At 50.6% G+C, this 91838-nt stretch carries 68 protein-coding genes, 1 pseudogene and 1 riboswitch; of the genes and pseudogenes, 18 read left to right on the forward strand and 51 right to left on the reverse strand.

Features of this window, described 5'->3' with window-relative positions:
• Positions 1-98: 98 nt before the first annotated feature.
• The 11 genes from pepT to DP091_RS12145 all read right to left on the reverse strand — a co-directional run bounded on the left by pepT (position 99) and on the right by DP091_RS12145 (position 11454).
• The gene (gene pepT / locus DP091_RS12095) at positions 99-1331 is read right to left on the reverse strand and encodes a peptidase T (RefSeq protein WP_113058551.1); all 1233 of its coding nucleotides are present in this window, start codon (positions 1329-1331) and stop codon (positions 99-101) included.
• A 144-nt stretch (positions 1332-1475) separates the two neighbouring features.
• Positions 1476-2312 carry a MetQ/NlpA family ABC transporter substrate-binding protein gene (locus DP091_RS12100; protein ID WP_113058552.1) on the reverse strand — a complete coding sequence of 279 codons (837 nt, stop codon included), beginning with the start codon at positions 2310-2312 and terminating at the stop codon, positions 1476-1478.
• A 56-nt stretch (positions 2313-2368) separates the two neighbouring features.
• Positions 2369-3067 carry a methionine ABC transporter permease gene (locus DP091_RS12105; RefSeq protein ID WP_113058553.1) on the reverse strand — a complete coding sequence of 233 codons (699 nt, stop codon included), beginning with the start codon at positions 3065-3067 and terminating at the stop codon, positions 2369-2371.
• A 4-nt stretch (positions 3068-3071) separates the two neighbouring features.
• Positions 3072-3821, reverse strand: a complete 750-nt coding sequence (locus DP091_RS12110; protein WP_113058554.1) for a methionine ABC transporter ATP-binding protein — start codon at positions 3819-3821, stop codon at positions 3072-3074.
• 220 nt (positions 3822-4041) lie between these two features.
• Positions 4042-6012, reverse strand: a complete 1971-nt coding sequence (locus tag DP091_RS12115) for a tetratricopeptide repeat protein (protein ID WP_113058555.1) — start codon at positions 6010-6012, stop codon at positions 4042-4044.
• A gap of 203 nt (positions 6013-6215) precedes the next feature.
• Complete coding sequence (locus DP091_RS12120) at positions 6216-6542, reverse strand: hypothetical protein (RefSeq protein ID WP_113058556.1); 327 nt, start codon at positions 6540-6542, stop codon at positions 6216-6218.
• A 101-nt stretch (positions 6543-6643) separates the two neighbouring features.
• A complete protein-coding gene (locus DP091_RS12125) occupies positions 6644-7630 on the reverse strand; it encodes an ABC transporter ATP-binding protein (RefSeq protein ID WP_113058557.1) in 987 nt (328 codons plus the stop codon).
• A gap of 16 nt (positions 7631-7646) precedes the next feature.
• Positions 7647-8447: an ABC transporter permease gene (locus DP091_RS12130; RefSeq protein WP_113058558.1), complete on the reverse strand. Its 801-nt coding sequence runs from the start codon at positions 8445-8447 to the stop codon at positions 7647-7649.
• On the reverse strand, positions 8444-9220 hold the full coding sequence (locus tag DP091_RS12135) for an ABC transporter permease (protein WP_113058559.1): 777 nt from the start codon (positions 9218-9220) through the stop codon (positions 8444-8446). Before DP091_RS12135 ends, DP091_RS12130 begins: the two co-directional genes overlap by 4 nt.
• A 279-nt stretch (positions 9221-9499) precedes the next feature.
• The gene (locus tag DP091_RS32255) at positions 9500-10444 is read right to left on the reverse strand and encodes a cupin domain-containing protein (protein WP_113058560.1); all 945 of its coding nucleotides are present in this window, start codon (positions 10442-10444) and stop codon (positions 9500-9502) included.
• Positions 10445-10542: 98 nt separating this feature from the next.
• Entirely contained in the window at positions 10543-11454 is a 912-nt protein-coding gene (locus DP091_RS12145) for a LysR family transcriptional regulator (protein WP_113058561.1), read from the reverse strand.
• Positions 11455-11573: 119 nt separating this feature from the next.
• Between DP091_RS12145 and DP091_RS12150 the strand changes: the two genes are divergently transcribed.
• Complete coding sequence (locus tag DP091_RS12150) at positions 11574-12968, forward strand: MFS transporter (RefSeq protein ID WP_113058562.1); 1395 nt, start codon at positions 11574-11576, stop codon at positions 12966-12968.
• A 90-nt stretch (positions 12969-13058) separates the two neighbouring features.
• Here the strand turns inward: DP091_RS12150 and DP091_RS12155 are convergent, their stop codons facing one another.
• The 7 genes and pseudogenes from DP091_RS12155 to DP091_RS12185 form a co-directional block, all read right to left on the reverse strand.
• A complete protein-coding gene (locus DP091_RS12155; protein ID WP_113058563.1) occupies positions 13059-14918 on the reverse strand; it encodes an ABC transporter ATP-binding protein in 1860 nt (619 codons plus the stop codon).
• Complete coding sequence (locus tag DP091_RS12160; RefSeq protein ID WP_113058564.1) at positions 14899-16641, reverse strand: ABC transporter ATP-binding protein; 1743 nt, start codon at positions 16639-16641, stop codon at positions 14899-14901. The genes DP091_RS12155 and DP091_RS12160 overlap by 20 nt, the downstream gene beginning before the upstream one ends.
• A gap of 277 nt (positions 16642-16918) precedes the next feature.
• Positions 16919-20236, reverse strand: coding sequence for an FtsX-like permease family protein (locus DP091_RS12165; protein ID WP_258394496.1), 3318 nt, complete (start codon positions 20234-20236; stop codon positions 16919-16921).
• A gap of 13 nt (positions 20237-20249) precedes the next feature.
• Positions 20250-20951, reverse strand: a complete 702-nt coding sequence (locus tag DP091_RS12170) for an ABC transporter ATP-binding protein (RefSeq protein WP_113058566.1) — start codon at positions 20949-20951, stop codon at positions 20250-20252.
• Positions 20952-21317: 366 nt separating this feature from the next.
• The gene (locus DP091_RS12175; protein WP_113058567.1) at positions 21318-22325 is read right to left on the reverse strand and encodes a C45 family autoproteolytic acyltransferase/hydrolase; all 1008 of its coding nucleotides are present in this window, start codon (positions 22323-22325) and stop codon (positions 21318-21320) included.
• Positions 22326-22455: 130 nt separating this feature from the next.
• Positions 22456-22937, reverse strand: a pseudogene (locus tag DP091_RS12180) (SRPBCC family protein).
• A gap of 65 nt (positions 22938-23002) precedes the next feature.
• Positions 23003-23320, reverse strand: coding sequence for an ArsR/SmtB family transcription factor (locus tag DP091_RS12185; RefSeq protein ID WP_113058568.1), 318 nt, complete (start codon positions 23318-23320; stop codon positions 23003-23005).
• A 126-nt stretch (positions 23321-23446) separates the two neighbouring features.
• Between DP091_RS12185 and DP091_RS12190 the strand changes: the two genes are divergently transcribed.
• From DP091_RS12190 to DP091_RS12205, 4 genes are all read left to right on the forward strand, one after another.
• Positions 23447-24271, forward strand: coding sequence for an AraC family transcriptional regulator (locus DP091_RS12190; protein ID WP_113058612.1), 825 nt, complete (start codon positions 23447-23449; stop codon positions 24269-24271).
• A 73-nt stretch (positions 24272-24344) separates the two neighbouring features.
• Positions 24345-25319, forward strand: a complete 975-nt coding sequence (locus tag DP091_RS12195) for a proline dehydrogenase family protein (protein WP_373456920.1) — start codon at positions 24345-24347, stop codon at positions 25317-25319.
• A 173-nt stretch (positions 25320-25492) separates the two neighbouring features.
• Complete coding sequence (locus DP091_RS12200; protein ID WP_258394497.1) at positions 25493-29302, forward strand: copper amine oxidase N-terminal domain-containing protein; 3810 nt, start codon at positions 25493-25495, stop codon at positions 29300-29302.
• A 364-nt stretch (positions 29303-29666) separates the two neighbouring features.
• A complete protein-coding gene (locus tag DP091_RS12205) occupies positions 29667-31394 on the forward strand; it encodes a cellulase family glycosylhydrolase (protein WP_113058570.1) in 1728 nt (575 codons plus the stop codon).
• Positions 31395-31558: 164 nt separating this feature from the next.
• Here the strand turns inward: DP091_RS12205 and DP091_RS12210 are convergent, their stop codons facing one another.
• The 8 genes from DP091_RS12210 to erm all read right to left on the reverse strand — a co-directional run bounded on the left by DP091_RS12210 (position 31559) and on the right by erm (position 38596).
• A complete protein-coding gene (locus DP091_RS12210; RefSeq protein ID WP_113058571.1) occupies positions 31559-33487 on the reverse strand; it encodes a PAS domain S-box protein in 1929 nt (642 codons plus the stop codon).
• Positions 33488-33639: 152 nt separating this feature from the next.
• Positions 33640-34377 carry an SDR family NAD(P)-dependent oxidoreductase gene (locus DP091_RS12215; protein WP_113058572.1) on the reverse strand — a complete coding sequence of 246 codons (738 nt, stop codon included), beginning with the start codon at positions 34375-34377 and terminating at the stop codon, positions 33640-33642.
• Complete coding sequence (locus DP091_RS12220; RefSeq protein ID WP_113058613.1) at positions 34364-34771, reverse strand: MerR family transcriptional regulator; 408 nt, start codon at positions 34769-34771, stop codon at positions 34364-34366. The genes DP091_RS12215 and DP091_RS12220 overlap by 14 nt, the downstream gene beginning before the upstream one ends.
• A gap of 233 nt (positions 34772-35004) precedes the next feature.
• Entirely contained in the window at positions 35005-36018 is a 1014-nt protein-coding gene (locus DP091_RS12225; protein ID WP_113058573.1) for a phosphotransferase family protein, read from the reverse strand.
• Positions 36019-36091: 73 nt separating this feature from the next.
• Entirely contained in the window at positions 36092-36403 is a 312-nt protein-coding gene (locus DP091_RS31870; protein WP_258394499.1) for a CPBP family glutamic-type intramembrane protease, read from the reverse strand.
• Positions 36404-36910: 507 nt separating this feature from the next.
• Complete coding sequence (locus tag DP091_RS12235) at positions 36911-37231, reverse strand: thioredoxin family protein (protein WP_113058574.1); 321 nt, start codon at positions 37229-37231, stop codon at positions 36911-36913.
• On the reverse strand, positions 37228-37605 hold the full coding sequence (locus DP091_RS12240; protein ID WP_113058575.1) for a MerR family transcriptional regulator: 378 nt from the start codon (positions 37603-37605) through the stop codon (positions 37228-37230). Before DP091_RS12240 ends, DP091_RS12235 begins: the two co-directional genes overlap by 4 nt.
• A 124-nt stretch (positions 37606-37729) precedes the next feature.
• A complete protein-coding gene (gene erm, locus DP091_RS12245; protein WP_181469790.1) occupies positions 37730-38596 on the reverse strand; it encodes a 23S ribosomal RNA methyltransferase Erm in 867 nt (288 codons plus the stop codon).
• A 346-nt stretch (positions 38597-38942) separates the two neighbouring features.
• Between erm and DP091_RS12250 the strand changes: the two genes are divergently transcribed.
• Entirely contained in the window at positions 38943-39371 is a 429-nt protein-coding gene (locus tag DP091_RS12250) for a GNAT family N-acetyltransferase (protein WP_113058577.1), read from the forward strand.
• A 64-nt stretch (positions 39372-39435) separates the two neighbouring features.
• Here DP091_RS12250 and DP091_RS12255 read toward each other — a convergent pair whose 3' ends face one another.
• The 3 genes from DP091_RS12255 to rlmD all read right to left on the reverse strand — a co-directional run bounded on the left by DP091_RS12255 (position 39436) and on the right by rlmD (position 42886).
• Positions 39436-40140: a DNA alkylation repair protein gene (locus DP091_RS12255; RefSeq protein WP_113058578.1), complete on the reverse strand. Its 705-nt coding sequence runs from the start codon at positions 40138-40140 to the stop codon at positions 39436-39438.
• Between the two features lie 203 nt (positions 40141-40343).
• Complete coding sequence (locus DP091_RS12260) at positions 40344-40919, reverse strand: 50S ribosomal protein L25 (protein ID WP_113058579.1); 576 nt, start codon at positions 40917-40919, stop codon at positions 40344-40346.
• A 365-nt stretch (positions 40920-41284) separates the two neighbouring features.
• Positions 41285-42886, reverse strand: a complete 1602-nt coding sequence (gene rlmD, locus DP091_RS12265; RefSeq protein WP_113058580.1) for a 23S rRNA (uracil(1939)-C(5))-methyltransferase RlmD — start codon at positions 42884-42886, stop codon at positions 41285-41287.
• 231 nt (positions 42887-43117) lie between these two features.
• Between rlmD and DP091_RS12270 the strand changes: the two genes are divergently transcribed.
• Positions 43118-43891 carry a sporulation protein gene (locus tag DP091_RS12270; protein ID WP_113058581.1) on the forward strand — a complete coding sequence of 258 codons (774 nt, stop codon included), beginning with the start codon at positions 43118-43120 and terminating at the stop codon, positions 43889-43891.
• Positions 43892-43971: 80 nt separating this feature from the next.
• On the opposite strand, the gene DP091_RS12275 is transcribed toward DP091_RS12270, so the two are convergent.
• From DP091_RS12275 to DP091_RS12335, 12 genes are all read right to left on the reverse strand, one after another.
• Positions 43972-44646: a GntR family transcriptional regulator gene (locus DP091_RS12275; RefSeq protein ID WP_113058582.1), complete on the reverse strand. Its 675-nt coding sequence runs from the start codon at positions 44644-44646 to the stop codon at positions 43972-43974.
• A 120-nt stretch (positions 44647-44766) separates the two neighbouring features.
• Positions 44767-45567, reverse strand: coding sequence for a Nif3-like dinuclear metal center hexameric protein (locus tag DP091_RS12280; protein ID WP_113058583.1), 801 nt, complete (start codon positions 45565-45567; stop codon positions 44767-44769).
• A 110-nt stretch (positions 45568-45677) separates the two neighbouring features.
• On the reverse strand, positions 45678-47303 hold the full coding sequence (locus tag DP091_RS12285) for an ABC transporter substrate-binding protein (RefSeq protein WP_113058584.1): 1626 nt from the start codon (positions 47301-47303) through the stop codon (positions 45678-45680).
• Between the two features lie 46 nt (positions 47304-47349).
• Positions 47350-48222: a carbohydrate ABC transporter permease gene (locus DP091_RS12290; RefSeq protein WP_113058585.1), complete on the reverse strand. Its 873-nt coding sequence runs from the start codon at positions 48220-48222 to the stop codon at positions 47350-47352.
• A 13-nt stretch (positions 48223-48235) separates the two neighbouring features.
• Positions 48236-49201, reverse strand: a complete 966-nt coding sequence (locus tag DP091_RS12295; RefSeq protein ID WP_113058586.1) for an ABC transporter permease — start codon at positions 49199-49201, stop codon at positions 48236-48238.
• A gap of 536 nt (positions 49202-49737) precedes the next feature.
• Positions 49738-50739, reverse strand: a complete 1002-nt coding sequence (locus tag DP091_RS12300) for a DUF4179 domain-containing protein (protein WP_113058587.1) — start codon at positions 50737-50739, stop codon at positions 49738-49740.
• Between the two features lie 61 nt (positions 50740-50800).
• Entirely contained in the window at positions 50801-51343 is a 543-nt protein-coding gene (locus DP091_RS12305; RefSeq protein WP_113058588.1) for an RNA polymerase sigma factor, read from the reverse strand.
• A gap of 205 nt (positions 51344-51548) precedes the next feature.
• The gene (locus DP091_RS12310; RefSeq protein WP_113058589.1) at positions 51549-52529 is read right to left on the reverse strand and encodes a DMT family transporter; all 981 of its coding nucleotides are present in this window, start codon (positions 52527-52529) and stop codon (positions 51549-51551) included.
• Between the two features lie 136 nt (positions 52530-52665).
• Positions 52666-52829, reverse strand: a riboswitch (FMN riboswitch).
• A 600-nt stretch (positions 52830-53429) separates the two neighbouring features.
• The gene (locus tag DP091_RS12315) at positions 53430-58532 is read right to left on the reverse strand and encodes a choice-of-anchor I family protein (protein WP_113058590.1); all 5103 of its coding nucleotides are present in this window, start codon (positions 58530-58532) and stop codon (positions 53430-53432) included.
• Between the two features lie 656 nt (positions 58533-59188).
• Entirely contained in the window at positions 59189-60808 is a 1620-nt protein-coding gene (locus tag DP091_RS12325) for an extracellular solute-binding protein (protein WP_113058592.1), read from the reverse strand.
• Between the two features lie 33 nt (positions 60809-60841).
• Complete coding sequence (locus DP091_RS12330; protein ID WP_113058593.1) at positions 60842-61723, reverse strand: carbohydrate ABC transporter permease; 882 nt, start codon at positions 61721-61723, stop codon at positions 60842-60844.
• A gap of 15 nt (positions 61724-61738) precedes the next feature.
• Positions 61739-62629, reverse strand: coding sequence for an ABC transporter permease (locus tag DP091_RS12335; RefSeq protein ID WP_233355163.1), 891 nt, complete (start codon positions 62627-62629; stop codon positions 61739-61741).
• Positions 62630-62992: 363 nt separating this feature from the next.
• Here DP091_RS12335 and DP091_RS12340 point away from each other — a divergent pair, with 363 nt between their 5' ends.
• Positions 62993-65260, forward strand: a complete 2268-nt coding sequence (locus DP091_RS12340) for a helix-turn-helix domain-containing protein (RefSeq protein ID WP_113058595.1) — start codon at positions 62993-62995, stop codon at positions 65258-65260.
• Between the two features lie 132 nt (positions 65261-65392).
• Here DP091_RS12340 and DP091_RS12345 read toward each other — a convergent pair whose 3' ends face one another.
• Positions 65393-66592 carry an acyltransferase family protein gene (locus DP091_RS12345; protein ID WP_258394498.1) on the reverse strand — a complete coding sequence of 400 codons (1200 nt, stop codon included), beginning with the start codon at positions 66590-66592 and terminating at the stop codon, positions 65393-65395.
• A gap of 181 nt (positions 66593-66773) precedes the next feature.
• Between DP091_RS12345 and DP091_RS12350 the strand changes: the two genes are divergently transcribed.
• The 5 genes from DP091_RS12350 to cpaA all read left to right on the forward strand — a co-directional run bounded on the left by DP091_RS12350 (position 66774) and on the right by cpaA (position 71712).
• Positions 66774-67706: an AraC family transcriptional regulator gene (locus tag DP091_RS12350; RefSeq protein ID WP_113058597.1), complete on the forward strand. Its 933-nt coding sequence runs from the start codon at positions 66774-66776 to the stop codon at positions 67704-67706.
• 202 nt (positions 67707-67908) lie between these two features.
• On the forward strand, positions 67909-69210 hold the full coding sequence (locus tag DP091_RS12355; RefSeq protein ID WP_113058598.1) for an ABC transporter substrate-binding protein: 1302 nt from the start codon (positions 67909-67911) through the stop codon (positions 69208-69210).
• Positions 69211-69294: 84 nt separating this feature from the next.
• Positions 69295-70248: a carbohydrate ABC transporter permease gene (locus tag DP091_RS12360; RefSeq protein WP_113058599.1), complete on the forward strand. Its 954-nt coding sequence runs from the start codon at positions 69295-69297 to the stop codon at positions 70246-70248.
• A gap of 2 nt (positions 70249-70250) precedes the next feature.
• Positions 70251-71075, forward strand: coding sequence for a carbohydrate ABC transporter permease (locus DP091_RS12365; protein WP_113058600.1), 825 nt, complete (start codon positions 70251-70253; stop codon positions 71073-71075).
• Positions 71076-71226: 151 nt separating this feature from the next.
• Positions 71227-71712, forward strand: coding sequence for a capreomycin N-acetyltransferase CpaA (gene cpaA, locus DP091_RS12370; RefSeq protein ID WP_113058601.1), 486 nt, complete (start codon positions 71227-71229; stop codon positions 71710-71712).
• Between the two features lie 140 nt (positions 71713-71852).
• Here cpaA and DP091_RS12375 read toward each other — a convergent pair whose 3' ends face one another.
• Positions 71853-72362, reverse strand: a complete 510-nt coding sequence (locus DP091_RS12375) for a GyrI-like domain-containing protein (RefSeq protein ID WP_113058602.1) — start codon at positions 72360-72362, stop codon at positions 71853-71855.
• 55 nt (positions 72363-72417) lie between these two features.
• Complete coding sequence (locus tag DP091_RS12380) at positions 72418-73368, reverse strand: helix-turn-helix transcriptional regulator (RefSeq protein ID WP_113058614.1); 951 nt, start codon at positions 73366-73368, stop codon at positions 72418-72420.
• A 242-nt stretch (positions 73369-73610) separates the two neighbouring features.
• Here DP091_RS12380 and DP091_RS12385 point away from each other — a divergent pair, with 242 nt between their 5' ends.
• On the forward strand, positions 73611-74093 hold the full coding sequence (locus tag DP091_RS12385; RefSeq protein ID WP_071221168.1) for a PH domain-containing protein: 483 nt from the start codon (positions 73611-73613) through the stop codon (positions 74091-74093).
• A complete protein-coding gene (locus DP091_RS12390; protein ID WP_113058603.1) occupies positions 74086-75762 on the forward strand; it encodes a PH domain-containing protein in 1677 nt (558 codons plus the stop codon). Before DP091_RS12385 ends, DP091_RS12390 begins: the two co-directional genes overlap by 8 nt.
• On the opposite strand, the gene DP091_RS12395 is transcribed toward DP091_RS12390, so the two are convergent.
• The 6 genes from DP091_RS12395 to DP091_RS12420 all read right to left on the reverse strand — a co-directional run bounded on the left by DP091_RS12395 (position 75742) and on the right by DP091_RS12420 (position 89055).
• Positions 75742-76395, reverse strand: coding sequence for a TVP38/TMEM64 family protein (locus tag DP091_RS12395; RefSeq protein WP_113058604.1), 654 nt, complete (start codon positions 76393-76395; stop codon positions 75742-75744). The two genes, DP091_RS12390 and DP091_RS12395, sit on opposite strands and share 21 nt — an antisense overlap.
• Before the next feature lie 185 nt (positions 76396-76580).
• Positions 76581-79520 carry a family 10 glycosylhydrolase gene (locus tag DP091_RS12400; protein ID WP_113058605.1) on the reverse strand — a complete coding sequence of 980 codons (2940 nt, stop codon included), beginning with the start codon at positions 79518-79520 and terminating at the stop codon, positions 76581-76583.
• Positions 79521-79853: 333 nt separating this feature from the next.
• Positions 79854-80849, reverse strand: coding sequence for a Gfo/Idh/MocA family protein (locus tag DP091_RS12405; RefSeq protein WP_113058606.1), 996 nt, complete (start codon positions 80847-80849; stop codon positions 79854-79856).
• A gap of 38 nt (positions 80850-80887) precedes the next feature.
• Positions 80888-81214 (reverse strand): antibiotic biosynthesis monooxygenase family protein, encoded by a 327-nt coding sequence (locus DP091_RS12410; protein WP_113058607.1) that lies wholly within the window; start codon positions 81212-81214, stop codon positions 80888-80890.
• A 229-nt stretch (positions 81215-81443) separates the two neighbouring features.
• Entirely contained in the window at positions 81444-87482 is a 6039-nt protein-coding gene (locus DP091_RS12415; protein WP_113058615.1) for a phosphodiester glycosidase family protein, read from the reverse strand.
• A 478-nt stretch (positions 87483-87960) separates the two neighbouring features.
• Entirely contained in the window at positions 87961-89055 is a 1095-nt protein-coding gene (locus DP091_RS12420; RefSeq protein ID WP_113058616.1) for a CapA family protein, read from the reverse strand.
• A gap of 335 nt (positions 89056-89390) precedes the next feature.
• Between DP091_RS12420 and chrS the strand changes: the two genes are divergently transcribed.
• Genes chrS through chrA form a run of 3 tightly spaced genes read left to right on the forward strand, consistent with a single transcriptional unit; the run spans position 89391 to position 91038 of the window.
• Positions 89391-89873 (forward strand): chromate efflux transcriptional regulator ChrS, encoded by a 483-nt coding sequence (chrS, locus tag DP091_RS12425; RefSeq protein WP_113058608.1) that lies wholly within the window; start codon positions 89391-89393, stop codon positions 89871-89873.
• Positions 89874-89926: 53 nt separating this feature from the next.
• Complete coding sequence (gene chrB, locus DP091_RS12430) at positions 89927-90496, forward strand: chromate efflux transporter ChrB (RefSeq protein ID WP_113058609.1); 570 nt, start codon at positions 89927-89929, stop codon at positions 90494-90496.
• Complete coding sequence (gene chrA / locus DP091_RS12435) at positions 90496-91038, forward strand: chromate efflux transporter ChrA (RefSeq protein ID WP_113058610.1); 543 nt, start codon at positions 90496-90498, stop codon at positions 91036-91038. The genes chrB and chrA overlap by 1 nt, the downstream gene beginning before the upstream one ends.
• 526 nt (positions 91039-91564) lie before the next feature.
• On the opposite strand, the gene DP091_RS12440 is transcribed toward chrA, so the two are convergent.
• Positions 91565-91838 (reverse strand): Rieske (2Fe-2S) protein (locus tag DP091_RS12440; protein WP_113058611.1); only part of this gene is annotated, 274 nt, incomplete at its 5' end.

The following is a 91838-nucleotide window of genomic DNA, read 5'->3' on the forward strand; positions in this document are numbered from 1 at the left end:
GAGTTCATTGTAACATGTCCTCTTTTTTCACTGTCTACCATGAGGGGATAATACCACCGGCATTCCTGTCGGCAGCTCTTTTTTTGAAAAGATATATCTTAAGCCCGCTCCTCATACAACTGCACGATTTCAATAATCGTTTGAACGGCCAATACCATATTGTCCGCGGATACATACTCATACCGCCCGTGGTAGTTCTCCCCGCCCGTAAAAATATTAGGTGTTGGCAAGCCCATGTACGACAGTTGAGAACCGTCGGTGCCACCGCGGATCGGTTCGATGATCGGCTTGATTTCCAGCTTCTCCATGGCTGTCTGGGCGATGTCGACCACTACTTTGACCGGCTCGATTTTTTCACGCATATTGTAATACTGATCTTTCATCTGAAGGATGATCCGCTCGGCTCCATACTTGTTTTGAAGCTCCTCTACGATGGAGGCCAGCTTGGCCTTTCTTCCTTCGAAAAGCTCCCGGTCATGATCGCGGATAATATAACGAAGCTCGGTCAGCTCCACATCACCCTCGATGGAAGTAAGATGATAGAAGCCTTCATAACCCTCGGTATGTTCAGGCGCTTCTTCAGCGGGGAGCATGCTGTTCAGCTCCATGGCGATTTTCGCCGCGTTGACCATTTTGTTTTTGGCCGTTCCGGGATGGACATTCTTCCCTTTGCAAGTGACCAGCGCCGCTGCCGCATTAAAACTTTCGTATTGAAGCTCCCCGAGCGGTCCGCCATCCATCGTATATGCGTATTTAGCCCCAAAGGCCTCTACGTCGAACTTGTGCGGTCCTCTCCCGATCTCCTCGTCCGGCGTAAAAGCAACCCGGATTTTACCGTGCTTCAGTTCCGGGTGTTGGATCAAATAAGCCATCGCCGTCATAATCTCGGCAATTCCCGCTTTATCATCAGCTCCAAGCAAGGTGGTGCCATCCGTTGTAACGAGTGTATGCCCCTTGTAGCCATTCAGCTCCGGAAAATCCCGCGGGGAGAGCACCACATTCTGCGCTCTGTTCAGAATGATGTCTTGTCCGTCATATTGTTCGACGATCTGCGGCTTGACACCGGCGCCCGTAAAATCGGTAGCCGTATCGATATGTGCCAAAAAGCCGATGGTCGGGATCTGTTTATCCGAGTTTGCCGGAAGCGTGGCCATCACATAGCCATTCTCATCCATCGTTACGTCCTGCATGCCGATTTCCTTCAGCTCGTCCACCAGCAGCTGACCCAGCGTCAGCTGTCCCGGTGTCGAAGGGCAGGTATTACTGTTCTCGTCTGACTGCGTATCCACTTGTGCATAGGTAATGAGTCTGTCGATTACTTCTTTTTTCATAAATTCTCAACTCCAATACGTATGGGTATGTAAGGTGCACCTCTCAAATCCATGAAGAGTATACCATATTTGGCCGCACTCAAAAAAATAACCGTCCCCCGAAAACCTCGGAAAACGGTTATTGTGAACCACAAAATACGCGCTTTATTCAAAAGCCGGCAGCGCAATCTCGGAGTAGTTATCCTCGAAGAACTTCTTCACTTCCGGGCTGGTCATCGCCTTGGCAAGCTTCTGGATCGGCTCGGAATCCACATTATCTTTACGGGCCACCAGTGTAATGGTGAAAGCGGAATCGTTGCCTTCGGTTACGAGAGCATCATTCTTAGGGGTAAGTCCCAGCGGTTTCGCGTATGCCGGCGTCATGGCAACCATATCGACATCGTCGAGCGTACGGGCCAGCATGAGCAGATCCACCTCGGTGAACTTGTATTGGTGCGGATTCTCCACGATATCCGCCTGCGTCGCTTGAATGCCGATGCCTTCCTTCAGCTTAATCAGGCCGTTCTTCTCGAACATCACCAGGGATCGGCCGATATTGGAAGGGTCGTTAGGAATCGCGATGCTTGCACCGTCCGGAAGCTCTTCGATGGTCTTATATTTTTTGGAGTAGGCTCCAAAAACGGCATTATAGATCGGCGTCACCGGAACCAATTCCGAGCCGTTGTTCGCATTGTACTCTTCCATGTACGGCACATGCTGGAAGAAGTTCGCATCTACCTCTTTATGGGCCAGCGCATTGTTCGGCTGCACATTATCGGACAAGATTTGGATCTCAAGGTTGATGCCTTCTTCCTTCAACATCGGCTTCACCAGGTCAAGCACCTCGGTCATTGGCGGAATGAGGGTTGCGACTTTTATTGTAACTTCTTCCGCGGCATCGGGTGCGGCGCTCTCCGAAGCCTTGTCCTTGGCTGGTTGCTGTCCGCAGCCTGCCAGCACCAGCAAGAGGGTCAGCATCAGCAGCATTAATTTCTTATTCATCGTTTGGTTACCTCCAGATAAAATATATTCGGTGTGCATGCGTTCAAAAAACAGAATTAAACTTTTCTCTTATCCAGCAGCCTGGATGCCAGGTTCCCGCCGAACTGGATGGATTGTACCAGAATGATCATAATGATGATCGTAAATGACATAAGCTCTCCCTCAAATCGCTGGTACCCGTAGCGGATCGCAAAATCCCCGACGCCGCCCCCGCCCACGATCCCCATCACCGTGGAGTACGAGATAAAACTGATCGTGGATGTTGTCAGCCCAAGCACAAGGCCCGAGCGGGCCTCTACATACAGGAATTTGTATATCATCTGGAGTGTGGATGCCCCCATGGAAGCAGCCGCCTCCATCACTTCCTTCGGCACCTCCAGCAAGGATTGTTCTACCAGCCTTGAATAGTAAGCCACCGCAACGACGGATAAAGGCACCGCAGCGGCCAGCGTCCCCAGGGAAGTGCCAACGATCCATCTCGTGACCGGTATCATAACGACAACCAGCAGCAGAAACGGGAATGACCGTATGACGTTAACCAAGGCATTCAAAATGGAGAATAGAAGACGATTCTCATACTGTTGGCCTTTTCGACACAAAAATAGCAGTGTTCCGACCGGAAGACCCAGTATTATAGCGGCAGCAATCGATATGCCCACCATGATGAACGTCTCCCCAATCGCCCGCCAGATTTCATTCTGATATTGCAGGACATAGGCGAAATAATCACTTAAATATGGAATGATGTCATTCATGGAACTAACAATCCCCCACTTTCCCCGCAGCGTCCATTGAAGATCCGGAACCCCGAGGAGTCTCTCCATCGCTTAGCTGATTGCGGTACGTTCTGCTCAGACGTCCGTTCTCCATAACGGACACTTGGTCGCAAATGTCGTTCACCACGTCCATCTCGTGGGAAACGATTACGATGGTTACCCCCAGCGTTCGGTTGATATGCCGGAGCACCTCCAGAATGTCCGCGGTTGTCTGCGGGTCCAAGGAAGAGGTCGGCTCATCGCACAACAAGACGTTCGGCGAATTGGCTAACGCTCTGGCAATCGCTACCCGCTGCTTCTGCCCGCCGCTTAGCTGAGCGGGATACGACTTCGCTTTATCCTCAAGTCCCACAAAACGCAGAACCTCCTGGACACGATTCGCCCGTTCGATCTTCGGTACCTTTGCGAGCTCAAGCGGCATCGAAACATTGCCCCATACCGTCCGGTTGCTGACCAGTTGGAACAGCTGAAAGATCATGCCAATCGATCTTCTTGCCTCCCGAAGCTCCCTGCCCCCAAGGGAAGTCAGCTCCTGACCATTCACCACGACTCGGCCGGAATCCGGTCTCTCCAGTACATTCATCATGCGCAGCAGCGTCGATTTCCCGGCTCCGCTCGTGCCGATGATTCCGTGTATGCTTCCCTCCTCAATATGAAGAGAGACATCGTCTATCGCCTGATAACGGCCACTGCCGCTGCCAAAGCTTTTACTGACCTCTTGCAGTGAGATCATGATAATCCACCTCCTTGCACATGAAGAAAGCCCGCTTGGCTATGCAGCCTGCGAGCATGTTATGCTGCAACAACTATTGAATCATACCATAATTTTAGACAAAATGTGACACCACTTCTTGGCGGACTCTAACTTCTTCGTGATCAACGCATCCCTACATGAGCACCGGACTTACAGGGTGAATGCAGGATTCGATGATTCTGCTGGTTAAGAGCGGCATTCAGGACAAATAAAGCTGATGCCCATACATGCCCGTTAACCGTTCTACCGCTTTGTTCAGCAAGCTCTCTTCAAAGCCCATCAAGCCTTCGATGGCTTGGATTTTATCCGCCGGCGGCATCTCCTTCTGAAGATGCAAGCTCCAGTTCACGATGGCCTGTATGGCATCTTCATGCTCGAACTGGCCGTAATAAATATGTGCTTTGTACAGATAGCTGTCGGCATGCTCGGGAACCAGCCTCAGTACCTCGTCAAAAGCAGCCAATGCCGCATCCTCGTCCTGATCCTTGTAATAAATCTGTCCCAGTCTGAAATAAGCGCCCGGATGACCCGGTGAAAGCTCCAGCACTTGCAGCGTATCTTCCTTCGCCCGCGCATAATCCGCCATCGAATAATAGATTCCGCTTCGAAGGCTGTAGAGGCTGCCTTGCCCCGGGCTCAAACTGAGCCCTTGAGCGCAATCCGCCAATCCCCGTTCCAGCTGTCCGGTCTCCACAAAGCAAACGGCACGAAACTCGTAAAATCTCGGATTCGACGGTTGCGCCTGGATCGCCTGGGAATAAGCATCGATGGCGAGATCCCACATGCCCATTTCCTTATAGATATGGCCGCTGGCCGCCAAATAGGTCGGATGCTCGGAGAAGGACTCCTCCTGCTTAACCGCTTCCTGCAGTTCAAGCAGCGCTTCCTCATTGCGTCCTTGAAGATAGAGCACATAACTCAGCTTGTTGCGGATTTCAGTCCCGTCCTGAAGCGCGGCTGCTTCCTTCAGTGCCTGCTCCGCAGATGGCAGATCATTCATCTCCATGTAAATGTCGGCGCGCTGCACATAGTTGGGTGCATCATCATTCTCAAGCTTAAGCAGCTTGTCATTGATCGCCAGCGCTTCCTCCTGACGACCCAAACGGTAATAGCAGTCGGCCATCCAATAGCAGGCCAGCGGGGAGTCCGGCTGTCTTGCATACAACTTCGAAATCAGCTCGTAGGCCTGATCTTCCAGCCCCTCCTCGCGATACATCCGGGCCATGTCGAAATACGCGCGGTAATCGTCCGGCGCCGCTTCAATCGCCCATTCCAAATCCGCTTTGGCTGCATTTTTGTTACCGGAACGGTTGAAGATCTCCGCTCTCTTTAAGTATAGCTCGTTTGAATCCGGATACCGCTCAATGGCCTCCGATAGATAGTGCTCGGCCTGTCCCATGTCCCCAAGCTGCACGTACAGGTCCGCCATAGATTTCCGAAAGGAATACGCCTCCCGCACTTGCCGCTGAAACGTCTGAAATGCGCCATAGCTGTAATTGGTGCTGCCTGCAAACAGCGCATATCCGCCGTCCGCTTCCGCTTCATACCGATCGGCCAGCTGGATTCCCTCCTGCAGGACACCCACGGCTTCCTGCACCTGATCCATCAGATCCAGGGATACGGACAGCATGTAATAATACATCGGGATGGCGCGTTCCGGCTCCTGGATGCTTAGGCGAAAATAGTGCGCCGCTTCCGCCGGATTGCCGCTCTCGTAAAAGGTCATGCCCAGCTCATAATAAGTCGAAATAACCGTGCTCCTGTCCTCTCTTTTAATGCTCTCCTTCAGATCGCGGATCGCCTCTTCATATTGATTCAAATCCTTGTGGGCAATCCCCCGGGTATACCAATTCATATAATTGTCGGCATTCAACCGAATCGCTTCATCTAGATCCTCAATGGCCTCGCGCTCCCGGTTCAGCTCACGCAAAATATGAGCGCGCCGCTCATAGGCGCGATGGCTTCCGCTCGTATCGATCACCCGCCCCAAATAAGCTATGGCCTCTTCCGAATGGCCGCTGTTGTGCAGCAGCTCCGCATAGTGCAGCTTATCATTGAAACTGGTAATGGCACTTTCGCCTTTTCGCATATATTTAAGGGCTTGTTCAAAATCCCGCTTCTTCCTGTAATGGTTACCGATACGGAACCAGATCCGCTTCATCAACTTCATGGTGGCTCATCCTTTATATGTCGATGTTATTCTTGGGCTCGTATGATCAGAGCAGAGGTTTCCTTTCTCTATCTCTATATTATACTTCCTCTATGTCCAATTGCACCCAAATTAAAGAGGAACCCTGCAGGCTCCTCTTTAGGTGTGTATCCTATTATATTGTACAAGGTTACCAAAAATGTCCAATGAAAGAAATACATGCGTTATTTAGTGAAACGATTTGATTTATTCTGCTTACAAACTTTTTCTGCATAGTATGCTGCTGCACCCAGTGATATTCCCCAGATCAGGAAGAGCGCGTACCAGAAGTATCTCCACACCGCCATGGGGCTTGCATCTTGATCGGCATACATGGGGGCCGACCGAACGCGGCCGACCGCTAACAAATACTGCATTACGAAGTAAGTAAATCCCCATAATGACAACAAAACAGACCCGATGGCAAATCCCCACCAATAATGGGGGAGGGCATACATAACAGCGGCAATGCAAGCCGAATACCCGGCTTTTTTCATTCTGGAATGATTCATTTCAATCACCTCAAGCTAATCATACTTAACGAAAAGAGCATTCAGATGACTTGAAGTTTAAGTTTAGTTTAAATATGCGTGGAGCCCGCTCTTGACTCTGTTCAGTACACCTTATGAATCACATCTTCGAAATCGGGATCTTCCATATCGATATCATCCAGCTCGCCCCAACGGCCCAGCTCTTTAAAAATATCAAGCGTGTTCATCTCGCGGCGGTTCACCTCAATGGTGACGGTGTTATCCAGCGTGCTTGCCACCCGAATCGGGACGGTAAAAGCGTCTTCGCCTAAAACTTCCTCAGGAATTACAAAAGGACCGCGGAAAGTGACGGTGATCACGGTAGGCAGCCCGATGGTGTCTCTTAAAGACTTTACCGTTCCATCATAAGACAGTTCGCCGTTGTTAATGACCATTACGCGATTGCACAGCTGTTCGATATCATCCATGTCATGTGTCGTGAGCAGTATGGTCTTGCCGAATTGCTGGTTGATCAGCTTGAGAAAATGGCGGATGTTCCGCTTGGCGTTCACGTCCAGACCGATCGTCGGCTCATCCAGGAACAGCACGTCGGGATCATGCAGCATCGCGGCAGCGAGGTCGGCGCGCATGCGCTGGCCGAGCGACAGCTTGCGCACAGGCGTTTCCCAGAACGCCTGTAAATCCAGCAATTCGGTAAACTGTCCGAGTCTGCGCTCCTTGTCCGCCTGATCCACGCTGTACATTTTAGCCAAAATATCGTAGGAATCCTTCACCGGCAGGTCCCACCACAGCTGGCTCCGCTGACCGAATACGACGCCCAGGTTGTTCACGACGCTGCGCCGCTCCTTGTGCGGATTCATGCCTCCGATCGATACGTGACCCGAGGTCGGGTGGAGAATGCCGGTCAGCATTTTGATGGTGGTGGATTTGCCGGCCCCGTTCGGTCCGATGTAACCGACGAATTCCCCCTGCTCCACTTGAAAGCTGATTCCCTTCACGGCTTCCTTCGTCCGGTATTCTCTCGTGAACAGGGTTCGCAGCCCGGAGAAGCGCCCCTCCTTCACAACCGGCGTTTTGAACTCCTTGCGTATGTCATGGACTTCAATCATTGACGCGTTCCTCCTTTTAGCTCCCTGTACTTTGATATTTGGTCAAACCAAACTGCCAGAATTTCAGACTTAAGAAGAGACATCCCAGAGCCGCTCCAGCTAATGCGGGCAGCACCCAAACGCCGAGCTCGCCCCGCAGTATGTATAATGACGGGATGTAATTGACTAAACCGACCGGGACCACGATCAGCAGGATCGACGACATCCATTTGGGATACAGCGTGAGCGGATACTGGGCTGCCGTCCGGGCCGCATCCTCCGTAATATTTTGAAGCTCGGTGATCCGGGTCGTCCAAAAACCGAACGTGGCGGTCGCAAGTCCGATCGAGAACAGGATGACGGCTCCCGTGACGATAATATAAAGCGATTGCGGCACCGCGCTCCATCCGACTTGCCCTGCCGTCATCATGCCATGCAGCGACCACCAGAGCAGAAAACCGCCCTGCAGCACTTCGCCCAGCATGATCCGGAATTTCTGCGGCATGAGCGCCAGCAGTACCGGCATGGGACGAGTCAGCAGCTGATCAAGCTCCCCGTTGACAAGATAGTGTTCAAGATGGTGCACTTCATCCGCAAACGTCCGGTAGAGCGTCTTCGATAAGGTCATAACGGCAAACAAATACCCGATTTCATGCATGGACCATCCCTGAATGGCCCCAAATTTGTAGAGCACGATAGCAACCATAAGAAATTCAGAAATTTGGATCAGAGCCGCCAGAAACGAAGCCAGGATAAAATTGAATTTGTATTGCATGCGGCTTTTGATGCTGGTGCGGATCAACAGCGCGTACAGAGATAGCCAGGATCTCGTGGTCATCCTCCTTGCACCTCCACTTTCCGTCTTAGGAAACCTGTTGCCAGCAGGCTGGCCATCGTGAGCAGCACGCACCACAAGAGCGTCCCCCATAGATAGGAAACGTCATCAAAGCCCAGATAGATTCGGGTCGGCACATAGAGCAGATACGGATACGGCGACCACCAGGCCACCGTCTGAAGCCAGCCGGGCAGCCATTCAATCGGAATGAAGAAGCCTGCAAGAAGATTGATCATCGCATGGTTGCCCCAATACAACCAAGACGATTCCGTTGTCCATAATGCGGATGCGCCGATGAGATAGTTGATGCAGATCGATAAATAGGCGGCTCCTGCAAGCGCAATGGCAACATAGAGGAAGGTAGATGCTTTTCCGGGTAAATGCAGTGAGAAGGCAAAGTAATACACCAGGTAGATCGGGATTGATTTGTAAACGAATTGGTAAGCGATTTGCCCCCATTCCTTGGCCATCAAATGACTGAACAAATGAACGGGACGCATCAAATCCAGAGAAATATGGCCGGTTCGCACGGCTTGGGGAATGCCGAGGCCATTCGTGACGAAACTGGAAACCCAGAGCGCAGCTTGCGTAAAGGCGATATAACCGACCATTCCCTGCGTTCCATAATCTCCTAGTGCGTAGTCTGCACCGAGACCGATCCAGATACAGGCATACATGAAGCCAAACATCGCGCTGGCGATATTGTGCACCATGTGTGCGCCGCGATACTGCAAATTGCGGGCATAGGCTTTGGAAGCCAATGTGAAATAAAGCATGAAGCACCTCCGATAAGCATTTTAGATGGCGGATCCATCCACTTCAGACAAGGCGAAAATGAGAGAAGGACAATAGCATACCAGAACGTTCCAGATCAGGCAAGGCTTTTTTCAGAAGGAAAATATACGGACGATCCGGGATACAAAAAGAAGCCTTCTTCTCCGAAGGGTTGGTTTCAAAAGAAACCACCAAGGGAGTTTGAAGACTTCGTACTCGTCATATAAGCGATCAGGCGTCATCATCTTATACCGTTTGCCACAGACGGCAAGCTTATCGTGTCACTGACCCTCTCGGCCAATTTCCGCATCGGGCTCAGGACCACGGCTAGTGACTGACTCTGGATCCGGGCTCGTTTTGTACAGATACTGAAGCTGCTGGAACGGCTGCGGCTGCGGCTGGAAAAATGGCGTATGCTGATGTGCCTGCTGTGAATAGGTTACCGGTTGCGCAAAGGGGGGCGAGAAGGAAGCTTGCGGCGGATACGATGGCGGCTGTGAATAAGGGGAATACGATGGGGAAACGCCGTACTGCTGCATCCTCACTTGTTGATAATTGTATGGATACGATGGATAGGATGGTGGCGGTGGTGCATATCCATAATAGCTAGGCGGCGAAGGTGGCAGTACGTTAAACGGAAATGGCTGGCCAAACGGCTGCCGCTGAATCGATTCAACGTAGGGGGCATGGTCGTCCCGCTTGCCGCAGCCCGGCGGTGGCCCCAATATGACCGTTTCCTTCAGCGGAGCAACCGCTTTGGCGTAATCCTCCTCATTCACGCAGTATGCGATATGCAAAATCTCCTTGGGAATATGCCTGAGGAAGTCCGATCCATATACGATATCCGGCGTCGGCTTATCAAATATGGTCAGAATATGGGCTTTGTCGCTCAGCGTCAAAATCCAGTGGAACCAGCCTTTTGGTAACATCGATACCTGTCCCGGCTTTAGCTTGTAGGTCATCAGCTTCTGGGTGAAGGGATTAAATACGGAAGTCAGCACTTCGCCGCTGATGACAAACACCAGCTCATCGACATTCGTATGCCAGTGGGGCTGGATGATAATTCCTTTGGTCATATGAACGTTGAAGAATCCTGTGGCAATGGCCGGCATCTGGTTTTCAAACACCTGGGTTATGTAATTTCCCGCATCGCGTTTATAGTTTAAGGTGTCGTTCGAGTCCGCAAACAGCTTCAAATTCGGAGATGTCAGTACTGGATCCAGCATCGTATTCCTCCCTTGAAAGTTCTTGATCTATCTGTATGCGTAGAAGGCCCGGCCTATGTAGAAGGGGATCGCCGGGACAGGAAAAAGGACGTGATCTGTCAGATCACGTCCCTATGCATCATCGGCTCCTGAAACTCGCCGAAATAGTCTACCAGGAATGACTGGAATTCTCTTGCGGCCTTGGACAAATATCGCTGCTCCAGCCACGCTAGAGTGAAGGTCCTGTAGCAGGAAGGTTTCTCGATACGCACCATCGCGTACGGCGGCTCTTCATCCCCTTTGCACCCGGGTACAAATGCGGCTCCAAGCCCGGCGGCCACCAGACTTCCCAAAGCGGCAGGTTCATCCACTTCACAGACGACATCCCGGCTGATCCCGGCCAATCGGCAGAACTCCTCATTCATTTTACGGAACGGGTGGCCTTCCTTGTACTCGATGAAGGGTTCCCCCGCAACGTCTTGAAGGGAGATGCTCTTCCTGCCCGCCAATCGATGACCGTGGGGTACCGCCAAGAACACCTCGGCATGGAGAACCGGGATTTCCCGAAACTTGTCATCATCCAATGCCGCAGCCGCAAAGCATAAATCGACTTCACCATTCTCCAGCATCTGCACCATCTCCATCATCGAGTCAGGCGGAATCTGGATAATGCGGAAATTCACATCAGGATATCGCGCACGGAAAGCTCCCAATGCTTTGGACAGCCGGGGCAGTGCCGTCGTTGCAATGCGGATGCTGCCCCGCTCCATACCTGCCAAATCCGACACCTCTCTCTTCCCTTCCTCAAGCGCTGATAATGCCGTATCTACGCTTTTCAGAAAAGCCTTCCCGAATGAATTGAGCTTGATTTGCCGATTCTGCCGATCGAACAGCTGTACTCCCAAATCTTCCTCTAACCTGGCAATCGTCTTGCTGAGCGCAGGCTGGGCAATTCGGAGTTCCTTCGCAGCCTTGGTCATATGCTCCATTCTGGCCACCGTCTGAAAATAATGCAGCTGAAGCAGTTCCACGATGTTCTTCCTCCTTTATTGATACCCCTGAGTATATGAATGCATGCCGTAATATATATTTTTATTTATTAACTATCGATTGTAGAATAAATCGTAACCAAAGGAAAGGGGGAAATCACATGAACGAACATCAGCAACAACCACCATCGGCTGAAAAATTAATCCGCATTCTGGCGTTTACGATGATTCTCTCATCGATGAGCGCAACGATGTTTAATATCGTGCTTCCGGAAATCAGCAAGCAATTCCAGCTTTCCTTTGCCCAGGTCAGCTGGGTATCGTCGATTTACATGCTGATTTATGCCATAGGCTCTGTCCTATATGGAAAATTGGCCGACACCTATAAACTCAAAAATCTGCTCACTTTCGGTTTGCTTCTCTTCCTAGTCGGTTCTATTGTAGGTTTGTCGGCACAAGCCTACTGGATGGTGCTGCTGGGGCGGATCCTCCAGGCTGCGGGGGCAGCCGTCATTCCGGCAACCGCCATGATCATTCCCGTTCGCTATTTCCCTGCGGAAAGCCGGGGCCGCGCGCTCGGCATAACCGCCACCGGACTCGCTATCGGAAGCGCGATTGGGCCGGTAGTCTCGGCTCTGATCGTCAGCGTGTTCCACTGGAGATGGCTCTTCTGCATCCCGCTGTTGATCCTTGTTACCTTGCCGCTGTACCGCAAATATTTGGGCAATGAACAAGGCCAGGGGGGACGAATCGATTGGCTCGGCGGCGGTCTTCTCGCCGGAACGGTTGCGCTGCTGCTCCTTGCGGTGACGCAGAGTGGATGGATATTCGGCCTAGGCAGCTTCATGCTGTTCCTGTTGTTCCTCCTGCGCATTCGATCGGCTAAAGAGCCTTTTGTCCAGCCCCGTTTATTCAGCAACAAAAGCTATTCGGTCGGTCTGGTCCTCGGCATATTCATTATGAGTGTCGGTTACGCCCTGCCTTTTCTTACTCCGCAGCTGCTGGCGGATATTAACGGTTTGGCTCCGGGATGGATCGGATTTGTTATGGTGCCGGGAGCCGTCGCTGCGGCCATACTCGGCGGAAGAGGCGGCAAGCTCGCGGATACGAAGGGATCGCGTTATCTGTTCTATACAGCGTCCACCCTGCTTTTGCTCTGTTTCGCCCTGTTGTCCACTTTCGCAGGCGTATCGCCATACCTCATTGCGCTGATTCTGATCTTCGGCAATGTAGGTCAAATATTTATGCAAATCTCGCTCTCCAAGACCATCTCATTGTCTCTGCCCAAAGAGCAAACCGGTGTCGGGATGGGATTGTTCTCGCTGCTTAACTTCCTGTCCGGCGCGATCGCCACGGGGGTGTACGGCAAAGCTGTCGATCTTGGCGCCGGCAGATCCTGGAATCCGCTGAACCTGTTCCAGGGCGCCTCCACCTACAGCAACATCTATATCGTCCTGGTTGCCTTGCAAGCTGGAGTTCTTCTGCTGTTCATGCTGCAATTTGGCAAAGCCGCGGGACGGCGTAAACTGCGCCTTCAAACTACGAGCTCTAAATGAGACGAGGACAAGAGATATTCAACAAGCTCAAAAAGAAAAACCACCGGAGTAACAATCGGCTTTGTTAAGCCTCTCCGGTGGTTTTGATTCTTACATAGCCGCCCGTTTCAGCTGGCCGTAATACAGGTCGCTATAGAATCCTCCCTGCTTCAGCAGCTCATCATGGGAGCCCTGCTCTAATAAACGTCCATCCTTGAGCACCAGGATTCGGTCCGCCGAGCGGATCGTATTTAGACGGTGGGCAATAACAAAGCTCGTCCGCCCTTTCATCAATCGCTGCAATCCTTCCTGGATTTTGATTTCCGTAACGGTATCGATGCTGCTTGTCGCTTCATCCAGCACCAGCATGGAAGGGTTGGCCAGAATCGCCCTCGCGATTGCAAGCAGCTGCTTCTGGCCTTGACTGATGCCGCTGCCGTCAGGCTTGAGTTTCTTGTCATAACCATCCTTCATCCGTACGATAAACGAGTGGGCGTTGGCCAATTTCGCGGCTTCTTCCACCTCCTCATCGGTGGCATCCAGCCGTCCGAAGCGAATATTCTCACGGATCGTGCCCTGGAAGAGAAAGGAATCCTGCAGCACAAAAGCCATCTGCGCGCGCAGACTCTCCCTGCGAATCGAAGAAATATCCCGCCCGTCGAGGGTAATCCTTCCACTGTCCGGATCGTAAAACCGGGAGAGCAGCTGAATTAACGTCGTTTTCCCCGCACCGGTCGGACCGACCAGCGCAATCATCTCGCCGGGTTTCGCTTCAAAGCTGATTCCTTCCAGTGTGTCTCCGTCTTTCTCATAAGAAAACGAGACGTTGTCGAACTTCACCGCGCCCTCCACGCTCTTCAGCGTGACAGCAGCTCCTTCGTCCTTCGCTTCAACCTCTTCATCCAGCACCTCGAATACGCGTTCCGCCCCCGCAATGGCAGACAGCAGCGTATTCCATTGGTTCGCGAGATCGTTCAGCGGTCTCGTAAACTGCCTTGCATAACTCTCAAAGATAATGATGACGCCGATCGTAATATGCCCCTGGATCGCCATGATGCCGCCGACGCCCGCTACGATCGCAAAGCTCAAGTTGTTGAGCCCGTTCATCAGCTTCGGAATGAAGCCTGATATGCTCTGCGCCCAGAAGCCCGACAGACGAATCCGTTGATTGCGCTCGTCGAATTCGCGGACAACCCGTTCTTCCTGGGAAAAAGCCTTAATGATCCGCTGCCCCGACAGCGTTTCTTCAATATACCCGTTCAGATCCCCCAGGTTGCGTTGACGCTCCTTAAACAAGGGACCGGTCCGCCGGGTAATCCAGCGCATCCCCATCATCATCAGGGGCACGACCAGGAATGTCAGCAGCGTAAGGAGCGGACTAAGCCATAACATGACGGTTAATGTGCCGATTAAGGTCAACACGCTCGAGAAGATTTGAATGGCTGAGCTGTTGAGCGTTGAGCTCACGTTCTCGATATCATTTGTCAGGCGGCTCATGATCTCGCCCTGCTGGCGCTTGCCGTAGAACGGGATCGGAAGCCGGTGCAGATGCGTGAACAGATCCATCCGCATCCGGTACACCGTCTCTTGGGCGATGCCGATCATCCAGACGTTGTGCAGCCAAGTGGTTAAAGCCTGAAGAACATAGACGGCGGCCAAGCCAACGAGAAAATACAACCAGGCCGCGTCGATGGAGCTGTCCGGATTACGCACATCATCCAGAAATCTATCCACGCCGACGCCAAGGAGATAGGGACCTAGCAATGCAAGGCCCGAGCTGATCAACACCATTAGCAGCACGAGTGCGAGCTTGCCTTTGCGGCGGGCGAGATAAGTCCATATTCTGGAGAGGGTGCCCGACCAGTTTTTGGCCTTGGCCTTTGGCTTGCCCCCCTGGCCGCCATCCTTATTCTTGCCAAGATCAATCTTCGGTCTTGGATGACGAAACGGTTCAGTGAATGCCTTGAGCATGCTGCTGCGCCTCCTCTCCGTATTGGGATTCATAGATGCGTCGATATAGAGAGGAACTTTCCATCAAATCTTCGTGTTTCCCTTTTCCAATCAAACGCCCGTCGTCCAGCAGCAGAATCAAATCAGCCGAAGTGGTCGAGCTGATCTTCTGCGTGATCAAAAACGTCGTACAGGACAAATCCTTCAGAGCATCCAGCAGAGCGCCTTCCGTTCGGACGTCAAGGGCGCTGGTGCTGTCGTCCAGAATGAGGATGGCGGGCTTTCGCACAAGCGCCCGGGCAATGGACAAGCGCTGCTTCTGTCCCCCGGACAAGTTGACCCCGCGCTGGCCCAGCATCGTGTCATAACCGTTAGGGAGACGCTCAATGGTGTCGTGGATTTGCGCGCTGCGCGCCGCTTCTTTAATTTCCTCCATGGAAGCATCCTCGCCTCCCCAGGCAATATTCTCCCGGACCGTACCGGAGAAGAGCAGCACTTCCTGCGGCACATAACCGATGCTGCTGCGCAGATTCACCTCATCGATCGATCCCGCGTCCATTCCGTCTACGCGTACAGTTCCCTTCTCTTCCTCGTAAAGCCGTGGAATCAGCTGTACTAATGAAGACTTGCCGGAACCAGTAGCTCCCATAATCGCGATCCGCTCTCCGGGCCTCGCTTCAAAGGAAATATCCGTCAGCACGTCGATGTCGCTGCCCGGATAGCTAAAGCTCACTTGCTCGAACTTCACGCCGCCTTGAATCTGAACCTTTTTATTCTTATCCTTGGCCGCGCTTGCTGCATTCTCTTCCGTATTTAACACCTCTTGCGTCCGCTGTGCGGAAGCGCGTCCTCGGGAGAAGGCAACGACAACCCAGGACAGGGCGGACATGGCACCAATACAGCGCAGGGAATAATTAATTACGGCAACCACTTCGCCGACGCTGGCACTGCCGGACGCGATGTCTTTGCGGCCGAACCACAGGACCGCCATGATCCCAGCATTCATTATGAGAAGAATAAACGGCATCGTTGTCTCCGTTAATCGCAAGGTCGAGACCGTGGTGTTCATCAGCTTGCCAGAGGTACGGGCAAAGCGTTCAATTTCGTGTCCCATCCGTACGAATACGCGTATCAACCGAATCCCGGTCAGATTCTCCTGAATGACGCCGTTTACCGCATCCAGTCGCTGCTGTACATGGCGGAACGCATCCGCTGCCCGCTTCATAATCCAAGCGATAAAAATAAACAATAATGGCACGGTTAGGACAAGCAGCATGCCGAGCTTCACATTCACCACCAATGCCATGATGATGCTTCCCAGCACGACGAGCGGAACGCGCGTCATAAATCGCAAGCCCATGAACACCGTATCCTGAATCTGGGTGACGTCACCTGTAAGTCTGGTAATCAAAGATGAGGTAGCAAACCGGTTAAATATCGAATAAGAGAAGGACTGCACCTTTTCATACAGCTGATCACGCAGATCATAGCCGAGTCCCTGACTCGTATGCGCCGCAAAAAAAGAGCTGGATATCCCCGCTATAAAGGCTATAATAGCGCTTCCAGTTAAAACGGCTCCCCACATCCATACAACGGACAAATCCTGTTTCTGTATGCCGTCGTCAATGATTTTAGAGATGAGCAGCGGCTGAATCAGCTCAACGGTGAGCTCAATCAGCATCATGACCAGTGCCGCAATCGCTGCGACGCGGTACTTTTTCAAGATCGAGAAGACCATTCCCATAAGCATTCCTCCGAGGCTGAAGACCTTTATCATGTTCTAACATCCATTACCCACTGGTCTTCATGTAGTAGCAATATTAGTTCGTACAAGAGCTCGATATGTCTATTATAATATATTTTCTCCTAGAACTTACCGACTGATTAAAAAATCACAGTAATTCACATTCCCAAACGCAGTTGCTGACATGTGTGGAGCGTTGTACAAAAGAGATGAAAAAAAGAGCCGAGTTCTTCAGGATCATCTCCTGCGAAAATGGCTCTCTTCGTAAAACATATATCTATTCCACCGACTTCAGCGCTTCAATCATATCAATCCGCTTTAGTTTGTAATGCATGGAGGCCATCACAATGGCCGAGAACAACAGCGTCAGCAGTGCCGCATAGCCATAACTGATTCCATGGATCGCGGGACTGAACATCATGGCATCCACTTCTGCGGTTAGGAGCACGAACCGGTGCAGGAACACGCCACACAGACTGCCCGCTATAATCCCCAGCACGGTCAGAATCATATTTTCGCGATAGATGTACATGGTTACCTCCTTATCATAGAAGCCAAGCACCTTGATCGTTGACAGCTCCCGTATCCGCTCGGATACGTTAATATTCGTCAGATTGTACAGCACAACAAACGCAAGGGCAGCAGCAGATACAATCAGGACAACCACCACGACGTTCATGCTGTCCATCGTATCACTGAAGGCATCGCTTACTCCGCTCGTGAAGCTGACCATTGCCACCCGCTGGCTTGCGGTTAACGATTCTCCAAGCTGGTCTTCCCACTCCGGATTGTGACCGTGGTTGTCATACGTCAGCAATTGACTGTTCACGTCCGGCCCTGCATCAAAAATCTCCTCGTAATACAGCGGCGTCATATAGACGTAGTGCATGGCGTAGTTCTCCGTTATACCAGCTACACGTATTTCAAAGGGCTCGTTGTCGCTGTTCTGTACGGTGAAAGTACTGCCGATCTTAAGATCAAACAGCTTGGCAAGCTTCTCGGTAATGATCGCACCGTCATCCGTCAGTGACAGCGTCTGCTCCTGCCCACGGGATTTCAGGATGATAAACGAATCGATCTCCTCTGGCGATTGCGGCACAAGCAAACTCACATCCTGAGTGTTCACCCCGAGGGCTGTTGCGGTCATCGCCTCTTGCGTCACATTTAAAATCCCCGTAATCTCCGGCGTTTCCGCAATGCGCTTGTTATAATCCGCCAGCATGCCGCTATCGCCGTTGTCGTCTTGAAATACAACGGTCGCCTGATGCTGCATAATCTTTCCGTATTGCAGCGGCGCGATATCCCCGATGGAATCCTTGAGACCGAAACCGGTCAGAATCAGGGCCGTGCAGCCGGCAACGCCGCAAACGGTCATAAACATCCGCTGCTTGTAGCGGAACAGATTACGGGCGGTGACTTTTCCAATAAAGCCGAGCCGGTTCCACACCCAAGGAACTCGCTCCAGCCATATGCGGGATCCGTTCTTGGGCGCTCTGGGGCGCATCAGGACCGAAGCGTTGCTTCGAAGTTCCACCCGTGTCGCCACATATGCGGTCATGGTCGTACAGAGCACGGCCACGATGATCGAGATGATGCTGTAACTGAGATAAAATCGCGTTCTCACATCCGGCAGATTGTATAAAGCGCCGTAAGCATCATAGATAATAGCGGGAAACAAGGTGAAGCCGACAGCCAGTCCGGCTGCTGAGGCCGCGACACTGGCCAGCGTCGAATACACCATGAATTTTTTCATCACATCCCGGTTGCTGTATCCGAGCGCTTTCAAGGTTCCGATCTGCAGCCGCTGCTCCTCAACCATGCGGGTCATCGTTGTCAGGCTGACGAGGGCGGCGATCAGGAAAAAGAAGACCGGGAATGCCGTTGCAATAGCAGATAAGCGGTCCGCATTATCGCTGTACTCGGTATAGCCCGGATTAACGCTGCGGTCCATGACGTAGACTTTGGGCAGCTCAAGCTGATCCAGCTCCTTCTGTCCCTCTGCCACTTCCTTCTCGCCATCGGTGATTTCCCGCTTGGCCTTTGCCTTTTCTTCATTAAATTTCTTTAGACCCTCCAGGTATTTCGCCTGTCCGTGGCTAAGCTCCGCTTTCGCATTCGCTAGCTTGGCTTCCCCTGCCTGTTTAGCAGCCGCAAGCTCTTCCGTTCCTTGCTTCAACGAAGCTTCACCCTGCACGAGCTGGCGCTCGGCTTCCCGAAGCTTGGCCTCTCCTTCTTTTAGTTGTGCCCGGCTTGCATCCAGCTTCTGCTGAGCTTGATCCAGCTGTTGCGAAGCTTCGTTTAAACCGCTCTGGAACGCATAAGCAGCCTTTTGCAAAGCAGTGCCCTCCAATGCTCCTTCCATGTAACCCGCAGTGGCTGCCCCCAGTTTCGGATCTGCTGCCTGAGCCGCTGAAAGCAGTTCTTGCCTCTGTTCTTCCGGCATGTCTTTCGGATCTAAACCGGAGATATGCTGCAGCGCCTTCGCCAATTGCTGCCCTTGTGCCAGTTTTGGCGCAAGCTCCAACCTCTGTTGATCCAGTTGACTTTGACCTGTCTTAAGCTGGGACTGTCCTTGTTCCAACTGCTGATGATTTCGCTTCAGCTCCGCTCTGCCTTGGGCTAGTTTTTTCGCCGCGGCATCCAGCTTGGCTTGTCCCTGTGCCAGCTCGCTTTGAAATTGGCTCACGCCAGCGCGGTAGGATTGCTCTCCTTCATTCAGCTTGATCTTCGCTTCCTTTAACTCCTGCTCCGCATCGGTCAGCTGCTTCTTGGCATCCTTGATTTTGTCCAAGGCCTCATTCAGCTTCCTCTGACCCTCGGCTCGAATCTCCGCCAACCGCTCCTGCGGCATGGTCTTCAGTGCCCGTTCTACCGCTTCTTTGTGCCGTTTGATCTTCTCGTCATACTCAGGCGTATAGGGAGCTGATTCAGCGGTGTCTTGGAAGGTTAGGTAGGCTTCCGTATGTACAGATAGTTTAAAATCCTGCTCCGGTATAACGGCGAACACATCCGCCGTCCCCTTGCCGATACCGCTCGTTCCCCGGCTCATGCTGCTGATGAACAGCGGACTCTTCGCCCTTCCCACAACCGTATAAGTGAGGGGGTCAAACGTTTTCTTGAGATTGACTTCCTGTTCCGGATTGGTAAAGGTAATCTGATCCCCCAGTTTAAATTCGTCCCCCCGATCCCCCGCGTCGATGACGATCTCTCCTGCGGCCTCCGGCATTCGACCTTCGGTAAGCACGTATTGATTCAGATTATTTCCTGGGTCATAGGAGAGGACCTTCGCGATCCGCCCGCTGTCACCGAGAAATGCGTCTGCGCTATAGCCAGGTTGAACCTCATCCACTCCGGCAATCAACTTCAGCTTCTCGATATCCCTTTGTTCGAGACCCAAGGTGGACTGAACCTTGAGATCCATCAGCTTTAAATCGCTATAGTAGTGATCCGCTGTGTCCAGCATATCTGGACCCGTAGCTTTTATCCCCGCAAAAAAACCGACGCCGAGCATAATAATGGCAAAAATGGACAGAAACCGAGCTTTTGTCCGCGATATTTCCCGGAAAATATCAGACCACAACGCTCTTTTCTTCATAATATGAGTCTCCCTACCACTCGATGTTGTCTACAGAAACGGGGTTCGGATTCAAAACCATGTTTCGGACCTTGGCATTGTTAATCTCGATGACCCGATCCGCCATCGGTGTCAGGGCAGAATTATGCGTAATGACGATAACCGTCGTTCCGGTATGGCGGCAAGTGTCTTGGAGCAGCTTAAGCACCTGCTTCCCTGTATGATAATCAAGCGCACCCGTGGGTTCATCGCAGAGAAGCAGCTTCGGCTGCTTGGCGAGTGCCCTGGCAATCGCTACCCGCTGCTGTTCTCCGCCCGACAGCTGTGCCGGAAAATTGTTCAGACGATTACCCAGGCCGACATCACGCAATACTTGCTCCGCTTCCAGGGCTCGAGGAGAAATCTGCGAAGCCAGCTCCACATTTTCTTTTGTCGTCAGATTGGGAACCAGGTTATAAAATTGAAACACAAACCCGACGTCATTGCGCCGATAGCTCGTCAACTCCTTGCTGTTAAACCTGGCGATATCCGTTCCATCCACGAGGACTTGTCCCTCATCCGCAGTATCCATGCCGCCCAATATATTCAGCACTGTGGATTTGCCTGCACCGCTGGGACCGACCATGATCGCAAACTCGCCTTTTTCAATCTCCAGGTTGATTCCATCATTGGCTACAATGGTGGTCTCTCCCATTCGGTAACGCTTATATTCATCCTTCATGCTCACAAAAGCCATGTGTACTCCACTCCCAACTCAGGGCTGCAATATCGGCTTGAATCGTTATGTAAATTTAATTTAACCCAAAAGGGGGCTTATCCGGTGCTTTAGCGTTGGGCCATTCATCGTGATTGGACGTGAACTTCGGCATGTGTCGTGTATACCTCGTTTTGTGTGTTTACCATTTGGAAGACTCTTATTTTCTGACATGCATTCAATGAAATAATCCTTTAAATCAGTGTAGCACAAACAAATCGGCCAAAGAAAACCCAGCATCCCCCGCGATAGCAATGTCACAAAATGTTCCAAATTCGAAATAGCTCGAGCAGCACAAAAAAAGCGCGTCTTCGTCTAAGAAGAAGCGCTTGCCTAATGGCTTTATTGTTAATCGATATGTCCGGTCAGTGTCGCTTCCTGAAGATCATTGCCTTCGACCCAATCCCCGAGCAAAAAATCAAGCACGCCCCCCTGAGCAAGCGATGTCATGACCCTTCCCTCTTCGAAAGCGTACGAAAAGGTATGCAGCGTTCCGAACAAATCGTCGTAATCCGTAAAAAATAGCGGGGACTTTCGGTCCTTAAACAAACCGAAAGCCTCGGTTTGGGTTAACTGTTCAGCATCCAAGCTATCGATGTAACGTTTACGCCGAAGGGAATGCTCGATGGATGGTCTGTTTTTGCCCGTCAAAGCCTCATAATGGTTAACGCAGGCGATCGCCGCCTCCCCGTCCGTACGGGTAATTACTTGATCCGGACTTGCTTCCACAACGGCCATGTTCCCTCGCGCATCCCCTATTGAAAAGTTATAACACGCCGCATGGGGAATATGGCGCAGCATGTAAGACGCTTCTTCTGCAGTACCGCATGACTCCAATATCATCCGAACGGCGACCCATGAAGACAGTCCCGTCTCGTGTCCGTCAAAGCTGACAAAATGCAGCCCGGCAGCAAGACCTTTTTCATTCACTCCGTCATGCCTGCCTATTGCCTGCAGATTATAGCCTGCACTCGCTAAGCCTTGATCGGCTTGAGCCACCGTAAAATAACCATCATAAAACGCAGGTGTAAAGTCGTAATTTCTTACGTAATACGAAGCCGTGATCATCGCCGAGCACCCCATGGCCGCAATTTTCGGAACGTCGTATCCGCCGAGGAGCGCCGCGGCTTTGGAAAAAGGCATTTCCAAGCCTTCCGCCAGCCCTTCAAGCTCGTATAACAGCTGTGGGGCAAACTCATTATAAACGCTCTTCAGTTGTTCCGCGTCGATCTCCGGCTTGGTGACCGCTTCGAAAGCTTTTAATATCGGTTGATTTCGCAGACTGCGACCTAGCTTAAGCCCGTTATGATAGTTATCTTCTCTAAGCTGCAAGATCTGTACCGTGTAATCCGGCATTTTAACCCCTCCACCCAAGCGGTTTCCATATGGGAATATATCCCTAACCCGATTATAGATGCAATTCATCCGACTTCCAATAATAAAAGCTCCGGCCCGGCATGTTTACATGCTGGGTCGGAGCAGATTGTTATGCGCGTGGCAGTTGTTCAAATACTTGAACGTATTGCTCGTATTTTTCGGACCAGGCGTCTTTGCGCGATTCAAGCGTCCTGCCCTCCAGCAGTGCTTCAATGATGTCCAGGCATACGTCCCAACCAGCTATATCCTTCGGCGTATGATCCGTGATGCTCGTTATCGTCTCGATCAACACCAGACGGCAGCCTCCAGTCTCGGAATGCAGCTCAAAACGCACCCGGTCCTCTCCCCACGTATACTCCAGTACCGATAACTCCCGATAGTCCGTAATCTCGAACTCTTCGAACGTTCCATCCTGCATGTCAAAGGTAATTCTCCCGCCTTGGCGCAAATCCTCCACCTTCAGCTCCGAGAACCACTGTGTGAGCTTGTCATTATCCGTCAGATAGGCCACACCTTCTCAACCGAATGCTTCAGGCGGCGTTCAAATCGGACGGTCGTTCCGAACTCGTCTTGCTGTACAACTGCCAGCATTAATCATCCTCCTCCATGAACGTATCATTCAAAATCAGTTCTCCCAATCAATTACATTCCGATGTCTAAGGTGTTTCATCCTCCTCCAGCAACCTCTCCAGAACATCCAGCTTATTCGTCCAGAACTGCCGGTAAGGCTCCAGCCAGCGGTGGATTTCCTCCAGAGGCTTGGCATTCAGGCTGTACACATGCTTCTGGGCCTCTTTTCGCAGCGAGACAAGACCGGCTTCCCGCAAAATGCGCAAATGTTTGGATACGCCTGGTTGGCTGAGCTGCATGAGTTCTACAATCTCGCCCACCGTGCATTCTTTCACGCGCAGGTAGTCCAATATCGTCCTGCGGTTCGGCTCTGCCAATACTTCAAAAAGGTTATCGTTCAACATGTTTATTATATTACTTTATGGTTATATTTCTGTAAAGCTATATACAGAATGGACGCGATCTTTGAACAAACATAACGCCTTCCTTATAATGAATCTATCGATGTTTGAAGGAAAGGAATGACGGAAATGCCCGATATCATTTTTTTGCGTGACCCTGACCTGCCGTTTCTAGAAATCAAAGAATGCGATACTATAGACAATCTTTCTTATAAAAAGCATTTTCACGAAGAGATTTCCATAGGCCTCATTGAAAAGGGAGCCACCCGCGTATGGTCGGCCGGGAAACAGTTCGGGGCTGCACAGGGGCAAATGGTTTATTTTCCGCCGCTGCTCCCACATGCCTGTCATCCCGAGAATCCTGCAAACTGGAAGTACACGATGATTTTTATCCATCCCCGGTGGCTCGGTCAAACCCCTTCGGACTATAATTCCAATTACCATCAACTTCATGTACCCATCCTGGATCCGAAATATCAAAACGAACGATCCCTGCATTTATTCCATTCCTGCAGGACACTGCTTCAGCAAAATGCCACTCCCCTCGAAGTGGAGTCCGTGCTTATGGCCTTAATGCGGGAGACGGGTCTCCTTCAAGAAGAAACTGCTATGGGGTATGGAGACAGCAATCATAAATCCCCGGCTATTCTGCGAGTGAAGCAGTATTTGGATTGCCATTATAAAGATCGCATAACACTCGATACCCTGCAGGACATCTCCGGGATCAGCAAATTCCACCTGATCCGCTTGTTTGCAGAATCCTATCATCTAGCTCCCCACGCTTATCAGAATTTATTGCGCATCAATTACGCGAAAGAGCAGCTGCTATTAGGAAAAGCCATCGTCGACGTTGCCGCGGAGACCGGGTTTTACGATCAGAGCCATTTCACGAGAGCTTTTGCCGGGTGCGTAGGGACAACGCCTCTTCGGTATGCAAAAGCGGCGACATCTTAAACAAACCGCAATTTTATACAAGACCCCCTCGCCTAAACGTTGATAGAATCACGTAAGATCTTAATCATGCGAGGTGTTTAACTTGAACGATTCATTATCGGAACTGGCTTTTGCCGACGCTTTGAAGTCAGTCGCTCGTAATCTGCAACTCAAACAGTACGTCCAGCGATCCGCTGAATGGTATCCGATCCTGCTGCGTGCAGCAAAGCGTTTTGTCACGGGCGACGTGCTGGAACAAGGGTTGTCATGCCGGGATGCTCTGGATAACATAGGTTACCGCACTTCGCTGGAGTATATCGGGGAGAACACGCTGACCGAAGGGGAATGCACGCAGGCTTTCCTGGAGTTCTCCCGGTTAATTGAGGCCTGTTCTAAAGACAGGCCGGCAACTCGAATTTCACTCGACCTGTCCCATATCGGATTATCGGTAGACGAGGATTTGGCATACCGGCATCTTCTCGGACTGGCTGGCCAAGCCGAGGAAGCTGGATTGGAGCTGGTCATCAGCATGGAGGAATCCGCCAAAACGGATGCCATCCTTAAACTGTACAGAAAAGCTTCGGCCCAATTCACGAATGTCGGTATTACTTTGCAAGCGCAGCTCCCGCGAACGATGGAAGATCTCGAAAGAATTCTTACCGACGGCTCCGGCACGATCCGCATCGTGAAAGGCGCTTATCAGGAACAGGAGGGGCACTATATTCCCCGTTGCGAGATGCTGACTTCGAGGTATGTACACATGGTGGATTTGTGCATTCAAGCAGGCAGGCCCGTATCGGTCGCCACCCATGATGAAGGAATCCTGCGGCATATGACCAGCAACAAAATGTATCGCGACTCAGCCGTCGAGCTTGAAATGCTGTATGGCATACGTCCGGACCTGTCCAGACAAATGAAAGATGACGGCTTCCCTATTCGGATTTATCTGACTTACGGTGAAGAATGGTTCCTGTACCTGTGCCACCGAATCGCCGAGTACCCGCCGAATATATATGATGCCGTGACCCGGTCGATCCTGGGCGGCACCGATACAATTAAACAATATTGATCAACATCAGCAGGGAAGAAACGGCAGAAACATGCTGTTTCTTTCTTTTTTATGACCAGGTACTAAAAAATATTTTCGGATTGCCGATGTTATAGTTGAAACTTTATTCAAGGCCAATGCGTCATATTGTAGAGGAAAATAATAACAAAGCTAAATTTCAGGAGGTTGAGTGTGTGAAAAGAATATGGACTGCCTTGCTAGCAGCTATACTGTTAATCCCCATGACATTCCAATCACAGGTACAGGCGGCAGTGAACATCAGCGTCTTGATTGACGGCGTCAAGCTGTATACGCCTCAAGCGCCTGTCATGATCCAAGGACGCGTCATGCTTCCGATGCGATCCATCTTTGAAGCCTTGGATGCATCGGTTAAATGGAATCAAAAAACAAAAACCGTCACAGCGACCAAGGATGGCACAACCGTCATTCTAAAAATCAACTCCAAGACGGCCACCATCAATAACAAGACGGTAGCGCTGGATGTACCGGCGAAAAACTTAAAAGGCAATACCATGGTGCCGGTACGCTTCGTAAGTGAAGCCCTCGGCCAAAAAATCGGCTGGAATTCCAAAACGAAAACGGTCACCGTCAAAACAACGAACAATTCAGGCGGCGGCGGAAATAATACCGGTATCGTGCCTGTGAACTATGTGACGCTTCGAGACATCGGCAATGCCGGCGACGGCCGCGATCTGCAGGTGAGCTTCTCCAAATCATCCACCGAGTCTTTAATTTCGCATTACCGGGTGATGATTGTGAAGCAGTCCAAGACGTTAAACCAATCTGAGGCACAGCGCGTGTCCTCGGCAGCTTACACAACGGTGTACCCGTCCGGCTCGGATCCGACGCTGACCCTCACGTCGGGCTCAAGGGATGTGGATAATGATCTGATCCGCGATAACCAGGCTTATAAAGCCTACGTATTGGCAGTCAGCAAAACAGGCGGGACATATGCCCTTTCCTCGGCTTCGCCTTCGTTGACGCTGACCAACACCCATTCGGTAAACGGAGCAACCAACGTGAAGGCAAGCGATGTGAGCGACTACGGCGATGGCCGTGATCTGCAGGTCAGCTTCACGCGTGGCCAGAATGAGAGCAATGTAACCAACTATCGCGTGTTTGCGGTAAAAACGAAGGATGCTGCCAAGTTTAATCTGGCGGCTGCCAAATCCGTTCAAAGCCAAAACTACACGACGGTAAGCAAAACCAGCACGACGAATACAACGCTGTCCACGACGCTGAGTTCTTCCGCTCGTGATACGTCAGGGGAGCTTATCCGCAGCGGAGTCGCTTACACCGTGTTCGTCCAGTCTGTGAGCAGCAATGAGAACGTGCTTGCAAGCAACCTGTCTTCAGGTTCGGCTTCCATCACCCTCAGCACGGGTAATTCAACGGTTCCTTTCATTACGCAGGTGACGGATATCGCCGATTATGGTGATGGCCGCGATCTTCGCGTAAGCTTTAACAAGGTATCCAACGAATCCAACATTCACTCTTATCGCGTGTTTGTCGTAAAGGACAGCAATTATAACAGCTTCAACTTAAGCAAAGCCAACACCGCCTCCAGCTACAACTACTATACCCATGTCAACAAAACCGGCAATAACATCAACAACTTGACGCTGGCATCGGGTGCAAGAGATGTAGATGGAGCAACGATTCGTAGCGGCGTGTACTATCGCGTATTCGTCATGGCCGTGGATAACAATAACGCCAATAACAACGTGCTGTCCGCTCCATCCAGCTCCATCATCTTGAGTTCCAGCTCCAATGTGGGCGCGGTTACCAGCCTGTCTGTCACCGACGTGAACAACTACAATGACGGACGCGACCTGCAGGTGTCATTCACCCAGCCGTCCGATCGTTCTAACATCAGCTATTACCAGGTATTCGTTGTAAAATCATCCGATAGCTATTTCGATCTGTATAGAGCCAATAACTTAAACAACAGCTATTATTACACTCAAATCAATAAGAACAACAGCAGCAACTACATTACTCAAACCCTGAATTCCAACAGCCGTGATATCGATGGAGAGCTCATTCGCAATGGTATCAGCTATCGCGTATATGTCCTGTCCGTAGGTTATTCAAATAACAATGCACTATCCAGTTACTCATCGATTACGCTTGGAAACAACAATCAGGGCAATGTAAACCCTGTTTCCACGCCAACCTTGTCCATTATCGGCAATAATGGTAACGGAAGTGATCTTAGAGTCTCCTTCAATCCTGCTAATGGCGAAAACTTCATCGACCATTATCGGATTCTCGTTGTGAAGTCAAACAAAAGTCTGAGCGTGTCCCAGGCTTATGACAACAAGAATTACACCACGGTTAACAAAACCGGCGGCACCATTACTCGGGATTTGGCCAACACAACCCGGGATAGCGATGGAGACCTCATTCAAAGAGGTTCAAGCTACCGGGTGTATGTCTTGTCGATAGGCTACTCGAATTACGGCAGAGCACTTTCATCGGTTTCTCGTGACGTAACGATACAAGGCGTGACGGAAGTTGGGAAAGCTACGAACGTTTCGGCCGCGGATGCGGGCAATGAAGGCAACGGAAGTGATCTGAAAGTAACTTTCTCCCATGCCAGCGGAGAAGGTAATATTGATCACTATCGCATTTTTGTAGTCAAATCATCCAAGAGTCTGTCATTATCCCAAGCGCAATCAAACAGTTATCACACTAAAGTGTCAAAAGCGAACGCGTATTCTCAAGTTCTAGACGCTAAAGCTAAAGACACAGATGGTGAATTCATTCGGAATGATCAAGGCTATCGCGTGTATGTCTTGTCGGTAAGCAATAATTCCTCCAGATACAGCGATGCCCTATCCGCACCATCAGACGAAATCAAGCTACAAGGAGTAAGTCAAGTAGACGCAGCAATTAATGTTCGAGTGATTGATGATGGTGATCGAGGAACCGCTAGTGACCTGAAAGTAGCCTTCACTAAATCTGCTAACGAACAAAACATTAGTGAATACCGAATAATAGTTGTTAATGAGTCCGATTTGAGCAAATTCAATCTGGATGTTGCTAATGGACTCCCAGCAGAAAGCTACGTTACCGTCCTTCCTGATGCTAACTATAATGACAATCTCATAGACGGTACCCTAGATGCATTTGGAAAACAAATTGTTATTTCACAAACATATCGTGTGTTTGTTTTATCTGTCAGCAACAATAAGAATATTAAGAACACGCTCTCGAAAGCTTCCAATTCCGTAACATTGGAGAACAAAACAGCTCTGGAGATTCCATCCACTGTGAAGGCAGAAATTGTAAGTGGAAGTAATAATGGTAGTGCCAGTGATGTTGCTGTCAAGTTCGCGGGAACAACTACAGGGATTAAGGAATATCGAATTATGGTTGTTCCTTCAGATAAAATCTTAAGCTTAAAAGATGCTGAAGCAATAACGGATAGCAGTCAATACACTGTAGTTGACCCTAAAAAAGGCGAAATAGAGCAAAAATTAACCAACTCGAAAGACGTGAACAATGTTGCCATTTCGGAGGGGAAGGAATATAAAGTTAACATTCTAGTCGTTGCAAATGGAACAACGCACAAATCGAACGCCCTATCTCCAGCATCCGGAAATTTCACTATACCCGCCCCATTCCAAGCTTCGGCCGTTAAAGCCAGTTTGAATAAAGACGGGAAGCTTCAAGTTGATTTCACGAAAGCGAACAATGAGGCTAATATCGTTCATTATCGTCTGTTGTTTGTACCAGAAGCAGAAATGAAAACATTCGATCTACAAAAAGCAAAAGATGCGGCTTCCAAAGAACCAAAAGCAACGATAGAACCACAGGGAAAAGATATCTCTCAACTAATCGATATCAATGCATTAAGCCAGGGCATTATTGAAAGTGATAAAAAGTACGCCGTCTATGTCTTATCTGTATTAAAAGATCAAACAAATGTGCTCTCTAAACCTTCCAATACCTTGGTATTGAAAACTACAACTCCTTAAAATGCAGTTAGCGGTATAGACTTCAAAATGCTTAGTACCAATAAGAGCTGATCCTCATGTCAAACATGACCATGAGGATCAGCTCTTTTTTATCCCTTTCCACCCAACAGACCCACTCTTGGAACTGCCTGCATCTTATAACTAATTTTCACATGATTTTATGACGAATTGTCCGGGTAATTCGAAATGGGAAAATATGATAATTTATAAATAGAAAACGCTTTCAAAGTAAGCTCTTGGAGGTGAACGCCTACTCTCTAAATCCTTTTGTGACAACTAGAACCTCAACACCCGACAGATACCTCACACGAAGTCACTCTAGTTAAAACATCGATTTACCACTTCATTACAAAAGGAGATGCTAATGATAAACCTGAATAAGAAATCTCTATGTTCCTTGGCACTTATCGCTGTTCTATTCCTTTCATTATTCCCATCTTTCGCATCCGCTGCGAAAAACGAACATTCAAGATCTCCAAAGAAAAATCCCCAAGCCTACGTCCATGATATGCAGCCCGGCTGGAACCTTGGCAATTCGCTGGATGCCGTGGGGGCTGACGAAACAGCATGGGGAAATCCGCGTATCACCAAAGCCTTGATCAACCAAATCGCGGCACAGGGATATAAGAGTATCCGTATCCCGGTAACCTGGAACAACCACATCGGCATCGGGCCGAACTATACCATTGACGCCGCTTACATGGACCGGGTACAGGAGGTTGTCGATTGGGCGCTTAAAGCCGATCTGTATGTCATGATCAATGTCCATCACGATTCTTGGCTATGGATCAGCCATATGGAGAACAATCGCAATGAGGTCGTTGCCAAGTACAACGCCGTGTGGACTCAAGTTGCCCATCGTTTCCGGAACCATTCCAACAAACTGATGTTTGAAAGCGTCAATGAGCCTCGTTTCTCGGATGGCGGGACCACCGATGAGACGAAAGCATTTCAGATGCTCGATGAACTTCATGTTTCATTCCATCAGATCGTCCGCGGCTCTGGAGCACGCAACGCAACCCGGCCGCTTGTGCTATCTACCCTGGAGGCCTCACCAACCCAGGAGAGAATGAATGAACTATATAACACCATGAAGAAGCTCAATGACTCCAATCTCATCGCTACAGTCCACTATTATGGATTTTGGCCGTTCAGTGTAAACATCGCGGGTTATACCCGTTTTGAGACGGATACCCGGAACGATATCGATCAAACATTCAACAATGTATATAACACCTTTATCGCCAGAGGGATTCCCGTCATCCTGGGTGAATATGGACTGCTTGGCTTCGATCAGAGCACGGGAGTTATTGAGCAGGGAGAGAAGCTGAAGTTCTTCGAGTATCTAACCTATTATCTCAAACAGAAGAACATTACCCATATGCTATGGGACAATGGCCAGCACTTTAAGCGAACCTCTTTTACCTGGTCCGATCCGGAGCTGTACAACATCATGAAAGCAGGTTGGAGCGGGCGTTCTTCCACGGCTGACACCGATCTGGTCTTCGTAAAAAAAGGAGCGGCCATCCAGAATAAGAGCATCCCTTTGAACTTAAACGGCCACACGTTAACCGAAGTTCGCACAAACGGACAGCTGCTAATTGCCGGGCAGGATTATACGCTTAACGGAGATGCGATCACGTTTACGTCCAGCCTGCTGTCCAGACTGACTTCATCCGGCCAATTCGGCGTGAATGCTGTATTGACGGCCAAATTCAACCGTGGTGCCGACTGGAATTTCAGGGTTATCTTCCATGATAAGCCTGAGCTTCGCAACACGCAGGGTACAACCGATTCGTTCAGCATTCCAACGACATTCAACGGAGATCAGCTCGCCACGATGGAGGCGGTATACCCGACGGGAGGTAACGCAGGACCGCAGGACTGGACATCCTTCAAAGAGTTTGAATATACGTTCTCCCCATCCTACTCGACCGGTGAAATCAAGCTCAAGCCTACCTTTTTTAATGAGGTCAGAGACGGCGAAGTGATTCTCAAGTTCCATTTCTGGAGCGGTGAGGTCATCACCTACAATCTTACGAAAAGCGGAAGCAGCGTAACCGGTAACGCTTCTTGGGAACACCCTTTATAACATTAACGGCCTGTCGGGATTCTTTCCGCAGGCATTTTTGCATCCACTACGGCTTCAGCCCTCGTACAGCAACGGCAGATGAGCAGCTGCATACTGCATGGAATATGGTTCCTATCATTAGAATGAACAAAAGCTCAAGCAACGTCACTTGAGCTTTCATCTGTTTAGGCTTGAGACATATCTCGCTCAGCCAGAAACTTATCGATAATGCCCGAGATAATATTCATGCTGACAGGCTTGCTTACATACTCATCCATGCCCATCCCTAAATATTTCTCGCGATCGCCCTTGATCGCATGGGCCGTGACGGCCACGATAAAAGGCTGTTTTTCGGACGATGCCGATTCTTTTATGAGCCGGACCGCTTCCGTTCCATCCATGAAAGGCATCTGAATGTCCATGAATACAATGTCATACGAATAACGCTCGAAGGCTTCAACTGCCTCAAGCCCATTCTTGACAGCAGTCGAATTGTATCCCAGCTTCTCAATCATTTTCTTGAGGACTAACTGATTCACCTCATTATCCTCGGCAATCAAAATTTTCAGATCGTTTCCTGAGGAATGATTCTCATGAACGGCCCCGTTCTCCTGTTGATTGCGATCATTCGACTTAAACGAAAAATCAACCGTAAACGCAAAGACAGACCCCGGCTGGTTCTGATTCTTCTCATACCAGATATCTCCGCCCATCAACTTCACGAGTTTTTTGCAGATCGCCAGCCCCAGCCCCGTTCCTTCCACCTGGCGGGTCATATAGTGGTCCACTTGGTAAAAGGGTTCAAATAGCTGCGCAACCTTATCTCTCGACACACCTATGCCCGTATCCATAACGGAGAATTTGATTAGAACCGATTCCCCCTGGTTCTCGACACACTGCACAGCGATGGAGACGGCACCATTAGGCGTAAATTTAATGGCATTACTAAGCAGATTCATCAAGACCTGTCTCAGCTTGGTCACATCCCCGTAAACCTGACTCGGGACGTCCGAGGCTACGGATGTGGTTACCTCAATATTTTTCTCCAGCGCCTTCGGAAGAATCAGGTTCAATGTCTCGGACAAAGCCGTTCTTAGATTAAATGTTTCCTCTACTAGTTCCGTTCTGCCTGATTCGATTTTTGAAAAGTCCAAAATATCATTGATGATGTTCAGAAGGGTTGTCCCGCTTTTCTTAATGATCTGTACATAGTCCCGCTGCTCCTCATCAAGATCTGTCTCAAGTATCAAGTCCGTCATCCCGATAACACCGTTCATCGGCGTACGGATCTCATGGCTCATCATCGCCAGAAACTCGCTCTTGGCTTTATTTGTCTTCTCAGCTGCTTCCTTCTCGATGATGAGCCTTTTCTGCTCTGTCATATCCTTGGCAATAATGTAAAAGCCCACATTCTTGTTATGAATGACAATCGGCGCTAAGGTAGCAAGTACTTCGACTGTATGCCCGTCCTTGTGATGGATAACGTTAATGCCCTTCTCGACAGCAACATAATCCGCCATAGGAGAAAGTATACGAGCAAGATGACGTTCACCGATCAAATTTGAAATCCGGGTTCCAATTAATTCCGGAATTTTAAAACCGGTCAGCTGCTCTGCCATCTGGTTCCCGTTAATGATCCCTCCCTCCAGATTGAAGGAAATGATCGCATCATGGTTATACTTCTTCAGCGAGGTATAGCGTTCAATGCTCTCCTGGAGCCTTTGCTCGGCAACCTTGCTGTTGGTAATATCAACAATTTGCGAAATGAAAAACAACGGAGTTTGATCCTTTTCGTCACGAACCAAAGAAACGTGCATCGATGCCCAGATTCCACGGCCGTCTCTATGTACGAATTGTTTTTCCACCGCAATGTTTGAGGACGTCTCGTTAAAGGATTGAAACAGCTTATCTTTATTGTTAATGCAATCAGAATAAATATAATCGGTCGCCGGCTGTGCCATCAATTCATCTTCCGTCAAGCCAAACATTTTGCAAGCCGCAGGATTTACGCTGATCCAGTTTCCATCTATCGTAACCAGGGCAATGCCAATTGGAGCACTTTTGTAGACATGTTCAAACAAAGCCTGATGACCAAAAATGTTGATATCACTCATACTCTGCACCTCCTGATACCGATTATTATACATCAGCGTCTTCGAAATGGGGCTTTTTCAGAGTATTTTTATATTGCTAATCAATAGCAGCGTCATCCATCGGTAAATCAATCAATAGACGTCAACCCTTGCATAGCGAAATTTACATCACATCACCAAGCGATTCGCCGCCGCTCACGAAAATACTCCCCGCCAGGTCCATCATCCTCCATCGTCGCCAGCCATACTGCCGTATCAGCCCCTTCTGCAACGGTTAACGGAGCATCCTCACCGCCCATATCGGTCTGAACCCGGCCCGGGCAAACTGCGTTTACCTTAATGCCGATACCGGCTACCTCCTGCGAGACGAGGCAGGTTAACGCATTCAGCATCGTTTTGGAGATACGGTAAGCCGAGGACGACCCTTTTAAACCGTAACCATCTTGCATGATTTCGAAAGCGCCAAGACCGGAAGAGATGTTTACGATACGTCCGTAATGATGCTTCTTCATCAAAGGGATCGCCGCCTGCGTCATACGCAAAGCACCAAAAAAATTCGTCTCCAGCGTTTGGCGCACGACCGACTCCCCTACATCCAGCACAGAAACCCCTCGGTCCAAAATAACCCCGGCATTGTTCACCAGCACGTCAGGGCCGTAGTCTGACTGTATTCGCTCCATCATCCGTGCCACATCGCCGATTTCGTGGACATCCGCCACCTGCAGCTTTACATGGAGCCCGGTCGCAAGCAATTCCTGGACAGCTGACCTCCCCCTCCCTTCGTCCCGGGATGTAATGATCACCTGAAGTCCTTTGGCGGCAAGCTGCCTTGCAATCTCTTTTCCAATTCCGCGGTTGCCCCCCGTTACGACAGCAACTCGCTTCACAACCGGTCCATCAACCTTGTTCATTACGCCGATCCCCCTTGTTCAAAATAGCCTCCCATGCCGTAATGTTTTTCTGCAAATGGATTTCAGCCTGCTTCAGCAGCTCGATCTGCAGCTGGATTTCATCCAGCTTCCGTTTACCTACATCAATCGCATTCGGAAGACATTCGATCCTGGGCTGCTCATCAAACGCACATTGGAAAAAACTCATAATCTCCTTCACCGTCAATCCCAGGCTAAAATACATCTGGATCAGCCGAACCCGCTCGAAATCCGTCTCCCTATATTCACGGTAGCCATTATTCTGACGGTCCGGAGACAATAGTTCCTTCTCCTCGTAATAACGCAAGGAACGCAAACTTACGCCCGTTTTACGTGACAACTCACTAATATGTACACGCAGCAGCTCCTTTTTCATTCGGTTAACCGCATTGTAAACCATCACATGATGTGAAGGTCAATCCGGAATTCCACCAGCATATAAGATAACGTCTATCGAAGTACTCTATAAGAAGACAGACCGCATGTAGATGTTGTTTTTCTTGCGATACTAGGTAGGCCATGCTTCGAAGTTTATACTTTCTGATATCTAAAAAAAAGAACAGAGCCAAAGTCTGCAATGACCGCTCTGCCCTTTTATCATACAATCCACTATTTCAAGTAATCCATGGCATAAACATAATCCTTTGCCCATTCGGAAAAAGCAAGCCTCGGATCCCAAGTAACTGCACCAATCGCTTTGGCACATCCCCAATCCAGTATACGCTGATGGAGCATATGCACTCTAAATCGATCAACAAAGCCTTCCTTAATGGCAGAACCCAGCAAGTACATCTGTACAAAATGCCGAGCTGCTTCCTGTTCCTCGAAATCCCAGTACATAATCACCATCTTGGGCAAATCCGCTGCTCCATCCCCAAAATATCCGGCCGTAAAATCAAAAATGCCGCTGATTCGCCACTCCTGACGATCCGTATCATACGCTACCAGCATATTCTCTGCCTTGAAATCCCCCATAACAAAAGTGGGGGAGCAATGCTTATCGAACGCATCCGCCGAGGCACGCAGCACCTCTTCAACCCATTCCGTATCGGCTCGGGTGATCTGGGAATATTGCTTGGCATCCTGTAACCAAAACCGAATCCGGTTGTAGAGCCACTCTTTATAAGATCCCTCAAACGGGCGGATCTTTAGTGTTTGCGGGTCGAGCTCGCCATACTGATTCACTGTCCAGCCGTGCATTTCATTTAAAATATTGGCTGCTGAAGAGGCAATATCCATTCGATCCGCTGCGCCAAGACTTGCTCTACATTGTGGATCATTCATATGTACGCCATGAAGACGGGGCATGATCGCGTAACTCCAGCCGAAAATATCGCCGGACGCATCCAGCAGATATGGGGCCGATAAAGGCAGTGATGTATATTTTTGCAAATAGTCCGTATAAAATTTCTCTTCAGCGAGCTGCCCTGCATAAAGGGGATTTCCCTTCAATACATAGCTTCCTTTGCTCGAGTTAATGAACAACGTCTGATTTCCTACTCCCTTAGACGTTTTCTCAGCTGAAATGAGGTTCCCTAGATTGTGTCTGTCCAGCATGGTCTGGAGCTGCTCATCCGTTACATGACCGATGGGGTTGGTTGAGAAAAAGATTTCTGTTGTCAGTTAAAACGCCTCCCTAAAATTTTCCACCGCCTTGCAAGGCGTATATTTATCCGCAAACAAATCTAATCCTTCATCAGATGATCTCAAACAGCATAAATCCGATGGTATTAATGGCAAAATTCGCAAACATATGGACCATCCAGGATGCGTAAATATTGCCGCTGCGCTCATTCAACCAGTTAAATAGTAGGCCCGCGACAACCAGACCGGCGATTAACAAGAGGAACAATCCTACCGAGAACCAGCTGGACATCATCGCAATATGGTACACGGCAAAGGCCCCGGCACTGAATAGGTAAGCAAACCGTCGTCCGACCTGCTCTTTAGCGTGAAAAAAGCAAACCCGCGGAAAAAGAACTCCTCCAGCAGTGAATTCGCAATCGATATGTACAGGGCTACAAACATAAAATTGCCCGCGTTTACCCCCAGGTTCTCCTGTAAGGCTCCTGTTACGTTGGTGAAATCAAATAAAGGGCTCAACCAAAAATATCCGCCGAGGATGATCGTGAATACGCCGAATCCCAGCAGCAAGGACATCAGGAGGCTTTTTCTCTCGAAAGTGAACAGCCTGCGAAACGGTACCCCGCCGGCGATCACGGCGTATCCAATCGGTAATGTCAGAAACAGGATGATCTTGATGGCGGATTTTACGGCATAATCCGGACGGATCACCGCGTCTACCAAGCTCATGGCAAGACAGCTCAGTACGATGATAGTCAGAAGTAATATGATTTTCCTTCTCGTTCTCATGAAAGTATCTCCTTCGCCAGCGTATTACGGTCGCTATATAAGAATTCGCTACACGGTGCATAATGCCCTCTGCCTCAATAGAAAACGCCTCTGTGTCATTAAACAACAGAGGCGTTTTCGCTCAATCAATCTATATTCGATTCTATGAGACATAACGGCCTAGCGCCGCTTGGTACACACTCTTAGGTCGAAGTCCAATCAGTTTGTCTGCCGGTTCTCCGTTATGAAACACGATCACCGTCGGCATGGACATAATACCGAATTGAGCGGCAAGCTCCGGGGATTCGTCACAATCCACCTGATAGACATCCAGGCGACCCGCTTCTTCCTGACTCAGCTCTTCCAGAATGGGTAGCAGCACCTTGCACGGCGGGCACCATGTGGCTCCAAATTCAACCAGCGTGACTCCATTCTGTTTAATTGCGTCTTGAAAGCTGGCTGCATCTATTCGTGGTAAACTCATTTGCATTCCTCCGCTTCTTCCGATTCTCGTTCCTCCAGAATCGATTGCATGCGTTCCTCCAGATTCATCTTGATATGGTTCAGCTGGTGGATTTGCGCATCGATCTCTGCAATTTTTTGACGAAAAATCGGAAACACTTCCGCGCAAAACGCCTCTTTATTTTTCAAGACGCAATGCAGGAAACCCGCGATCTGCTCGGTGGACAATCCCAGATTCAAATATAACTGGATGGTACGCACCTGTTCTTCTGCGAGAATCGAATACTCCCGGTACCCGTTCTCGCTGCGAACCGGCATAAGCAATCCTTGCTGTTCGTAGTATCGAAGCGAACGGATGCTGACGCCGGTACGGGCTGCAAGTTCTCCGATTTTCATGCTTTTTCGCCTCCTGGATGAACGATTCGATTTCATTGTAAACCCTGACACTAGTGTCAGGGTCAAGCGAATTCTGCGAATATTTTATAAATGATCGTATTAGAAACGACGGATATCCCCGTTATTATTCTCTTTTTTTGGATTTCCCTTTAGAGGATGCAGTTAATTTGGGCCAACGGTTCGAAGGCACATGCTGGAGCATCGTATGGAATACAGTCCCCCACTGCTCTTCGTTCAGCCTCCCGATGGGGAGCTCCCGATCCACCCCCAGCATTCGGACCAGCTTCGTAATCTGAGGAGGCGTGAACACGCCCGCCAGAGACGCGAATAACGGCAGCCTCGGGTCCCGCAATCCGTAGGCTGCCAGCGCTCTAAACTTCGGTTGATGCTGCGTGGTAATGAGCGGCTTTTTCCTCCGGTTGATGGCTAGAATAGCGGAATCCACTTTTGGAGGCGGCGCAAAATGTTGAGGCGATACGGTCCGCACGAGCCGCATGTCATAATGCATCCTCCAGCTTAAGATACGCGGATCTTGAACCGGAACTGCCGTAAAACGTTTGGCTGCCCCCTTCTCCACAAGCAGTACGGCTCGCTGCAGCGGCACGCCGGGATGATCCAGCAGCTTCGCCATGATCGCTGTGGTGATCGAATACGGAATATTCGCCACGACGGCAAACGGACTTTTCGGAAGAGGAACCTCCAGGAAATCAGACGGCTTAACGCGAATGTTGCTGCCATCTTTTATCTTGCTGAACAGTTTATCAATAAACGCCGGATCTGTCTCGATCGCGAGCACGTGTGCCGCCTTCTCTGCCAGCGGAAAGGTTAATGCCCCTGTGCCCGCCCCGATATCGAGAACGGTATCGGTGGATCGGATCCGGGCCAAATCGATCATCTCATGAATCAGCCGTTTGCTGATTAATAAATGCTGAGCGGAAAAGTTAGACGGTTTCTTCGGCTTTTTCCGACTATTTTTATTATGTTTAAACACAAAAAAGCACCTCATTCATTCGTATAGTAATGAAAAAGGCACAGCACAAATAATCCTTCGCATTTTTACATGAAAATGGATGGATTTAGATGGTCTGTACCTTCATTAACGAATACGTATGAATGCGATGCAACACATGTAAGGACAATCCTCCCTTAGATGAAGCGAATCAAATAACAACCTCAGTATAGCATAGGCATCCCGTTGCCTCACGGGTACATTCTTTTAAAAAGATTTTTTACCGCCGATCCACTCGAAAGCTATGATATCTTGAGAAGGATAGGAATAAACCGATTTCGTATCCTACACATACCACAGATCCGGCATACTAGAAGGAGCAAACCTTATGCATATCTATTTTACTAATGAAACTGCAGAATCAAACAGCGCCGACCTAAATTACGTAAGGAACGAAATGATTAAGTATAATCTCAAGCATTTCCCAGACGACTTAAAGGGCCGTTATCAGGAAGTCAACCTATTATTGAGGAATGCGGACGATCAGATTATGGGCGGAATTGTGGGGGAAATATGCTGGAACTGGCTGGAGATCCACTACTTGTTCGTAGACGAACCTTTCCGTAAATCGGGATATGGCACCAAGCTGTTACGCGAGGCGGAAAAATTAGCAATCGATAAGCAATGCGAGTTCGTTAAATTGGATACGTTGAGCTTCCAAGCCTTGGATTTTTACATCAAGCAGGGGTATGAGGTATATGGCCAGATCGAGAATGCCGGACGGCATACGCATTACTATATGAAAAAGGATATTTAAAAGAAGGCGGCAAAACACCGCCTTCTTAAGGTTTTCCATCAAATCTGCCGATTAAAAACATGGTTTAACATCTCACATACTTGCGTTTAAAACCTAGTTTCCCTCTCTCGACTTCTTTCCTGATGCTTTCGGAAGCGTTCAGGAACTTGCTCTTATTGTCCCGCTTCATTTCTACCGGTCCTACGGCCTTTGCGGTCTCAACCGCCTTATCATGAAGCGGCAAATAGGATATGGCTGCGGTGTACACGAAATTATTCATTGCGGATTTCGTTCGGTCCGGAGACTCGTGAATGGTCTTTTCCACCAGTTCGAGCATGGCCGAAATTTTACTCTCCGGGAACTCACGATCCGGTCTGCTGCCGAGCAGCCAGCAGTAACAGCTCCACCCCGCCGACATTCTGAGCTCTTCGCCGCTAGCGATCCATTGATCGGCCACGTCTTGCGCAATATCTGCCTCTGCCAACGTTACGGCAACCACATAATCGGACAGCATATAAAAATAGGCCGCATCCATCCAGCGATTATAATCCGCTGCCGTCATCGCTTTAGGGTCTGCAATGATGCCGGCAAAGTACATGGCGTCATAGTTTCCGGTGGCATAAAGCTGCTCAGCCAGAGGCTGATTGATTTTAATTTTCTTGGCCATCGGCTTCATGGCTCCCGTCGCCACGCCAAAGAGCGGTTCACGCGCCCCGTTGGACAGATACATTTTCTTGAGCCGTTCCTTGCCGAGTGCTTCAAGCTCTGACATAACGGATTCTGCATTCATGGTTCGACACTTCCTTCATTGGCTTAGTATGCAGCTGCCGAATAAGGGCAGGCCGCAGTTCACATGACTTGAGTGTACAATAATAATGACGGACAAGCCTAGTCTCACTTGATGGAAAGTTCCGGATTCTGTTCAAATTTTACGCAAAAAACCGGCGATCGCTTCCCGATGGAGTATCGGGAAGTAATCGCCGGCAGCAGAAATTACATAGCCTCCGGTTGCTCCGACTGGACTTTCGGTGTCACCACCGACACGAGCAGTTCGTTTGCCGAAGAGATCAGCACGACCCCGTCGGGTAGTTTAAGATCCCCGACGTGTAAGGAATTCCCGATATCCAGTTCGCTGATATCAACTGGAATGATGGCAGGAATACGGTCAGGGAAAGACTCAATCTCGATGAACGTGCTTTGAATTTGGACGACGCCTCCAAGTTTGGCTCCCTTGGCGGCGCCGAAGTAATCGAGATTTACTCTCGTCCGAACAACTTCATTTATATTGATGCGCAAAAAGTCGACATGAATGTATTCACGAGTAATTGGATCACGCTGAACGGACTCCAGCAAAACCGGAAGCGGCTCCCGATCGTCAAAACGGAGCTCAAGGATTCCTCCCTTGCCGTTCCTTGCCCATTTGCCGAATTCTTTGGCGGACAGTTGAATCATCATATTGTTTTCCCCTGTGCCAAATACAACCGCCGGAATTCGTCCCGAAAGACGAAGCTGCTTAAGTCCAGTTTTGTTCATCGCGGCGCGCATTTCTGCTCGTAAATTCACTCTCATCTCAACAACACTCCTCAGATTATCGTTATTTGGGTGCACTCTCCATCGATCGTCCATAATGAACTACGGATTTCTCCCCCCGTAGCGGGGAAATCAGGAGCACCATTGCATCACCTCCAGATAGACATTTAATGTAAAACGGCTATAAATATGCGAGAAGGCACCTCGTCCCAAGGGAACGAAATGCCTAATTACTTGCTACCATATCATAGAAAATGAGTGTTGTCGACCGAAGCGGACTGGAATTGGTCAATATTCACTACAAACGGTCTTGTTCCATAATCTTGTAATCTGATGTCTCAAGTGTCCTGCTATAACAATGAAAAAAGAGGGGCTCTTTCGCCCCTCTTTGCAATATCTCCGCTTTAATTGTCTTTCCTGATCAACAGCGTTACCGCCTCCACATGGCTTGTCTGCGGGAACATGTCGACCGGCTGCACCCAATCGAGCTCATAACCGCCGTCAAGCAGCACCTTGCAATCTTTCGCCAAGGTCGAGGGATTGCAGGATACGTACACAAACCGCTTCGGCTTGGTGCGGAGCACCGTCTCCAGGAAGCGCGAGTCCAGGCCGGTACGCGGCGGGTCGGCAATGATGACGTCCGGCTTCAAACCCTCCTTGACCCAGCGCGGCAGCAGTTCCTCTGCCTGACCGACGTGAAAGCTCGCATTAGCCCGTCCGTTTCGCTGCGCATTGGCCTTGGCATCCTCGACGGCTTCGGGGATCGTCTCGATCCCGCGAACCTCCTGGGCATAAGGCGCAAGCCACAGGCCGATCGTGCCCGTTCCGCAGTAGGCGTCGATGACGGTTTCCCTCCCCGTCAATCCGGCTGCCCCCCGGACGGACTCATACAGCTTGACCGTCTGCTGCGGATTCAGCTGAAAGAACGCTCTGGGCGACAGCGAGAATTGCAGGTCACTCAGCGATTCCTGCATGCTCTCGGCTCCCCACAGCGAAATTGTCCGGTCTCCGAAGATGAGTGAGGTTTTCTTGGGGTTAATATTGAGTGAAATCCCGCTCACCTCCGGAATGGTAAGGCGCAGCATGCGAACGAGATCATCCTGCCTTGGCAGTTTGCTTCCGGCCGTGACCAGCGTCACCTGAAGCTCCCCGGATTGGAAGCCGTGACGAACCACAATCGTCCGAACGCCGTCCTTGTTTCCATTCTCCTTGTGCAGCGGAATCCGCAACTCTTCGAGGACGGATTTGACCTTCTCCACCGCTTCATTCACCTTCGGATGCTGAATCGGGCAGCCGCTAATGTCCACAATCGTATGGCTGTCCGCTTCATAGAGCCCTGCGATCACTTCGTGGCCCTTCCGTTTCAGCTGCAACTGCGCTTTGTTCCGGTAATTCCATGGGTGCTCCATGCCGAGGATCGGCTTAAACTTCACATCGTCCCGTCCTGCATACCGGCTGAACGCCTCACGGACAATATCCGTCTTAGCCTGCAGCTGTCCCTCATAGGAGATATGCTGAATTTGGCAGCCGCCGCAGATGCCGAATACCGGACAAGGAGGTTCTATCCGGTAAGGCGATCGCTTCTCCACTTCTACCAGCTGTGCCTTGATAAATTTAGGCTGGACCTCTTTCACCTCGGCTTTGACAACTTCGTTCGTGATTGCTCCGTCAATAAACACCGCCTTGCGGCGGTAATAACCGACCCCTTCGCCGTTAATGCCAAGCCGTTTGATCGTAACGACAATGATGTCGCCTGCTTGCAGCTCATCCGCGTGCTCACGTCCGGATGAAGGCCGTGGCCCGCGTACCCCTTGCTTATATTTATCGAACGGTTTCGTCTTCGAATACGATGAAGCCGATAACGAATCCTTGTTCTTCCTATGTTCACGCTTAAAAGCCGGCTTGGCCCCTGTTTGGTTCGCTGCCGCCTTATCACCCGGCTTCTTTCCGTATGCCGTCGATTTGTTGTTTTTGGTTCCTTGTCCGGAACGTCGTTGTTCGCTCATGCCTTGAATGCTCCATCCTTAATGGTATCGTGTCCAATATACCATGCCGAACCTGCGAATGCTAACGGGCTGTATTTTCCCCCCTGATTTCATGGCTATTCTCCAGCTTCCTGGGCGTCAATATCTTCACTGCGCAAAACCGCAAAAAAATATTTTTGCAATACGGAAACCAGAGGCGATCTTCTAGCGTATAATTCCATTATCATACATTCTCTTATGGAGGTATCTTTTATGTCGTTTTTTAACAAAATGCTAGCCAGTGTAGGAATTGGAGCAGCCAAGATCGATACGCATCTCGAAAAATCCTCCTATTATCCAGGTGAAGAAGTCCGCGGCGTCATTCACATTAAAGGAGGAAACGTAGAGCAGACGGTCGACCGTATTTACTTGAAAGTGATGACGGAATATACCAGGGAAAGCGACGACAAGAAGTACATAGAATCCTATACCCTTGCCAAAATCAATGTCTCCAGCAGCCTCACGTTGAAGCCTGGCGATCAACAGGAAATACCATTCTCTTTTGCCCTGCCGCTGGAAACGCCGCTCACCATTTCGCGGCAGCCGGTATGGATCCATACCGGCCTTGATATCGATAATGCCATCGATCCGAAGGACCGTGATTTTATCGACGTTGAACCGAACGAAGGCGCATCCGTTGTCTTTGACGCCGTGGAAGGGCTTGGCTTCAGCTTCAAAATGGCCACATGCGAATATCACCCGAGATTAGGCCAGGGCGTTCCTTTTGTGCAAGAAATTGAATTTTATCCTGGCTCCTCTTATGCCGGCCATATTCAGGAGCTTGAATTGATTCTGTATCCGGAGCAAGACGGAATTTCCGTCCTGGTCGAAGTCGACCGCAGAGGCAGAGGGGTATCAGGCTGGCTCCAGCGATCCCTTGATATGGATGAGCAGCACTCCTGGGTTACCCTGGATCAACAGGATCTCGAGCAAGGACCATCTCATGTGGCTCAAATTCTTGACGGTGTTATCCGTAGATCGATCTAATGAAAAAAATGGCCCGCAAGGCTGGTCGCTTGATCCCAAGTGACTCTCCTGCGGGTCATTGTTTTTATAAATAAAGCTAGTTAAATAAAATAATGCGGGTAATTCTCGCGTAAAATATCCTGCTCCACAACGACAAGACGCAGATGGCGCTCCATTACGTTCATGGCCTGCTCCGCTTGTTTATTAACGATCAGCTGATACATTTCCTTATGCTGCGAGATGATATTCTCCCAGTTAGAGTCCTTCGACAGGCGAAGCAGTCGCAAGCGGTTGAAATGAATGTTCAGTTGCTGCAGCATCTTCCAGGTCCGTTCTTTGCCCGTACCCTCAAACAGAATTTGATGAAACTCCTCGTCCAGCTCAAACAGCTTATAGAAATTATGGTTTCCGGCGCATATGTCCTGAAGCGCAATATTGGTTTCCAGACGGAATCGGAACTCTTCGGGGAAAAATTCGCAGGCGAGCGCCACGATTTCCTTCTCGATCTTCTCCCTAATAAACCGGCCTTCCTCAACATGCCTGAGATTAATACGGGATACGATTGTCCCGCTTTGCGGAATAATGTCGAGCAGTTCCTCCTCGGCAAGTTTCATGAACGCTTCCCGGACCGGCGTTCGGCTGACGTTCAATTCATCCGCAATTTCCTTTTCCGAGATTTTCGTACCCGGCTCCAGCTCCAGATGGAATATCCGGTCTTTCAGCAGTTGATATGAATACTCCCTGGTAGAGCCTTTAATCTTTTGCTCTGTTGACATATGTCGTTACCTCTTTCTCTTATGCTCAAGTGTTCTTTTTGCTTACGCTATAAGATTCGGCTGATCGCATCGCTTCTTATTCGGATGGCTCTTCCGATACCGTTGAAGTTATTTCTCCCTCTATATTACCTGAATCAAGGGCACGGGCGGTATATAATGTACGGGGATCTGCGGAAAAAGCTCGCGGAGCAGTTTGGCCGCGCAGGCCATACCGGGCTCCTCGCTGGCGGCATGACCAAGCAGAATCATGGACGGGTTCCGGCCTTGCGCCGCTGCATCGCCGATATATTCGGGTGTCTCCCATTCCGGGCCTTCGCCGGCGATAAGCAGATCCAGCCGCTCATTCACGCAGAGGGGAACGGCATGCGCGCCGCCGCCACGGTAGCCGACGGTTATGCCGATTCTGGAGCATATTCCGCCTCGATTCCCGACATAACGAAGATACGGAAGATTCAGCTTTCTTTTTATATCTTCTGCAATCTCCTGAACTGTCAGTCCTTCGGGCAGTGCGACTAGGGCAGCTGTAGGTAGGTACCTATCGATATAGGGTTCCCAGTCCAGTGCCTGAACCAATCCCTGTGTAATCATATCGGGGACATACCTGTGAGGCGCATCATGAAACCGGTAAATCGTCAGATTGCCGGATTGGATCAGATCTATTTTATCCTGATGGACAGAACTCGCCTGCATTCCATCCACTCCATCCTCATGGTGGCTGTAAAAGATCCCCTCATGGGTGATCACAAGGTTTGCTCCCGCCTGTACGGCTCTCTGCAAAACCGAAAACGAGGCGGCGAACGTGACGGCGATGCCGTGAACCATGGCATCCGAGCTTCCGGCTACAACCCTGTCCACCGTGGATTCAAGGCGTCCCGCTGGTTCGGTTAATCGGTTGATTACGTCTTGAACGGTCACACTCAATTAAGAACAACCTCCTTGTCGTCAACATTGCAGGGTGGATCATCATAACCGTCCGAACCTCCAAACAGGCTGCCTTTCCATAAAGAAACGGCAGCCTGTCGATCCGTTAGTTATTGTTGCTCGTTATATTTTTTATAAGTCTTATTCGCAATCTCTAAGTATTGTCCCACGCCCTGGCTATCCAGCTCCTTCACGAACTTGTCGTACTCGGCAAGATCGCGGTCGCCCAGAATGAACTTCAGCGTGTTCTGATCCGTGTAGTCCTTCAGCGGGGTGCTCAAAAGCGTCACTCGCTCGCGTTCTTCGACCGAGTACGGAATCGGCGGCTCCGGCTTCACGACGGTTTTTGTTTCGCTCATGCTCTTCTGGAACTGCTGCTCTTCCTCGCTGAACATGGATTGAAGCAGCTCGGTCGTGCCGCCGTACGCAAACACGCCGCCCGAGAAACCGTGCTCAATCCGCAGATCCTTCGTGCCCTTCGGATTCAATCCGTTGTAGTTAATGTCGTCCATCAGCTTGCGTACGCCGCCTTCCTTGGTATACGTTACGCCTTCGACGCCCCACTTCGTAAATTCCTGTCCCTCGTCGCTATAGTAGAGCCAGTCGATAAACTGCAGGATGGCTTTAAAATGCTCGCTCTCTTTCACTTTGGAAGAGATCATCACCCCGTTCTCGAGTCGGCTGCCGGACATCAGCTGGCCAGCCGGGCCGCCGGGAACCGTGATTTTGCTGATCGCATACTTGCCTTCGCCCAGCGTTTTGTCCATATCGTTGCGATGCTGCACTACGGTCTGGGAGTTGCCGTTAATGATGAAGGATTTGCCGGTCACGAACTTTTGCACGGCCTGGTCGTCATCCTGGGTAAAGCTCTCTTTGTCCAGCAGTCCTTCATCCACCAGCTTGTGGAAGTAGGTCAGCATGTCCTTATATTCATCCGTTGCCGCCGTGTACACAAATTCATCCGTATCTTCCTTATACGTTAGTCCGCTGCCGTAGCCCCATCCGCCCTTGGTGCCGAAGCCCGTAGCCGCGATGTTCAGCGTACTGTTGAATTTGAAGCGATCGGAGAACGGCGTAACGTCCGGGTACTCCTGCTTCAACTGCTTCATCGCCGTATATAGCTCATCCCAGGTGGTCGGAATTGCGATGTTATGCTTTTCGAAAATATCCGTGCGCACGATCAGCGTATAGTCCGGCCACACCGCTTCATGGAGGCCCGGGAGCACATAATATTTTTTGTCCTCCTGGCGAAGCCCTTCCAGTTCGCTTTCCATGTCCCATTTCTCGATCTTGTCCTTGAAGTTCGGCATTAGATCAATATAATCGCTGATCGGAAGAATCGCACCGGAAGCCACGAACGCGGATTCCTCCCCGGGGTAAGTCTTGGGAATGACCAGCGGCGCATCGCCGGAGCTGATCAGCAGACTGCGCTTTTGGCTGTAATCGCTCATCGGCACGATCGTCGGCTTCAAGGTCACGTTCGTCATTTCTTTTATTTTAGCAAAAAGCATCCAATCCTGCTTGTAAGGATACGCCGGCTGGTCGCTATAGAGGATGGACAGGTCGAACGGCTCCGTCGCTTTGAACGCATCGCCTACGGCGTAGGTTTCCATGGCGCCCTTATCCTGGATGTCGGCCTCTTTACCGCCTGTTTTGTCGGTACACGCCGCCAAGATCGCAACGATTAACGATAGCAATAAAGCTTTGCCGGCAAACGATCGATGACTCTTTTTCACTTTCTCATTCCCCCCATGATATCAATAAAATGTCCTTACGGTGGTCCTATTGCTTTACGGAGCCCAGCATGATGCCGGTTACGAAATAACGTTGCACGAACGGATAAATCGTCAATATCGGCAAAATGGTCAGCACCATGGTCACCGATTTGATATTGGCGGATATCTGCGTCAGATTATCGGCCGAGGTGGCACCGGCGGAAGTCACGCCCGTTGCGCCCGCTATCATATTGCGCAAATAGATCGTGACCGGGAAGAGCTCCTTCTGATCCAGGTACAAAAAGGCCGGAAACCAGGAGTTCCAGTGCCCGACGGCATAGAAGAGAACCATGGTCGCGATGACCGCTTTGCTTAAAGGAAGCACGATTCGGAACAGCATGCCATACGTGTTCAAGCCGTCAATGGCCGCGGCTTCCTCCAGCTCTTCCGGCATATTTTCAAAAAAGGATTTCATGATGAGCATGTTATAGATGCTGATGGCTCCCGGGATTACGATGGCCCAGATCGAGTTGCTGAAGCCCAGGCTGTTAATGAGCACATAGTTCGGAATCAGCCCCCCGTTGAAGAACATCGTAAACACGGCAAACATCGTCAGGAACTTGCGTCCTACCAGTCGTTTCTTGGACAGGGCGTAAGCAAAAATCGTCGTTAAGAACATGGATATCGCAGTGCCGACCACGCTGTATACGACGGTGTTTTTGTAGTTCGTCCAGAACATGGCGTCTTTGGTGACGGTTTTGTAAGTATCGAGATTGAAGCCCCTCGGAATCAGGTTGACCCTTCCAGAGTTGATGTAGGACTCGCTGCTGAAGGATTGAGCGACCACGTTCAGGAAGGGATACAGCGTGATGAAGACAACGAACAGCAGAATGACGGCATTGCACACTTTGAACACCTTATAGGATCTTGACTCCTTCATAACCGCTCCCTCCTTACCATAAGCTTCGATCCGTCAGTCTTCGCGAGATCGCATTCACGGAGAATACCAAAATAAGCCCGATTACGGATTCGAACAGTCCAATAGCCGTGGCATAACTGAAGTTGTTCGATACGAGACCAACCCGGTACAGGTACGTCGATATCACGTCGGCCGTCTCATAGATGACCGGATTGTACAGCAGCAATATTTTCTCGAACCCTACCGCCAGGAATGCCCCCATGTTCAGGATCAACAGCGTCACAATCGTTGGCAGGATGCCCGGAATCGTGACAAACAGCGTTTGCTTCCAGCGGTTGGCCCCGTCGATTCTCGCCGCCTCATACAGCGATTCATCAATCGTCGTTAATGCGGCCAGATACAGGATCGCCCCCCAGCCCATGCCCTGCCAGATTTCCGACGAGATATAGATCGCCCGGAACCACTCGGCCCGCTGCATGAAATTGATTCGTTCCCCGTTAAAGAACTCCACGAGCGAGTTAACGGAGCCGTTGACCGACGTCAATTGCAGGATCATTCCGGCAACGATGACGATGGACAGAAAGTGCGGGAGATAAGAAGCCGTCTGGACGAATTTCTTGAACCGCTTGCTCTTTACCTCATTCAGCAGCAGTGCAAAGATGATGGGCACCGGAAACGTAAAGAGCAGGGATAACGCACCGAGCAGCAGGGTGTTCTTGAATACGTTCCAGAACGCCGGGTCATGGATAAACATGTTGAAATAATGCAGTCCTACCCATCTCTCCCCATAGATGCTTCCTCCGGGCATAAATCGCCTGAAAGCGATCACGTTGCCAATCATCGGTCCGTATTTAAAAATGAGCAGGTACATGACCGGTAAAATCAATAAGGAATACAGCTGCCAATCCTTCCGGACCAGGGCAGCGAGGATTTTAAGTTTCGGTCGTTTCTTGGCCGCTTTCACGGCTGGCAAGGAATGATGCGCAACTTTTGGCTCCATCGACGTTATTCACTCCAATCCGTATGGCCTCTTCTCATACCGCTTTCGTCATGGAATATGGCCGTGTTTCATGATTCAGCTCCATTCAATACTCGCGAAGAAATCGCTTTCAATTATTGTGGCTATAAGCAGGTTGCAGCGTTACGGCAGGTAATATCCGTCCTTCTATTGACCCCCCTCCAATATTAAGCGCTTACAATACTGGTTTAACCAATAGACTCCCGTATCTTGGACGTTAGACCGACAAAGTGATCCAGCCGCTTCTCCAACCTATGTTGAGAGTCACATTTCACCATACTAGTATAACTAGTATGGTAGTTGGTTTCATTTTAATGGACGTTTTCTCCAATTTCAATACATTTTTTTCTCATGAATCATATTTCGGTCCGAAGCCTCAAAAAAGCGGCAAACGCATCAGGCCATAGCCTAAATGCGCTTGCCGCTTTCGGATTCCATCCCTGCTGAGGTATTCATCAAGTAAAGGGGCAGAAGTCATCACTTCTGCCCCTTGAGGTTCCTGCCACCTATATCTATATTTACTTCAACTCCGTCACGTTGCCGTCGATGCTGATGCTTTTGATGTCCACATCCCCCAGAAAAACGAGGTTATTCTTGCTGTCCAGATTATACAGCCACTGAAACCCGCTCTTTGTGGTACTTGTCGAGCTGACATGAAGCATCAATTCTGATCCGTCCGCGGCAATAACCTTAACCTCCGGCGTATATTCCGGCAATTTATCCAGCTCACCGTCGGTACGCTTGCCTTCGATAGCTACACCGATGGAAGAGACGCTAATCGTGCTGAGAGACAGTGCCTCCTCACCCTTATCAATCGCCATATTCAGACTCTGCTCTCTCTGCTTCCCGGGAGCAATGGTGAATTGTACATCCCAAGGGCCTTCAACGGCTTGGGTGTTGTCCGCTGACGCGATTCGATCGGCTGTGATCCGTGCCTTAAGCCCGTCGAGATCATCCATCGCATCGATCTCAAATACGCCGACAAGCTTTTTGTTATCGTCAAGAAGCTGCTGTCCCACCATATAACTCACATCATGTTCCGTTTTCAGCTCAAGTCCGGGTATCGATGCACCCACGGGGAATGGCGTGCCATCCTCTTTCATAAAGCTGACCACCAAATAACCGCTGTTGCCGACATAAACCCCTTCTTCCACATTCATGGTTACCCCGGACGCGGTATCCGTCCCTTGTATAGGTGACCGTTCGTCCTCCGCAATGGACGCGGATTGACCGAAGAACTGCTTCAAGCTATCCATGTATTGGCTCGCAAAAGCGGTCGTGCTAAGTATCATAATCATCGCGGCAGCGATAACGATACTGGCTTTATATTTTTTCGCTTTCCTGTTTTTAAACATCATCGTTTCCTCCTCTTGAATAAGGTCCATCGCTCGATTCTTGATGCGTTCCATACTGATTTGTTGTGTCAACTCGCGTTCCTCTTCCTCCGTTAGGAGGAGATTCTCCAGCTCCTGATTGTCGATATTGGCCATGATATCTACAATTCGCCGCTTCACTTGCATCCATCCCCTTTCGCTATCGATTCGAAGCTTCACTCCTATAGACACGGTCCTTATAGAAATCCTACGGATTCTCGGTTTCATAATGAATGCGCAGTTTGTCCTTTGCCCGGCGGATCCGGGCGGTGACGGCTTTCTCCTGCATATTCAGCCTGCTTGCAATATCTCGGACTTTCTCCAAATAGAAGTACCTGCGGATGAAGATTTCGCGATCCGGTTCCCCCATATCCTGGACCATGCCGCTAATCGCTTCCTTCTCCTGCCGCAGAATAGCCAATGCCTCCGCAGAAGGACAAGAAACCGCATCATCTTCCAATTCGGATTCAATGACCCGCTGTCTTTTTCGCAAAACATTCAAAGTATGATTACGCGCGGCTATGGCCAGATAAGGCTTGAGGCTATCTCCGCGCAGCATGATTTTGGGCCCGTCTGTCCACAGCTTGACCAGCACGTCCCCGGTGATTTCCTCCACATCGTAGGAATTAAACCGTCCACCAGCCACCTTGGCGACCACCGCGGCTATGTAACGTGAATAGCGGTCAACCAATGTTTCAAAACATTGCGGATCTTTTCGGGCAAGCCCGTCCAACAATGTCCGATCCTCCATGGATCCTCCCCCCTTTATAACCATCTCTTTTGGTTGAACCAAGCCATAAATCCGGTGCTACTATATAAGACACCGTAAATTCCGGAAACCCTACACATCTTTCAAAAAAATGATCCTTGCACCAGGCAAAATTACTGGATAGCTTGATGTAACGGCAAAAAAAGCCGACCCCACCCGGATCGGCTTTTTCTACACACGTATGATTTTATTGTAATTGCGGAGAAGCTTCGGATTGCTGCCTCGAAATGATAAACAGCACGAGCCAGATCAGAAGGAATCCAAGAAGCTGAGGACCAGTCACGATCTGCTGGAATACGATCCAGTTGATGAGCACGCCCACCATGGGGAAACTCAATTCCGCAAGTGTTGCCACGGAGGCTTTGGTCGTGGTTAATCCTTTATAATAAACCAGCAAGCTCAGGAGACCCGGCAGTAATGCCTGGCCGATCAGGTTCAGCGATACCAAGGCAAAGGCCCCGGTATTCCAGGCCGGCATATTCCATGCTGCCCCCTCGCTCCATGTAATGACGGTCAGGAGCGGCAGGGCAAGCACGAAGCGCAGCGAGGTTACCGTCTCGTATTTCAGTTTGCCTACCATCAGGCGCCCCATGACGGTTGAACCGCCCCAAAGCGCTGCTGCACCTAAGGACAAGAGACTGCCAACTTGAATAAACTCATTCCAATGGCCAATCGGCAAGGTTAAACCGAAGGTGAGTAAATACGTGCCCGCCAACGCGAAGATGAGCAGTATGCCGAAATGGCGCGGAAGCTTCTCTTTCAGAAGCAGGCTGGCCAGAATGATGGCAAACAGCGGCTGCAGCTTCTGAAGCAGCAGGACGGCATTCAGATTGCCGCTCGACAGCCCCATCGTGAACAATACGGTAGCCAATGCCGAGCCGCCCCAGGATATAAACAGCAGAGCACCGACATGATTCCAGCCTAGGCCTTTTAGTTCCTCCCGGTTCTTCCACAATACAGGAATTGCAATCAAGGAAATAATGATATGTTCAAGCAAAACGATCTGAGCCGAAGTCAAATTCTTCAGCAGAATGACCCGGAACAACGGGTCTACGCCCCATAGGGCGGCTCCCAAAACGACGAGCCAGAACCCTCCCTTAAAACGTCGACTTGCCTGTGTGTCGGAACCATAGGGTTTCACCTTGACTCCAGTATTAATATTACTCATCTTGCCCTCTCCTGTCTTGAATACGGAGGTCTTACTAGCAGAAAGCCCCCGTCATCGACATGTGTCGACGTAAACGGGGGCTGATCAAATAAGCCTGCGCCCGAATGGAAAATTTCGCATCCACGGCAAACTCATCTTTGATCTTCTCCCATCCGGACTTTACCGTCGGCCTTGGAATTGCACCAAGTCAGTCGCTGCGATCAAACACACCAGAACGCAGCGAGTCGCGGGCTGAGTTCGTTCACGCCGGAACGAAGCATCACCGCCGGTTAGGAATTTCACCTTACCCCGAAGATCCATATTCATGTTTTATTTTAGTAATGCATTCACACTAATCAATTAACCGATAATTCCTATGAGCTTAGTTGATATATTGAAATTATAACATGAATTCTTTCATGTAAATACATCTATTTTCAAAATAAGTGAAATTAGAGTTGAAAACAATGAAAAATCTCACGTTCAACCAAGACTTACTGAAAATTATACAGCAAGTATCGATTTGTTACCAGTATGTTTTTTTGGTATTTATTCATTTTATGTGATATCGAATATCTTCAGCTGGAACGGGTACCGACCCGGTTGAACCATATACTGAGGCATAGCCTAGTTCCTTACGGTTACCAGCTTTCCCTTATTCCCTTCTTCCTTCCTGCTCTTCTGGAGCAGCTGTTCACATCCGCCTTGGGCCGATTCGGCGTCCATCGTTTCACCTGACCCCAATATGTATATGCAGACGCAATGCGCATGAACTCACATCCTTTAACACTTACGGATATTATCGGATACCAGAGTACTTCTCTTTAACCGCTCGCAATTTACTTTGGTATAAAAAAACCGGCCCTAAGGTTTCAGCAACCTTAAGGCCGGTCTTATAATTCTAATGGATTCCTGCTTCGTTTAGTTCATAAATTTCAACGCTGCCAAAGTACGCTTCAGAACAAGTGCCGCTTGCGCACGGGTAACCGAATCGAGCGCTCCGAAATGACCCTGGTTGTCGCCCCGGAGGATGCCTTGCTCCGTAAGGCTGGCAATATGGGCAGCGGCCCAGGCAGGGATGGACGCCTGATCTTTGAATTCAATAATGGCATTCGCACCCTGATCCGATAGACCTGTCGGACTTACCGCCTCCATGGCCCGGGTGATCATCACAGCCATTTCGGCACGAGTCATGCTGGCATTGGGCGAGAAGGCACCGCCAGTGCCGCCCTCGATCAAGCCGTAACGCAACGCTGCCCCGATCTCGCCGGCATACGCGGAGGCATCCTGAACATCCTTGAATGCTCCGCTCTCGATGACCGGACTAAGTCCCATCGCGCGGACCAGCATAGCCGTAAACTCTGCTCGCGTGATTACCTTGCCCGGCGCGTACGAGTTAGCGTTAACTCCGTTCACGAGCAGCTTGGAAGCCATGGATTCGATTTCCTCTTTCGCCCAGTGGCCGTTTAGATCGGCAAAGGTTTTCTTATACTGCAGCAGTGCATAAATGCCGTTTCCTGCATGCTTCACTTCGATGGCCGGTTTACCATTCCATGTCGTCGCTGCAGCCGGTACAAATCGGAAGCTTCCCGCATCTGCGTCAAAAATTACAGCAGTGACCGAATTCGAAGCTGTCCCTGCCGGCAGCGGCAGGATGCGGCTGATGACGCGCTTCCCGAAATCCTTCTGTTCTTGCTCTGCGCCTGGTGCTCCAACCGCTACGGCAAACTGAAGCGCTCCGTTCGCAGCCATCGACGCGCCCATGGAAGCTGCCTTGGTTGTCATAGCATCCGCTACCTTGCTTGCTGCCGGAGCCACGGATACCTTCACTTGGATGCTGCCGGAGCCTTGTGCCGGCTTCAAAGCCTCATCCAAATGCAGAGCCGTTACTGGAAGACGGAAGGCGCCAAGTGCGGTCTCCAGCACCAGGGTCACATTCGAATTCCGTTCCATGGCAAGCTTCAGACCTGCTGCCGAAAGGGACAACTCGGCGGCACGGTTCAACTCCGGAGCCCGAATAATGAGTTCCTGCTGCCCGTTCGCAGACAATCCGGCAACCGCCTTCTTCCACGCTTCTTCCTTCACCGTAATGCGGTCCACTGCTCCGCCTGCATCACTTATATTCAGATCCTTGCCTGTCATTACGTTTGGCAATGATGTGTTTCCGCCAGCGGAAGGAGGATTAGGCTGTGATACCGGCGGTGTTACAGAACCGCCTCCCGACCCGCCTGATCCTGATCCAGGAGAAGAGCCGTCACCCGGATTCGCCGGTTTCTTCTGCTCCGTGATTCTCCCCTCGACTTTCGGCATGACCTTCCCGCCCAGCTTGTTCACATATTCCATGAAGATTTCATAATCCGGGTAACCCAGATCCTCGTTGTATTTTCCTTCGGCAATCGCATCGGCAAAGGATTTATATCCATCCCCGCCCTTGGCTACAAAGCTGTTCGTTGCCATCCGGTACGTCTCGGTCAATACCAGAGGTTTGTAGCTTCCGTCCTTCATGATCTGTACGTCGAACACTTTATCGCCTGCCGGAGCGCTAGGATCCCATTTGAATTTCATCCCGGCGATTTGCGGGAACTTTCCTGGCAGATCCGCCAGTTTGGCACCGCTTATTCCGTTTTCCAATCCGTCTTTCAGCTGCTGTCCGGTGACGTCCATAACAAACAGCGTATTTCCGAAAGGCATCACCGTACGCAGCCCGCCCATCGTGATTTCGCCCTCATCGATCGCGGCGCGAATACCTCCACCATTGGTAAGGGCAATATCAGCCTTCTTAAGCTCTTTGGCTTTAGCCAGCATGCCATCCGCAATCAGATTGCCGAGATTCGTCTCCTTGGAGCGGACATTCTCGCGTTTGCCGTCAAGTACGACGCCTGCAGTACCGATAACCTGCTTCATCAGTTCTTCCAATTCCGCTTTGTAAGGAGCCAGCATATCCTTGGCCTTCGCGTCTTCCTGGACCGTACTGTCTACCGGAATCAGCTTGCCGCCGAGTTCGCCTTCGCCAACGAGAACAACGCCGTTTTTGTCAAACTGCAGGTCTACCCGGCCGAGGAACTTGCCCCATTCATTCGCCTGCACGATGACGGTTGGTGTACCGTGTTGATTGTCCGTCACCACTTCCGGTGCATTGAGCGTCGTATGGGTATGGCCTCCGACAATGAGGTCGATGCCTTCGACGGCCTCGGCCAGCGCCTGATCTTTGGCGTAACCCAGGTGAGACAAGGCGATGATCTTATCAAGCCCGTCCTTCTCCATCGCTTCAACCGTTGCTTGGGCCGAAGTCACCGCATTGCGAAAGACCACGTCTTTCCCCGGGCTGGAGGTCTCGGCCGTATCCTCGGTCGTCAGGCCGAATACCCCGACCTTTTGGCCGTCAACCAGCAATGTCGCGTATGGATATACCCCGTTATTTGCCGTCGTCTTTGGCTGATCGGTATCGATCACCGCCGGCTTACGAATCAGGTGCGAAATGTTAGCATCCTGACTAAGATCCACATTCGCGCTGACAAGCGGGAAGTGCGCCTTGCTCACGAAATCTGCAAGCGTCTTGGTGCCTTGGTCAAATTCATGGTTGCCAAACGTCATCGCGTCATAACCCATATAATTCATGAAGGCCAGATCCGCCAGCCCAAACCATTTGGTGAAATACAGATCGCCGGAGAATACATCCCCTGCATCCAGCAGCAGGCTGTTCCCGCCTTCGCTTCGGACCTCCCGAACCAACGTGGCTCGTCTGGCCACTTCCGCCAGATGCGCATGCGTATCGTTGGTATGCATCACCGTTAACTTCCACGGTTCTCCATCCATTGAACCGTCCGTTACCTTAACCGGCACGACCGCTGATCCGTAGCCATCTTTGCTCAGGACGGTAATCACGGCTTCCCCTGCGGAGACCGGCGTGACCAGGCCGTTCTGGTCTACGGCAGCTACCGTTTCGTTGGAGGAACTCCAAGCCAGCTCGGTTGAACCGCCTTGAATCGGCTCCACGCTCGCATGCAATAGTTCGGGTGCGCCGCCTGGACTCAGTTTCAGCGATGTCTGGTCCAGCGTAATTTTGGTCACCTGGAGCTCCAGCAGGGCCACCGTCCCACTGACCTCATTAGCGACCAGCAGCAGCGGTCGTCCTGTCTTGCTGTCCGCGGCCGGAATAAAGTCCAGTCCCTCCGGCCCGGAATCCGACTCAATCCCGCCGTTAAAATCCCGTGTGTTGATATAGTTCAGAAACGCAGGATTGGATGGATTCGTTACATCATACGTCATAACCCCGCCAATGCGCTCCAGTCCGACAAAAGCCAGCGTTTTCTGTCCGACCTTACCCACGGCAACATATTCCGGTTCAGGTCCTTTCTTGGCGCTGCGGCTGTCCAGATCGGTTTTGTCATTGCTGGCATTGAAATGATCCGGCAAGCGCTCGGCCGTAATCTTCTCAAAATCACTGCCGCTGTCGTACACCTGGGACAAATCGGCTGCATTCCAGATGGAAAATGAGCGACCCCCATATAGATACAGTCCTCCAGTGCCCATATCGCTGGCAACTTCAACCTTGTCATAGGTGGTTCCCTTGTCAGCCAAAAATTGAGCTGCCTGAGACAACGGATCCAGACTAGGCTTCATTTTGCCAATGTTGCTTTCATTGCTTCGGTCATCCCAGCCGGTAGCGTCCCCTTCGTTCGCGGACAGGATATACTGCTGTCCGTTCACACTATAGGTCGCAATTCCGTCCGGCATATACATGCCGTAAAAAGGAACGTTCTCAAACTTGATTTGTCCATCCTTCAGGAGGTCGAGCTGATTCTCTGGTTGATTGAAATCTTTATACCCGAGCCCTTTGACCGATTGAATACGCTTCGCGGCGATATCGACCACAGCAATCGCATTGTTCTCCTGCAAGGCGACATATGCCGTCAGCTCATCCTCGGACAATGAGATGTATTCGGGTTCCAGATCACGAATCGCTTCAGCTTTGGTTCCGGTGCTGCGAATTTGCCCGTCCGCTTCCACAGGTCCGCGAATATGTACCTGATCGTCAATGATCGACGGGTCATCAAACTTCAGATGACTTGCTTCGCCTGATATGGTGTCGATAATGGTAATGCTTCCTTCCGGATCAGGAGCGGTCTCCGTACGAGGTTCGCCTTCATCCGCCGTCAGGATATAACGGCCATCGGACGTATACTTGACCATGTCCGGCTGGATGCCGGTTTCATAAGATTTGATCAAGCCGCCTTCGTAATCAAGTACCAGAACCTTGCCGGCTTTTGCATGATCCTGCTCCTGTACAGCGACCACAACCTGCTTCGTCTTGGTGTTGATATCCACGCTGGTCAGGTCCCCATACAGAAAACCGTCTGTGCTTGCCAAGTCTTCCACATTAATCTGCTTGTCCTTCAGCAAGCTGCCGTCAGTGCCAAGAGATACGATTTCGAGACTTGCCGGCTGGGTTGAACCATTGACTAGATAGAGCTTTCCATTATCTTTGTTGTATTTTACAATTTCCGCCACGCCGCCGTCCTTATTGGAGGTACCCACGGAATAATGTCCGATCATCCTCATGGCCAGCTTGTCAGCCACCGGATCTGGGCGATTCCCCAATACTTGCAATTTCACAAGCGACTGGGCCGTCGCAGGTACGGCTGCGCTATCCTGCACCGTTACCTCAACCGTATATTCGCCCTCTTGTCCAGCAGCAGGCGTACCCGTAATGAATCCTGTATCGGACGCGATGTCCAAGCCTGCCGGCAGACCCGTCGCCGAGAAGGTATACGGTGCTTGTCCACCATACACATCAACAGTCACCGTGTATGCCTCTTCTGCATGCGCATCCGGAAAAATCTTATCGGTAATGCCAAAATCAACGGCAGCGATAGCTGCATCTTGGGATGCTGTTTCCGCGCTGGCCTTCTGGAGTATCTCCTGTCCCTCTTCAGCCATCACGGTGCCTGCCGAAAATAAAGAGGCCATCGTGATTTCCGCCGCCATCAACAGCGAGACTACTTTCATGCTTTTATGCTTCAACTCTATATCCCCTCTTCTATCCTTATTTAAATCCAAGTGTAAGGAAGAAGTGTTAACGCATCCTCAATAAACGTCGCGGTTTGTGTAAAATGGACGATAGACAGCAAAAAAGCCGCGACATCCATGCCGGGCTTCTGCAAGCGGCGGCTGTGTCCGAGCTAACTGCCGCTTGAAATTACCTTCATATCTATTGGGATACTCTCCTTATCAGAACGAGTACCCGCATACTCATCGGCATTAATCAATGATTCCAAAATGCCTCATCGTAGCAATCGTTATCAATATACACCAACGTATGAACAGGATGGCCCACATGATCAGAAAACCCTGAATCAAACGCTCAACTATCCATTCCAGTTTTTTATTTGAGCTATGCCTGCGCCTCTGCTTAAATAACCATGCCGCGAATCCCTTGGGAATATTCCTGAAAGTCGTCTTCCGCTCTATGTGCGACTCCTCCCCTCATGATATCGATACTTACGAATTTACTCCCGCCAAGGTGGGGATTTTGAGCACTCATTTATATGGGGGCATCTAATGTATTTAAATATGATCTTATCACCCCTGTTGGGATATTTCACCAATGATTTGGATTAGCAAAAAACGCGATACGGGTTCCTCCCCGTACCGCGTCTCTCGATTGTCATCGTTTTTGCTTACTCCGCCTGGTAGCGCTCATAAGCGGCCTGGTAAACCTCCATATATCGGTCCAGTCCCATCTTGTTGAGTGTATTCACATACTCATCCCATTGGCTGAACGAGGCCGAGCCGTTTACGAATTTCGCTTCCATTTCCTTAACGTAATCCTCGATGTCTTTACCGATCGAGGTCATGACGTCCGTTTCCTCCAATGTAAAGTTAAAGTTGTACAGGATCTCCTTCACGGCATACGGCTCTGCCTTTTCGGCTGCGGCCATGGCGTTAGGTCGTGTCTCCGAGGCTTTAAACCATTGCTCCCGCACAAAGCCCGGATAGCTGCCCCCGAGCCAAGTGAAATACTTGGCCAACGCCTGATCCTGCGTTAATCCATTTGGATTCTCCGTAATCTCCTTCACATACTCCAGCTGACCGTCAGCGTTCTTCGTGAATGTCTCGCCTTCTTTACCCATGAAATAGAACTGGGCGCCCTCATCCCCGTAGAAGTAATCCATCCAGCGGATCGTTGCTTCCGGATTCGGGTTCTTATCGGTAATCGCAAATGCACCTACGTGAACCATCGGCACTTTGACGTGGGAGTAGAGCTGATCACCATGCGGTCCCTTAAGCGCCCCGAGCCCGATGTATTCTTTGCGACCCATCACCATCTCCGGATTCGGCACAATCGTAGCACCGAGCAGGCCCTCCTGCCCTTTGGCATTCAACGCGCCGCCCTCAATCGTGAAGATCTCTTTATCGAGCAGTCCTTCCTGGTGCAGCTTGTTTACAAACTGGAGCATTTCCTTATACTCCGGCAAAGCTTTGGTGAAGCGCAGTTTCCCAGTGTCCGGATCTATGTCCACCAATTTATGGCCAAGTCCGCTTGTGCCAAGTCCCCAAGATCCTTTCAAGTGATCGATGATTCCGGTAATGCCTGCTGAAGCGAAAGGAATCTCATCATGCTTTCCGTTACCGTTTAGATCGGTTTCTTTTACCGCCTTCAAATACGCATAGAATTCTTCTGTCGTCTGCGGCTCTTTCATCCCGAGCTGATCCAGCCACTCCTGATTAATCCAAATCGGTGTACCAATCAACATGGAGAGCAGCCCAGGATCGTAGAAAGAAGGCAGGGAATAAATGTTGCCGTCCGGCATCGTCAGGCCTTTTCGAATATCCGGGTACTCTTCCATCAGCTTTTTGAAATTCGGTGCGTATTTATCGATCAGATCATTCAGCGGTATAAATACTCCTTGCTCCCCATAACGGGTTAACTCTGCGGAGCTGACCCTTGCGGAGTAGAATACATCCGGATAATCTCCACCTGCCAGCGCTAAGTTCCGCTTCTCGGTCAGGGTATCGAATGGAATGAGGTTCCAGGTCACATTCACATTGGACATCTCTTGATAGGTTTTCCATACGAGCGTTTCCTCAAATTTGCTCCCGTTTGATGGCGACTTGCCCGTGAAGAACGTCAGATCGAGGGGCTCGTTCACAATCGGCATGCCGGTCTCGTTAAAATTGGCTTGCGGCGTCTCACCTTTATCCGTTGCACTTTCCCCGCTTTTACTACCGCAGCCTGCCAGCAATCCGGCTGCCAGTACAGCTGCCAATGTAAGTGAAGTCCATTTTCTCATCACCATAAAATTCAATTCCTCCTCATGAAATATCCGTAATCAACCTTTAATTGCACCAATCATAACGCCCTTCACAAAATACTTTTGCAGGAACGGGTACAGCAGCAGCATCGGCAGATTCGTCACAATGACCGCCGCATATTTGATGGCTTCCGCGTCCATCAGACTTCGCGCCAGCGAATCGTCACTGATATCCACCATCTCCTGCATCTGTCCCTGTACCAGAATCTCGCGCAGGAACAGCTGCATCGGATAATTAGCACGATCAGATAAGTAGATCAGCGCGCTGAAATACGAATTCCAGTGACCTACGGCGTAGAACAGCACCATCACGGCCAATATCGGTCCGGATAACGGCAGCACAATCCGCAGCAGTACCCGCATATTGGACGCCCCATCGATGAACGCGGCCTCCTGCATTTCCTTCGGAATGGAACTCTGGAAGAAGGTCCGCATGATGATAATGTTCCACACCGATACGGCCGAAGGAATAATGATGGCCCAAATCGTATCCAGCATTCCCAGCTCCTTCACCAGCAAGTAATTGGGGATCATCCCACCGCTGAAGAACATGGTAAAGACAATGATGAGTGTAAATACATGTCGACCCTTGAAGTCAACTCTGGAGAGCGGATAGGCTGCCGCAATGGTCATCAGAACATTCAGCGCCGTTCCCGTCGTGGTATAGAGCAAGGTGTTCAGAAATCCTCGCATAAGCTCCGAATTGGCAAACAACCGCTCATATCCGACAAATGACAGCTCCTTGGGCCAGAGCCATACTTCCCCTCGCATGACCGTTTCTGGTGCACTAATGGAAGCAATAAGAACAAAAAATAAAGGATACAGTACAAGGAGCGTGATAAAAGATAGTATAATGTAAATAAATACTCCGGCTATTCGTTCACTTCGGCTTTGCGGCATACGCATCATTCCTCCTTACCATAGGCTGTTCTCGCTGACTTTTCGGGCGATCCGGTTTACGGTAATCAGCAGGATGAAGTTTACAACGGAGTTAAACAGGCCAACCGCAGCCGAGAAGCTGTACTGGGCACCCAGTATACCACTCCGGTATACATTCGTAGCAATGACGTCAGACGCTTCCATATTGAGCGAATTTTGCATCAGGAAGATCTTCTCGAAGCCGACGCCCAGAACGGAACCGATGTTCAGAATCAGCAGAATGGTCATCGTTGGAGCAATGCCCGGCAGATTGATATGCCATATTCGCCGGAACCAGCCTGCTCCATCCACCTTGGCCGCCTCATGCAGCTGCGGATCAATCCCGGCGAGTGCCGCCAAGTAGATAATAGAGCTCCAGCCCATGCCCTGCCACACGCCGGACCATACGTAGATGCTCTTGAACCAGGAGGGCTCCGTCATGAAGGCGATAGGCTCTCCGCCGAAGGAGGTGATAATCGAATTGACCAGGCCGCTGACCGGCGACAGAAACATCATGATCATGCCGACGACGACCACCGTAGATAAGAAATGGGGTGCATAAGTTACGGTTTGTACAAATCGGCGGAACCGGCCCGATCTGGCTTCATTGATCATCAATGCCAGAATAATCGGAATCGGAAATCCGACCGCCAGCTCATATAACCCGATGCCCATCGTGTTTTTGATAATGCGCCAAAAATAAAAGCTGTCAAAAAAGCGTTCAAAATGCTTGAAGCCTACCCATGGACTATCCATGATCCCTTTGTTCGCAATAAAATCCTTAAATGCAATCTGGACGCCATACATGGGTACATAATGAAATACAATGAAGTATAACAGAACTGGTGCAAATAAAGCGTACAGCTGCCAGTTTCTGCGAACCTGCATCATCCATCTTCGCCAAGCACTTTTCCTGCGAATGTTTGAATGCGCTTCCACGGTGTTTAGATGACGTTGTAAAATCGGCAATCCCCCCTCTTTCGTCTATGCGTCTTCGTGTGTCTTAAAGGTCCACGTCTGCATCATAAACGACCCGAACGTCTAAGGGGTATTGACCATTTTAATGATGTCTCGCCTTTCATTGGATGGATGGGCAGAAGCGCCGTTTTCCTAAAGCATTGCTTAAAATCTAAAATATTGACTATCCATTTTTTACGAACGATTAACATGAATCGGGCACAATCCTTAACACTTGTCCTATATAATGTTGTGAAACCTTGAACGTCAGAAAAATACAAAGGGGGGAAGGCTGTGAATTGGATCAGACATAAAAGCCGCAGTGTGTTCTTTAAAATTTTTCTGAGCTTTCTGGCCATCATCGTGTTATTCGGATTGTTCTATACGGTCATTTTCCAACTCTTTAAGACCAGCCTGCAGAAAGAAATCATCGATACCAGCCAGCAGGCGGTTCACGATACGGCAGAGCGGTTCAACAACCAATTCAGCAGACTGCAGGTATTAATGTTCGATATATACAATCAATCCGAATTAATCGGCTTCAATAATCAGCTTCGCCACCAGGCCGGAAACGAAGTCAATTACTTGAAGGCTCGGGATGTGATGATGCAGATGCGGAGCGATATCTATAACCCGCTGTTCTTTCTGGAGGACACCCTGATTTATCTCCGGGAGTTTGATTTTGTACTGAGCAAATCCGGAAGCGGCGATGCTTCCTATATGTTCAACCGTTCCTATGCAAGCCCGAGGTATCCTTATTCGTTCTGGAGCAGCTACGAGGGCCATCGGGAATCCTTCAAACTTCTCCCTGCGGCTACTTATCGAGTCAACAACGATTTGTCCGAGAAAACACTGATGCCCTTTGTCTACAAGCAGCCGGACAGTCCTTATGAGGTCATTGCCCTTATCGATATCGACAAGGCCGCTCAGTCCTTCTTCGGCGAATCCGATGATCGTGCACTCGCCATTCTGAATGACGAAGGCCAAGTGCTCTATATGCTGGGCTCCATGAACCAAGATCAGCTTCCGACGTTTGAAGCCGGACAGAAGGCCGTGCTCAAAGATGGAACCTACTATTTTGCCGAAGCCGGGTCCGACGGACTGACCTATGTCTCGGCCGTGCCTTACAGCCATGTCTCTTCGCAGCTCAGCCGGTTGACCGGCGGTTTGCTGCTCATCTTCTGCCTGTCGCTTGGCGTGGCCCTTGCCGCTTCCTTTTTCCTGAGTCGCAGATTGCACAAGCCGGTGAAGCAGATTTTAACAACCGTGCTGAACAGAGCCAACAGTTCATCCATGCCGGAGGCCGGAAGCATCACCGAATACGATCTGATCCAGAACCGGATTCAAGAGCTGTTCCGGGAGAAGGAAGAAATACGGGAGCGCATGAACAAGCATAAATCCGTTCTAACCAGTTACTCTTATATCAGTCAGCTGAAGAGCATCAATACCGATATAAGCGAGTGGGAGGATTTCCTGTCGGATGACGGAAGCTTCATCGTGGTTCTGTATCACATCCGTTTCCGGATGAATCCGGTTTATGAGCTCCCCCTCCAGACCGATCAGGCGGTCCGCCATATGCTGGAGCATATTCACCTGATCACGGCAGAACGCTATCCGGGATCCCATACGTTCCAGATCGAAAAGAATGAGATCGTATCCATCTTTAAACGGGAGGAAGCCGCCCGCCTGGAGGAACTGCTGCAGGAAATCAAGGACATGTTAAATGAGGAAAAGGAATTGTTCCTTGTCACCATCGCCGTCAGTTCCCAAGTGAGCCACTCGTCCGAATTCAATCAAGCCTACCATCAGGTCAAAGGACTGACCGCACAGGCACATCTCTTGGAGGAATCACAGATGGTAACCAAGCAGCGGGTCCTTCCAAACACTGTCAACCTAAGCCCGTCTCAGGAAAAAGGACTGCTTGACGCGCTGCAATCCGGCAGCGACAGCCGCTCCTTGCAAATCATCGATCTGGCGCTCGAAGCCATGCAGCGCAAGGAGGCCGGCATCTCGCAATTCCGTTTCTTCGCCGATTCGGTCGCTTCCAAGATTCTAAGTTACATGGAGACGGCCCAAATTGACAAAACATCTGTCCAATCGTTAAAGCAGTGGAGCGCAAGATTGGCGGAATGCCATTGTTTAACCGATTACCAGGGGGTATTCCGTCAGCTCGTCGAAGCCTCCTGCGCCCTCATTCGCAAGAAAAAGGATACTGGCGAAGAGCCGCTCATCGCCATGTTCATGAACATTATCCATAACCAGTATGCCGATGATCTGTCTCTCGACTATCTGTCAGCCAAGCTGAACCTGTCGAGCGCCTACCTCTCCGTCTATGTCAAGGAGAAGACGGGTCTTAACTTCAGCGACCATCTGCTCGGCATCCGTATGAACAAAGCGAAGGAACTGCTGGCATGCACGGACTTGACCGTCAATGAGATCAGCCAGCGTGTCGGCTATCTCAACATTACCTCCTTCAACCGGACGTTCAAGAAGGCCGTCGGCATGACGCCGGGCGCCTACCGCAGGCAGCATGTGGTGCAGACCCATGCCAGCGGATCTTGAATGGTCGGTGTGACATAAGAAAACCTTCTCTTCTCGGCATGGACCGGGCGTATGCCCGGCCATGCACGCGGAAGAGAAGGTTTTTTCGTTTTATTTTCGCCCATAAGCTGAGGTAAACGGATCTGTATTGATTTAATCGGCCTTCATGGTCTGCTCCGTTTGTGCTTGCCCACTAGGTCCCTGTCCCCTTAATTTCTGAGCAGAGAACAGCCGCTTGTTCCACCGCGTCAACCAGAGCAGGATTCGGGCATCAATCAGCCTGTAGAACCCATGGGCCGTAACAGCGATAACCAGGAACGTGATGAACGTTGTAAGCAGCACGTTGGAGCCATAGGTTAGAAACGGGCTAAGAAACAGAAATATAAAGCTACCTAGCGAACAAATAACGGTGAAGTGCACAAGATACAACGAAAAAGAGACTTTACCCAAATACGCAAAAACCCTGTGGCTGAATATCGACTGCATTCGCTTCGAATTCAACAGGACCCCTAGGATGAGAAAGGATCCGATAACATGATAGAACACAAAAAAATTAAAATCGGAAGCTCCCCATTGAAGAAGCGAATAAATCGTTCCTTGCGGTGCGACATAGGGATAGGAGCCCGTGTAAATACCGATACAGAGAAGCAGGATATGGATCCAGGGCCGATGAATAGATGCCAGCCAGTCCCTCCCGCTATTCTTTACATCGCTGAGCAGCATGCCCAATATAAATCCCAGGTAATAGGAATCGATGAATACGCAGATAAGGACGGCATAAACGGCATAACGAATCGCATGACGGCCACAAGTTACTAGAATAACAAAAATCAGGAATGATCCAAACAGCTCGTATGTCATCGTCCAAAGCACGGGATTGTATTGCGATCCATACGTGAAAAAGGTATGAACCAGGCTTTCCTTCAGCATGACCAACAGATTGGCGTCAGCAGCAAACGGATCCGGCATCGAAGATAACGTCATTCCGCGTATATTGCCGTACGCTCCGAGATCCAGCACGAGGATCAGATAAGCAAACAAAACGGACACCAGGGCGGGTACGGCCAAACGAAAATAGCGGCGAATGGCAGACGAATAGATGACGAGCCTGTCCCCGGTTTGAAAAAATCGATAGCTGAGCACATATCCGCTCAACACAAAAAACAGACAGACCGAGAAGTTGCCGTTAAACAGCAGATTGAACGGTGTTCGCGCGGCAATCCCCTCGAAAGCGAAATGCTCGATCTCCTTCCTCCCCTCAAAAACCGACGGTGCAAATACCTGAAAAAAATGAGATACGACCACGATGAAGGCAGCTAAACCTCTCAAACCATCCAAATATACAATTTTCATAACAACCCCACGTTCCCTAGAAATAGGATGTTTGCGAATGCGAAACATATTTCAAAGGGCAGGAAGAGGAATGCTGTACACGATTCGTTTTTCAGGGATAATCATCTTTAAGAAAATGGCTGACTACTAAATTGAAAGCGTTTTCTTAAATCTGAAGGACATCAATAGGGGAGGGTAAAGCATGAGTATTTATTGGAGTCAGGTGGATCTTGAAGAACTAACTGGATCAGGTGTCGTTTATTTTAACTCAAAGATGGAAATGTTGGAAGGTCTTCCGTGCAAAATGTATAAATTGACCTATCAACAGAGCTTATGGACGCATTGTCATGATTATTTTCAGATTTGGTATGTGGCGAAAGGGGCATTCCAACACACCGTCAATGAACAGGCGTACGAGATCTCCAAGGGCGATATTTTTGTTATACCTCCATTTACCTTGCATAGTGTCAGCATTTCACCCGATGAGGACATCGAGATTTATGGATGCGAATTTATGCCTGCCTTCGTGAACGAGAAATTCCAGGAAATGCCAACAGATCACGCTTTTTTCGATGTGGCGTTCCTGGAATACTTTTTGCGCAAGGATATGAACGCCCAGGCCAAAATAACGCTGGACGCCGTTACCGACGTAACAGTCCAAAATGTCTTGAAGGACATGCTGATTGAATACGAGAGACGAACCCCTTTTTTTCAAATTGCGCTCAAGGCGAAGCTGCTTATCCTCCTCTCGATTCTAATACGGCAGGTCAACGGTGAACTGCTCAGAGAAGGATTCGAGAAATCAGAGAAATACCGGGGAATCATGACAAGAGTCGTTGATCACATCCATAACCACTACCAGGAAGATATGAATATAAATGATCTATGCACCCTATCGAATTTATCAAGGTCCACGTTCTGCATCCTCTTCAAAGAATGGACAGGCAAAACATTCAACCGGTATCTCACCGACCTGCGGATTCTACAGGCCATGATGATGCTGAAGCAGCCGGAGTTAACCGTCACGGATGTTTGCTACTCCACCGGTTTTAACGAACTCTCCTATTTTTGCAGAATCTTCAAAAAATACACGGGCATCTCCCCCACCGACTTTCGTAAACAAGCGATCAAATAGAACGGTCAATGCCATACGATAATCCTATTTTTGAACACGATAGTGAAATGAAATGATTTTTTTACATGCTACGATATCCATAATTCTTACAAATAACTGGATCAGGGCCGGTTGTTTAGTCAACTGTTTTGGGGAGGGAAATTAATAGAACTTTGATTACGTTACACGGATTGTACACGATAGCTCAAGGGGAGGAAGAGGAATGAGTAAGAAGAAACATTGGATCTGGAGCCTTATTCTATTGTTCTCTATCGCAACAGGATGCTCAGGCGGCAATGCGCCGCAATCAAGCAGTGATGGTGACAAGCCATCCGATAATCCCCAGGATGCCGTAACGCTCGACTTTTGGTACGGATGGACCGGACCGGAAGCGGAAGCATTGGAACGATTGATTGCCAAGTGGAACTCGGCCAATCCCGACATTCAAGTAAAGGGTCTATCCCAAAGCGACTATCAGAAACAGCTTACCGCGATTACCGGGGGCAATCCTCCGGACATCGCATCCCAATTTGGACAAAATGTCGTGCCGTGGGGGCTGCGCGGCGCCATGATGCCGCTCGATGATTATATAACAAAGGACGGCTTGGATCTTAAGGACTTTGTGCCGGCTGCCCTAAGCACGTCCCAACATGAAGGCAAGACGTATGCAATCCCGACGGCCATGCATGTATCCATGCTGTTCTACAACAAGGATATATTGCAGGAAGCCGGCTATGACGGTCCACCGGAAACAATAAGCGAGCTTAAAGAATATATCAAAAAGCTGAGCATCGTCGAGGATGGCGGGCGCCTCCAGCGGCTCGGATTATGGCCCGGAATGGATGCGTATACGTTCAGCTATGCCTTCAACGGATCGTTTTATGATGAAGCGACGCAGCAGGTGACCCCGGACCATCCCGGGATCCAATCGGCCATTAAGCTCTCGAAGGAGATCTGGGATCAATACGGTTCCGATAATCTGGATCGATTCTCTTCCGGACTTGGCCAATACATGTCGGCACAGAATCCGTTCTTCTCGGGCAAGTATGCGATGACGATTGACGGAGAATGGCTGCCCACCTTCATCAAACAGTACGCGCCTGATCTGAATTATGGCATTGCCCCGATTCCTTATGATGAGGACAACCCGGAATTTAAAAACTCCGGAAATGTGACTACCAGCGTATTCTATATCCCGAAAGGCGTTAAAAACCCGGACGCTTCCTGGAAATTCATCAAATGGATGACCGAGCCGGAGCAAATGGCCGAATTTACGGCTGCCCTAGGGAATCTCCCGACGAGGAACTCTGCCTTCTCCAATCCACTCTATGAGGATGTGCCCGGGTTCAAGGAATTCCTGGACTATTCGGGGAGCAGTAACTTGAAGTCCTTCCCGGCTTCTTCCTACGCGAACGAGTACATGACGGAATTCAGCGCGCAATACGATGCTATTCTCCGAGGTACCGTCAGCATGGAGGAAGGCTTGGACAAGGTAAAGGCAAAGATTCAGCCGCTGGTGAAATGATGAGCTAAGCCAGCTCTGTCCAATGCAGTGCTGGATTGGGCGGAGCTGCATACTAAATACTTAAAGCGAAGGAGAATCGCGAAGATGAAGGTCTCCACAGCAGCCAATCAACGAAAACGCGTACTAGGCGGGTCCAGGAAGGAGCGTCATTATGTATTCCTTGGCCTGGCGTTCGCTTCTCCTTGGATTATCGGCTTTCTGGCTTTTACGGTCTACCCGTTTTTCGGTTCGCTTTACCTGAGTCTGACCGAATACGATTTATTCAGCCCTCCCAAGTGGGTAGGGCTTCAGAATTACGAGTTAATCTTTGCGGATGACCGCTTTTATAAGTCGCTCGGTAACACCTTTTTCATGGCGTTCATATCCGTGCCGATCACGCTGGCGGTCTCTCTGCTGATTGCCATGATGCTCAATTTCAAAGTGAAAGGAATCAATTATTACCGCACCATCTTCTACCTTCCATCCGTCATACCCATCGTTGCAAGTGCTCTCTTGTGGACATGGATGCTGAACCCCGACTTCGGTTTGGTTAACATGGCACTTCGCACCCTGGGTTTGACAGACCCGGCGTGGCTGCTTGATCCCCGTTATACGAAACCTTCTCTTATCCTGATGAGCCTATGGGGATCGGGTGCAGGCGCATTAATTTTCCTGGCCGCCCTTCAGGGCGTGCCAAGGCAATATTATGAAGCCGCTCAGGTGGATGGAGCGAACTGGTGGTACCGATTCTGGAAGATCACGGTCCCTGCCCTGTCCCCCATTATTCTTTTTCAGCTCATCATGGGGTTGATCGGTGCCTTTCAAATCTTTACGGAATCTTACATCTTGGCCGGAGGCAAGGTGGACGGAAGCGGCTCTTTGGGCGGGCCCGAGCAATCGCTGCTATTCTACGCGGTCAATTTGTACCAGGAAGCCTTTGTCTTTCTAAAGATGGGTTATGCCTCGGCGCTCGCCTGGATTCTGTTTATCATTGTGCTGCTGATTACGTTCATCCTGTTAAAAACGTCAGGCCGCTGGGTCTATTACGGAGGTGATTAAGTATGGCTGTCAGGCTGCGGGTGATCATACCGCATTTGGTCCTTCTTCTATTCGCTGTGATCTTTCTGTTTCCATTCGTATGGCTGGTGATGACCTCGTTGAAGACGCCGGAAGAGATTCTCGAGTTCCCGCCGAGCATCTTCCCGGAGACGTTTCAGTGGTCCAATTATAAAGAGGCGCTTTCAGCTATTCCCTTTACCCGCTACATGATGAACACGTTTCTGATTTGTATGGTGAATATCATCGGTCAGCTCTTCTCTGCGCCGCTGGTAGCCTACTCGATTTCCCGCATTCCTTGGAAGGGCCGGAACATCATCTTTACCATCGTGGTGGCGACCATGATACTGCCGGCGCAAGTGCAGATGATTCCGCAGTACATCATCTTCACCAAGCTCGGGTGGGTCAATACGATCATGCCGCTTACCATCGGCGCATTCTTCGGGGCACCGTTCTTCATCTTTTTGCTTCGGCAGTTCCTGCTTGGCGTACCGACCGAATTGTCCGAGGCAGCGAAGATCGATGGGGCTTCGGAGCTGCGAATATATGTCAAGATCATCATGCCGATCCTGAAACCGGCATTAGCCACCGTCGCTTTGTTTTCTTTTGTGTGGTCTTACGTGGATTTCATGGGCCCGCTCATTTATCTGAACGATTCAGCAAAATGGACCATCACCGTCGGCCTGCAAAGCTTTCAGCAGGACCACGGGGCGCAGTGGGAGAAACTGATGGCGGCTTCCACCATCATGGCGATTCCCATGATCCTGATCTATTTCTTCGGACAGAAGTATTTCATGAAATCGGGATCGGCACTAACCGGGTTTAAATAAGCTGAATCTTCGGAATGGATGCCTTCTCTTCCATAGTGGCTCGGTCCTGTAGACCGGCCATGTACCTGGAAGAGAAGGTTTTTTCGCTTCCAAATCGAATTAAAGGATATGGGGAAGAAACCTATATCAACAAACCCAAAGGATGAGAATAATGCCTCTTCGTATTACGGCCATGACCGAAACGTATGCCGATCAAATTATGCAATGGAGCTATGAACCACCCTATGACTTCTACAACAGCGGTCCGGATGAGGAGTTTCGAAAAGAACTTCTGGAGTGTTCGTATTACGCCATACTGGACGAGGAAGGGCAGCTCTTCGGCTTTTGCTGTACAGGCTCATCGGCCCAAATTCCGATCGGGATCCCGTTAGGTGCATATGACGGGAATTTGTTGGATTTGGGACTTGGCGTGATACCGGAATCGACCGGACAAGGCCGGGGAAAAGAATTCCTCTCGTTCGTGCTGGCATCCATCGCTGAATATCACAATCGCCAATCGTTTCGGCTGACCGTTGCCAAATTCAATGAACGAGCCATTCGCTTGTATACCCAGCTGGGCTTCTCGGAAGTTGCAACGTTTAATTATGGCGGCACTACGTTCATAACGATGGTGAAGAAGTCGCGCTTTGGATCGTAAAATAAAGAGGGTGATCCCATTGTAGGATCACCCTCTCACTCATGTTTGGCCAATATCGCATATTCCCGGATTGAGTTGTACTACCCGAAGAATTGTTAGCTCCACTGCAGGCACTGGAGGCATCTGCCGATTCTTGACCGCTATTCAATGGCGATATAAACATCCACCACAGTATTCGCGGGATCAAACTGCCGCATGTCATAGCGTTCATAATCGCCGGTATACGTCCTTTTATCGGCTGATTGCTGGAAATAACTCCAAATTTCATGCCACACCTGTGGGACGATTTCCAGCAAAGGGCCGCGTCTTGTCCGGAATACCATGTATTTGGCTGCCGGGACGGATGCTTGTAACAGCCCCTCCGAAGAAGCTGCAACAGCCACGTCTTCCTCTATCCTGTTGCCGATAATGAAGGTGTACGCCCCGGATGCGTCGCTTTCGTAATCCGTGTACAAAGCATAGATAGCTTGATCCTTATCAGATAATTGCGTCTGCAAACCGCTTTGGAAATACCGGTCCCATAACTGCGGGATCTTGCCTTGCGGTCCTGCCTCCGCTTCGTTTGTCGTTCGAACGCCGACACCCTGAATGGACATGGCAGGTCTAACCTCTATAAATCGTTCACTCTGATTCTGGTTGCTATCACTCATTTGTATCCTCCTTAAAAATGAATATATCTCTATTCTAAAGAGGTAACGTGGACATCTATCTGTCCTGGTTATCGTAGCGCTTCATAATCAATTGTGCTCTTCGTTTCACTTCCCCCGCGGCTTCGCCCGGCTGCTCAATCAGCACCTGATCACCAAAGCTTAGAATCATGCCGTAAAACCATTCATCCAATTTGTATAACACTCGAACGCGCAAAGAGCCGTCCGGGTTAACGGTTACTCGTTCCGGCGGAAAAATATCCGCCACCCGTTGACGCGCGGCTGCTTCGAACAGCAGCACCGTCTCCTGCTCCCGAGCGCTCGACCAAGAGGAATCCCATTCCAAGCGTTCCATGCCGGGGCCTGGCCTTGGCTCATACGTCTCGCTCAGCATCGTTATATCCTGCATGCGCGACAACCGGAAGAGACGATGGTCTTCCCTCTCCAGACAAAAGGCTTGCACATACCAAATATTGCCCTTCAGAATCAGGGATGCCGGTTCAATGGTTCTTCGCTCCGCGTTGCCCCGATTATCGATATACTCCATCACGACCCTGCGCTTTTCTTGAATAGCCTTTTTAAGCAGGCCCACGGCGGGTTTCAGTCCTTGACGCTGTCCCCAAGGCTGAAAGTCCATGACCACCGGTTCCCTTCGATATTCATCGCCAAGCCCCTGCTCTACCCTATGCAGGAGCGCTTTTACCTTCTCAAGCAGGATGCCCATCTGCTGATCCTCCAGTGCACTGCTCATCCCTTTAACCGCTGTAACCAGCGCACTCATCTCCTCGGCGGACAGCCAGTACTTGTCGATCATATAATGCTCCATAATTTCAAACCCGCCGGATATTCCCTGGTGGGCCACAATCGGGATCCCGGCTTGGCATAGCGTATCCATATCGCGATATATGGTTTTGCTTGATACTTCAAACCGATCGGCCAACTCCTTGGCGCTCAGTCTCCCCCGGTTCAGAAGCAGGACGGTTATGGCTAATAGCCGGTCTATTTTCATTGCACGCGATCCTTTCATTCTCGATCATTTCAAGTTCTTCCTTAACTCAAGCTTAACAGATTCGGCATATGTTCATGCAACCGTTAGGTCTGGTTCAATTGCTCGTTAGCCCGTTATGCTACAATGATAAGCACGGCAAGCAAGTCGGAAGACGGGATGAAACGAATCCTTCCCGAGCAACGTAGACATACATATAAATGCACGGACTGTTCGAATCTTAAACATCAAGGAGGAACATACATATGGACAATCGGCTTGACGCTATGCGCAGATGTCACCCGGACTCCGTAACGATCTCCCGCATCACGGGTTTCATTACGGATGGAGTGATCCTGCTCGCTGCTGCAGCTTATCTGATCATCGCCGCTATATTCGGGTGGACCCTGATACCGGGCTGGATCACCATCGGACTGCTGGTTCTCGGAGCCTGGTTTACTTGGGCCGTGCCCTCTTTCACCTACAAACAATTCGGCTTCAAGGTAAGCGAGGAAGAGTTGGAGCTTCGTTCCGGCTGGATCTGGCTCAGTGACACCCTTGTCCCGATGACGCGCGTACAGCATGTGGAGCTTGAACGGGGGCCGCTCCTTCGTAAATATGGTCTAGCCAAGGTAAAGGTCGTTACCGCCGCAACGACTCATGTTATTCAGGCGCTTAAGCTGGAAGATGCAGAGGAACTGAAAAAACAGATCGGCGAGCTGGCCAAAGTGGTGGATCACGATGAATGAACCGACAAGACTGCACCGGCTGTTCATCCTGTTCCCGCTCGTAGGCAGCGTGAAATCGCTCATTCCCATCGCCGCTCTGGTATCCATCAAATTCCTTAACGGAAAATCGCTGCGCGATATCCCCTGGTATTGGCTGTCAGCCGTCATCGTCATTCTAGTCTCGCTTCTGCTTCTGTACGGGTATCTGAAGTGGAAACGCTTTGTCTATACGTTAGAAGAAGATAAAATCCTCATCCGCCGCGGCGTTCTGTTTCGTGAGGAGTTGTCCATCTATACGGGCCGCATTCATTCCATGAATTTGGAGCAGCCTTTGTTGCAGCGAATACTGGGACTCACCCAGGTCCGAATCGAAACGCCGGGCAAAACGGAAGGCGGCGGCATACTGCCAGCCATCACCAATAGCGAAGGCGAACGGCTGCAGCGCTGGCTGCGCGAGCAAACCCGAACAAAGCAGACGGAACGGGAGGCTCACCAAGCTCATGAAAGTTCCTACTCAACCGATCAGAGCTTTCCCGCGCCAAGCGAGAGGCTGACTGTTGAACCGTCGGGATCTCTAGAGAATCACGAATCCATTCAGCCGTCGAATCAGAATATGGCATACGGAAGCGGTCTTTTGGAGGACTCCGATTCCCGCGCCGCTGCCGGGAGACATATCGCAGGCGATCCAGGGACGGCAGAGGAAGAACGCAGCACGCTGCTCCAGCTATCCTCCGGACGCCTGCTCATTGCCGCGCTCTCCTCGCCCAACCTGTCACTGGCTTTAGCCTTTGTAGGCGGTATTATATCTTTTGCCGATGACCTGCTCCCGGATCAAATGTACCAATCGCTGTTTCAATCGGCAGGGAAGCTGCTCCTCGGAAGCTGGATCAGCATTGCCGCTGTGGCGCTCATCATATCCTGGCTGCTCTCCGCCGTGCTCTACACGATCAAATATGCGGGATTTACCGTCGAGCGCATCGGGAAACAAATCTCGGTCAGCTGCGGTCTGCTGGAGAGAAAAAGACTGCTCTTCTCTCCCGAACGAGTGCTGGCCATTACCGTGAAAGAAGGCGTATTCCGGCGCTGGTTCGGTTACGCTGAAGTGAAGGTTCATGTGCTTACGTCCGAGTCCGACAAGCATTTCATGCTTCATCCTCTACTGAAGACTGCAGATATTCAAGCGCTGCTGAATCGGGTCACGCCTCAATTCAGCGCTCAGCCTATTACCGCTTCGCCGCCGCCCCGCGCAAAATGGATGTACCTGCGGTGGAAGCTGGCTTTTGCCGCGATCGTTAGCGGGGCATGCATTTGGTATTTTGACAAACTCGGTTTGTTATCGCTTCTGTTCATTCCACTCTCGCTAGCTTGGGGACTCCTTTCGCACCGGGATTCCGGTCTTAATGTAACGGACAAACAGCTGACGATCCGCAGCCGTTTCATTGCAATGTCCACCAGGTACATACGCCGGCCGCAGATTATCGCCATGGAGGTCAGCGGTACCCGCAGACAGCGAAGAAGAGGGCTCCTGTCTCTGCAGGTGAAGATGATATTCAGCGAGATCAATGAAAGCTTAAACGGCATGGATCAGCGAGAGATCGAGGCAGTTCGGGCTTGGTTCCAAAAGAAAAAGGGCGAGAACTCCGCATCTTCAGAACGAAGTGGTCCCGCCTCATCCAGTGAGCAGCTTTAACCGTTTGCCCTCCGTTTTTCCTGAACGGCCAAAGCCTGACAACCGGTAAACCAGCAGCGTTATCGCGAGAAATACGCCGTATACCCCAATGGTTATCATGATGTGGGAAGGGTCGGTCATCAGATGATCGCCTACCATCGAGAACAGCAGCATGGCAGGGATTTTGCCTAGCGCGGACGCGATGCCGAATGATGCGAACGTTACCTTGCTGAGAGCTGCGTACACATTGATGACAATGGAGGGAATAAACGGGATCAACCGGGTAAACAGGATGGTCATAAAGGCGTTCCTTTCGAACATCGTTGTCACTTTTCCGAGCCTGTTATAACGGTAAAGCACCCGGTCGCCCCATTCCTGAAACCCGTATCGGATGAACATAAACATAAGGATGGAAGCAGCGGTAGAGCCGACCCAAGTGACAACTCCACCGATAACCGGCCCGAGGGCGGCACCGATTACGCCTCCTACCACCGGATAAGGGATCACCGGAAACAAGGCCATGATGACAGCCATGAACATGATCAGCGTGATACTGTCTGTCGATCGAATCCAGACCAATATGGCATCTCCGTAAAAGTACACAAGACCACCTATGGCGGCGTAAACCAATGCCATTCCTAATTTCTTGAACATACACCACACTCCAGGTCGTAATGCACCTATTGTATCACGCAGCATGTCCATTGGAGCAAACCCAAAAGGGACACCCCAGGGCTATAAGCCGGGGGTGTCCCTTTTTTCTGAGACGGGCCAGTCCGCCCTCTAAATCGACTCCTCATTAGGAGGTAAACCAGCCGTTAACCAGTAAGGATGTAAACTCACGGTTTGCTCGGTTTCCCCGGTGGATTCACCGGAGGCTTTCCAGGCTTACCATGATGTTTCACTTTCACCGTGACCGGTTTGCTTGCGGCACTCTCGTTATGCAGACGATCGACAGCTGTCACAACATACGTGTAGGTTTGTCCCTCCGCTGCGGTATGATCAACAAAGAATTGCGTCTTATCGTCGGTTTTTCGGAGAGTTCCTAACAAATGCGACGGATCTTGAACACTGCCGGCGCCTCTGCCATCAAAACGATAGACCGCATAATATGTCTCGTCATCTGTCGACTTCCAGCTTAGCTTCACACCATCCTGTTCGTGATCAGCCTTGGGCTTCTTGGGCGCTGTCGGCGCTTCCGAATCGATCCAAGGCATCGCCGGAATCAATGCCGGATATCGATACAGATCGTTCTTCAGTCTGTCCGTAAATCCGAGTGCGTTATCCTTAAACCATTTGGAACTGAAGTACATGCTGCCCCGGACTTCCTCAAAGTTGCGGTTGTAAAGGATCTGGTTCGGCATCTCTTCGGGATTGGACCAATCGGCATTCGACCCGATTTTGTATACGGCTTGCCCGCTGTATAGGTGAACATTCTTGCCGGACACGACTCCGCTCCACCAATCGATCAGCTTATCGTAAGCGGCAGCGGAATAACCGATATTCCAATAAATCTGAGGCGTGATATAATCGATCCACTCTTCTTCAACCCATTTCTTCGAGTCGGCATAGATGGCATTGTAACTTTCGAGTCCATTGGTTTCAGAGCCGGTCGGATCGCTGGATTTATTTTTCCAGATACCAAACGGGCTGATGCCGAATTTCACGTAGCTCTTCTCGGCCTTGATTGCTTCGTTCACCTTCTGAATGAATTGATTGACGTTATTTCTTCTCCAGTCGCCCTTATTCGTAAAAGAGCCTTTGTACTGGTTAAAGGTGTCCGTATCCGGGAAATCCACGCCGGTTACGGGATACGGGTAGAAGTAATCGTCAAAATGCACGGCGTCGATGTCGTAATTCCGAACGACCTCCATAATCCCGTCGATGATAAACTGCTGTGCTTCCGGTATCCCCGGGTTGAAATACAGCTTGCCGCTATATGCTTCGACCCATTCCGGATGCTGCCTGGCCGGGTGGTCTGCCACAAGTTTGTTAACATCTCCTTGAAGACTGATGCGGTATGGATTAAACCAGGCATGAAACTCCATGTTCCGCTTGTGGACTTCCTCCAGCAGGAATGCCAGCGGATCGTACCCCGGATCCTTGCCCTGAACTCCCGTCAGCCATTCTGACCATGGCCCGTAGTTGGACGGGTAGAATGCATCCGCCGTCGGCTTGATCTGCATGATGACCGCGTTCATTCCCGCATCCTCCAGCTGATCAAGCAGGCTGATAAACTGCTGTTTCTGCTGATCCGGATCGGTGACTCCTTTGGCGGGCCAGTCAATATTGTCGACGGTTGCAATCCAGGCCGCTCTCATCTCGGCCTTCGGATGCTCAGAAGCTTTATTCACCGTAATGTAGAGTGAGCTGGTCTTTCCTTGGAATGTGGCTGTTACTCTAGCGGAACCTATCTTCAAGCCGGATACCACTCCTTTATCATCGATAGCGGCTACATCCGGATGACTGCTGGTAAACGTAACACCTTCCGTTATGATCACCGGCTCCTCCATCCAGGAGTAGGTTGCGGACACCGCCGTCTCGAAGGAGTCCCCAACCGTAACCGCTGTAAGACCTTGAAGTTCGATGCTCTGCAGAACCGGAACCGGGTCCGTCACCGTAATGGCATGCTGTGCGGTTACTCCGCGGTACATTGCTGTAATGTCTGCCGTTCCCGCAGAAACTGCGGTCAATTGACCAGCTTGATCTACCGATACAACGCCCGGTTGATCGCTTGCATAGCTAATTCCTTCAGTCAGCCATACAGGATCCGTCTGGTTTCCGTAGACGGAGTAAACCACACTGGTTCTCATTTTTCCGGTAAGACTGGTCTCCATATGCAGCGGCCCGGATAACAGCAATTCTTCGGGGGCTGGCACATCCTGCGTAATATGAAGCTCATACTGGGATTTTGGCGCATCTCCGTATTCAGCCGTTATGGTTACCGTTCCCGGCGCCAATGCTTCAATGGTGTCGTATGTAGCGCCCGTGACCGTAGCGATGTTGTCGTCACTGCTGGTGAGTTTCACGCCGGTTGTTAATAATGCAGGTTCCGTTTGTCCTTCATAGGTTGCATATACTTGGGGCTTCACCGTTTCTCCAACGCCCATGGGCGTCAGCCCGCCAATGTCGAGCCCGTATACCTGGGAACCCGTATAGAATGCGGACAGCCTGTCGAAGTATACGGTGCCTTTGTTTTTATTCGTATCTTTTAATTCGGTGATATAGATTTGATTCACTTTGAGAGGAGCCTTGATGGTAGAGGGAACGTTAAATTTGACGTATTTCCAGCCCTTCCAGCTAAAACCGGAGGTAGACGTTAAATCCACGGCATGCTTGCCGCCGGAGGAATCCTGAAGCTGGGCCCGGAGCCAGTGGTTCCCGCCATCGCCGTAAACCCATAAACCGAGTGCAGTCGGTGAACCGGGGACGCTTCTGCCGGTAGAACCGTCCGGGTCTTTGAAGTTGAGATAAGCTGCCGAGGTGCCGGATTCGCTGCCCACAAAATCGTAAGTTAGAGCTGCAGCGTGATGTCCGTAATAGATTGGCTCCGGCCTCCCCACTACATCCAACTGGGCCTTTCCCCTTGCGGAGGATGCGGACAAATTTGTTACCGATTCAAAATCTTCCATAACGACCGCCCCTGGTTCTCCGGTGCTTGCGTACTCATTCACGGAATAACCCCAAGCAGAAACAGCCGAGCTGAACATCACGGCTAACGCCAGCGTCACGGATAGGATCGACTTGCTGCTACGATAGATACGCCTTTTAGTTATCATTCACGAATTCACTCCCTTTAGTATGAGTGCTTGCTATCCAAACTGAAGTCCAATTCCAGGCGAAATCGGCTGCAGCTCACCTCCTGTCGATCTGCTGGAGTAGATGATCATGACGGTCTGTACATATATGTTCATCTCTATCTCTATCATATTGAAATTTTATTTCAAATTTCAATAGTTTTAATAAAATATAATTTTATAAATCAGGCAGGAATTTAAGCTGTCCATGACGTAGGAATCACAAAAAAGAAGCCAACACGGGACAATCCCCGTATTGGCTTCATGATTCATTCAGTTCACGTATTCAAAAAGGCCGATAATCAGCGTCACCGCTTAACCTTCCGAAGGATACTTCAGTCCCCACTGCCCCCGGATCTGATCCAGCAGCCTCATAATCGCAAGCGACTCATCAAGCGGCATCACGTCGCTCTCAAGCCGCCCTTCCAGCAGACACTGCCCCACTTCGTAAGCCTCGAAGCTATACCCTTTTTCCTGACGATCATCCGTAACAACCACCGGTTCCTCGCCATCAACATGAAGCGAAGCGGATGTTGCATTCAGGAAGGACGGAATGTGAATATACCCGTTCGTGCCATAAATATAAGCTTCATTCGTCAATCCTAGCCGGATCGCCCCGTTTAACGAAGCGGTCTTGCCGGATTCATAAGATAGAATAACCGAGAACTGCTCATCGACGCCCGTTTCGCCGATATGCGCGGTACTCCATATCTTCTCCGGCTCGGTTCCAAAAATCATGGAGGCAAACGATACCGGATAAATACCCGCATCCAGCAGCGCGCCGCCGCCAAGCTCCAAATTCAGCAAACGGCCCTGCGGATTCCAGCCGCTCCGAAAACCAAAATCGGCCTTCAGCAGCCGAACGTCGCCGATAAGTCCATCGTTCAGCCATTCGCGCACCTGCCGGATCGGCGGAAGGAAACGCGTCCACATGGCCTCCATCAGGAACAGCTTCTGCTCCCGTGCAGCCGCCACTAATTCCTCCAGTTCATCCCCGTTAATCGTAAAGGGTTTCTCACACAGGACGGCTTTGCCGGCCTGAAGACACATTAAGGCATGATCCCGATGCAGCGGATGCGGAGTCGCTATGTACACAACATCGACGTCGGGATCTCTCACGAGCTCCTCGTAACTGCCATAAGCCCGCGGTATATCGTATTTAGACGCAAACTCTCCTGCATTGCTTGCCGTACGAGAGCCCACGGCCACAAACTGAGCGTTCTCCACATACGCCAGATCGGCTGCAAACTGCTCCGCAATCCAGCCTGTCCCCATGATTCCCCATCTGATCTTACCCGGATTCTGCCTCATCATTACTCCTCCTCATCCTCTTCCTTGTTTGGCCTTGCCTAAAGCTTGTAGAAGCTATCCCTCTCCACCTTGCAAATTCGCAAGCCAAAGCTTTCATACCACTCGTTCTTGCCCCGTTCCTGCGCTACCTGATGTGCGGCATTGTCCTTCCATAAACGAATGGCCTCCAGGGAATCCCAGTACGATACCGTGATCCCGAGACCCTCATCCCGGGCAGACTCCACCCCCAAATAGCCGGGCTGCTGCGCTGCGAGATCTGCCATTTTATCGGACATCGCCCCATACCCCCGGTCACCCTCTGTACGCTTGGACACAAAAATGCAGGCATAATACGGCGGCTTCGGCGTGTTCGCGTATTCCGTCATCCTCATCCCCTCTTCCCGGTTACCAGATTAGCCATTACTTCGATTTACATTCACTCATTGACCATGTAATCATTATATCGGAACTTCCGCCATTCTTTAACCTGTAAGAAAAATGTCTTTCGACGTATATGCCATGAAGATAGACCGCGGTTAGTTTTAAAAAAAGAAACCGCCTCTCTCCACTGCGATGGTCTACAGGAGGAGAGAAGCGGTATTCTGCCTTCTAGAATTACTTCAGCTTATTCAGCAGATTATAGATGACCTGCGCGCTTTCCGCACGCGTGGTCAGGCCATCCGGTTCAAAGCGGCTCGGCGTATGGCCTTGAACAAAACCGAGGGCAAACGCGGTTTCTACCGCTTCCTGAACCCAGTCCGGGGACTCGGCAAGATCAGTAAATCCGCTTCCCGCGCTGATGCTCTCCTGCTGCAGTTTCATCGCGTGGGCATAAGCACGCACCAGCATCGCCGCCATTTCCTGACGTTTGATCGGAGCGTCGGGCGCAAAGCGGTCTTTGCCGGTTCCGTTCACGATGCCGGACTGGGCAGCTGCTGACACGGCCTCGACGTACCATTTGCCTGAAGGTACATCGTCGAACGGCGCAGGTCCTTCTGCCTTAAGATCCAGCAGACGAACCAGCATCGCGGCAAATTCGGCCCGGGTCACTTGCTGGGCCGGTACGAAGCGGTCTGCGCTGACTCCTTCGATGAGCTGCTTCGCAGCCAAATCGCCGATCACCTCCGCGGCCCAGAATGAAGATGGAACATCCGCAAAGGTTTTCTCGTAATCCAGCAAACCGTAAGCGCTGAAATGGCGGATTCCCGCGGCCACGCGGCCGTCTTTGTTTACACCGCCAATATACTCCAGCTCTCCGTTGCCGGATAAATAGTACATGGAGATTCTTTTGCCATTGGCATCTGAAGATACAGGCAGTTCCAGCGTGATCGAATGATCGAATTCGGTTAAGCTGTGAACTTTGCCATCCGCTGTCGTTAATTGAAGCTGGAACTCCAGCATGGCTCCGGCTGCTGTCAGCTTAGCGCCGGAGACGCGGGCAGCTTGCGCGATTCGCTCCTTCATCTCCGCATCCGATAACGTTGCGGCACTCAGTTTTATCGCGCCCTTCTCAAGCTGCCCAGCATTTGCAAGACCGCCCAGCTGACGAAGCACTTCGGCCGGGATCGTTAGGGACAAATTCTTCGCTTCGAGACGGACTGAACCATCCTTGAGTATGTCTGCTGCATTCCCTGGCAGCGTGATATCCGTAAAGTTTCCTTCCACCGACAAGATCACTTGCCCGTTCGACAGTTTAGCTGCAAGCTCGCTGGCCGATAGGGTGATGCTGCCTGACGGTGGTGTAACCGGCGGCTGCACGGGCGGGTCTACCGGCGGCTCCGGCCACGGATCAGGATTTCCCCCGCCACGGGCGATTACTCTTAAAGCGTACTCCGATTTGAGTCCTTCGTAGGTTGCCGAAATAACGGTCGCCCCTTCTGCCAAAGCCCGTACCGAGCCCTGTACATCAATGGAAGCTACGTCCGGCTTACTGCTCGCATAGGTTACGCCTTCGATTAAGCGGATACGGCTGCCGTCGGTATAAACCGCCTCCGTAACCGTCTTATCCGTATCCCCGATCTTCAGCTCGGATTTGCCGCTTAAGCGTATCGATTCGATGCTGCCGTTCGGAATTCGATCTACCGTAACGCTCACGTCTGTATAGACATCCGATGCCACCGTGCTGGTCGCTCTTACGACCGCATGGCCCAGCCCTTGAGCCGTCACAATGCCGTCCTCGGAGACGCTGACGACATGATCCGACGGTTCGGAATGATATACGGACCATACCACGGTTCGTTCAGCTCGGCTCGGCTTCACCGCAGCCTGCAATTCGTGACTTTCGCCAGCGGCGAGCGTCAGCTCGTCAGATTTTACAACAATCTGTTCCGGATTCGGCTTCGTCAGCGTAAACTCATCCACGACTCGTCCGCCAACCGTTTTGGTTACAAAATGAAGCGCGTCTCCCTTCACTTCCACGGAGGCGTACATCTGGGTCTTCTCTTCGTCGACCACCTCATGCCAGCCGCGCTCCGTGTGGGAGTAAAATTTAGGACCTGATGACCCCGCCACGACGTAGGTCGTGCCCTCACTGTCCGCGGCGATCTGGTTATCCATCATCGGGTAGGAACGAATATAAATATGATCATGTCCGTTTAACACAAGATCCACGCCGAATTCCTCCAGCAGCGGAGCCCACAGGCTGCGGACCTCGGCGGAGTCGTAAATGCTGCCGTAAGGCCCGCGATGGAACATCGCAACGGTCCATTTCTTTGTGTTGTTGGCCAGATCCTGCTGGAGCCACTTCTTCTGCTCCTCCAGCTGATACTCGCTGTTCAGCATAATGAAATGAACGTCTTTGTAATCAAAAGAGAAGTTCGTTCCCTTCAAGCTGTCCAAGCCATTGCCAGGCTGGTTAAAGTGAGCCAGGAAGTCCCCGTTTTCCTTGGTCCCCATCACTTCATGGTTGCCGATGGCCGACACTAACGTCGTATTCAGGAAATGCTTCTGGGCTTCATTGAACCAATAGTTCCACTGCTCCTCCAGGAAGCCCTTGTCCACCATATCCCCGGCATGGACCATGAATTCGGCGTCCGGATGCTCGGCTGCCGCCTTGTCGATCGTATTCCCCCACAGCTCGAACTCTTTGGCGGTGGATGCCTGGGAATCCGCAAAGTACAAGAATTTCGTTGTATCTCCCGCGAGCTCCGTCGTTTTAAACGAGCCTTGGGCACTGTAATGACCTTGGCCGTCACCGACACGGTACACATACTCTGTGCCTGGCTCAAGACCGGCCGCCGTCGCTTTATGGACGCGGACCGTGCCGAGATCCAAGGTATGGTACAGCTCGCTGGCACCATTGAACTTCTGGACGTTCGGCGCATCGAAATCCGTAAATTCGGACCGCTTGGCCAATTCCACGACAGTCCCTTCCGTCGCCGGGTCCGTGTGCCAGTTCAGCATCCGCGACGTGGTTGGATCTTCGCCCATACCCACGCTGATGTTGAACGGAGTAGGACTTCCAGCCAGCGGCGATACCTTAAACTCCAAGGCCGGACTATATTGATTTCCTTTCACGGCCTGCACGGTATACGTCTTGACCTGGGACGTCAGGGACCCGGTCTTCAGGATACCCGCCGCATCCGTTATGCCCACCGCTGCCGCGTCTGCTAAGATCTGTACGCCTTCCACAGGCTGACCTTGGGCATCGGTCACTTTAAACTCGGTTTCATAACCCTGCACCGTTCCCTCCTCATTCCATCTCAGCGCATAATGCGTGGCGATCTGCGATTCCATCGGAAGACCGTAGAACGAGAACTCGGTATTGCCCGTATCGATGAAGGATACCGCCCCGGACGTAAGCGAAATGATGCTGCTGCCGGTTGCGTTCTTTTTCACGTCATACCGGATTTGGCCGATCCAATCCGTATCCTGCAGGGATGCGGTATGAATATCCTTCCAGGTCACTCCCACCTTTCCTGTTGAACCGTCGATGCTTGCGCTAACCTGGGATGCACTCAGCTTATCCCCCGGTATGAGCTCCAGATTCTCCACTTTGGCGGGATCGAATTGGAAATCGACATGGCCGCTGCGGATTTGGGATGTTTTCACACCTCCGATATCCAACGTGTAACTGCCGCCAACATAGATCGTATCCGGCGTATTGTATACCACTTTGGCTGCACCGGTATTTACGGTAAAGTTCCATTCATGGGTCGTTTGGTTGCCCGACAGATCACGGACGGTGACTTTCGCCTGATGAACGCCATCGGCGAGTGGAACATTCGGCGTGTAATGGATTCTTCCTTCCGGCGGATAAAGGGTATGCTGCACCAGACTTCCGTCCAGATAGAATCGGATTTTGTCCGGATCGATCAGCGTCGTTCCCGGATGCGCGACAGGATCATAGCCTGCATCTTCGGCATACACGGTAATGGTCGGCGTGTTCTCTGTAATCTCCGCACCGTCGGCCGGCGAGAATTTCTTCAGAACCGGCGGATCGATATCGTCATTGGCCGGACCGTACAATGCCCGAATTTCGTCCACGTAGATGGCACCGGCGTCTTTTTTTGCAGCCTGGGTTTCCATGTAACGAACAGGCATATCCATCACCAGCGGAAGGGTTCTTCCTTTGGGTACGGACGCTTCGAGATACTTCCATCCCTTGAAATCGACGCCGGTCGTCTGATCGGTAAAATCGAGCGGGATCGCGCCCTTGCTGTCACGCAGTTGAGCACGGAGCCAGTGCGCATTGCCGTCCCCATAGACCCACATGCTGATTTTCTCCGGATAGCCCGGAATTTCAATATTGTCTGTCGTTCCGTTGGTCTGCAGATAAGCGCCGGAGGTGCCTGTCATTCCGGTAAAATCATACTCCAGCTTCAGCGCTCCATTCCCCGAACGAATGTAGGTTTCATCGGTTTCAATGGATACCTTGGTCGATTTGAACTGCGCACCGGCGCTCGGTTTATAACGGCTAAGGCCGTTCTCGAAATCTTCGAGCATGACCGGCGGAAGACCGACGTTCACTTCGATTGAGGTCTCGATTTGACCGTACTTCACGAAGATTTTGCCGCTGACGTCCTGCTTGTCCGTAGCGGTAAACGTCCCGTTGCCGTCAATCGTCCCGATATCGCCTTCGGTACGCCACTCTAAACGGCTATTGTCGGCCTGGACCACTTGACCATTGCGGAGCGCCGTGACCTTGAGCGTCTCGGTCGAGCCGGAAGAGAAGGTCTTCACCGCGTCCGAGAACCTGAGCTCGGTCAGCTCATCAACAACTTCCAATGCGGCTTTTCCCGTCAGATTACCGGATTGTACGGATACCTCGGTCAATCCAGGTTGGTTGCCTGCCTTAAACGTCCCGGTGGCGTCGATTGTCCCATAGGCTGGGTCAACGCTCCAAACCGCGGCCTCCGTCATATTCGCCGGATGCAGATTCTGATCCACGGCCGCCGTTTTGAAGGTAGCGGATGAACCAGTCAGCACTCTTTCCAGCGTCGGTGCAACGACAAGTTTATTCGCTGCTCCTTCTGGCGCCTTGTTCACCAGCAAAATGCCGTTGGCCGTTTTGCGTTCCCCGCCGTCCGACGGCGAGTTGAGCACTTTGCGCTCCGTTTCTCCCGGCAGGCGGGCAACGAAGGTGGCCGAACCGCCTCCGTCCAGGTTCAGTGCGTTCACTACGCCAAGCTCCTGCAGCATTTCGCCAAGCTCGATGTAGGTAAGCCCTTCACTGAACCCCGGCTGGCGGCCATCAACCTCAAACAGCACAACGGAGCCGTCCGCTTTGGTGCCCACCACCGTTCTCGGGTGTACAGCCGGATCGGTATGCTGCTGCACGACGCCATCCTTGACCAGCATCACGGTACCGCCAATCGCCATCGTGACGTCCCGCCATTCGTTATCCAGCTGAAAACTCGCCGTCACTTCATCCCCTGCCTTCAACCCGGCAAGCTTGTTCCGCTGCGAGCCCGAAGCGGACAGAACCACTTGACCTTGGCCAATCGGCGAGTTCCCCTGGTCCTTAAGAACGGAAGCCACCTTCATCCTCAAGGTCTCCCCGCTGGCGGCCCTGCCGCTTACGATATCCAGAATGACCTCGTCGCCAAGATTATTGGTCATCGTGGTGGCATTGAATTTTTCGGTATAAAGGACAAGTGCGTCCGTCCCTCTTAGACGGTTAATGGAGGAGAGGCTGCTGACCGTTCCGCCTATCGTCACGTTTTTCGTTAATTTCGGACTGCCGTACAGGCTCGTTCCGTCCTGCTTAATGCCAAAGGCGTTCCGGCCGCTGGGCGGATCCGTCAACAGCTCCCCGTCCCCCATGAACAATCCGAGCGGAATGCCGGTGGACATATCATAGAAATCTCCGTTTACCGCCGCGATGACGCGATTACCTGCCTTGTCGGCATCGGACGCCATTTTGCTGACTCCCTGCATGCCGTATACCTTGCCGTCCGTGAGTCCCGGCTGAAGCTCCAGATTTCCCTGCGTTGGGTTGAACTCCACCATATGGACCTTCTGCTCGCCGCTGCCCTTTTGCATATTCGCCCAAGTATATGTAGCCCCCGGCCCGATCTCCATCTGCCGCATATCAATGACCGATGTAGCGGCGGCCGCTTGGTCGCTTGCAGCAGCTTGTCCTGCGGGAAACAGCAGCGATAGAAACATCACACCGCTGAGCAGCGCTGATATTCTCTTTTTGCTCCTTAACATGTACATGAATTCCTCCTTCTCTGTGCTTGGACTCTGGTTCCTCTCGGTTGTAAGTCCGCTCATGAACGAAAGACCTACTCGGGAGTATAACGCTGGCTTGTTAATTCCACCTCCGATCTGTGTTAAGACGAAGTTAACTCTGCCGCTATCGGCTTTACATTCAGTCATTAGCTGGAAGGGCTGCAAAAAAGTATGCTGCCGATCCGTAATTACCGCTCCGGGCGACCGAAATCAACTCGTCTTCTCTCTCTTCATCATAGTGAAATTTTATTTCAATTTACAATATATTTTGTAAAATTTTATTTTATTTTTTAGCAGGAATTTGCGACTGAATGACGTAAGCGGAGTTTTTGTCGAATGCGGGGAATAAAAACAAACGCCTTTCTGCCAGTTTCCGACTTATTTTTAAGATGAACTTCCAACCGCACACAAAAAAACAACCGCAGCATATAGCCGCAGTTGTTTTCAACATTTCCTATTATTTTTTGCTGACGTTGCCGTTGGCATCAATCTTTGCATTGTAGGAGAGTTTGTTCAGTTTCGCGATGATCTCTTTATTATAGTTCTTGTCCATCAGATTCGGTTGGCCTTGAATAATCTTCACCGGCGTAATCCGGCTCGTGATCTTGGAGCCTTGGATCTCAACATGCACCATCATCGACAGCAAGGTTTTGTCCCCGCCCCGGGTCGAGCGGTTGAACACGAAGTTGCCAAGCGAATAATAAATCGGCTTGTTCTTGTAATATTCGATGCCCATCAACGTATGACTATGCGATCCAATAATGATGTCGGCACCGGCGTCGATCATCTTCTTCGCCATCGTGCGCGCATATTCTTCCGGATAGTCAGCAAATTCCTCGTTCCAGTGGATGTACACGATTGTGTAATCATTTGTTTTTGCCGATTTCTTGATATGGGTCAGCATCGGCTCCATTGTGTAAGCGGAAGCAGCGCCCGGATGGTTCTTGCCCGCGATCCAGGAATTGTCCGACAGCACCCGGCTGACGCCCAGCACCGCAATTTTCTTTCCGTCAATGCTCTTCACGTAAGGCTGGAAGGCCTCGTCAATATTTCGCCCCGCTCCTGTATACCCGATCTTCTGGCGCTTCAGATGGGTAATCGTGTCCAGCATGGCCTGCTGGCCATAATCCAGGATGTGGTTGTTCGCCAGCGTTACGCCGTCTATTCCCGCGTATACCAGGCCCTTGAGCGTGTCCGGCTTCGAACGGAAGGCAAAGGTTTTATCCGCTGCCTTGCCGCGAATGGAGACCGGCGTCTCCAGATTGGCAAACGCCATATCCGCCTTTTTCAAGATGGGGGCCACTTTCTTAAACGGGTATAGGTTCCCGAATCTATCAATCTGGTTCCCCACGTATCCGTCTAACAGAATGTCACCTGCAAAAACAAGATCTATCGGTTTACTCTTCGACTTGGCTTGGATGGTTGTGCCCGCTTTATCATTAGTCTCCTGGACCTTGCTCTGAGTCTCTTTTCCATCCGTGCCTGCCGCCGAGACCAAACTCGCCGGAATGAGCATAACGATAACCAGAATGAGGCAAAATAATCTCTTCATATACATGCCGCCTTCCCAAATAAGAACTTCTAAGAAGCTAGTCATTTACCTTGTTTATCCTATCATAAATTGAAAGAAAAGGGTATTTATATCAAAGGAACCATTTAATAGAACCCAACCCTGGATGCTAACCAGTCAGCCCTTTAAGCACTACCCATAGCCTTAGACTTGAAATGCGAAGAAAAAGTTTCAACATTCGCAAATTATATTGAAAACTTCGTAATTTGCTTATATATTTAAACGTATCGTAATTAAAACATTAATTCTAATTACGTTTCGTAATATTTATACGAGGCATGCCTTACATATAAGTAAAACAAAAGGAGCTGCAATTCATGAATACTCACGCTGCCGGCGAGAACTCCTCTCTCTTGATTGATGATACGGACCGCAAAATCATTGCGATCCTCGGCAAGAACGGGCGAATCTCGTACACGGATTTGGCCAAGGAGATCGGATTGTCCCGCGTTGCCGTACAGGCCAGGGTCAATGCGCTGATTGATGAAGGCGTCATTGAGCGCTTCGCGGCGGTCATTAATCCGGAAAAAGTAGGAATTTCGGTGTCCGCTTTTTTTAATGTGGAGGTGGAGCCCAAATATTTGCAGCAGGTGGCGGACACATTGGAGAACGAGCCGTATGTAACAAGTCTGTATCATATGACCGGTCCCAGTAAGCTGCATATGCACGGACTTTTTACCGATCATAAGGAAATGGAAATGTTTTTAAATGAGAAGCTCTACCCGCTCCCGGGCATTACGAGTGTGGACACGCAGATTTTAATCAAGCGTTATAAAAGCCGAATGGGCATCCGACTCTAACTCTCTCGACAGAAAGGAATCATACCTTGCTTGATAAAACTAGCAACCCATATATGGAATTAACGTTCGGCATGTTCCGAACCGGCATACTCGGCTACGGCGGCGGGCCTTCGGTTATTCCGTTGATCCGTCACGAGGCCGTCGTTCGTTACCACTGGCTCAGCGACGATGAATTCGGGGAGGTGCTCGCGCTGGCCAACGCGCTTCCGGGTCCGATTGCCACGAAGATGGCCGCTTATCTCGGTTACCGGGAAAAAGGAGTGCTAGGCGCGGTGGTCGCGGTTCTTGCGCATATCCTCCCGACCTGCATCGCGATGATCGCGCTGCTGTCGGCCGTGACATTCCTCAGCAGCTCCAAGGTGGTGGCAGGCATGATTGCCGGCGTTACGCCGGTCATTGCCGTCATGCTGGGCACGATGGCTTACGAATTCGGCGAGAAGGCTGTAAAGGGGCTCGGCATCTATGCCGGGATCGGATTTTTCGTGGTGTCGTTTCTCCTGCTGGAGCGTTTCCAGGTCCATCCGGCCCTTGTCATTATGCTGTTCCTTGCTTATGGCACCGTGCATTTTAGAACCGTAGCCAAACTCAAAAAACAAAGACGGGATAAGGAGGGGTCCGCCTGATGGAAGAATGGCTTCAGCTGCTAATCAGCTTTTTTGTCTCCAACGTGCTCGGTTATGGCGGCGGCCCTGCTTCGATCCCGCTCATGTACAAAGAGATCGTCACGAATCACGGCTGGCTGACCGACCCGGAATTCTCCAACATGCTTGCGCTTGGCAACGCGCTTCCCGGACCGATCGCCACCAAAATCGCCGCTTTTGTCGGATACGGCGTATCCGGCTGGATGGGCATGACCCTCGCCCTGGCGGCAACGGTCATCCCTTCCGCGGTAGCGCTCATCTGGCTGCTGAATTTGCTGCAGAAATACCGCACGTCACCCGTGGTTAAAGGCATGACCCTGCTGGTTCAGCCGGTCATCGCCATCATGATGCTGACCCTGACGTGGCAGATCGGTCAAAGCTCCGTCATCTCCATCGGCCTCCTGCAATCCCTCGGCATCGCCGCCGTCGCCTTCTGGGCCATGAACATCCGCAAGATCCACCCGGCGCTGGTGATCCTGGCCGCGTTTGCTTACGGGGGCTTGGTGTTGTCGCAGGTGGTGTGAGGGAGAAGTGTATAGGACAACAGTAACCCGTTCGAAATAATCGCTATGACCAAAAGAGCGAGTATGAGGGATTCACTCCCACCATACTCGCTCTTTTTTCAATTGAGAGCCATCCAAGCCGTCAACGGACTACGCACCGTACCTATCGCCCCGCTTAGACCAACAGGGCAATGAGCAGAAAATCACCTGTGAACCGGACGTCGGCAAATATAATCGCCATATCATTCAATATGTCCCTAATTCCTCTTGCTCTATGGTCGTGAGGACTTTCTAACGGACTCAGAATACCTTATTTTGTACAAAACAGCCCTTTTGGTAGCTTTAGCGGACACAGAGGACCTTATTTGCTGTTTTTATTGGTATTGGCATCCGTAATTCGCACAATAGCGGATCTGGAGTCCGGTACATTGTAAAAAATCGAGTTTTGATCTTAAATAACGAATTTAGGGTCCGTTATAATCTGTCACAAGTAACTTAAGTGCCCGTGGCTAGTAATGATACCTGCAGCCCCATTAATTACATCCCTTCAACTCCCCGCCTGCTTCCTCCCCATCACCACCCCAATCCTGCCCTCTTGGACCTCCACCTTATACTTCTTCACCCGGATGCGGTCGCTAAACAGCGACTTGCCGGTCTGCAGGTCGAACTCCCAGCCATGCCAGGGACAGCGGACAATTTCGCCTGCCCGGCCGTATTCGTAGTCGTATACCTCCGAAGGAAGCGTCGTACCGGAGACCAGTCCTGCGCAGATTGGCGCCCCCTGATGCGGGCAGTAGTTCAGAACCGCATGATACTCGCCG

Source organism: Paenibacillus sp. MDMC362 (assembly GCF_003269305.1).
GTDB lineage: Bacteria > Bacillota > Bacilli > Paenibacillales > Paenibacillaceae > Paenibacillus_AQ.

Excerpts from the sequence above, each read along its gene's own strand:
- rlmD (WP_113058580.1), bottom strand. The coding sequence starts at position 42,886 with ATGAGCGAACAACGACGTTCCGGACAAGGAACCAAAAACAACAAATCG.
- DP091_RS12155 (WP_113058563.1), bottom strand. The coding sequence starts at position 14,918 with ATGCTCAAGGCATTCACTGAACCGTTTCGTCATCCAAGACCGAAGATT.
- DP091_RS12325 (WP_113058592.1), bottom strand. The coding sequence starts at position 60,808 with ATGGTGATGAGAAAATGGACTTCACTTACATTGGCAGCTGTACTGGCA.
- DP091_RS12395 (WP_113058604.1), bottom strand. The coding sequence starts at position 76,395 with ATGTTCAAGAAATTAGGAATGGCATTGGTTTACGCCGCCATAGGTGGT.
- DP091_RS12275 (WP_113058582.1), bottom strand. The coding sequence starts at position 44,646 with ATGTCAACAGAGCAAAAGATTAAAGGCTCTACCAGGGAGTATTCATAT.
- DP091_RS12120 (WP_113058556.1), bottom strand. The coding sequence starts at position 6,542 with ATGAATCATTCCAGAATGAAAAAAGCCGGGTATTCGGCTTGCATTGCC.
- DP091_RS12240 (WP_113058575.1), bottom strand. The coding sequence starts at position 37,605 with ATGAAAATCGGAGAACTTGCAGCCCGTACCGGCGTCAGCATCCGTTCG.
- DP091_RS12345 (WP_258394498.1), bottom strand. The coding sequence starts at position 66,592 with ATGAAAATTGTATATTTGGATGGTTTGAGAGGTTTAGCTGCCTTCATC.
- DP091_RS12165 (WP_258394496.1), bottom strand. The coding sequence starts at position 20,236 with ATGAAGAAAAGAGCGTTGTGGTCTGATATTTTCCGGGAAATATCGCGG.
- DP091_RS12185 (WP_113058568.1), bottom strand. The coding sequence starts at position 23,320 with ATGTTGAACGATAACCTTTTTGAAGTATTGGCAGAGCCGAACCGCAGG.
- DP091_RS12365 (WP_113058600.1), top strand. The coding sequence starts at position 70,251 with ATGGCTGTCAGGCTGCGGGTGATCATACCGCATTTGGTCCTTCTTCTA.
- DP091_RS12410 (WP_113058607.1), bottom strand. The coding sequence starts at position 81,214 with ATGACGGAATACGCGAACACGCCGAAGCCGCCGTATTATGCCTGCATT.
- DP091_RS12125 (WP_113058557.1), bottom strand. The coding sequence starts at position 7,630 with ATGATTGAAGTCCATGACATACGCAAGGAGTTCAAAACGCCGGTTGTG.
- DP091_RS12215 (WP_113058572.1), bottom strand. The coding sequence starts at position 34,377 with ATGAACAAGGTTGATGGACCGGTTGTGAAGCGAGTTGCTGTCGTAACG.
- DP091_RS12135 (WP_113058559.1), bottom strand. The coding sequence starts at position 9,220 with ATGCTTTATTTCACATTGGCTTCCAAAGCCTATGCCCGCAATTTGCAG.
- DP091_RS12175 (WP_113058567.1), bottom strand. The coding sequence starts at position 22,325 with ATGCCGGATTACACGGTACAGATCTTGCAGCTTAGAGAAGATAACTAT.
- DP091_RS12330 (WP_113058593.1), bottom strand. The coding sequence starts at position 61,723 with ATGCCGCAAAGCCGAAGTGAACGAATAGCCGGAGTATTTATTTACATT.
- DP091_RS12380 (WP_113058614.1), bottom strand. The coding sequence starts at position 73,368 with ATGAAAATAGACCGGCTATTAGCCATAACCGTCCTGCTTCTGAACCGG.
- DP091_RS12335 (WP_233355163.1), bottom strand. The coding sequence starts at position 62,629 with ATGCAGGTTCGCAGAAACTGGCAGCTGTACGCTTTATTTGCACCAGTT.
- DP091_RS12415 (WP_113058615.1), bottom strand. The coding sequence starts at position 87,482 with ATGTTAAGGAGCAAAAAGAGAATATCAGCGCTGCTCAGCGGTGTGATG.
- DP091_RS12130 (WP_113058558.1), bottom strand. The coding sequence starts at position 8,447 with ATGACCACGAGATCCTGGCTATCTCTGTACGCGCTGTTGATCCGCACC.
- DP091_RS32255 (WP_113058560.1), bottom strand. The coding sequence starts at position 10,444 with ATGCTGGATCCAGTACTGACATCTCCGAATTTGAAGCTGTTTGCGGAC.
- DP091_RS12350 (WP_113058597.1), top strand. The coding sequence starts at position 66,774 with ATGAGTATTTATTGGAGTCAGGTGGATCTTGAAGAACTAACTGGATCA.
- DP091_RS12375 (WP_113058602.1), bottom strand. The coding sequence starts at position 72,362 with ATGAGTGATAGCAACCAGAATCAGAGTGAACGATTTATAGAGGTTAGA.
- DP091_RS12290 (WP_113058585.1), bottom strand. The coding sequence starts at position 48,222 with ATGAAGGAGTCAAGATCCTATAAGGTGTTCAAAGTGTGCAATGCCGTC.
- DP091_RS12250 (WP_113058577.1), top strand. The coding sequence starts at position 38,943 with ATGCATATCTATTTTACTAATGAAACTGCAGAATCAAACAGCGCCGAC.
- DP091_RS12420 (WP_113058616.1), bottom strand. The coding sequence starts at position 89,055 with ATGAAGAGATTATTTTGCCTCATTCTGGTTATCGTTATGCTCATTCCG.
- DP091_RS12150 (WP_113058562.1), top strand. The coding sequence starts at position 11,574 with ATGAACGAACATCAGCAACAACCACCATCGGCTGAAAAATTAATCCGC.
- chrS (WP_113058608.1), top strand. The coding sequence starts at position 89,391 with ATGAATACTCACGCTGCCGGCGAGAACTCCTCTCTCTTGATTGATGAT.
- DP091_RS12310 (WP_113058589.1), bottom strand. The coding sequence starts at position 52,529 with ATGAGTAATATTAATACTGGAGTCAAGGTGAAACCCTATGGTTCCGAC.
- DP091_RS12260 (WP_113058579.1), bottom strand. The coding sequence starts at position 40,919 with ATGAGAGTGAATTTACGAGCAGAAATGCGCGCCGCGATGAACAAAACT.
- cpaA (WP_113058601.1), top strand. The coding sequence starts at position 71,227 with ATGCCTCTTCGTATTACGGCCATGACCGAAACGTATGCCGATCAAATT.
- DP091_RS12235 (WP_113058574.1), bottom strand. The coding sequence starts at position 37,231 with ATGAGTTTACCACGAATAGATGCAGCCAGCTTTCAAGACGCAATTAAA.
- chrB (WP_113058609.1), top strand. The coding sequence starts at position 89,927 with ATGGAATTAACGTTCGGCATGTTCCGAACCGGCATACTCGGCTACGGC.
- DP091_RS12110 (WP_113058554.1), bottom strand. The coding sequence starts at position 3,821 with ATGATCTCACTGCAAGAGGTCAGTAAAAGCTTTGGCAGCGGCAGTGGC.
- DP091_RS12355 (WP_113058598.1), top strand. The coding sequence starts at position 67,909 with ATGAGTAAGAAGAAACATTGGATCTGGAGCCTTATTCTATTGTTCTCT.
- DP091_RS12390 (WP_113058603.1), top strand. The coding sequence starts at position 74,086 with ATGAATGAACCGACAAGACTGCACCGGCTGTTCATCCTGTTCCCGCTC.
- DP091_RS12205 (WP_113058570.1), top strand. The coding sequence starts at position 29,667 with ATGATAAACCTGAATAAGAAATCTCTATGTTCCTTGGCACTTATCGCT.
- DP091_RS12190 (WP_113058612.1), top strand. The coding sequence starts at position 23,447 with ATGCCCGATATCATTTTTTTGCGTGACCCTGACCTGCCGTTTCTAGAA.
- DP091_RS12170 (WP_113058566.1), bottom strand. The coding sequence starts at position 20,951 with ATGGCTTTTGTGAGCATGAAGGATGAATATAAGCGTTACCGAATGGGA.
- DP091_RS12115 (WP_113058555.1), bottom strand. The coding sequence starts at position 6,012 with ATGAAGTTGATGAAGCGGATCTGGTTCCGTATCGGTAACCATTACAGG.
- DP091_RS12405 (WP_113058606.1), bottom strand. The coding sequence starts at position 80,849 with ATGAGGCAGAATCCGGGTAAGATCAGATGGGGAATCATGGGGACAGGC.
- DP091_RS12220 (WP_113058613.1), bottom strand. The coding sequence starts at position 34,771 with ATGAAAAAGGAGCTGCTGCGTGTACATATTAGTGAGTTGTCACGTAAA.
- DP091_RS12100 (WP_113058552.1), bottom strand. The coding sequence starts at position 2,312 with ATGAATAAGAAATTAATGCTGCTGATGCTGACCCTCTTGCTGGTGCTG.
- DP091_RS12300 (WP_113058587.1), bottom strand. The coding sequence starts at position 50,739 with ATGCAAGTGAAGCGGCGAATTGTAGATATCATGGCCAATATCGACAAT.
- DP091_RS12400 (WP_113058605.1), bottom strand. The coding sequence starts at position 79,520 with ATGATAACTAAAAGGCGTATCTATCGTAGCAGCAAGTCGATCCTATCC.
- DP091_RS12295 (WP_113058586.1), bottom strand. The coding sequence starts at position 49,201 with ATGGAGCCAAAAGTTGCGCATCATTCCTTGCCAGCCGTGAAAGCGGCC.
- DP091_RS12360 (WP_113058599.1), top strand. The coding sequence starts at position 69,295 with ATGAAGGTCTCCACAGCAGCCAATCAACGAAAACGCGTACTAGGCGGG.
- DP091_RS12255 (WP_113058578.1), bottom strand. The coding sequence starts at position 40,140 with ATGAATGCAGAATCCGTTATGTCAGAGCTTGAAGCACTCGGCAAGGAA.
- DP091_RS12210 (WP_113058571.1), bottom strand. The coding sequence starts at position 33,487 with ATGAGTGATATCAACATTTTTGGTCATCAGGCTTTGTTTGAACATGTC.
- DP091_RS12305 (WP_113058588.1), bottom strand. The coding sequence starts at position 51,343 with ATGGAGGATCGGACATTGTTGGACGGGCTTGCCCGAAAAGATCCGCAA.
- pepT (WP_113058551.1), bottom strand. The coding sequence starts at position 1,331 with ATGAAAAAAGAAGTAATCGACAGACTCATTACCTATGCACAAGTGGAT.
- DP091_RS12270 (WP_113058581.1), top strand. The coding sequence starts at position 43,118 with ATGTCGTTTTTTAACAAAATGCTAGCCAGTGTAGGAATTGGAGCAGCC.
- DP091_RS12385 (WP_071221168.1), top strand. The coding sequence starts at position 73,611 with ATGGACAATCGGCTTGACGCTATGCGCAGATGTCACCCGGACTCCGTA.
- chrA (WP_113058610.1), top strand. The coding sequence starts at position 90,496 with ATGGAAGAATGGCTTCAGCTGCTAATCAGCTTTTTTGTCTCCAACGTG.
- DP091_RS12105 (WP_113058553.1), bottom strand. The coding sequence starts at position 3,067 with ATGAATGACATCATTCCATATTTAAGTGATTATTTCGCCTATGTCCTG.
- DP091_RS12160 (WP_113058564.1), bottom strand. The coding sequence starts at position 16,641 with ATGGGAATGGTCTTCTCGATCTTGAAAAAGTACCGCGTCGCAGCGATT.